At 70.1% G+C, this 88012-nt stretch carries 86 protein-coding genes, 7 pseudogenes and 1 riboswitch (1 of these 94 only partly in view); of the genes and pseudogenes, 36 read left to right on the top strand and 57 right to left on the bottom strand.

The features are described from left to right. Both ACGFMM_RS31340 and ACGFMM_RS31335 read left to right on the top strand, forming a co-directional pair. The coding region (locus tag ACGFMM_RS31340) for a TetR-like C-terminal domain-containing protein (RefSeq protein ID WP_393649855.1) at window positions 1-333 on the top strand (333 nt) is incomplete at its 5' end. 160 nt (window positions 334-493) lie between these two features. Continuing rightward, window positions 494-757 carry a hypothetical protein gene (locus ACGFMM_RS31335; protein WP_393649854.1) on the top strand — a complete coding sequence of 88 codons (264 nt, stop codon included), beginning with the start codon at window positions 494-496 and terminating at the stop codon, window positions 755-757. A gap of 216 nt (window positions 758-973) precedes the next feature. Here the strand turns inward: ACGFMM_RS31335 and ACGFMM_RS31330 are convergent, their stop codons facing one another. From ACGFMM_RS31330 to ACGFMM_RS31285, 10 genes and pseudogenes are all read right to left on the bottom strand, one after another. Beyond that, the gene (locus ACGFMM_RS31330) at window positions 974-1216 is read right to left on the bottom strand and encodes a hypothetical protein (RefSeq protein WP_393649853.1); all 243 of its coding nucleotides are present in this window, start codon (window positions 1214-1216) and stop codon (window positions 974-976) included. After that, window positions 1216-3090: a colicin E3/pyocin S6 family cytotoxin gene (locus ACGFMM_RS31325; protein ID WP_393649863.1), complete on the bottom strand. Its 1875-nt coding sequence runs from the start codon at window positions 3088-3090 to the stop codon at window positions 1216-1218. The genes ACGFMM_RS31330 and ACGFMM_RS31325 overlap by 1 nt, the downstream gene beginning before the upstream one ends. 179 nt (window positions 3091-3269) lie before the next feature. Next, window positions 3270-3512 carry a hypothetical protein gene (locus tag ACGFMM_RS31320; RefSeq protein ID WP_393649852.1) on the bottom strand — a complete coding sequence of 81 codons (243 nt, stop codon included), beginning with the start codon at window positions 3510-3512 and terminating at the stop codon, window positions 3270-3272. After that, window positions 3509-3715, bottom strand: a complete 207-nt coding sequence (locus tag ACGFMM_RS31315; RefSeq protein ID WP_393649851.1) for a hypothetical protein — start codon at window positions 3713-3715, stop codon at window positions 3509-3511. Before ACGFMM_RS31315 ends, ACGFMM_RS31320 begins: the two co-directional genes overlap by 4 nt. A 54-nt stretch (window positions 3716-3769) precedes the next feature. After that, entirely contained in the window at window positions 3770-4426 is a 657-nt protein-coding gene (locus tag ACGFMM_RS31310; protein ID WP_393649850.1) for a phosphotransferase, read from the bottom strand. A 105-nt stretch (window positions 4427-4531) separates the two neighbouring features. Continuing rightward, a pseudogene (locus tag ACGFMM_RS31305) lies at window positions 4532-4606 on the bottom strand (VOC family protein); the annotation flags it as partial. 119 nt (window positions 4607-4725) lie between these two features. After that, entirely contained in the window at window positions 4726-4851 is a 126-nt protein-coding gene (locus ACGFMM_RS31300) for a hypothetical protein (protein ID WP_393649849.1), read from the bottom strand. Window positions 4852-5538: 687 nt separating this feature from the next. Continuing rightward, window positions 5539-5979, bottom strand: coding sequence for a hypothetical protein (locus tag ACGFMM_RS31295; RefSeq protein ID WP_393649848.1), 441 nt, complete (start codon window positions 5977-5979; stop codon window positions 5539-5541). 101 nt (window positions 5980-6080) lie between these two features. Beyond that, window positions 6081-6842 (bottom strand): transposase, encoded by a 762-nt coding sequence (locus ACGFMM_RS31290; protein WP_393649862.1) that lies wholly within the window; start codon window positions 6840-6842, stop codon window positions 6081-6083. Window positions 6843-6978: 136 nt separating this feature from the next. Then, window positions 6979-7050, bottom strand: a pseudogene (locus ACGFMM_RS31285) (hypothetical protein); the annotation flags it as partial. Between the two features lie 598 nt (window positions 7051-7648). Between ACGFMM_RS31285 and ACGFMM_RS31280 the strand changes: the two are divergent. After that, window positions 7649-8899: a calcium-binding protein gene (locus ACGFMM_RS31280; RefSeq protein ID WP_393649847.1), complete on the top strand. Its 1251-nt coding sequence runs from the start codon at window positions 7649-7651 to the stop codon at window positions 8897-8899. 81 nt (window positions 8900-8980) lie between these two features. Here the strand turns inward: ACGFMM_RS31280 and ACGFMM_RS31275 are convergent, their stop codons facing one another. Together ACGFMM_RS31275 and ACGFMM_RS31270 are read right to left on the bottom strand one after the other, a co-directional pair. Then, on the bottom strand, window positions 8981-9169 hold the full coding sequence (locus ACGFMM_RS31275) for a LapA family protein (protein ID WP_393649846.1): 189 nt from the start codon (window positions 9167-9169) through the stop codon (window positions 8981-8983). A gap of 9 nt (window positions 9170-9178) precedes the next feature. Beyond that, window positions 9179-10183, bottom strand: a complete 1005-nt coding sequence (locus ACGFMM_RS31270; RefSeq protein ID WP_393649845.1) for a helix-turn-helix transcriptional regulator — start codon at window positions 10181-10183, stop codon at window positions 9179-9181. Between the two features lie 63 nt (window positions 10184-10246). Here ACGFMM_RS31270 and ACGFMM_RS31265 point away from each other — a divergent pair, with 63 nt between their 5' ends. Continuing rightward, window positions 10247-11401, top strand: coding sequence for an epoxide hydrolase family protein (locus ACGFMM_RS31265; protein WP_393649844.1), 1155 nt, complete (start codon window positions 10247-10249; stop codon window positions 11399-11401). A 395-nt stretch (window positions 11402-11796) separates the two neighbouring features. Then, window positions 11797-12363, top strand: coding sequence for a DUF4291 domain-containing protein (locus ACGFMM_RS31260; protein WP_393649843.1), 567 nt, complete (start codon window positions 11797-11799; stop codon window positions 12361-12363). 267 nt (window positions 12364-12630) lie between these two features. On the opposite strand, the gene ACGFMM_RS31255 is transcribed toward ACGFMM_RS31260, so the two are convergent. After that, window positions 12631-13152: an RDD family protein gene (locus ACGFMM_RS31255; RefSeq protein ID WP_393649842.1), complete on the bottom strand. Its 522-nt coding sequence runs from the start codon at window positions 13150-13152 to the stop codon at window positions 12631-12633. Window positions 13153-13434: 282 nt separating this feature from the next. Further along, entirely contained in the window at window positions 13435-13644 is a 210-nt protein-coding gene (locus ACGFMM_RS31250; protein WP_393649841.1) for a hypothetical protein, read from the bottom strand. A 91-nt stretch (window positions 13645-13735) separates the two neighbouring features. On the opposite strand from ACGFMM_RS31250, the gene ACGFMM_RS31245 reads away from it, so the two are divergent. After that, entirely contained in the window at window positions 13736-14974 is a 1239-nt protein-coding gene (locus ACGFMM_RS31245) for a hypothetical protein (RefSeq protein ID WP_393649840.1), read from the top strand. A 177-nt stretch (window positions 14975-15151) separates the two neighbouring features. Here the strand turns inward: ACGFMM_RS31245 and ACGFMM_RS31240 are convergent, their stop codons facing one another. The 5 genes and pseudogenes from ACGFMM_RS31240 to ACGFMM_RS31220 all read right to left on the bottom strand — a co-directional run bounded on the left by ACGFMM_RS31240 (window position 15152) and on the right by ACGFMM_RS31220 (window position 18283). Then, on the bottom strand, window positions 15152-15982 hold the full coding sequence (locus ACGFMM_RS31240) for a S1 RNA-binding domain-containing protein (protein WP_393649839.1): 831 nt from the start codon (window positions 15980-15982) through the stop codon (window positions 15152-15154). A 158-nt stretch (window positions 15983-16140) separates the two neighbouring features. Beyond that, a pseudogene (locus ACGFMM_RS31235) lies at window positions 16141-16238 on the bottom strand (IS5/IS1182 family transposase); the annotation flags it as partial. Window positions 16239-16242: 4 nt separating this feature from the next. Beyond that, window positions 16243-16374: pseudogene (locus tag ACGFMM_RS31230) on the bottom strand (IS5/IS1182 family transposase); the annotation flags it as partial. 131 nt (window positions 16375-16505) lie between these two features. Beyond that, a complete protein-coding gene (locus ACGFMM_RS31225) occupies window positions 16506-17141 on the bottom strand; it encodes a hypothetical protein (RefSeq protein ID WP_393649838.1) in 636 nt (211 codons plus the stop codon). Window positions 17142-17590: 449 nt separating this feature from the next. Beyond that, window positions 17591-18283 carry a TetR/AcrR family transcriptional regulator gene (locus ACGFMM_RS31220; RefSeq protein WP_393649837.1) on the bottom strand — a complete coding sequence of 231 codons (693 nt, stop codon included), beginning with the start codon at window positions 18281-18283 and terminating at the stop codon, window positions 17591-17593. Between the two features lie 163 nt (window positions 18284-18446). On the opposite strand from ACGFMM_RS31220, the gene ACGFMM_RS31215 reads away from it, so the two are divergent. The 4 genes from ACGFMM_RS31215 (at window position 18447) to ACGFMM_RS31200 (ending at window position 22800) form a co-directional block, all read left to right on the top strand. After that, window positions 18447-20777, top strand: a complete 2331-nt coding sequence (locus tag ACGFMM_RS31215) for an MMPL family transporter (protein ID WP_393649836.1) — start codon at window positions 18447-18449, stop codon at window positions 20775-20777. Between the two features lie 91 nt (window positions 20778-20868). Further along, complete coding sequence (locus tag ACGFMM_RS31210; protein WP_393649835.1) at window positions 20869-21555, top strand: LmeA family phospholipid-binding protein; 687 nt, start codon at window positions 20869-20871, stop codon at window positions 21553-21555. Window positions 21556-21742: 187 nt separating this feature from the next. After that, window positions 21743-22594, top strand: coding sequence for a hypothetical protein (locus ACGFMM_RS31205; RefSeq protein ID WP_393649834.1), 852 nt, complete (start codon window positions 21743-21745; stop codon window positions 22592-22594). Next, a complete protein-coding gene (locus ACGFMM_RS31200; RefSeq protein ID WP_393649833.1) occupies window positions 22591-22800 on the top strand; it encodes a hypothetical protein in 210 nt (69 codons plus the stop codon). The genes ACGFMM_RS31205 and ACGFMM_RS31200 overlap by 4 nt, the downstream gene beginning before the upstream one ends. 54 nt (window positions 22801-22854) lie before the next feature. Here ACGFMM_RS31200 and ACGFMM_RS31195 read toward each other — a convergent pair whose 3' ends face one another. Both ACGFMM_RS31195 and ACGFMM_RS31190 read right to left on the bottom strand, forming a co-directional pair. After that, window positions 22855-23886, bottom strand: coding sequence for an MBL fold metallo-hydrolase (locus ACGFMM_RS31195; protein WP_393649832.1), 1032 nt, complete (start codon window positions 23884-23886; stop codon window positions 22855-22857). 50 nt (window positions 23887-23936) lie between these two features. Next, a complete protein-coding gene (locus ACGFMM_RS31190) occupies window positions 23937-24869 on the bottom strand; it encodes a serine hydrolase (protein ID WP_393649831.1) in 933 nt (310 codons plus the stop codon). Between the two features lie 34 nt (window positions 24870-24903). Between ACGFMM_RS31190 and ACGFMM_RS31185 the strand changes: the two genes are divergently transcribed. Beyond that, the gene (locus ACGFMM_RS31185; protein ID WP_393649830.1) at window positions 24904-25857 is read left to right on the top strand and encodes a LysR family transcriptional regulator; all 954 of its coding nucleotides are present in this window, start codon (window positions 24904-24906) and stop codon (window positions 25855-25857) included. 86 nt (window positions 25858-25943) lie between these two features. Here ACGFMM_RS31185 and ACGFMM_RS31180 read toward each other — a convergent pair whose 3' ends face one another. Both ACGFMM_RS31180 and ACGFMM_RS31175 read right to left on the bottom strand, forming a co-directional pair. Next, window positions 25944-27224, bottom strand: coding sequence for an extracellular solute-binding protein (locus ACGFMM_RS31180; protein WP_393649829.1), 1281 nt, complete (start codon window positions 27222-27224; stop codon window positions 25944-25946). Window positions 27225-27458: 234 nt separating this feature from the next. Then, window positions 27459-28958 (bottom strand): FAD/NAD(P)-binding protein, encoded by a 1500-nt coding sequence (locus ACGFMM_RS31175; RefSeq protein ID WP_393649828.1) that lies wholly within the window; start codon window positions 28956-28958, stop codon window positions 27459-27461. 164 nt (window positions 28959-29122) lie between these two features. On the opposite strand from ACGFMM_RS31175, the gene ACGFMM_RS31170 reads away from it, so the two are divergent. The 10 genes from ACGFMM_RS31170 (at window position 29123) to ACGFMM_RS31125 (ending at window position 41089) form a co-directional block, all read left to right on the top strand. Beyond that, window positions 29123-30259: a LuxR C-terminal-related transcriptional regulator gene (locus ACGFMM_RS31170; protein ID WP_393649827.1), complete on the top strand. Its 1137-nt coding sequence runs from the start codon at window positions 29123-29125 to the stop codon at window positions 30257-30259. Window positions 30260-30342: 83 nt separating this feature from the next. Beyond that, a complete protein-coding gene (locus tag ACGFMM_RS31165; RefSeq protein WP_393649826.1) occupies window positions 30343-31104 on the top strand; it encodes an SMI1/KNR4 family protein in 762 nt (253 codons plus the stop codon). Window positions 31105-31278: 174 nt separating this feature from the next. Further along, window positions 31279-31554: a hypothetical protein gene (locus tag ACGFMM_RS31160; protein WP_393649825.1), complete on the top strand. Its 276-nt coding sequence runs from the start codon at window positions 31279-31281 to the stop codon at window positions 31552-31554. A 53-nt stretch (window positions 31555-31607) separates the two neighbouring features. Further along, window positions 31608-32150, top strand: coding sequence for a GNAT family N-acetyltransferase (locus tag ACGFMM_RS31155; RefSeq protein ID WP_393649861.1), 543 nt, complete (start codon window positions 31608-31610; stop codon window positions 32148-32150). 804 nt (window positions 32151-32954) lie between these two features. Continuing rightward, entirely contained in the window at window positions 32955-33605 is a 651-nt protein-coding gene (locus ACGFMM_RS31150; protein ID WP_393649824.1) for a DUF4360 domain-containing protein, read from the top strand. 485 nt (window positions 33606-34090) lie between these two features. Continuing rightward, a riboswitch (SAM riboswitch) is annotated at window positions 34091-34232 on the top strand. A 191-nt stretch (window positions 34233-34423) separates the two neighbouring features. Continuing rightward, complete coding sequence (locus tag ACGFMM_RS31145; protein ID WP_393649823.1) at window positions 34424-35146, top strand: IclR family transcriptional regulator; 723 nt, start codon at window positions 34424-34426, stop codon at window positions 35144-35146. 712 nt (window positions 35147-35858) lie between these two features. Beyond that, on the top strand, window positions 35859-36698 hold the full coding sequence (locus tag ACGFMM_RS31140; RefSeq protein WP_393649822.1) for an SDR family oxidoreductase: 840 nt from the start codon (window positions 35859-35861) through the stop codon (window positions 36696-36698). A 36-nt stretch (window positions 36699-36734) separates the two neighbouring features. Next, window positions 36735-38213, top strand: coding sequence for a cytochrome ubiquinol oxidase subunit I (locus ACGFMM_RS31135; RefSeq protein WP_393649821.1), 1479 nt, complete (start codon window positions 36735-36737; stop codon window positions 38211-38213). Beyond that, entirely contained in the window at window positions 38210-39268 is a 1059-nt protein-coding gene (locus ACGFMM_RS31130; protein WP_393649820.1) for a cytochrome d ubiquinol oxidase subunit II, read from the top strand. Before ACGFMM_RS31135 ends, ACGFMM_RS31130 begins: the two co-directional genes overlap by 4 nt. A 45-nt stretch (window positions 39269-39313) precedes the next feature. Then, window positions 39314-41089 (top strand): cation:proton antiporter, encoded by a 1776-nt coding sequence (locus ACGFMM_RS31125; RefSeq protein WP_393649819.1) that lies wholly within the window; start codon window positions 39314-39316, stop codon window positions 41087-41089. Between the two features lie 24 nt (window positions 41090-41113). Here the strand turns inward: ACGFMM_RS31125 and ACGFMM_RS31120 are convergent, their stop codons facing one another. Continuing rightward, window positions 41114-42967 carry a glycoside hydrolase family 15 protein gene (locus tag ACGFMM_RS31120; RefSeq protein ID WP_393649818.1) on the bottom strand — a complete coding sequence of 618 codons (1854 nt, stop codon included), beginning with the start codon at window positions 42965-42967 and terminating at the stop codon, window positions 41114-41116. A gap of 262 nt (window positions 42968-43229) precedes the next feature. Here ACGFMM_RS31120 and ACGFMM_RS31115 point away from each other — a divergent pair, with 262 nt between their 5' ends. Beyond that, entirely contained in the window at window positions 43230-44504 is a 1275-nt protein-coding gene (locus ACGFMM_RS31115; RefSeq protein ID WP_393649817.1) for a DUF2254 domain-containing protein, read from the top strand. A gap of 33 nt (window positions 44505-44537) precedes the next feature. On the opposite strand, the gene ACGFMM_RS31110 is transcribed toward ACGFMM_RS31115, so the two are convergent. Beyond that, window positions 44538-45596, bottom strand: coding sequence for a hypothetical protein (locus ACGFMM_RS31110; protein WP_393649816.1), 1059 nt, complete (start codon window positions 45594-45596; stop codon window positions 44538-44540). 201 nt (window positions 45597-45797) lie between these two features. On the opposite strand from ACGFMM_RS31110, the gene ACGFMM_RS31105 reads away from it, so the two are divergent. The 3 genes from ACGFMM_RS31105 to ACGFMM_RS31095 all read left to right on the top strand — a co-directional run bounded on the left by ACGFMM_RS31105 (window position 45798) and on the right by ACGFMM_RS31095 (window position 46928). After that, on the top strand, window positions 45798-46202 hold the full coding sequence (locus ACGFMM_RS31105) for an FKBP-type peptidyl-prolyl cis-trans isomerase (RefSeq protein WP_393649815.1): 405 nt from the start codon (window positions 45798-45800) through the stop codon (window positions 46200-46202). Window positions 46203-46459: 257 nt separating this feature from the next. Further along, window positions 46460-46711, top strand: coding sequence for a DUF6400 family protein (locus tag ACGFMM_RS31100; protein WP_393649814.1), 252 nt, complete (start codon window positions 46460-46462; stop codon window positions 46709-46711). Then, entirely contained in the window at window positions 46695-46928 is a 234-nt protein-coding gene (locus tag ACGFMM_RS31095) for a hypothetical protein (RefSeq protein WP_393649813.1), read from the top strand. The genes ACGFMM_RS31100 and ACGFMM_RS31095 overlap by 17 nt, the downstream gene beginning before the upstream one ends. 3 nt (window positions 46929-46931) lie before the next feature. On the opposite strand, the gene hypE is transcribed toward ACGFMM_RS31095, so the two are convergent. From hypE to ACGFMM_RS31010, 17 genes are all read right to left on the bottom strand, one after another. Then, the gene (gene hypE / locus ACGFMM_RS31090; protein ID WP_393649860.1) at window positions 46932-47972 is read right to left on the bottom strand and encodes a hydrogenase expression/formation protein HypE; all 1041 of its coding nucleotides are present in this window, start codon (window positions 47970-47972) and stop codon (window positions 46932-46934) included. A gap of 37 nt (window positions 47973-48009) precedes the next feature. Then, complete coding sequence (hypD, locus tag ACGFMM_RS31085) at window positions 48010-49164, bottom strand: hydrogenase formation protein HypD (RefSeq protein WP_393649812.1); 1155 nt, start codon at window positions 49162-49164, stop codon at window positions 48010-48012. Continuing rightward, complete coding sequence (locus ACGFMM_RS31080) at window positions 49161-49481, bottom strand: HypC/HybG/HupF family hydrogenase formation chaperone (RefSeq protein WP_393649811.1); 321 nt, start codon at window positions 49479-49481, stop codon at window positions 49161-49163. Before ACGFMM_RS31080 ends, hypD begins: the two co-directional genes overlap by 4 nt. A gap of 10 nt (window positions 49482-49491) precedes the next feature. Next, entirely contained in the window at window positions 49492-51951 is a 2460-nt protein-coding gene (gene hypF / locus ACGFMM_RS31075; RefSeq protein WP_393649810.1) for a carbamoyltransferase HypF, read from the bottom strand. Then, window positions 51948-52643: a hydrogenase nickel incorporation protein HypB gene (gene hypB / locus ACGFMM_RS31070; protein WP_393649809.1), complete on the bottom strand. Its 696-nt coding sequence runs from the start codon at window positions 52641-52643 to the stop codon at window positions 51948-51950. Before hypB ends, hypF begins: the two co-directional genes overlap by 4 nt. Window positions 52644-52645: 2 nt before the next feature. Next, window positions 52646-53041 carry a hydrogenase maturation nickel metallochaperone HypA gene (locus tag ACGFMM_RS31065; RefSeq protein ID WP_393649808.1) on the bottom strand — a complete coding sequence of 132 codons (396 nt, stop codon included), beginning with the start codon at window positions 53039-53041 and terminating at the stop codon, window positions 52646-52648. A gap of 163 nt (window positions 53042-53204) precedes the next feature. Next, window positions 53205-53345 carry a DUF6893 family small protein gene (locus tag ACGFMM_RS31060; protein WP_393649807.1) on the bottom strand — a complete coding sequence of 47 codons (141 nt, stop codon included), beginning with the start codon at window positions 53343-53345 and terminating at the stop codon, window positions 53205-53207. Beyond that, window positions 53342-53863, bottom strand: coding sequence for a hydrogenase maturation protease (locus tag ACGFMM_RS31055; protein ID WP_393649806.1), 522 nt, complete (start codon window positions 53861-53863; stop codon window positions 53342-53344). The genes ACGFMM_RS31060 and ACGFMM_RS31055 overlap by 4 nt, the downstream gene beginning before the upstream one ends. Then, on the bottom strand, window positions 53860-55257 hold the full coding sequence (locus ACGFMM_RS31050) for a hypothetical protein (RefSeq protein WP_393649805.1): 1398 nt from the start codon (window positions 55255-55257) through the stop codon (window positions 53860-53862). The genes ACGFMM_RS31055 and ACGFMM_RS31050 overlap by 4 nt, the downstream gene beginning before the upstream one ends. After that, a complete protein-coding gene (locus ACGFMM_RS31045) occupies window positions 55254-55892 on the bottom strand; it encodes a DUF6084 family protein (protein ID WP_393649804.1) in 639 nt (212 codons plus the stop codon). Before ACGFMM_RS31045 ends, ACGFMM_RS31050 begins: the two co-directional genes overlap by 4 nt. Continuing rightward, window positions 55889-56548, bottom strand: a complete 660-nt coding sequence (locus ACGFMM_RS31040) for a DUF5947 family protein (RefSeq protein WP_393649803.1) — start codon at window positions 56546-56548, stop codon at window positions 55889-55891. Before ACGFMM_RS31040 ends, ACGFMM_RS31045 begins: the two co-directional genes overlap by 4 nt. Continuing rightward, complete coding sequence (locus ACGFMM_RS31035; protein WP_393649802.1) at window positions 56545-57117, bottom strand: hypothetical protein; 573 nt, start codon at window positions 57115-57117, stop codon at window positions 56545-56547. The genes ACGFMM_RS31040 and ACGFMM_RS31035 overlap by 4 nt, the downstream gene beginning before the upstream one ends. Then, entirely contained in the window at window positions 57114-58898 is a 1785-nt protein-coding gene (locus tag ACGFMM_RS31030; RefSeq protein WP_393649801.1) for a nickel-dependent hydrogenase large subunit, read from the bottom strand. The genes ACGFMM_RS31035 and ACGFMM_RS31030 overlap by 4 nt, the downstream gene beginning before the upstream one ends. Before the next feature lie 86 nt (window positions 58899-58984). After that, a complete protein-coding gene (locus tag ACGFMM_RS31025; protein WP_393649800.1) occupies window positions 58985-60067 on the bottom strand; it encodes a hydrogenase expression protein HypE in 1083 nt (360 codons plus the stop codon). A 56-nt stretch (window positions 60068-60123) separates the two neighbouring features. Next, window positions 60124-61824 carry a hydrogenase maturation protein gene (locus ACGFMM_RS31020; RefSeq protein WP_393649799.1) on the bottom strand — a complete coding sequence of 567 codons (1701 nt, stop codon included), beginning with the start codon at window positions 61822-61824 and terminating at the stop codon, window positions 60124-60126. Window positions 61825-62301: 477 nt separating this feature from the next. Next, window positions 62302-63666 carry a DUF5685 family protein gene (locus ACGFMM_RS31015; protein ID WP_393649798.1) on the bottom strand — a complete coding sequence of 455 codons (1365 nt, stop codon included), beginning with the start codon at window positions 63664-63666 and terminating at the stop codon, window positions 62302-62304. Window positions 63667-63992: 326 nt separating this feature from the next. After that, a complete protein-coding gene (locus ACGFMM_RS31010) occupies window positions 63993-64781 on the bottom strand; it encodes an alpha/beta fold hydrolase (RefSeq protein WP_393649797.1) in 789 nt (262 codons plus the stop codon). Window positions 64782-64843: 62 nt separating this feature from the next. Between ACGFMM_RS31010 and ACGFMM_RS31005 the strand changes: the two genes are divergently transcribed. Continuing rightward, entirely contained in the window at window positions 64844-65140 is a 297-nt protein-coding gene (locus tag ACGFMM_RS31005; RefSeq protein ID WP_393649796.1) for a hypothetical protein, read from the top strand. A 22-nt stretch (window positions 65141-65162) separates the two neighbouring features. On the opposite strand, the pseudogene ACGFMM_RS31000 reads toward ACGFMM_RS31005, so the two are convergent. Beyond that, window positions 65163-65279 (bottom strand): annotated as a pseudogene (locus ACGFMM_RS31000) (IS5/IS1182 family transposase); the annotation flags it as partial. 37 nt (window positions 65280-65316) lie between these two features. Beyond that, a complete protein-coding gene (locus ACGFMM_RS30995) occupies window positions 65317-65586 on the bottom strand; it encodes a hypothetical protein (RefSeq protein ID WP_393649795.1) in 270 nt (89 codons plus the stop codon). A 666-nt stretch (window positions 65587-66252) separates the two neighbouring features. Between ACGFMM_RS30995 and ACGFMM_RS30990 the strand changes: the two genes are divergently transcribed. Further along, complete coding sequence (locus tag ACGFMM_RS30990; RefSeq protein ID WP_393649794.1) at window positions 66253-66999, top strand: phosphotransferase family protein; 747 nt, start codon at window positions 66253-66255, stop codon at window positions 66997-66999. 447 nt (window positions 67000-67446) lie between these two features. Here the strand turns inward: ACGFMM_RS30990 and ACGFMM_RS30985 are convergent, their stop codons facing one another. Beyond that, window positions 67447-67617 (bottom strand): hypothetical protein, encoded by a 171-nt coding sequence (locus tag ACGFMM_RS30985; RefSeq protein ID WP_393649793.1) that lies wholly within the window; start codon window positions 67615-67617, stop codon window positions 67447-67449. A gap of 356 nt (window positions 67618-67973) precedes the next feature. Here ACGFMM_RS30985 and ACGFMM_RS30980 point away from each other — a divergent pair, with 356 nt between their 5' ends. Then, window positions 67974-68387, top strand: a complete 414-nt coding sequence (locus ACGFMM_RS30980) for a hypothetical protein (RefSeq protein WP_393649792.1) — start codon at window positions 67974-67976, stop codon at window positions 68385-68387. Window positions 68388-68495: 108 nt separating this feature from the next. Here the strand turns inward: ACGFMM_RS30980 and ACGFMM_RS30975 are convergent, their stop codons facing one another. The 5 genes from ACGFMM_RS30975 to ACGFMM_RS30955 form a co-directional block, all read right to left on the bottom strand. After that, a complete protein-coding gene (locus ACGFMM_RS30975; RefSeq protein ID WP_393649791.1) occupies window positions 68496-68864 on the bottom strand; it encodes a hypothetical protein in 369 nt (122 codons plus the stop codon). 136 nt (window positions 68865-69000) lie between these two features. Continuing rightward, window positions 69001-71817 carry an aminotransferase class III-fold pyridoxal phosphate-dependent enzyme gene (locus ACGFMM_RS30970; RefSeq protein ID WP_393649790.1) on the bottom strand — a complete coding sequence of 939 codons (2817 nt, stop codon included), beginning with the start codon at window positions 71815-71817 and terminating at the stop codon, window positions 69001-69003. Window positions 71818-71947: 130 nt separating this feature from the next. After that, window positions 71948-73171, bottom strand: coding sequence for a beta-ketoacyl-[acyl-carrier-protein] synthase family protein (locus ACGFMM_RS30965; protein ID WP_393649789.1), 1224 nt, complete (start codon window positions 73169-73171; stop codon window positions 71948-71950). Further along, complete coding sequence (locus tag ACGFMM_RS30960; RefSeq protein WP_393649788.1) at window positions 73168-73458, bottom strand: acyl carrier protein; 291 nt, start codon at window positions 73456-73458, stop codon at window positions 73168-73170. Before ACGFMM_RS30960 ends, ACGFMM_RS30965 begins: the two co-directional genes overlap by 4 nt. Window positions 73459-73498: 40 nt before the next feature. After that, entirely contained in the window at window positions 73499-74476 is a 978-nt protein-coding gene (locus ACGFMM_RS30955) for a 3-oxoacyl-ACP synthase III family protein (protein ID WP_393649787.1), read from the bottom strand. 298 nt (window positions 74477-74774) lie between these two features. On the opposite strand from ACGFMM_RS30955, the gene ACGFMM_RS30950 reads away from it, so the two are divergent. Then, window positions 74775-75677 carry a diiron oxygenase gene (locus tag ACGFMM_RS30950; RefSeq protein ID WP_393649786.1) on the top strand — a complete coding sequence of 301 codons (903 nt, stop codon included), beginning with the start codon at window positions 74775-74777 and terminating at the stop codon, window positions 75675-75677. A gap of 106 nt (window positions 75678-75783) precedes the next feature. Here ACGFMM_RS30950 and ACGFMM_RS30945 read toward each other — a convergent pair whose 3' ends face one another. Further along, on the bottom strand, window positions 75784-76677 hold the full coding sequence (locus tag ACGFMM_RS30945; RefSeq protein WP_393649785.1) for an SDR family oxidoreductase: 894 nt from the start codon (window positions 76675-76677) through the stop codon (window positions 75784-75786). A gap of 296 nt (window positions 76678-76973) precedes the next feature. Here ACGFMM_RS30945 and ACGFMM_RS30940 point away from each other — a divergent pair, with 296 nt between their 5' ends. Then, on the top strand, window positions 76974-77879 hold the full coding sequence (locus tag ACGFMM_RS30940; RefSeq protein ID WP_393649784.1) for a diiron oxygenase: 906 nt from the start codon (window positions 76974-76976) through the stop codon (window positions 77877-77879). 81 nt (window positions 77880-77960) lie between these two features. Here the strand turns inward: ACGFMM_RS30940 and ACGFMM_RS30935 are convergent, their stop codons facing one another. Further along, complete coding sequence (locus ACGFMM_RS30935; RefSeq protein ID WP_393649783.1) at window positions 77961-80315, bottom strand: ABC transporter permease; 2355 nt, start codon at window positions 80313-80315, stop codon at window positions 77961-77963. Further along, window positions 80312-81055, bottom strand: coding sequence for an ABC transporter ATP-binding protein (locus ACGFMM_RS30930; protein WP_393649782.1), 744 nt, complete (start codon window positions 81053-81055; stop codon window positions 80312-80314). Before ACGFMM_RS30930 ends, ACGFMM_RS30935 begins: the two co-directional genes overlap by 4 nt. Window positions 81056-81289: 234 nt before the next feature. Here ACGFMM_RS30930 and ACGFMM_RS30925 point away from each other — a divergent pair, with 234 nt between their 5' ends. Further along, window positions 81290-82618, top strand: a complete 1329-nt coding sequence (locus ACGFMM_RS30925) for a sensor histidine kinase (protein WP_393649781.1) — start codon at window positions 81290-81292, stop codon at window positions 82616-82618. Further along, window positions 82615-83316 (top strand): response regulator, encoded by a 702-nt coding sequence (locus tag ACGFMM_RS30920; protein ID WP_393649780.1) that lies wholly within the window; start codon window positions 82615-82617, stop codon window positions 83314-83316. The genes ACGFMM_RS30925 and ACGFMM_RS30920 overlap by 4 nt, the downstream gene beginning before the upstream one ends. A 232-nt stretch (window positions 83317-83548) precedes the next feature. Here ACGFMM_RS30920 and ACGFMM_RS30915 read toward each other — a convergent pair whose 3' ends face one another. After that, window positions 83549-83743 (bottom strand): DUF5708 family protein, encoded by a 195-nt coding sequence (locus tag ACGFMM_RS30915; protein WP_393649779.1) that lies wholly within the window; start codon window positions 83741-83743, stop codon window positions 83549-83551. Window positions 83744-84003: 260 nt separating this feature from the next. Between ACGFMM_RS30915 and ACGFMM_RS30910 the strand changes: the two are divergent. Continuing rightward, window positions 84004-84126 (top strand): annotated as a pseudogene (locus ACGFMM_RS30910) (IS630 family transposase); the annotation flags it as partial. Here the strand turns inward: ACGFMM_RS30910 and ACGFMM_RS30905 are convergent. Continuing rightward, complete coding sequence (locus ACGFMM_RS30905; RefSeq protein ID WP_393649778.1) at window positions 84116-84445, bottom strand: immunity 53 family protein; 330 nt, start codon at window positions 84443-84445, stop codon at window positions 84116-84118. The pseudogene ACGFMM_RS30910 and the gene ACGFMM_RS30905 sit on opposite strands and share 11 nt — an antisense overlap. Window positions 84446-84556: 111 nt before the next feature. On the opposite strand from ACGFMM_RS30905, the gene ACGFMM_RS30900 reads away from it, so the two are divergent. Continuing rightward, a complete protein-coding gene (locus ACGFMM_RS30900; RefSeq protein ID WP_393649777.1) occupies window positions 84557-84823 on the top strand; it encodes a hypothetical protein in 267 nt (88 codons plus the stop codon). 280 nt (window positions 84824-85103) lie between these two features. Here the strand turns inward: ACGFMM_RS30900 and ACGFMM_RS30895 are convergent, their stop codons facing one another. Further along, window positions 85104-85499, bottom strand: a complete 396-nt coding sequence (locus ACGFMM_RS30895) for a hypothetical protein (RefSeq protein WP_393649776.1) — start codon at window positions 85497-85499, stop codon at window positions 85104-85106. A gap of 481 nt (window positions 85500-85980) precedes the next feature. Between ACGFMM_RS30895 and ACGFMM_RS30890 the strand changes: the two are divergent. After that, a pseudogene (locus ACGFMM_RS30890) lies at window positions 85981-86082 on the top strand (IS5/IS1182 family transposase); the annotation flags it as partial. 74 nt (window positions 86083-86156) lie between these two features. On the opposite strand, the gene ACGFMM_RS30885 reads toward ACGFMM_RS30890, so the two are convergent. Then, window positions 86157-86708: a DinB family protein gene (locus ACGFMM_RS30885; protein WP_393649775.1), complete on the bottom strand. Its 552-nt coding sequence runs from the start codon at window positions 86706-86708 to the stop codon at window positions 86157-86159. A 722-nt stretch (window positions 86709-87430) separates the two neighbouring features. Between ACGFMM_RS30885 and ACGFMM_RS30880 the strand changes: the two genes are divergently transcribed. Then, on the top strand, window positions 87431-88012 hold the 5' end (the start) of the coding sequence (locus ACGFMM_RS30880) for a S1 family peptidase (RefSeq protein ID WP_393649774.1). It continues 708 nt past the right edge of the window; only the first 582 of its 1290 coding nucleotides appear in the window; the start codon lies at window positions 87431-87433; its stop codon lies off the right edge, out of view.

Raw genomic sequence — 88012 nt, 5'->3', positions numbered from 1 at the left:
GCGGACGGCCCGCGCGCCCGGGTCGCCGCCCTCGCCCGCGCCTACCTCGACTTCGCCGAGCGCAACCCGGCGGTCTACGACGCCATGTTCCAGCTCGACGGCGGCCTGGCGTTCGCGAACGAGGACACCCCGGAGCCGCTGAAGGACGGCTTCGCCGCCCTGTTGGAGACTCTCGCCGAAGTCGCCGGGGAAGGCATCCAACCGGGACTGTTCACCGAGACGTTCTGGGCGGCCCTGCACGGGCTCGCCACCCTGACCCGCGCGGGACGACTGCCCACAGGGGACGCCGAACGGAGAGTGGAACTGTTCGTGGACCGCCTCGCCACGGTCTGACACACCCTCCCGGCAGGCACCCAGCCGGGACCCCCGGACCCCGAGGGTCATGGCATTGCCCGATCCACGGCTCAGCACACCCCGTGTGCTGGTCTCCCAACTGGCTTCCAGTCGGCCGCAGGGCCCCTCTGAGCCTGTCGGCCGGCGAGCCGAGCGCAATATGGCCGCACATGGCCCGGTCCACGAGATGCTCGCCCGGGGCCACTCACGCCAGGCGACCGCCCGGCACCTGGGCTGGGGCCTCAACACCGTGCTCCGATACGCGAACGCCGCACGCTGGCAGGACACCATCCGCGAGAACCGGCCCCGGACCAGCAGACTCGACCCCTACAAGCCCTACCTGGAGCAACGATTCGCAGAGGGATGCACCAGCGTCACCCGGCTCCACGGCGAATTGGTCGCCGAGGAAGCTCCCGTCACCTAGGGAATGGTCCGAGCCCACATCGCCACCTTGCGCGAGGCTCCATCCGCAGCGCCGCCGCGGCCACCGACAGTACGGCGCAGGTGACCGGCTGGCTCACCCGCCACCGCGCCGCCCTGAGCGAGGAAGACCTCGTCCGCCTGAAGGACGGACCCTGACCGATCGGCCCGCTCGTGCTGCGCGGCCGGAAGTCCCGCCGCGCAGTACGAACGCGTCGGTTCAGCCCGCTTCACGGCCGAGCAGATACGTCGCGCCAGCCGGGTCCGTCTTCAGGCCGAAGCGGTGGGCGAGCGTCTCCACCGCCGCGTCCGGCACGTCGAAGAGATCACCGTCCCCCAGCTGCTCCGGGTTCTCCAGCTCCAGCAGGGCACACGCCTCGTCGTCCCCGAGGCCGGGAAGCTCCTGCCGGCTCCGGAACTCCCCCGACTCGCGACCGAACTCCTCCAGAACCCACCGCATCATCAGCAATTCCCAAGCTTCCGTCCGGGCACCGGCTGCCCCTTCCTTCCGGGGAGCTGACTGCCGCTGTTCGGATCGAACTCTCCCAGGTGCTTGGCGTTCTTCTTGCCGTTGGTCCACGTCTCGATCGTGCCGTGCTGCGAGTCCCACTCGAGGACGCGTCCGTCGGGCAGCGACCAACGAGCGCGGAATCCGCCGCCCGGCTTGGGCGAGCCCTTGCCGACATACGTGGCGTCGGGGAAGCCGGGAAGCTTCTTGTCCGCCGGCGGCGGCGTGTAGTTGTGGACGAGCACGGGCGCTGCGCCGGCGGTGACGTAGTACGAGTGGATACCGCTGACGGCCAGGTCGTGCGTGGGCTGCTGCTGGGTGTACCGGGTCACGGCCATGACGCGGAGGGCCGAGCCGGAGGGCAGGCGGAGCAGGTCGCCGGTCGCGATCTCGCCGGCGTCGGCCCAGCGACGCTCGTCGACCAGCCAGAACGGGTGCGTGTCCGTCGCGACGATCGGGCCTGCCGTGGTCGTGATCCGGGTGAACTCCCTGTCGTCGTAGGTGGTGAACGTACGGCTGACCGTGCGCACCGTCGTCAGGCCGGTGACCGGGTCGGTCGCGACGACCTGGTCGCCGATCCGGATGGACTCGATCGGGACCTGGAGCCCTTGCGCGGTGAGTACGCGTGTGCCGGGCGGGAAACTGTGACCGGCCGGGCAGGTCGTGGGCTCGTCCTCCGGCTTCTTCTCCTCCGGCTTCTTCTCCTCCGGCTTCTTCCCGTCCGGCTTTTTCTTGTCCGGCTTCTTCCCGTCCGACTTCCCGAGGTTCTTGAACTTCGTGAAGAACCTCGGACTGGCCATGCTCGCGATGTTGAGGAACGTGTTGCCGAACGCCGCGCCCCAGTTCCCCTTCTTGAAGTTCTCCTTGTCGACGACGAGTTCGACAGCGAGGTCGAAGGTGAAGTTGGCGGGAGTGCTGATGACCAGCCATCCGGACTTCAGGGGGTTCCCGTCGTTCCATGCATCGACGATGCTGTCGCCCCGATCGGAGAACCAGTCCTTGGTGTAGTTCGTGAAGCCCTCCACTCCGCCCCAGGTCTCACCTATGGGGTCCGAGGCAAAGTCCTTCACGTCCTCGAAGACGCTCTTCGCTGGTGCCGCGAAGACATCGCGGAGGTGGTCGACGGCGGTCTTCTCGTTCTGCTCGTCGTTCTCTATCCACCTTGCGACGAGGGCTTCGGCGTCCTTGGCCCGCCCCGGTGAACGTTCGGCCGGACCATCCTCCGAGCCGTCCTGCGTGGAGTAGTCGCCGCCGGCCGGGCCGTCCTGGTCTCCGGTACCGTCCTCCGGCTTGGTGCCGCCCTCGCCGGGGCCTTCGGCCACCGGGTCCGAGCCATCGCCCTTCCCGCCGCCGCAGTCGCCGCCGCCCGTGACGGTGCAGATCGCCGAGCTGAACCGCGAGGAGAGCTCCGGGCCCATGTTGGTGGCCAGCAGCGCGGCGATGACGGCGACCACGATCACGATCAGTCCGACGTACTCCAGCGTGTTCTGGCCCTCGTCCCGGGACCGCCAGAGGATCATCCGGGCGAAGCTGAACGGGCGTGGCTCCGGCCGCTCTTCGGCCGACCGGCTGAACCACTCCCGGGCGGCCGGGCGGCACAGCAGCACGATCAGGGTCACCGGCAGCAGCAGTTGCGTGAAGCCGCGCGGATCGCCGTACCGCAGGGAGCCCAGCGCCTGCAGGGTGACGACCGCGGCCACCGCGAGCAGTCCCCAGCGGACGTACCGCCCGCCGGTCCAGACCCTGCGGGCCAGGACGAGGCCCGCGACGGCGGGCAGCGAGTCGTGGATCAGCAGGCCGAACAGCCCGCCGCTGTAGTACGGCACCATGGCCAGCACGGTCACAACGTATAAGGCCGTCAGGCCGAACTGTCCCAACAGCAGCAGCCGTGCTCCGAGCACGCTCCGGGGCAGCCCCGAGCAACCTCGTCCGCGAGTGCGGCCTGCGTCGGTGAGGGCGCGCGCGGGCGGGCGGGCGGTGGCACCGGTCGTGCCGGCGAGCGGGTCCCTCATGACGGGTCCGGGGTGGCGGGGTGGCGGGCGGCGAGGAGGGCGACGCCGGAGACCGTCCACCAGACGCTGAACTCGCGCAGGAAGTGGTCTCTCGCGTTCGTGTCGACGACGGCGCGTAAGACGCCGTCGCGGACTATCGCGCCCCAGGCATGCGGCTGGGCCAGGCCCCGGACGAAGTGCAGCAGCTCGACGGTGACGATCAGCCGGGGGACCCGGCGGGCGAGCGGATGCGCGGTCACTCGGTGTCCTCCCGCTCCTGCGGGGCCAGCCGCAGCGCCAGGTCGTAGACCTCGCGCAGTTCGGCGGCGGTGACCGGCGGGACGACCTGCTGGGCGCCGACGAGGACCAGGTACAGCAGCCGGGCCATCGGCCCGACGTCGGCCTCCGGGCCGCCGAGGCCCTGCCAGAGGGCGCGCAGATAGGCGACGCGGGCGCGGTCCACGCGCTCCTGGACGGTGCGCGCCTCGGGGTCCTGCAGCGCCCAGGGCAGTCAGCCTCAGCAGGAAGCGCCGGCCGCACAACGGCGCAGCCACGCTGCTTCCGAGGGCGTCAGGTACGGGGCGGCGAGCTTGGCCTCGGCCACCTCGTGGATACGTCCCGCGGGGTCGGTCAGCGAGCCCCTGCGGACCGCTCGCAGCAGCAAGCCCCGCCCCAGGCGCGCCGTGAGTCCGGGAACATCTGCGCTGCCCACGGTCACCAGGGTCATCGCCACATCGGCGGCGGGATCACCGGCGCCTGCCGTGCACCAGTCGATCACCACCGGTCCTCGCCGGGTCAGAACGACGTTGTCCGGATGCAGGTCCAGGTGCAGTATCCGGTCGTCGTCTGCCGTACTGAACCGCTTGGGCAGCCATGCCGGGGCCGGAAGCGCGTGCAGCCGGTCATGGAGTCCGCCCAGGACGCGGCCGAGGGCAGACACCTGCCACGGACGCCTCGCCAGGACGTCCAGCATCGTCGGCCCGGTCAGTCGCTCGAGGACCATGTCGGTGTCGGTGATGTCGTACACCTTCGGGACGGGAAACCCGCATGCCTCCAGATGAGTCATCAGGCGTGACTCCAGATCGGTCGGCCCCCCGTGCCGGTACCGCCGCAACACCTTGGACTCGTCCAGGGCGTACACATCGGCTTCACGCCCCCGCGCGATCAACTCCATGCGGGACAGTCTGTCTTGACGGCACGAGGCCCGCCAACAAGGCGAACGCCGCCTGACACGACACCGGCCGGCCGGGACCTGTCCGGCATGAGCGGCTGATGTGTCTCAGGAGGACATCGCGGCGCGGTCGGAGTCGCTGCGGCGGACGCAGAACTCGTTGCCCTCGGGGTCGGCGAGGACCACCCTGAGCACCAGGGTGCCGGACGGGCAACTGATGGTCCCCAGCTCGAACATATCTGCCATGGCGCGCGAGTCTACGGCCACCCGGGCAAGCCGTCTGCAGGCGGATGGCTCAGCTGTCACCGCGCGTCTCCCAGGCACCACAACACACGGCCCGACTCGGCATCCACTAACTCGCTGCCCATGATGCCGGGCAGAACCATCACCGCATCCCGGCCGGCTTCGGACGTTCCGGTCAGCGCCATGCGTCCTCCCCCCCCGTAGAGTTGGGCAACACGCCTTAGCGAAGGTCCACTTGGAAGTACGCAGGTCGACCGCTGCGGGCGCTTTCAGGAAGTGCCGTCTCTCGTACGAGTCCCCGACCTACCAGCATGAATACGCATTCTTGGCCTGACTATCAGCGTCGCTCCAGAAGAGCCGCACCCGTGCCTGGGCACCTATTGGGTCGAAACCACCCCTGGGCAGACCAGGGAGGCTGCCGTTCTCCGGTGCTGACGGCCTCGGGACCGGCCCCATCCCGCCGCACTCTACGCGCAGGCGCTGGTTGTCAGACCGGGCTTTCGAGGGCCGCACGGAGTCCGGGATGGGGAACGGTGCTTCTGGCTGATCCCAGAGCCGAAGAGTTCCAGATGCGGCAGATCAGAACGCAGGGCTCGATCGGTGGGCCAGTTCGGCGGCTGGAAGACCGCTGCGAGGGAGAACTCACTTCCGGTGACGCGACTCCAGACGAAGGCGGATGCTGCCTCCCGTGTGCGCCTCGTCGGCTTCCTGCCTGTGCCTGAGTTTTGGGTTCTGGCACAGATCTTGGGGTGTGATTACAGAGGGTGCAAATGTCCTTCGATTGGAAGGGTGGTCGTGAGCCCAGCTGCTTGGCTGCAGTCACCGATCGCGGCCGTCTAGCCTGGGCGCCCACGGCGCCGTCTGCCCCTGCGTCATTCGGGACGAAGAACGCAATTGATCCCGGACAGGCTTTCGTGCAGCTCGCGAGCCCCCAGGGCGACGCGCTCGTCAGGATCCCGTGTCAGCTCCTCGCAGAGCCGCATCGCGTCGTCGCGGTCCCCGGCGTAGATGGCAAACGCATCGAGGATCGCGGTGTGAATCCAATCGCCATGGTTCGGGCTGGCGACTGCCAGCGCGGACGCGACTACCATCAGTCCGGCCTTGTCCTGCCGACGAAGCAAGGCTTCTGCGGTCACCCGTGTGACGAAGGTGTCTTCGCGGTCGAGCACCAGCTTCAGCAGCGGACCGACAGCTTCTTCCATCTCGGCAAAGCCCGCCAGACCGCGACCGGCGTCCGCCCGGTCCCCGAAGTCGCTGCTTCGCCCGAGCTCGCCAAGCGCCACGACAGCAGCACGCCGCAGGGCACTGTTCACCAGCCTGCCCACCCCTCCCACAAATTTCGGCAAAAGTAGCACCCGGTCCCCACGGTCGATCGAGGGCCTCCACAGCGGCAGAGCAACGCGTCCGTGAGGAGCTACTGAAGGAGGATCATTTTTCGGAGCAGTTCAAATCCGGCTCGACCATATAGCTGTCGCTTGATCTTCTTGATCCGATTCACGGCGCCCTCGATGCTGCCCGAGCTCCAGTTCAAAGTGAGCCCGGCTGTCACAGCGTCAAGGTCCCGGAGCAGGTGGAGTGCGAAGCCGGTGAGACCGGGAAGCTGGCTGGCCTCGACCGCGTCGATCCATGTGGGGAGTGTGGAGCCGAGGCGGCCGGTGAGGATCTCGCCGAAATCGCGGACATGCCCGGCGGCCCGGTCCGGTTCGGGGCAGCGGGCCAGGACATCCTTCAGGCCGGCGCGGTCATCCTCGCTCAGCGCGGTGGGGTGTCGGGTGAGCCAGCCAGTCACCTGCCGCACCGTCGGAGGCTGGGGCGGCGCGCCGGCCGGAGCCCCGCGGAGGGTGGCGATGTGGGCGCGGACCATCCGGTAGGTGACAGGCGCATTGTCGGCAATGAGTTCACTGTGGAGGCGGGTGACGCTGGTGCATCCCTCGGCGTATCGGCGCTCCAGGTAGAGCTTGTAAGAGTCCAGCCTGCTGGACCTGGGACGGTTCTCGCGGATGGTGTCCTGCCAGCGTGCGGCGTTCGCGTACCGGAGCACGGTCTTGAGGCCCCAGCCCAGGTGCCGGGCAATCGCCCGACGTGAGTGCCCTTGAGCAAGAAGCTCGTGGACCAGGGCGTGCGCCGCCTTCTTCCGCTCGGCTCGCCGGCCGACAGGCTCCGAGTCGTCCTGCAGCCGACCGGAACCCAGGGTGGCCTGCGGGCAGCAGGCCGCTGGGCGATGGGTTGCTCAGGCAGCCGCGATGGGTGGCGACGCAGGCTTCCACGGCTCGGCCGAGCCCCTGCCACAGGTGGAACCGGTCGGCGACCTGCAGAGCGTCGGGGGCACCGCGGCGGGCTCCCTGGGCGTAGGCGCCGGCCCGGTCCCGGCAGATGATCTCCACGCCGGGGTGCTGGACCAGCCACGCGGCCAGCGGCCCGGCCTCGCGGGTCGGGAGACGGACGTCGCGAGGTCCGACGGCTGAAGACGTGCACCGTCGAAGCCGGGCTGCTGTTCCCGCACACCGTCCAGGCCGGCCCCCGGCGCAATCTGAAGATCATGACCGAGCAGGACGGAGGCATCGAGCACGTCGCAGCGGACTGCATCACTCCCACCACGAACCACATCGCCGACTGGGTCGCCGACGTCTTCGACACGGCGCCCGGTTCCTGACCACGGGGCTTGGGGTTCGCCCTGCGAGCGGAGAAGAGGGCGCGCCTGGCCCGGGAGTTTGCCGCTCGGGCCGCTTGGGTGACTGCCCGCAGGCTGGCTGGTGGATCGATACGGGCATGACGGTGTGTCTTCGGACCGCTGTGACGGGGTGTGGCTTGATCGTCGGATGGTCCCGCACAGGGGCGGGAGCATCAACCGACGCCCGTGACGCAGCGTTGCGCCGCGGCCCTTGCCGAGGAGTCACGATCGTGAGACTGAACCCGCTATCTGCGGCATTCCGACGAAAGAGAGGCGGAGGGCCGCGGCATGTGGCCCGACGCGCTGCGCTCATGCTCGTCACCGGCGCGCTTCCGGCAGCGGCGCTGGTCCTTCCCGCAGCATCGCCTGCCGCGGCGGCGCCCGTAACAGTCACGTTCAATGCGGGTGCCGATCAGCCGTTCACCGTCCCGGCCGGCGTCACCCAGCTGGACATCACCGCTAGAGGCGCCGCGGGCCAGGACGGGTCCAACGGCGGCGCGGGCGGGATCGGGGCCACCGTCAGCGGCACCCTCACCGCCGTGCCGGGCACCACCCTCCACGTCAACGTCGGCATCGGCGGAGGTGCCGGTTCCGGCTTTCCGACCCCGGGCGGCAACGGTGGCGGTTCCAGTGACGTCCGCACCTGCGTCTCGACCGACGTCGGCTGTGTCCTGACCGGGGTTGTCGGCACCGATCCCCGCATCATCGTCGCGGGCGGCGGAGGAGGCGGCGGCAGCGGGGAAGCGGGTGTGTTCACCGTCCCGGAAGCCACTGGCGGAGACGCCGGAGACACCGGGGAGGACGGCGGCGACAGGCCGAACAGCGGCGAGGGAGGCGGCGGCGGAACCCCGACTGCAGGCGGCGCAGGCGGAGCCGCCTGCCCCGCCGGGGGCAGTATCCCGGGCGCTACTGGCACGCCCGGTGCCGGTGGCACCGGTGGTGATGCCTGGGGCGGTGGGGGCGGAAGCGGCTGGTTCGGCGGCGGCGGGGGCGGAGGCTGCGTGCTGATCAACAGCGACGGCACCTTCGGGCCGGGCGGCGGCGGTGGCGGGTCGAATCTCGTCCCGGCGGCCGGGGCTTCCGGCCCCGCTGCGGGGCCGGCGCAGGTGACCATCACCTACGAGGTGCCCGCCATGGACTGCGCGACCGCCACGCCCACCATCACGGGCACCAACCGCAACGACATGCTCACCGGCACCCCGATGGACGACGTGATCTTCGCGCTCGGCGGGAACGACGTCGTCAACGGCCAGGGCGGGAACGACCTCATCTGCGGCGCCGGGGGCAACGACATGCTCAGCGGCGGCGCCGGCAACGACCGCGTCGAAGGCGGCAGCGGCAACGACGACATCAACGGTGACGGCAACGACGACACGTTGATCGGCGACGACGGCCGCGACCGGATCAACGGCGGCGACGGCAACGACACCCTCCAGGGCAACAACGGCAACGACGTCCTCAACGGGGGCACCGGCACCAACACCAACGACGGCGGCGCTGGAAACAACACCTGCACCAACCCGGCGGCGGGGCAAGCCGGCGCCTCCAACTGCAGAGCCTGACCACACGCACCGGGCGTCGATCACAACGCCTCGACAGACAGACCCGGGGGACGCCGGCCCCAGACGGCCGGTGCCCCTCGGTCAGCGTCGGGCGCGGCGATGGGCGATCAGCACGCCCAGCACGGTCCCGGCAAGGAGGGTGGCCGCGAGGACGGTCCACAAAGGGAGCATGACGTCGGCGACCCAGAGGCGGATGGTGGCGGAGTCGGTGTTGGCGGCGATGAACCAGACGGCGAGAGCGGCCGGCACGATGAAGCCGATCGTACGCAACAGGGCGTCTCACCCCTCTACGGTCGCGGTGGAGCGCTCGTGCGCATCGACCCGACCGTGGTGCTGATCCGTTGCGTTGGTGAGGCGGGCCGCCAGCGTCTTGATGTGCTCGACGAGCTCTGGGGGTTCGTGCACGTGGAAGTCGAAGCCTTGGGTCGTCACGTAGATGGCCAGCTCGTCCAGCGAGTTGGATCCGGCCCGCAGGGTGCAGCTGTGCTCGTCGATCGGCTCCAGCGCTGCGGTGGTGGGGGCGATCCGTTCGGCCGCGGTCTCGGCGCTGACGTGCAGGGTGAACCGGGCCTGATAGCGGTAGGCCGACGTGGAGATCGCTCGTGAGGTGTAGCCGCTGAGATCGGGGTCTGGCGGGGTGCGCGGGGTGAACCGGGGGCCGGTGGGTGTGCGCGGGTCGATGCGGTCCACGCGGTAGGTGCGCCAGTCCTCGCGGTCGGTGTCCCAGCCGATGAGGTACCAGCGCCGGCCGGTGTGCACCAGGCGGTGGGGCTCGGTCGTGCGGATGCTGGTGGTTCCGTCGTGGGTGCGGTAGTCGAAGCGCAGGCGCAGTGAGTCGCGGCAGGCGGCGGCGATGGCGGTGAGGGTGCTCGGGTCGGCGGTGGGGCCGGTGTTGGCCATAGGCACCGTGACCGACTGCAGGGCGTTGATCCGGTGGCGCAGCCGGGAGGGGAGTACCTGTTCGAGCTTGGCCAGGGCCCGCACCGAGGTCTCCTCGATGCCGGTGATCGAACCGCCGGCGGCTGTGCGCAGGCCCATCGCAACCGCGACGGCTTCGTCGTCGTCGAGCAGCAGGGGTGGCAGGTCCGCGCCGGCTCCCAGTCGGTAGCCGGCGGTGCCCGCGGTGGCCAGCACGGGGTAGCCGAGGTCGCGCAGTCGGTCGATGTCGCGGCGCACGGTGCGCGTCGTGATCTCCAGTCGCTCGGCCAGTTCGGCGCCGGACCAGTCGCGTCGGGCCTGCAGGAGCGAGAGCAGTCGCAGTAGTCGTGTCGAGGTTTCCCACATGGTGTGGAGTCTGCCATCGGCCTAGGACTGAATCTGTCCTAACCGGCTCCTAGTGTTGTCGGCATGGACAACAACAGGCAGATCCGGCCTTTCACCATCGACATTCCCCAGGCTGACCTGGACGACCTGCGGGACCGGCTCGCCAGGACCCGGTGGGCCGCGGACCTGCCCGATGCCGGCTGGAGCCGCGGGGTGCCGGTGAGCTACCTCAAGGGGCTGGCCGAGTACTGGCGCGATGGCTACGACTGGCGCGTCCACGAGCGGGAGCTGAACTCCTACCCGCAGTTCACCACCGAGATCGACGGGCAGAACATCCACTTCCTGCACGTGCGCTCGCCCGAGCCGGACGCACTGCCGCTGATCCTGACCCACGGCTGGCCCGGCTCGATCGTGGAGTTCCTGAACGTCATCGGCCCGCTGACCGACCCCGGGGCGCATGGCGGCGACCCGGCGGACGCGTTCCACCTGGTGATCCCGTCGATCCCCGGCAGCGGTTTCTCCGGGCCGACCCGCGAGGCCGGTTGGGACACCAACCGGGTGACCAGGGCGTTTGCCGAACTGATGAACCGGCTCGGCTACGACCGCTACGGCGCGCAGGGCGGCGACACCGGCGCGGTCATCTCCCCGGGACTCGGCCGTCTCCACCCCGACAAGGTCGTCGGCGTGCACGCGAACGGGCTCGCCGCGTTCACCGAGGTCAACCCGGACGAGGTGGGAGAGCTGACCGGGGCCGAGCGGGCGCGGCTGGAGACCCTGCAGTACCTGGAGACCGAGCAGTCCGGCTACGCGATGATCCAGATCAGCCGTCCGCAGACCCTGGCACACGGCCTGCACGATTCTCCGGTCGGGCAGTTGGCCTGGATCGTGGAGAAGTTCAAGGAGTGGACCGATCCCGCTGCCGAACTGCCCGAGGACGCGGTGGACCGGGATCTGTTGCTCACCAACGTGATGCTGTACTGGCTGACCGGCACTGCCGGGTCCTCGGCCAACAGCTACTACGAGACCGCGCATGCCGGTGCCTGGGGCGCCAGTGAGCGTTCCACGGTGCCGACCGGGGTCGCGGTGTTCCCCACGGACGTGTCGATCCGGCGCACTGTCGAGCTCGAGCACACCGTCGTGCACTGGTCCGAATTCGACCGCGGCGGCCACTTCGCCGCCATGGAGGCCCCCGACCTGCTCATCGGCGACGTCCGGGAGTTCTTCCGCAAGCTGCGCTGAAACCACCGCGGCGCCGGCCTCGATCAAGTCGGCGCCGCGGCAGCATTCGATGCTCAGGCTCACCGAACGACCGGGATGGGCGTGGTCAGCAGGCTCCTGGGCCACAGCGGCCCGGCCCGCAGCAGTAGGCAGGCCCTGCGGCTCCCGTGGTGGCCGCCCGCCGAGGTTCGACACGCAGGACTACAAGGCCCGTCACGCGGTCGAGTGCGCCATCAATCGCCTCAAGAGACACCGGGCCGTCGCCACGCGCCACGACAAGCTCTCCGTCCGCTACGAGGCGACCGTCCTTGCCGCGGCCATCAACCAGCGGATTTGAGCATCACATCCGCACCTGCCCCGGGGGTAAGGAAAAATCGCCTCGCTGTGCCGGCGGACCAGATGGCAGGGTGCGGCCCATGACGCCCCAGTATCAGATTCGTGCCGACTTCGACGCTCGCACGATCGTGGTCTACCAGGCGTACTCGCCTGCCATCGCTGACGCGGCACTGCGAGCGGGCCGCTTCGTCGCGCCGTTCTCGTTCCGCCGGATGCCGTGGATCAAACCGTCGTTCATGTGGCTGATGCACCGCAGCAACTGGGCCCGCAAACCCGGCCAGGAACGTGTTCTCGCGGTACGGATGACCCGGGAGGGCTGGGAAGAGGCCCTGTCACAGGCCGTGCTGACGACCGCCGACCCTGCAGCCGTGGACCAGGCAGCCGTACATGTCCAGTGGGACCCGGAGCGCTCGCCGCGCGGAGCCGCACTGAACCACTACAGCATCCAGGTCGGCATCGGCCGCCACCTGATCCGCACGTTCACCGACGACTGGATCGTCAGTCTCACCGACCTCACCCCCCAGGTCCGCAAAGCCTCGGCACTGATACAGACCGGGCACGCCACCAAAGCGCAGCGACTGCTTCCCGCGGAGCGCACCTACCCAATGCCGCAGACACTGAAAGACGTCATTTCCCCAGGTAGATGACAGCAAACAGCCGACACTGGGACAGTCGTCGCTCCGGCACCGCGTAAAGATGAGCCGCCACTCGCCCGGTGCGATGCGATGTAGGCGTTCGGCAGCGCGATGTCACCTCGCCCTCGGGTACTGGTACTCGGCGGGAGCGCTACCGGCCGCCGTACGAGGGTGAGCAGCGCCAACTGGTCGAGCGGGTCCCCGCCGGCCTGGTGGCCAGCCTCTGCCAGGCCACCTTCTCGCCGGCCCCCGGCGTCGCCGTCCACCCTGACCGCGCCGTCACCGGCGGTGGATCACCGCGCTGCCCGAAGCCCTGTCGTGCATGCCACGGCGCTCCCTGCTGAGGTTGATCGACGAGACGTTGACGACATACAGCACCGGGATGCCGGCCACCACGAGGTTCGTAAGGTGCCGGGCGACCGCCGAGCCGTAGCCGATGCGCTCACCGGTCTCGAAGCGCACCACTTCGAGGCGCAGGGCCCGCTTGCCCGGAGTCGCGCCCCAGCGCGACACGCTCAGCGGGGAGTAGAGCAGGAAGAAGGCCGCGACCCAGAGGGCGGCGGTCGTGCGCCAGATTGCACCGGCTTCACCGTCGGGGATACCGGCCGCGGCCGTGAGAATCCGGTCGAGGCCGACGAGCGGAACGAGAATGACCGCGACAGCGATGACCAGGTCGATGGCAGTTGCGGCGCAGCGCGGCATGAGACCCGCCGGAGAACCGGCACGGGCGCCCGAAGCCGCCTGGAACCGTCCGAGGTCGCCGCCGGAGGCCATGGAGTTGAACATGTCGATGTCGCGCATCTGCGGAATCCTACATTCCGCTGGTACGGAGAGTTCCTCGGCGGGGGGCGCCGGGGCCGCCGCGGGGAATGCGATGCGGCAGCTGAGGAACGAAGCGGCGCTGGGGAAAATTCGAGATCCGCATCAGGGCCCACTCCCGTGGCCTGTGACAGGTCCTCCAGAGATCGGATTGGCCACGACGGTGGGGGTCCTCGCGCGCAGCATGCCGCCGATGTCCTCCAGGGGCATCGATCCGGCGATGACTGCCGCGGCTGCGGCCAGGTCGCAGGACGGCGAGCCGGCTCAGTCCGCTGCCGAGAACGGGGCGTCAAGGCACTCAAGGAAGCGATCCGGCTCGGAGTTCCTCTGAGCGTCTCCGCCATAGCCCGGCGAGCTGGGCACGAGGCAGGCGTCGTACTCGTCGACGGCCATCCCCTGGATCAGGTGTTCGGCGATCTCATCAATGTCGAGCGTGGCGCCGTCGGTGAGCGGGGCGCCCTCGGCTACCTCCATAACCACCAGCGGACAGCGTTCCACGTGCGACCGGTGGCCCGGGCCGATAACACGTGGCCACAGCGCCCCCAGACCGGCAAGGTGTGGCGTGATGAGCTACCACGACGAGACGTCCCGCGCCCTGTCCTACGCCCGCCACGACACGCTGGAAGGGCTCCTCCAGCGCGGTCGCGGGCTGGGCGCGACGCGCGCACAACTCGATCCGGGGGCTGCCGCGCCGTTCGTGTACGACGGCATCCGCCGGGACTGGACGTGGGACTGCCAGACCGACACCCGCTCCCTGTACCAGGCACGCCTGCTCCGAGACCTGAAGCTGTCGCCGACGCCGATCGTCGACCAGCTGGCGGGGGACGAGGAGGAGTGCTCACGGGCCGCCGACGTGCTGGAACTGCTCGCACTCGCCGGTTCGGAAGAGGCTCGGGAGGGACTCCGGGCCTATGTCCGCAAGGGCGAGCATTGGGTCCCCGTGCTGGAGTCGATCGCGGCTTGCTGGCCCGCCCAGTGGTGGGAGGACCTGGGTGACGTCGCGCGTGCACGGATCGGCGGGGAGGAGGATCTTTCGTGGTCCTTCGAGCCGTGGGGCCGGTTCGGGATCGAGGAGCCGAGCCCCCGGTTCCCTCCGCGGCCGTCCCTCGGCCGGCTGAGGGACGAGGAGCTGCTCGCCTTGCTGGCAGCCGCCGGCACGGAGTTCAACACGAAGATCGATGCATTGCGTGCGCTGGCCGGCCGGGAACCGGCCGAGGGTCTGATCCCGCTCGTGCCCGCACTCGGAACCCCGGACGGCCGCAGGCCCCTGCCTCTGCTCCGGCGGGCGGTCGACCGCCTCGGAGCCCTCGCCGTGCCGGCGGCGCGCGGGTGGGCCGTGGACGAGCGGGAGTGGCTGGCCCGGCTGGGGGCGGACGTCCTGGCCGACCATCCCGGACCCGAGGCACTGGCGGGGCTCATGGCCGAGCTCGCCGAACAGTGGGAGGCGCGCGCCTGGTGCGGCCCCGACACGACAGCAAAGCGACTGGCCGGCTTCGGCCCCGATGCCGCAGACGCCGCACCCGTCCTGTGGCGCTACTGGAGGCACACCCCCCATTCGTACGAGCGGGCCGACTACCTGCACGCGCTTGCCGCGATCCACCCGTCCGGTTTGGACGACGCCTACACCGAGTCGCTCTGGGACTGCGAGGAACGGGCACGGCTACTGGGCATCGCCTCGGCACCCCGCCAGCCGCATAACCTGGAACGGATCAGGGGGCTCCGCGACGACCCGATGGAGACACCGGAGGTACGGGCCGCAGCCGAATCGCGGTTGGCCCCAGTACCGGGCCCTGACTATCCCTGACCCGGTCTGAAAGGCAGAGGCGGCCACGGAGCGCCGCCCGGATTCCCGGGTTCTGGCACAACTTCTGTGGTGCATCCTCGTTCCATAACTGTTGGGTTTCGCAGCTCGCCGAAGCGGCTGAGCAGATCCGGCTTGAGCGCAGTGCGGCCTGGTGGGATGCGGCGAGATCCAGAGAGGTCACTCGTGAGCCGTAGAAGCCTGTCGTGGGGAGAGGGACAGCCGGCGTCGCACTCGGTCGATTTCTGTGACAACGACCGTGATCTCATCGCCGACTTGGACGACCGCCGCTGGAGTCTCGACAGGCGTCCAGGTGAGCTCCCGCAGATGTACCAGTCCCTCGATGTCGTCGGCGACCTGCACGAACGCTCCGAACGGGATCAACTTGGTGACTCGTCCCTGCAGCGTCTGCCCCACCGTGGTGATCTCGGCGAAGGTCTGGAATGGGTCAGGCTGCGTCGCTCGAAGGGACAGCCTGGCCTCTCCGTTCGTTGTGTCGAACTGGAGGAACTCGCACGAAACGCGCTGTCCCACCTGAACGACGTCCGAAGCTGTCTCGAAGCTTCGCCAGGACAGTTCGGGGATCGTGATGAACCCGACGCCGGGGAAGACCGGATGGTCAGGGCCGTCATCCAACGCCACAAACACACCGAACCATTCGATCGACCCGACCTGACCCGAAAGCAGTTCGCCGACGCGGAGGCCTTTCAGAAATGCCCAGAGCTCGGAGTTCTCCGTGGCTGCCGTCGACAGCCAGGCGCGACCGTGCTCCAGGTCGATGGCAGTCACTTCGGCCGTGATCCGGTCACCGACCTCCACCGCCGCTGACGAAAAGCAGCGCCAGGACAGGTCCAACGACCCCACAAACCCCAGCGGACGTGCGGCGAAACCATCCAGGATCACCGAGATGCCTCGTCGAGATACCTCTGCCACGATCCCGCTGCAGACATCGCCGACCTGGATCGCAGCCAGAAACTTCTGGGAAAACTCATCGTCCGACGCCCCGCCCATGCCGCCCAGCCTCTCACGGGAACCGTTCGTCGGGTCACGGGGACGGCCTCATGCTCGGCGGCCGAGACGGCGACGGAGGTCGTGTTGCGAATGCTGGTTGTCGGGATGACGTAATAGACGCGGTGAGGGTGCGCGGCCAGGGTGGCGCGGGCCAGGGCCCGCACAGGCGGCACGCCATGAAGCGGCGGGATCAGCGGGTGACGTCGTCACGGTTGCCGCCGGTCAGGGTGGCGGCGAGCGGGATCCCCGTGGCGTCTCTGCCCTTGGAAAACCAGCCGATCTGAGTGCCGCTTGCGTCCCGGATGACGCGTCCGGCGCTCGACCCTGGGCAACAGCGGCTCGACCACCGCCCACAGCTCGTCGTCGAGTACCCACAGGTTCCGCCGACCCACTCCATACCGCTGCCCTGGTGCTTCAGTTGCCCAGTTGAGTAGGAAGCTCATCTGTCTCGGCCCGTTAGCGGCTTCACTCGGAACTACGCCGCCCGCCTGCCCCCGCAACTCATCGCGGCGGCCACCAGGCTTCAGCACCGCTGTCCCGGTCCGATGACCGTGAGTCCCACCTGCCCGGCGAGCCAGTGCGCGTACGGCTCCCTCACCTGACAGCCGTCGACGTCGACGCTGCGAACGTGGACGAGGACGGTGTGGTCGTCGGCAGGCTCGTCGTACGCGCGGGTGCTGGCGTTGAGAAGGAGCGTCACCTCCGCGTGCTTGGACTCGCCGTGAAAACCCACCTCGGGCGCGTCCGGCCAGCACAGGTCCTGCCAGTTGATCTCGCCCACGCTCGGACCGATCGCGGCAGTGAAGGCGTCCTCGATGCCGTCGACCGCCTGGTTGAGCAACTCGTAGTCCACCGGTAGCCGCCCTTCGTACGCCGTCGGGTCGGTCGGCAGGCCCGCCCCACGGACGCCTACGAGCCATGCGGGGCGGTCCTCGAACGGCACCCGATCGTCGAACTCCCCGTATTGTTCTTGCCCCCGGAACCACCCCGCGGGCAGCTCCTTCGCCCCCCGCCGCACCTCGTCGACAGAGCGGAGCTCCGCGTAGAGGGAGACGTTGGTGTACTCGCAACGGCCGAACTCCATGAGGCGGCGTGCCATGCTCAGGGCGAGTACGGGGTCGGGGCTATGGAAGACGGGATAGGCGATGTCGTTGGACATGAAGAGACCGTGCCACGGTCCCTCACCGCAGGTCATCGCATTTTCGGCCCGGTCCTACGCACGCATCCGTCCGTGAGGTGAACGCTCGGAGGGGGAGGCAGAGCTACCTCTGCTTAGCTCGCGAATGCAGATCACGAATCGGGAAGGTCCCGAAGGGCTTGGACGTGGCGAACTCCTGCCAAGCGCCGATTGCTGTCATCCCATCCGGTTCCAAGGAGCTGCGCCATAGCGACCTCGTCACACGAGGGCCGGCAGACCCGCGACCTGCGCTGAGCAGAGACGCCTGCGGCGAACTCGCCGACGTGGCGATGGTGCGCGTCGGAAGGCGGCGGGATCCTGGTCGCTCTTGGACCGGTTCGAAAGGGCGGTCAGCGCGGCCAGGCTCGTGGCGGCGTCCTTCTTCGATCCGGTACCGACCCGCGGCGGATTGAGCCGCCCGCCGGTCCCGTTCACTCGGATCCGTCGAGTGCCCGGTCCCGGTCGGGCGGGTCGATCGAGGCGAGCAGGTTGAGCACGGTGGCTTCCATGGCGTGTCGTGCTTCCTCAGGGCTGAGACCGGTGGAACGCCAGTGGTGCCAGGCGCCCCAGGTGGTCACCGCGTCGAGGCCGGCGACCAGATCCGTACGCCGTCGGCCCGACACACGGTCGAGTTCCTCGCCCAGCACCGCCTCAAGGCGTCGGCGGGCGTCGGCGAAGGCCTCGTCGGTGACTTGACGGATGCGGTCCGAGGGGTGGTCCATGCGCATGATCGCCAGGCGTGCCGGAGTGATCCATTCGAGGATTCGGGCACGCTGTTCGACCAAGGCCGCGACACGCGCGGCGCGCGGACCGTCGGTGGGCAACGGCCTGATCTGCTCGGCGAGTTGTTCCAGCCGTCGGGTGATGGCGGTGTCCACGAGTTGGGCCATGTCGTCGAAATGGTGGAACACCGATCGCCGTGAGACGCCCGCGTACTGGGCCACCCGGTCGGCGGGGAAGTCCGTCTCCCCTTCGTCGAGGAGCGCGAGCAGCGCGTCGGCGATCTTCTCGCGGGTCTGCCGGCCGCGCGCGGTCCGGCCGTCCGCGGCGGCGGGGGTGGTAGCAGCGGCGGGGCTGCCGGGTGCCGATCGCCGCGGGGGGTTCTGCTCGGGATGCCGTCCCACCTGGGCTCCTCTCTCCGATTGACATTATTGCACTCCGAGTGCAACGGTAAATATGCACTCGGAGTGCAACTTCATTTGCGGAGGGAAGCGCAGCACGATGTTCCTTGCCCTGGGCCGTTGGTGTGCCCGCAGACCGAGACGGATCCTCGCCCTGTGGGCTGTCGTGACCATCGCCGTGGCCTCTGCGGTGATGCTCCACGGGCGGGTCACCAGCGAGGCGGTCGTCATCCCCGGCAGCGACAGCCAGGCGGCCCGGGACGTGGCCGACGCATTCCCCGGGCCCGCCTCCGGCAACCAACCCCTCGTACTGCACACGGGCCCGGACGGTCCGGCGCTGACGTCCGCCGTCGCGCAGAAGGCGGTCGAGGCGGCGGCCGCGGACGTGGCCCGGGTGGACCACGTGGTGAGCGTCGGCACGCCGTACGGGACATCGGGCCGGGCGGCCATGAGTGCGGACGGCCACACCGCCTACCTCTCGGTCGGACTGGACGTGACGGGGCGTGACATCACCCCGGAGATCAGCGAGGCCGTACTGTCGGCCGCCGAGCCCGCCCGACAGGCGGGCATCGAGGTCACGCCCGGCGGCGAACTCGCGGCAGCCGCCGACAAGGAGTCCACCGCGCACAGCGAGCTGATCGGGCTCGCGGCAGCCGCAGTCGTCCTGTTCCTCGGGCTGCGCAGGATCCTCGCGGCCGGCCTTCCCCTGGCGGTGGGAATCGTGGGGCTGGTGATCTCGCTGTCGGCGATCGGTCTGGTCGGGCACGTCCTCGACATGCCCTCGGCAGGCGCCACGATCGCGGCGATGATCGGCCTCGGCGTCGGCATCGACTACACCCTGTTCTGCCTGACGCGCTTCCGTGAACTCCTGGCCGAGGGACACGGAGCGGTGGACGCCGCCGGATACACCACGGCGAGCGCCGGCAAGGCCGCCGCCTTCGCCGGCTGCGCCGTCGCGGCAGCTCTGGCGGGTCTGGCGCTCGGGGGGCTGCCGCTGTTGCACGCGCTGGCGCTCGCGCCCGCGATCGCCGTACTCGTGGCTGTCCTCGCTGCCCTGACCCTGCTGCCGGCCCTGCTTGCGCTGCTCGGCCATCGGCTGGGCCGGAGGCCGGGGCGCCGGCTCGCTCCGGCGACACCGGCCGACACGGCCGCCGCGGCCGACACAGCCGAGACCGCCGCTACAGCCGGGACCGCCGCTACGGCCGAGACCGCCGCTACGGCCGAGACCGCCGGGGCCGCGCGCACCACCGGCACCGCCGGTCCGACCGATCCCGCGGGCGTGCGCTGGCAACGGCTCGCCGCGCACGTCGCCGGCCGCCCCTGGCGCTACCTGCTCGCGAGCCTGGTCCTGGTGGGTGTACTGGCCGCGCCGACCGCCTGGTTGACGTTCGGCCAGCTCGACGGGGGCGACAAGGCCATCGGCACGGCGAGCCGTACCGCGTACGACCGGCTGGCCGAGGCCTTCGGTCCGGGCGCGAACGGCCCCCTCAACGTGACCCAGACCCTGCCCACTTCGGCCGACGGACCATCCGACCACCGCGTCTCGGCGGTCACCGAGGCCCTCGAACGGACCTCCGGGGTGGCCGCGGTGAGCCCGGCCCGGCTCGGCGCCGACGGTCGCCACGTCCTCTGGCAGGTCACCCCGACCACCGGCCCCGGCGATCCGGACACCGTCGCGCTGGTGGACCGGCTGCGTGACACCACCCTGCCCGAGGCCACCGCAGGCACCGGGGCCACCACCCACGTCGGCGGGCCGACGGCCGCCCAGGCCGACATGAACACGCGGCTCGCCGCCCGCATGCCGGCGATCATCGCCGCTGTCGTCCTCGTCGCCGGGCTGCTGCTGCTCCTGGCCTTCCGCGCACCCGTGGTCGCGGTCAAGGCGGCCGTGCTGAACCTGATCTCGGTCGCAGCCTCGTACGGCGTACTGACCGCGGTGTTCCAGTGGGGGTGGGGGGCGAGCGTGCTCGGCCTCGACGGCCCGGTGCCGATACCGGGCTACGTGCCGCTGCTGATGTTCGCCGTACTGTTCGGGCTCTCCATGGACTACGAGGTGTTCCTCCTGACCGCCGTACGCGAGTCCTACCTCCGGTACCGGGACAACACCCGCGCGGTCGTCGACGGACTGGCCGGCACGGCCCGGATCATCACCTCGGCGGCGATGATCATGGTCTGTGTGTTCCTCAGCTACCTGCTGTCCGACGACCCCGTGGTGAAGATGTTCGGCATCGGACTGGCCACGGCCGTGGCCCTGGACGCCACCGTCGTCCGCGGACTGCTCGTACCCACCAGCATGGTGCTGCTCGGCGAGCGCAACTGGTGGCTGCCGGCCGGGCTCGACCGGCTCCTCCCCCGGGTGGACATCGAGGGCACTCCGGCGACTCCCGTGAGCCGCCCGCCCCGGGCCGCCACTCCGGCTTCGGCTCCCCTGTCCGCATCCACGGCCACATCCGCATCCGCATCCGCATCCGCATCCGGCCCGCGTCCCCCTCGCTGAGGTACACCCACCCATGGCTTCGAAGACCGAACAGACCCCGATGACCCGCGACACCGCAACACCGCCCACATCGAAGAAGCGGACCAGACGCATGGCTCTGCCACGACGGCAGGCCCGCCGAGTCATCGCCGTGACCGTACTGGCGGGCGCCGCACTGCTCACGGTCGACACCCTCGCCCGCCACGCGGCGGAGGAGAGGTTCGCCGACCGAATGGCCGACCGAATCGCCGACCGCCATGGCAGCGGGCGGGCCGCGCCGGAGGTCACCATCGAGGGCTACCCCTTCCTCCTCAACGCCGCCCGGGGCACCCACCCAGAGGTGCGGCTCGAGGCGGACGCCCTCACGCCCGACGGCATCCCGGTCAATGCCGCGGTCGATCTCCGCGAGGTGTCCGAGCTCGGCGATGGCTACACGGCAGCATCGGTCGATGCCGCATTCACCGCCCCGTTCGACTCGATCGGCTCCCAGGGCGGCCGGGAGATCCGGCTCTCCGACGCCGGCAACGGCCGGCTGCGGATCGAGTCCGACATCCTGGGGATGCCGCTGGTCATCACCGCCGAACTCCGCCTCGACGCAGGCGCCGTCACGCTGCGCGGGGACAGCGCCACCGTGGCCGGCCGCCCGATCGACCCGACCGCGCCCGCCATCGAAAGGGCCCTGTCAGAACGACGCCGGCAACTGCCGCCCCTCCCCCTGGGCCTGAAGGCCACCGCCGTATCGGTGGGCGCCGACGGGGTGACGGCACATGCCCACGCGCAACGCGTGGACCTCACCTGACCCGTCCTCCGCGAACCGCCGCGAACAGCAGGGCGGTCAGCGCCTGTGCCGCCGGCCGTCGTGATCGATTACCTCCGAGGTAATCGATCACGACGGCCCGCCACGGCAGAGTACGTCGTGCCAGGTCAGGGGCGGGTGCGCCGTCCCGGTGGCCCTAGACGAGCGTGCGGGAAGAAGGGGAACGGACATGGGGAAGAACGGTCGGTTCGTACGGACGGGCGCGGTCGCCGCGGCGCTGGTGTCGGGCGTGACGTTCGGGGCGGTCGCGGGAGGGCCGTCGCTGCCGGCCGTCGCCTCGCCGGCGGCGGGACTGCCCGCCGAGTGCGCGGAGGTCCGGGACTCGGTCGAGCGGCTGGAGGGCGACATCACCCCGAACGCCTGCGCGTTCATGCGGCGGCAGATCGCCTTCGGCGAGATCCCGACCGGCACCCCGCCCCAGGCCGGCGAGGTCACGCACCCCCGCGTCCAGGCGTACCTCGACATCTTCGACTCGGATGCCACGCTCTGGGAGGCGGGCAGCGCCCCGCAGCGCGGGCACGGCGTCATCGGCCCGTCGATCATCGGTTCGCTCGGGCTGGTACCGGACCTGCGATACACCGGGACGGACGTGGTGGCGGACGGGGCGGTCGTGATGTTCGGCCAGTGGAACGAAGCCACCGTCAAGGGACACAAGGTCGGCTACCCGCAGATCGCCCGCAACGTCCTCTCCGACGACGGCAAGACGATCCAGGCCCGTCGCTACTACGACCGGGTCACCCTGTTCCGCCCGGCCGCCCCGGAACTCCGCAACCTCTTCGACGGCGTCGCGGACCCTGCCCACCGTCGCGGCGGCATCCCTGCGGCCGTGGAGCCCGCTCGCTTCACCGCGGCCGAGATCACCGCCCGGCTCGCGGCGTGGAATGGCGAGGACGCCACCGCGCTCACCGAACGCATGAGGGGCGCCCGGCTCACCGGCCCCGGCCTCGCCGCGCCCGTGACCACGGCCGAGGGCCAGGCCGCTATCTCGACCGGCTCTTCGGGCAGGGCCGCTTCGAATTGAAGGCGGGGCAGGCTGCGTTCGGGCGATCCACCACGTACGTCGAGTGGCACGGCACGGTCACCACCCTCGCGGACGAGAAGGTCTCCTTCGGGATCGTCGAGCGCTTCGGCCCCGACGGCGAATGGGAACTGACCTTCGACACCCTCCCTCTGGTCGCCGACCAGAGCGCGATCCGCACGCTGTACCAGCGACTGGCACAGCCCTGAACCCGTCGGCCTCCGCTGCCACGAACAAGGAGCGGCTGCGCCCGAACCGCGGGCTCAGGCGGTGGACACCGGCCGCAGGTCCGCCCCGAAGACCGTCGCGTAGTCCGGGAGCACCACCCGGGAAGCAGGGCTGCGGCGGCGGACCTCGGCGACGAAACCGTCCAGATCCATCACCGGATCGCGCAGCGGCGCCCCGCTCAGCGGCCTCTCGAAGTGGTCCCAGTGCACCGGGACGACGGTCGCGGGGCTGCCGAGCGCGCCCAGCAGCCGCGGGACGTAGCGGTACGTCGCCCGGCTGGAGGGCACCGCTGCCATGAGGACGTCCGGGCGCAGTCCGGCCGCCGCACTCTCGTCGAAGTCGCTCGCCCCCATGAGGAACACCGAGGGCCCGCCCGCCACCGACAGCTGGAACGCCAGCGTGTCGCCCTCCGGCAGGTCCGAGATCGTGCGGGGGGCGGGCGACGGCGGGGCGTTCAGGGTGCCCGGGGCGAAGTAGGACCACTTGGCGTTGCGGCTGTGCCGACTCGCGACGACCTCGACCGTGTAGCCGTCGAAGTCCAGTACCTCGCCACCCTTCACGACGCTGATCTGCGTCTTGTCGACGCCGAGGGAGCGCAGTACGTGGTACGTCGTCTCCGTCCCGACGATCCGCGCGCCCGTGGACTTCGCCAGGTACGGAACGTCGTTGACGTGGTCCCAGTGGGTGTGGCTGACCAGGATGAGCTCCGGTCGGCCCGCGTGGCGGGCCACCAGTTCCTCGTCGCAGGACAGCTCCGTGGACGGGTCGAATTCGCGCTCCGGATCGAACAGGCCGGTGGGGAAACGGGTGATGTAGGGGTCGAAGAGCACACCGCGACCGCCACCGCGACCGCCGATGTCGATGCGCCACCCGGAGGTGCCGAGCCACCGCAGGGTCGCGCTGTCCGCCGGTACATGTGCGGAGGCACCGCCGACGCGCTCCGCGGCTCCCGCCGCCGCGGCGGGCAGCAGGGGCGCAGCGGCTCCGATCGCGGCGCCCCGCAGCAGCGTCCTGCGGACGAACGACCGCCTGCCGCCCTGTTCCATGGCCTTCTCGAGTTCGCTCATGGCAGGCAGAAGATCAGCCCGTGGCCGTGCACGTCCAAGACCGCAGCCATTCACGATCCATACCGGCAGGTGTATGACACCTGGTCAGCCCCGTCCCTCCGGGACGATGCGCGCAGCAGATCCACGGCAGTCCGGGCCGCGGTGCCGATCGCCACGTCCGTCCGCGTGCGGTTCGCCACCGGCTCGGGCGTGCGGGCGAACACCGCGACCGCGTACCGGCCGCCGTCCGGGTACTCGGCCACCCCGGCCTCGTTGTGCAGCCCCGGCAGCGTGCCCGTCTTCGCGGCGACGGCCACGTCGTCCCCGAACCCCGCCACGAGGCGGTGCCGGAAGACCTGGCGCGCCATCAGCGCCCGTACCTGGGCACAGGCCCGCGGGGGACCTGCCTCGTCGCGCCAGATCATCCGGAGCAGCCGCGTCGACTCCCGTGGCGTGCTCGCGTTCGTACGCGCCGGGTCGAAGGCGCCGAGCGCGGCGACCTCGGCCGGGGACAGCCTCGGGAACAGGGCGGCGAACTCCTGCTCGTCGCCCGCCCCGACCTCGGCGAGCATCGACTCCAGCAGCTGCCGAGGCCCGCCGACGATCCGGGTGTTCACCAGTCCCAGCTCCTTCGCCAGCAGGTTCACGGTGTCCAGCCCCACCCGCTCCAGCAGGAGATCCGCGGCCGTGTTGTCGCTCACCGACATCGCGAAGTGCGCGAGGTCCCGCAGCGAGATGTCCACGTCGTCCAGACAGCCTGCCGTGCCCCAGCCCCCCAGCCGGTGTCCGGCGGTGATCCGTACCCGCTCCCGCGGATCGAGCTGCCCTGCCGCCGCCTGGCGGGCGAATTCCAGGACCAGCAGCACCTTGAACACCGAGGCGAGCACGACTGGTTCGTCGGCGCCCACCCCTGCTTCGGCGCCGGAGTCGACGTCCACCACGTGCATGGCGCCCTCGGCCCCCGCCGCCGCGAACAGCGCGGTCAGCCTCTCCTCACCTAACATCCAGAGCCTCGCTCCCATCGCCTACTGTCGTCCCGTGGATCTCTTACGCCACCTGCGTATCTTCCTTGCCGTCGCCGACGAGATGAACTTCGGGCGGGCGGCCGAGCGGCTCGGCATGGCACAGCCGCCGCTCAGCCGTGCCGTCCGCAGACTGGAGGAGGACCTCGGCGCGGAACTCTTCGACCGCTCACGGCGCCAGATCCGGCTCACCCCGGCCGGCACGGTCCTCCTCGACGAGGCGCGTGACCTGGTGGCGCGGGAGCAGCGCACCCGCTCTTTGGTACGGCGGGCCCGGCACGGCGATCTCGGCACCCTGCGCGCCGGCGTGCCCCCGGACACTTCGGCCGCGGTGCTCGGCGCGCTGCTCGCCGCGTGCGCGGAGCGGGCACCGGCCCTGCGGGTCGACCTCCAGGAGGTGACGACGGACGAGCAGCTGCGCCTGCTGGTGTCCGGCGGGCTGGACGTCGGCCTCCTGTACGCTCCGGTCGACGCCACCGACCTCGTCCTCGGCCCCGAGGCGGGCGTCGACCTCGGCGTCGTCCTGCCCCGAACCTCGCCCCTCGCCCGGCTGCCCGAGGTCGCCCTCGCCGACCTCACGGGCCATGACCTGGTGCTCTTTCCCCGATCCGCCGCGCCCGGCTGGTACGACAGGACGCTCGAGATCTGCCGCGCGACGGGCTTCGTGCCCGCCCGCGTACGCCATGCCCGCAACCCCGAATTCGTCATCGGGCTCGTCACCGCGGGCCGGGGAGTGGCCTTCGACCAGGGTCTGGTGGCGTGCAAGGAGCCCAGGGTGGCCTGGCGGCCCCTGGCCGGCCGGCCGCTCACCCAGCGGATCCGCGCCGCCTGGCCGCGGCAGTCGCCGCACCCGGGGGCGCCGCAGTTCGCCTCGGTCGCGACGGACGTCCTCACGCGTGACCGCACGACGGCGGTGCCGAGTGGGGACGGTGACGACACCCCGCGCCCGTGGTCCGTGGTGTTCGGCTGAGCGCCGGGCCTGCCTCTACACGCTGACCCCGCAGTCGGAACAGCTGGAAAGGCCAGCAGCGAAGAACCTGCTACAGGGCAGACCCCCTACCCCTGCGCCGCTATCTCCTCGGCCTGCTGGGCGATCTCTTCCAGGACGGCCTTCGGGTCGGCGGACGGCTCGACGGCCTTGCCGATGTTCCGCTTGATGGTGTTGCTGACCTGCAGCCAGGACGGCTCGTCGACCGGGTAGAGCCGCGCGACGCGCAGTGCGGTCAGGAACTGCTCGGCACCGGGGTCCGCAGCCGCGTCCTTGGAGGCCTGGGTAGCGGACACGGTCGACGGCAACAGGTGGTAGCGCGCGGCGAACTCGATGAGGTTCTCGTCCCGGTAGACGAACTCCATGAACGAGCGCACCAGTTCGCGATTGTCCTCCCGCTTGAAGGCCATCATCCAGTCGGCGACACCCGCCGGCGGCGGGGTCTCCCCTTCGCTCAACGTGTCCGACACCGGCATGCTCAGAGTGCCGACCTTCATGCCCTTCGCCCTCGCCTCATGGAGGAGCGACGGGTATCCGTTGACCATGCCGACCTGGCCGCGCAGGAAGGCGTCGAAGGCCTCCTGCCGGTCGAGCTCGGCCGGCGGGACCGGGCCCGTCAGGGCGGGCTTGACCAGGTTGTCCTTGATCCAGCGGAACGTCTGCGTGTTCCGCTCGGACGCGATGTCGTAGCCGCCGTTGCTGTCCGTGTACCCCCCGCCGTTGCTCAGTTCCCAGATCAGGGCTTCGGCGTGCGCCTCCTCCGGACCGAGTGGCAGGGCGTACGGGTAGAGCACGCCCTCCTTCTTCAGCGCCTTGGCCGCGCCCTTCAGATCCGACCAGGTCTTCGGCGGCTTCGCTCCGGCCTTGTCGAACAGCTTCTCGTTGTAGAAGAGCAGCCGGCTGCTGGCCACGAAGGGCAAGCCGTAGAGGGTGCGGCCGACCGTACCGGCCTCAGCTAGCGGCGGCAGGAAGTTCGACTCGGCCCTGACCGACAGCAGCTCACCGGCGGGGTAGAGGCGGCCCTGCGCCGCGAAGTCGGAGTACGCGCCCATCAGGGCCACGTCCGGGGCGTTGTCCTCCTTGACCATGCGGGTGACCTCGCGGTCGACGTCGGCCCACGGATAGAGCGTCACCTCCACCTGTGTGTCGGGGTGGGCGGCAGTGAAGGCGGCGGTCAGTTTGTCCCAGTACGGCTTGGAGCTGGTCGCCGGACTGTTGCCGTACTCGGCGGCCACCAGGCGCAGCGTCGTCCCTCCACCGCTCCCGGACGAGCCGCAGGCGGTGACGAGAGAGCCCAGAAGTCCGATGGCTGCCACGGAGGCGGTCGCGCCGGAGAGTCTTCGTCGCACGGAATTCCTCTTGATCTTTTTCGGACAGTGCGTCCGGAATTCTCTCCTGACCACGGGGCCTATTTCGCCCCCTGACCGATAGTTGTGGCCATTGCTCCAACTGGGCCCGTTGCGAATAGTGGCTTCCGATATGCCACTGTTGATTCCGACGCGCGTAGAACCCTCCGCAGTGTCCAAAACAGCTCCTGCGCGCAGCATTGCCGAAAGGGCGCCCGAAGGGGCGTTATCTTCCCGTTACCTTCGCCCAGGGCCGCTGTTGCCGTCCTGAAGGAGTGCCCGGACAGTGTGGGCGCCCTGGGCGGCCAGGGCGGGGATGCTTGCGGTGAGGGCCGGGCCGCCGCCGGACAGGTCTCCGACCACGTGCACGCGCGGGTCCGAGGGGGTCAGGCCCCCGGACGGGTGGAGGGCGGCCAGGCCGGCGGCCGCCAGGGACCGGACCAGGTCACGGGCCGCCTCGGGGACCGCTTGCGGCGGCGGGTTCACCGCGTTGACGACGAACTCCGCGTTGCGATCGCCGCCGTCATGCCGTATCCGGAACCGCCCCCGCGCCGGCTCGATGGCGCGAACGCCCGGAACGAGAGTGAGCTGGCCGGACTCCAGGAGGCGCATCAGGACGGACGCGTTGCCCGGGATCATGGGCGAGGCCACGCTGACGGCCGTGCGGAGGTGACGCCGCAGCCTCGCGCGGTCGGGCTCTGCCAGCAGCCGCCACGCGTACGGGCCGACGGTGTGCATCGTCTCCTGCAGCACACGGCGGCCGATCCGAGGATCGGCGACGGCCGCCAGCTGCCGCCGGAGCCTCTCGACCGGGTCGTCGGCCTCGGTGGAGAGTAGTTCGGTCGCCAAAGCGTCGAAGTCCTCGCCTGCGTCGTCGAGTTCCGCGCGCAGCAAGCCGATGAGGTCGTCCAGAGCGACGGTCCCCCGCTCCTCGTGCAGCCGCGCCACACGTTCGACGGTCGCGTGCTGCGGGGACCGGGCGATGGGGCGCTGCCAGACGTGCGGCAGCACTCCGCTGCGCGAGAGGAGCGCGATTCCCCCTGTGTGCCCGCGCGCGGCGAGCGAAACGACGACGTCGACGGCGGTCAGACCACTGCCGATGACCGCGACGTCGCCCCGGGTCGGAACGCGCCCGAGCGTGTCGGCCAGCGGATACGGGTCGACCGTGAAGCCGGGGCGGCCGCTGAGGCCGTACAGGTCCGGGGGTGTTCCTCCGCCCACGCACAGCACGACGTGGGTGGCGTCGTGCTCGTGGGCGCCCCGGCGTGCGTCGTCATGTGCGTCATGTGCGTCATGGACGTCGTGCGTGCGCAGGACGAGACGAGACGCGGAACGGACGACCTCCGTGACGCGTCCGGCCACGACACGTACCCGCCAGCCCTGTTCGCCGAGGGCCGCCACGGCCTTCTCGGCGCTGTGCACGAGATAGTCGCCGTACAGAGCGCGCGGGACCAGCGGCCGCCCGAGGAGAGGGTCGGTGTGGTCGGCGCCCCGCTCCCCCAGCCAGGTCGCGTAGTGGCCGAAGTCGCCACTGCGGATCGACATGATGGCGGGTGGCGCGTTCACCAGCACCGAATCCATGTCCGGGCCGTACGCTCGTCCCCGCCACAGTCGCGGCGACGGCTCGAAGACGGTGATGGTGCCCGTCCCGCCGGCAGGCGTCCCGCCCGTTGTGGCGGCCAGCGCGTCGAGCAGACCGACTGTCGCCGCACCGCCCCCGATGATCGCGATGTCCATGCGCTCCCTCTCCGTTGTGCCGTGTGTCATCGACCTTCGACGACAGCGCGGGAACGCCGTATCCCCCGCCCACGGGCGTTCGGCCCGGAACTACCCCCCTCACATGAGGGGTTGTCGCCACCCGGACGAACGGACACGCTGATCACGCACGAAGGAGGACGCCTGTGACCGACCCACGCCGCCCGGTACTGTCCGCCGCCCAACGGGGCTCCGACACGCTGGAGTTGTTCAGCCGCGCCTCGGCCAAGCTGCGGCGGCTGGTGCCGTTCCACTCGGCGGTGTGGACGGCAGCCGACCCGGAGACGGGCCTGATCACGGCGCCGATGCTGGTGGAGGACCTCGGCTCCGCGGAGAGCTGCGCCACGTACTGGGAGAGCGAGCTCCTGGAGGAGAACGTCCTGCCGTTCCGCGAGCTGGCCCGGGCGCCCGTACCGGCCGCCGGGCTACGCGCGGCCACCGGCGACCTGCCCGCCCGCAGCACCCGCTTCCGGCGCCTCCTGCGCGATCAGGGCGTGTACGACGAACTCCGCGCCGTACTGCGGATCGACGGCCGGCCATGGGGCCTGGTGAGCCTGTTCCGCACCACCGACGCGTTCCGCCCCGACGAGATCGCGCTGCTCGCCGGGCTCTCCCGTCCGCTGGCCGCGCGGTTGCGCGGACTGGCCCGCCCGCCCCAGTCCACGCCGCACACCCAGGCCCCGGCGCCCGGACTGATCCTCTTCGACGAATCCGGCCAGGCCACGTCGATCAACGACGAGGCACGGCATCACCTGGCGCTGCTGCCCGAGGGCCCGTCGTCGTCCTCGCCCCTGGGAGTGAAGCTGCCGGTCTGGGTGATCGGCGTGGTCCTCCAGGCCCGCGCCATCGCCGACGGCCGCGACCACGGCACCGCCCGGGTACGCATCCGTACCACCGAGAACCGCTGGCTGGTCTGCCACGCCTCCTGCCTCGACGGCCCCGCCGGCAGGCCCGGACCGGTGGCCCTCGTCGTCGAACCGGCGACGCCCTCCGACCTCGCGGTCCTCATCGCCGACGCCTACGCCTTCACACCGCGCGAGTTGCAGATCGCCCAACTCCTCACCCGCGGCATGACCACAGCCGAAATCGCCGCCACACTGGTCATCTCGCCGCACACCGTCCGCGACCACCTGAAGACCGTCTACGCCAAAGCAGGCGTCTCCAGCCGGGGCGAACTGGTCGCCCGCCTCTTCACCGACCACTACTGGCCCGCCCTGCCCGCCCCCACACCCCTGCCGCGCCCCGGCCGACCCCCCGCACGAGCGCGGATCCCCCGCGTGTGATCTCGAAGGCGTCGTCGAACTCGACCTGGTGTGCCTGGCCCAGGAAACGGCGTAGCGGACGCGGAACGGGTACGGTCCACCGCATGGTGGGCGACTTCGATTTCGATGCAGCTGCGGCCATGCACGGCGGCATATCGGACCGGTCGGAGGCATGGGACTTCATCCGGGCCTTCGCGGCCGGGTGGTACGCGCCCTTGACCGATGGTGACGGCGTCGGGAAGGAAGAGCTCGACCAGGTGGAGGGCCGGCTGGGGCTGTCGCTCCCTTCCGCTCTGCGTGAGGCATACCTGCTCTTCGGCCGCCGACCGGAGTTGTTCGAGCACCAGGATCCGATGCTGCTTCCCTCGGAACTCTTCGTGCATGAGGACCTCGGGGGTGTGCTGTGCTTCCGCAGCGAGAACCAGGGGTGCGCCTTCTGGGGGGTGCGTCTGCGCGATCTGGGCGAGACCGACCCGCCAGTCGTCGTGCAGTCGCGGGACGGCTGGCGACCCTTCATGGACAGGGTCTCGCTGGCGTGTGTAGAGCTCGTCCTTTCGGAGGCGCTGTGCAGCGAGGAGCGGCTCTACAACGCATGTGAATTGCCGCCTGATGTTGCGGATACGCTTCCGCGGCACTTCGAACGGGTCGCGCTCCCGGATTACCCCATGTGGACGGGTGACGACGACTCTCCGGTCCGCTGGTACTCCGCTCCCGGGCTTCTTCTGCGGCAGGACGGACTGACGGCCCACAGCTGGCTGCACGTTCGGGGGCGAAACCTGGCCCATCTCACCGCGGCCTGCTCCTCCGTCCCGGGCCGATGGGCCCAGTGGCAGGGAACGGAGCCGGCCGAGGTCGACGAGCCCTGACACCCTGGCGGCGGCAGCACCCTCTCCTCGCTGATGAGCAGGCGAGGGCTACGCTGCCGGCCTCTCGATCCGAAGAAGTCCCAGACCACGCCAGCCAGCCTGTTCTGACTTGGCACGGTCTACGTGGTCGCCACGTAGACCGGTCCGGGCGCGACAGGGTGGCAGGATGACGCGGTGTCCGATTCTCTCCATGAGCCCTGGCCGCGCGGTATCGCCTTCAATGCGTCGGCGCCCTCCGACGTACTGATACGCCGGCAGGCGGAGCCGCTCGTGGAGCTGCAGCTCTGCGCGCTCCTCGTCGGGGATCCTGGTCATGCGGACACCATGCGGGCCGATGTCCGCCGCGCAGTCGGCACGCGCCGTCGCCTCGGTGATATCGAGCTCGCCGACGACCTGGTGCGCAATTGCCTCGCGCATGAGTCGCCCCGCGATCTACCCTCGCGTCCATGACGTCACACGGTGCGCCTGAATGCTTCCGGATCGTTCCCGGTGGTGCCGGGCTGGTGATCCGTCAGGAGATCCCTGACGATCACCGAGACGTGCGCGAGGTTCATACGCGCGCCTTCGGTGACAGCGATCGGGTTCCCGGGCTCGTGGAAGCACTTCGCGTTGCGGAGGCTGCGCTGGCGCCGATGTCCTTTGTCGCCGTCGTCGATGACCGGGTCGTCGGGCATGTCCTGCTGAGCGCGACGCGGTTGGATGCTCCGCGCCGGATCGTGGACGTCCTGTCGCTGTCACCGCTGGGCGTGGTCCCGGAGTTCCAGCGTCAGGGCATCGGTACGCAGCTCATCGCCCACGCCCTCGAGGCGGCCGACAGCGAGGGTGTGCCGTTGGTGTTCCTGGAGGGTTCGCCGCGCTACTACGGCACGCGCGGCTTCGAAGGCGCAGGCGCGTTGGGCTTCCGTTCGCCGTCGCTGCGTATCCCTGAAGCCGCGTTTCAGGTTGCCCGGTTGTCGGCTCACGAGCCGTGGATGACGGGCACCTTCGTCTACTCAGAGGTCTTTTGGGCCCTTGACTGCGTCGGCCTGCGCGACCCCAAGGACTGAGGGGCTACCCGACTCGGCCTGATCGTCAGGACGGTCACAGTGGCGGTGTCCAGCTCTTCGTCGGTTGCGTCCGATCAGCGAGGCGTCCGGCCGTCACGTGAACAGGGCCGTAGGTTCACTGAAGGTGTCGTTTCGGTGGGCGCGTACGGCCCTGTCGCCTTCTGCCTTCACGGGACTGTCGCGTGCACATCTCGGCAACTTGATCGAGGAGTTGACCGGGCCGGCGAAGTCCGTGCCCCGGATCCTCGCCTTCGGCCGCTGTCCAGATCGCCAAGGCGCCCGGCGCGGAGGTGACCGGCGTGTGCAGTACGAGAAACGCGGATCACGTCGCCGACTACGCCCCGGACGACTTCATCCGGACGGCACGCCCTACGAGACCGTGCTCGACCCGGTCGGCAGCCGAGCCCTTGCCGGCGTCATCACCTTCTGACGCCCCACGGACCTGCAGACAGCTCCAGTGGGATGCCCGGGGCCTGCGGCACCACCCGCTGTTCCGAGCCAAAGAAGGGTCGTTCGCGGGGCGATTGTTGGCCGGGGGCCGCCCTGCCCTTGCACGCTCGCGCATCTAGCATTCGAGCACCCCCGTTGGTACCGGCGGGGCACTCGAGGCGCACATCTGGCATGTGCATGATAGTTCAACAGTTGCCGGCTGCACCACCCCTTCCGCACGACCAGCGCCTCGACCCACCGCAGTAAGTCCAGGACGGCCGCCCGCCTCTGTGGCGCGCCGCACCCCCCGCCCCGCGACCAGGCGCCCCCGTGCGCCCGCGCTCGCCCGGCATGGAAGCACTGGATGGGAGAACCATGAGAGGCTCCTTAATGGTGAGCGGAGCGGTCACCGCCCTGTTCGCCTCGGCCCTGCCCGCACAGGCGGGCCCCTCGTCGATCGCCGACCCGCCCCCGGACAGGATCGTCATCGACATCGCCACGGTGAACGGCTCCGGCTGCCCCCTGGGCACCGCCGCCATCGCCGTATCCGAGGACAACACCGCCTTCACTGTCACCTACAGCGAGTACCTGGCGCAGGCGGGCGGCAACTCCTCCCCCACAGCCGCCCGCAGGAACTGTCAGCTCAACCTTGTGGTGCACGTGCCCCAGGGCTTCACCTACGCGATCGCCAGCGCCGACTACCGCGGCTACGCGTCGCTCCAGCCCGGTGCGACCAGCACCGAGAAGGCTTCGTACTACTTCCAGGGCTCGCCGAGCACCGCATCCCGGACGCACGCCTTCCGAGGCCCGTACGAGGACAACTGGCAGGCCACCGATGACACCGACTGGGCGCAGCTGGTGTGGGCGCCCTGCGGTGTCCAGCGGAACTTCAACATCAACACCGAGCTCCGGGTGGACGCCGGCACGTCGAACCCGGCCACCACGAGCTACATGACCATGGACTCCACCGACGGCGACATCAGCACCGTCTACCACCTCGCGTGGAAGCAGTGCCCCAGGAACTGACGCCGCGCCACCCCGGCCGGGTACCTCGTTCCCGGCCGGGCTCTGGTCCGCCGACGGACGCCGGAGACGCCGTCCGCAGTCCGCGGCAGGGGTGAGCCGGCCCTTCCGTTCCATGCGTTTCAGGTGAGGACATCGACAGCGCGAGCGACGGCCGGGCCCCAGGATGAGCAGGGAGACGAGGGACTGCACCGCCATGGTGATCTTGATCCATCCCGATCGCCATCAAACGGCACTTCAGGCAGCATGTGGGCCTTGGGCGCGTACTGCTACTGGCAGGCCGCCCGGCCTGCCTGCGCCTTGTGGCCCATCAGGACGACGACCTCCAGGGCGGGCGGCATCGAGGTCACGTCGCGCAGCAACGCGGCACTGCATGCTGCAGGCATCCTTCGGCCCGCTCGCCTCGCGCGCAACGCCACACCGGGACCACCCAGCGCCTCCTGGAAGCCGTTGGCAGGTAGCTCCGGGAGTCTTGTATGGTTCGTCGCGAATCATCCAGAGGGGTGGAGGGACCGGCCCTACGAAGCCCCGGCAACTCCCCGGTCGACTCGGCGCTCGATGTGCGCGCCGTGTGGTCGGGATCAGTGCCAACTCCGGCCTGCGCCACCGTGGCGCGGGAAAAGATGAGGAGACACGGTGCTCTCAAAGCTGCCCTTCGCCCAAGATCTGTCCACCTCGGGCTCTCCGCGTATCCGTCTCGTGATCGCCGCGGCATATCGGCCGACCGCTTCGGCCCTTCCCCGCTGACAACCCCTGCCCCTCCCCCGGGTGAGGTCGCCGCGAGTCATGGCTCGCGGTTCGAGACTGGAGCACAACCCTTCATGGACATTTCGGATATTTCCAGTGGCGTCGGCGTCCTCGACAAGACCGATGTGATCCTCGGTGCGCTGGCGTCGGGCCCGGCCTCTCTGGCGGAACTGGTCGCCGCCACCGGCTTGGCTCGGCCCACGGCCCATCGACTCGCCATGGCGCTCGAACACCACCGTCTGGTCGCCAGGGACGTCGAGGGCCGCTTCGTCCTCGGCCCTCGGCTCGCCGAACTCTCGGCCGCCGCGGGCGAGGACCGCCTGATGGCCGCGGCCGGCCCGGTACTCACCTCCCTGCGGGACACCACCGGCGAAAGCGCCCAGCTCTACCGCCGCCAGGGTGAGACGCGCGTCTGCATCGCCACCGCCGAGCGTATGGCCGGCCTGCGTGACATCGTGCCGGTCGGCTCCGCACTCCCGATGAAGGTCGGTTCCGCTGCCCAGATCCTGCTGGCCTGGGAGGAACCCGAGCGCTTCTACCAGGGTCTGCGAGGTGCTCGCTTCACGGCCGCCGCCCTCAGCAGCGTGCGGCGGCGAGGCTGGGCCCAGTCGATCGGCGAGCGTGAACCCGGACTGGCCTCCGTTTCCGCGCCGGTCCGCGACCCGTCCCGGCGTGTCGTGGCCGCCGTCACGATCACCGGCCCGATCCAACGCCTCACCCGACACCCCGGCGCGCGGCTCGCGAAGGCCGCCGTCGACGCGGCCGACCGCCTCACCGAGGCCGTCTGCCACTCCTGAGCGTGGGCCGGCTGATGACACGCCTGTCCACGACCCTGGGCTCGCGGCGACCGGTGGCGACGCGAACTCCTTCGGAACGACAAAATCGCCGACATGTCTCCCGACAACTGCCTCCTCAGTCGGCCGACCCGCTGCGCCGCCAGTCAAACGTTCGGCCTGTCGCCAGGCCCTCGGGGCGGCTCTGTCCACGAGATCGGGCTCCGGCTCGACCTTCGCCCGCGGTCGGCTACCGTGCGCGACGTCAGGTGTCGACCCGTCAGAGAATGCGAGCGCCCGATGAAGCCGCCGTTCTGCGCCATATGCCTTGTTCCGTACCAGCATTCGGACTTCGAGTACGGGGACTTCACCCTCGTGTACTTCCAGCCCACAAGGACGTATCCGGATGACTGGACCGGTCACCCGGAGCACTGCGAGTGGTTCTGCCCCTCGCATCTCCCCCTTACGGAGGGCCTGACGCATCTGCCTGCCGTGGAGGCACTGGCACACATCCGAGCGAACCTGCGCGGGACGACAAACCAGGCAACCTAGGGCGGTCGCCGACATTGGCCCGGCTGGGCTGAGACCAACGGGCCGCTGGTCCGATCGGACGAAGCTGCTCGGCTCAACGGCGCAACTCGGGGTCCCGCTGCACGTCGACTGCCCCGGCCGGTGATTCTGTGACCTCCGTGCCCGGCCCACTACAGCCGGGGGGCGACGAGGAGGCAGGGCATCGATGGGTTCCGCCACGGAAGCACCGCAGGGTGTGGTCCCCGCACGTCTGCTACGGGGCCAGAAGGCGCTGGTCACCGGAGCCAACTCGGGCATCGGCAAGGCCACGGCCATCGGCCTGGGTCGAGCCGGTGCCGACGTGGTCGTGAACTACGTGTCGGGCCGTGAGGCCGCCGAGGAAGTGGTCGAGGAGATCACTTCGTTCGGGGTGCGCGCTGCGGCGTACGAGGCGGACGTGTCCCAGGAGGACCAGGTCACCGCGATGATGGACCGGATGGTCGAGGAGTTCGGGACCATCGACGTCCTGGTCGCCAACGCGGGACTTCAGCGCGACGCCCGGCTCGCCGACATGACGCTCGCCCAGTGGCAGAAGGTCATCGACGTCAATCTCACCGGTCAGTTCCTGTGCGCGCGGGAGGCCGCCAAGGAATTCCGGCGCCGCGGCGTGGTCCCCTCCGTGTCCCGCGCCGCCGGGAAGATCGTCTGCATGAGCTCGGTGCACCAGATCATCCCGTGGGCGGGGCACGTCAACTACGCGTCCTCCAAGGGTGGCGTGCAGATGATGATGCAGACACTGGCCCAGGAGCTAGCACCGGAGAAGATCCGGGTGAACGCGGTCGCCCCGGGGGCGATCAAGACGCCGATCAACCGTGCTGCCTGGGAGACGGCCGAGGCCCGCGAGGACCTGCTGAGGCTGATCCCGTACGACCGGATCGGCGACCCCGACGACATCGCCAACGCCGTGGTCGCGCTCTCCTCCGACCTCATGGACTACGTCGTGGGGACCACCCTGTACGTCGACGGCGGGATGACCCTCTTCCCGGGCTTCGCCACCGGCGGCTGACCCTGTTCCCAGACGTCATCGACAGCGAAAGCGCGTATGTCCACCTCGTTCCACCTGCTGGCGGATGCCCCGGCCCAACTGCTGCCCGCCCGGGAGCTCATGGCCTTCACTCTGGCGTCCCACATCATCCTGGTGCCCCTGGGCGTGGCCTTCCCCTTCATCACCCTGGTCATGCACTACCGCGGACTGCGCCGCAAGGACGCCACGGCCCTGCTTCTGGCGCGGCGCTGGTCGGCCGTCATGGCGGTGCAGTTCGCGCTCGGCATCGTCACCGGCACCGTGCTCTCCTTCGAGTTCGGCCTGCTCTGGCCCGGCCTGATGGGCAGATGGGGTGATGTCTTCGGCATCGGATTCGGCGTCGAGGCCTGGGCGTTCTTCCTGGAGGCGGTGCTCATCGCCATCTATCTGTACGGGTGGCGGCGGCTGAAGCCCCGTACGCATTTCCTGCTCGGGCTGCCGCTGCCGGCCGCCGCGCTGCTCGGAGCGTTCGGCATCCTGGCCGCCAACTCCTGGATGAACACGCCGCAGGGCTTCTCCCTCGACCCCGAGGGCAATCCGGTCGATGTGGACATTCGGAAGGCGATCTTCACTCCGATGTTCGGGCCGCAGTACTGGCATTTCGTCGTGGCGATGATCCTCACCGCGGGCTTCATGGTGGCCGGTGTCTACGCCACGGGCTGGCTGCGCGGCCGCCGGGACCACTACCACCGGCTCGGCTTCGCCGTCCCGTTCACCATCGCCGCGGTGGCCGCTCCGGTGCAGTTCGTCCTGGGCGACTCCATCGCCCGGTCGGTGTTCCACAAGCAGCCGGTGAAGTTCGCCGCACTGGAGATCGTCTGGAACACCGACACCCGTGTGCCGGAGTACCTCTTCGGCCGCCTGCACTCGGACGGAACCGTCTCGGGAGGCATCAAGATCCCGCTGCTCGACTCGGTGCTGGCCGGCTTCTCTCCGGACACCAAGGTGGTGGGACTGACCTCCGTGCCGGCGGACCAGCGGCCCACGGCCACCCAGGCGACCATCGCCCACTGGGCGTTCGACCTGATGGTCGTCATCGGCTCCGGCCTGGTACTGCTCGCCCTCTGGTACGGCCTGGTCTGGCTGCGGCACCGGCGGCTTCCCGCCTCCCGGTGGTTCTACCGCGCCGCCGCCTGTTCGGGCGTGGCCTCCGTCGTGGCCGTCGAGTGCGGCTGGATCGCCACCGAGGTGGGCCGCCAGCCCTGGATCGTCTACCAGAACATGCGGGTCGCGGAGGCGGTGACCTCGACCCGCTCCACCACCCTCTGGATCATGCTCGGCGTGGTAATGGTCGTGTACGTGTTCCTCTTCGGCTCGTTCCTCGTCATCCTGCTCAAGATGCGCACGCGCTGGCGGCGCGCCGACGAGCAGCAGGCCGCGGGAGGTACGGCCCAGGTCCCGGAGGCGGACACCCCGTACGGTCCGCGGGCCCCCGTCCCCGCAGGTGATGCCCCCGCCGACGGCGGGGGCGGCCGGGCCGAGGACGGCCGATCGTGACCGCCGACCTCATCGCCGTGGTGCTGCTCCTCGCCGTGACCGCGTACGCCTGCGCGGGCGGCACGGACTACGGGGCCGGTTTCTGGGATCTGACGGCGGGAGGTGCGGAACGCGGCCGACGGCCCCGGTGGCTCATCGACCACGCCATGGCTCCCGTATGGGAGGTCAACAACGTCTGGCTGATCTTCGTCCTCGTCATCATGTGGACCGGCTTCCCCACGCTGTTCCAGACCGTGTTCACCGCGATGTGGCTCCCACTGGCGCTGGCCGCCATGGGCTTGGTCCTGCGCGGCGCCGGCTTCGCGTTCCGCAGGCCCTCCCGGCGGCTCGCCGGACGGCGGCTGTACGGTGCCGTGTTCGCCGTGGCCTCGCTCGTCACGCCGTTCTTCCTCGGCGCCGCTGTCGGCGGGGTCGCGTCGGGACGGGTGGCGCCCGGTACCGAGGCGTCGGCGGACGCCTGGTCCAACCCCACCTCCCTCATGTTCGGGCTGGTCGCCATCGCGACCACCGCGCTCCTCGGCGCGGTCTTCCTCACGTGTGACGCCCGCCGCTTCGATGCGCCCGATCTGGTCGGCTACTTCAGGTGGCGGGCGCTGGGCACGCTCGGGGCGCTCACGGTCCTGGCAGTGATCACCGGCTTCGTCACCCATGAGGACTCCCCCCACGTGTGGCACGGGCTCACGCACGGCCTGGGGCTGCTCTTCGTCGTCATGGCCGGCGTGGCAGCGCTCGCGACGGCCTGGCTGCTCCTGCGCACGCCGGGCGTGTGGGTGCGCGTCACGGCGGTCGGCGTCGTCGCGTCCGCCGTCATCGCCTGGGGCATGGCGCAGCGCCCCTACCTGGTTCCCACGTCGCTGACCGTTGCCGACGCCGCGGGCGCACCCGCCACCCTGACGTGGCTGGCGATCGTCACCCTCGTGGCCCTGGTGCTCGTCGTGCCGGCCGTGGTCCTCCTCTACTGGCTCGACACCCACGGAGAACTGGAAGAACTCACCGACGCCGAGCTGCGAAGAGGCAGCGGCGCAGAAGGTGAGGGCTCGGCACCAAGTGGCTGACCGCCCGGTCCCCCTCGCGCCTGAAATCCGACGAAGGAAGCCACTGTGACCGACGACGAGATCCTTCTCGGACTCTCCCTGACGGTGGTGCTCGCCACCGCCTCGCAGATCCTGGCGAGCAAGCTGCGCCTCCCGGCCCTGATCATCCTGCTGCCGGTCGGGTTCGCCGCCGGCGCGATCACCGATGTCATTCATCCGGACCGGTTGCTGGGACCGACGTTCTCCGGCCTGGTGTCCCTCTCCGTCGCGGTGATCCTCTACGACGCCGGCCTGGGACTCGACCTGCGCAAGCTCACCGGCCACACCCGGGCGATCGTGGGACGGCTGCTGGTGTACGGGGTACTGCTCACGTCGCTTGTCGTCATGTCGGCGGCACCGGCGCTGTTCGACATGCCGCTGCGCGTGGCCGCGATGCTCGGCGTGATCCTCGTCGTCTCCGGTCCCACCGTCGTGGGTCCGCTGCTCGACTTCGTACGGCCGACGGACAAGGTGCGACGCATCCTCATCTGGGAGGGGACGCTGACCGACCCGATCGGCGGCATTCTCGGCGCGCTCACCTTCCACGCCATCGCCACGACGGACCGAGTCGACATCGGCCGCGGATACCAGCTGGGCCAGTTCGGCATCAGCATGGCTGTCGGGCTCGTCGGCGGGGCCGTGGGAACCGCCCTGCTGTGGTTCGCCCTGCGCACCCTGCGACTCGGCGAGACCCTGGGCACGCTGGCCCAACTGGCCACGGTGATCGGCGTGTCCGCGGGCTGTGACATCGTGCGGGACGACACGGGGCTCATCGCCGCGATCGTCACGGGACTGGCCGTCGCCAACATCCGCGGGTTCGACATGCCCGCTCGGCGTCCCTTCTTCGAGACCCTGGTACAGCTGATCATCGGGCTCCTGTTCGTCTCCATCTCTTCCACCGTCACCCCGGCGTCCCTGGTGCCGGTGCTCCTTCCCGCGCTGGCTCTCCTCGCGATCCTCGTCCTGGCGGTGCGGCCTCTCGTAGCCCTCGCCGCGACGGCACGCTCGGGGCTGGCCCGAGGGGAGCGGGCTTTCATCGGATGGATGGACCCGCGCGGCATCGTCGCGGCGGCCACGGCATCAGCGTTCTCCGCCAGCCTGGTCGACCGGGGGATCAGCGGGGCCGACAGGATCCTGCCCGTCACGTTTCTGGTGATCGTGGGAACCGTGCTGCTGTACTCGCTGACGGCGTCGCCCGTGGCCAGACGGCTGGGCGTCGTCAAACCGGCGGGCAGGCGCATCCTCCTGGTGGGCGGGGCGCCGTGGGTGGTCGACCTGGGACGAGCGCTGCGGTCCGCGGGACTGGACGTACTGATGTGGGCGGGGCTCGACGAGGAGCGGCAGCGGATCGAGGGGATGGGGATCGACCTGGCCACCGGCGACCTGTTGGCCACGGCCATCAATCCCGGAGCACGGCTGGAGGGAGTGACGGCCGTGTTCCTGGCCACCGACGACGACGATTTCAACGCGCTCGCCTCGCTCGTGATGCAGGACAACGTCGAAGGGCCCGTTTATCGGGTCGGGCCGCCGCACGACAGCCATGGAGTGGTCGCTCCGTACACCGGCGGCGACCTCCTCTTCGGCCGTTCCCTCGTCCGTCACGTCCTGGCGGAACGCTACGAGCGGGGTGCGCGGTTCGTGGTGCAGCCCGCCTCCGCCCCGGTGCCGGCGGAGCACGACACTCTGTTCGTGGTGCGGGCCGACCACCGGCTGGACCCGGTCACCGAGCGGGAGGGAACCGCCCCGCAGAAGGGGGACACGGTCGTCCTGCTCGGTTCTGTTCCGACGGAGGCCGGAGAGTGAACCTCGCACGCGGGCTCCGTGCGGCTACCTCCCGCCCCGGGGCGCGTCATTGAGCTTCGCGTCCAGGGTGATCGCCGCGTCGATCAGCGCCAAGTGGGTGAACGCCTGAGGGAAGTTGCCCAGCTGTCGCCCCGTCAGGCCGATCTCCTCCGAGTACAGGCCCAGGTGGTTGGCGTACGAGAGCATCTTCTCCAGCACCAGCCTGGCCATGTCGGTGCGTCCGGCCCGCGCCAGGGCGTCGACGTACATGAACGTGCACAGGGAGAAGGTTCCCTCGGAACCGCGCAGTCCGTCGGGGGACGCCTCGGGGTTGTAGCGGTAGACCAGGCTGTCGCTGACCAGCTCACGCTCCATCGCGTCCAAGGTGGACTTCCACTTCGGATCGTCCGGGGTGATGAACCCGACCGTGGGCATGCGCAGCAGGGACGAGTCGAGGACGTCGTCGCCGTAATGCTGTACGAAGGCCTGCTTCTGCGGGTCCCATCCCCGGTCGAGCACCTGCGCGTAGATCTCGTCGCGCGCGTCCACCCAGCGGCCACCGGCCGCGGGACGCCCGTCGTCGAAGGCGATCCGGAGGGCCCGGTCGAAGGCCACCCAGGACATCACCCGGCCGTACGTGAAGTCCTTCCGGCCGCCTCGGGTCTCCCACAGCCCTTCTCCGGGCTGGTCCCAGTGGTCGACCAGCCAGTCGAGCAGAGTGTGCAGCGCCTTCCAGCCCCCGGTGTCGAGGTGCATGCCGTGCCGGTGCGCGAAGTAGATGCTGTCGAGCGCCTCGCCGTAGATGTCGAGCTGCAGCTGGGTCGCCGCTCCGTTGCCGATGCGGACGGGAGCGGAGCCGCAGTACCCCTCCCAGTGTTCCAGGGTCTCCTCGACGAGGTCGGAGGAGCCGTCGACCCGGTACATGATGTTCAGCGGCCCGGTCCCGGCGCCGTTCTCTTGGCCGGCCTTCTCCTTCACCCGGTCGTGCAGCCAACTGATGAACGCCGTCGCCTCCTCCTTGAACCCCAGGCCCAGCAGCGCGTACACCGAGAACGACGCATCACGGATCCAGGTGAAGCGGTAGTCCCAGTTGCGTTCCCCGCCCAACTGCTCGGGCAGAGCCGCCGTGGGGGCGGCGACCAGGGCGCCGGTCGGCGCGTAGGTCATGAGCTTCAGCGTCACGGCCGACCGTTCCACCGCCTCCCGCCAACGGCCCGAGTAGGTGGACTGGCCCAGCCAGGAGCGCCAGAAGCGGACGGTCTCGTCGAACAGCTGCTGGAACTCCGCCACGCGGACCACGTGCGGCTGCCCGTCCGGGGACGACTCGATGATCAGACCGCGCTGCTGCCCCGCCTGCAGGGTCAGGCTGAAGCGCAGGTCCTTGTCGCCCGAGAGGATCGTCAGCAGCCGCTCGTCCTGCGGTTCACGGACGGGGTGGACGGCGAGCTCCATCTCCTCGGAGGTGAACAGGGCTCCGTGCTCCGAGAGGTGCAGCTCGTGCGGCTTGCGGCCGTAGTCGAAGCGCGGGGCGATCTCCCCTTCGAACGTCATGCTGCCCCGCACACAGCGCAGCATGCGGACCAGACGGTGCCGGTCCGTCGCCGTCGTGCCGGTGACCGGCATGAAGTCGACCACCTCGCCCGCCCCGGCCTCCGTCATGAAGCGCGTCACCAGAACGGCGGTGTCCGGGTGGTAGAGCTGCTTCGTCGTGTAGGCCTCCGCGGCCGGTCTTACGGTGAAGTGGCCGCCCTTCCGACGGTCGAGCAGCGCGCCGAAGATGCTGGGCGAATCGAAGCGCGGACAGCAGAACCAGTCGATCGTCGCATCGGTCGTCACGAGGGCCGCGGTCTGCAGGTCACCGATCAGGCCGTGGTTCTCGATCAGAGGGTAGTCGTCCATCTTGAGCCCCTTTCGGCCCCCGGTAGACAACGATCGGGCACCGTGACACAGCGCCCGAGGTGGTGCGGGCGCCATTCGGCCAGCTTAGGCCGACGGTGTCGTCCCGTCCTGGCGAGCGAATCGCACCGGGCGACGGCGGAACTCTGCCGCTGCGCCGCTCCGGGAAGGGCTCTACCGTGAGGTGGCGGCGCTCCCGCGCAGGGAGCCCGCGGTCTCGTGTGCCCCATGAGCACCGGACTCCTCCGGGCGAAGGAGGCGTGACGTGGGTGTCCTGACGTCCTGGGCGGCCAGGTTCAGGCTGCGGCAATACGTCAAGGCAAGCCTGTGGATCGTGCCGTCGTTCGGGCTCGTCGTCGGCGCCCTGCTCGCCGAGATCGCGCACACCGCCGACAACGCGGACTGGCCGACCGGCTGGCACTACTCCGCGACGACAGCGAGCGGCGTGCTCGCCGCCATCGTGGGGGCGATGGTGGCTTTGCTCGGATTCGTCGTCACCATCGGCGTACTCGTCGTGCAGCAGGCGACGGGAACCCTCTCCCCTCGCTATATGCGCCTGTGGTACCGGGACCGGCTGCAGAAGGCGGTGCTGGCGACCTTCACCGGGACGTTCGCGTTCGCGTTCTCCCTGCTGCGCAGCGTCGAAACCGACTCCGTCCCCGATCTCGGCGTCACCCTGGCCGGCGTCGCCGTGGCCGTCAGCCTCGTGCTCCTGCTCATCTATCTGAACAGGTTCACCCACAGCCTCCGGCCGGTCGCCATCGCCGAGCTGGTCACCCGCATGGGAGAGGCCGTCTTCACGAGCAGCGCCGCGGCGATCCGGGACGCGGCACCACGCGGAGACGGAACCGTGTCGTCCGACGGTCCGGTGATGCGCCTGCGTACCGGACGAGGGGGCGCCATCCAGGCGTTCAACGTGGCCGGGCTGGTCGCGGAGGCGGAGCGCCACGACTGCGTCTTCGTCGTGACCCGGCTGATCGGCGACTTCGTACCGCCCGGCAGTGTCCTCATCGAGGTCCACGGGGGTACGTCGAAACCGGACCCGGACCGGGTGACCGGGCTCGTCGCCCTCGGGGCCGAGCGCACCATCGAGCAGGACCCCGCGTTCGCGCTGAGAGTCCTCGTCGACATCGCCATCAGGGCCCTTTCCCCCGCGGTGAACGACCCTACGACCGCGGTGCAGGTGCTCAACTACATCGAGTCCTTCCTGCACAAGGTCGGCAGCGCGCGCCTCTCCGGCCGTTACGTGCTGGCCGATCGCCACCAGCACGCCCGGCTCGTGCTCCCGGGGCGGGACTGGGAGAACTTCCTTCAGCTCGCGGTATGTGAGATCCGCGAGTACGGAGGGTCGTCCGTGCAGATCTGCCGCCGGCTCCACGCCATGCTCGAGGGCCTGCTCGACACCCTGCCGCCGGCTCAGCACACCGCTGTGCGCGCGGAGATCAGCCTGCTGCAGGAGTCGATCGATCGCGAGTTCACCGACCCGGCCCGCCGGGCCATCGCGCGACGGCCCGACCGCCAGGGCATCGGTGGGCAGTAATCCTCGTAGCGGGGCTGCTGCGTGGGGAGACGGTCAGCCGGTCGGCAGGCCCAGCCCGTAGTAGGTGACGTGATAGCCGTCCACGTACCCCGCCTCGCCGCCGATGATCAGGTCGGTGGGTTCGCTCGCGCCCGCCGCCCTGGCCGTGGCCACGAGCATCTCGGCGAGAGCGTGGCCCTTCGGCTCGCCGGGGCCGCCCGCGTCCACGCGCCAGACCGGATCGTCGTCGCCGAAGACCGAAGCCGTGTGCGGGTGTTCGGCGACCGTGCCCCAGCCGAGTGCGGCCAAATCGACGTCGTCGGGGGCGAAGCAGGCGATCGAGAGCCGGTCGCCGCACGCCACGTCGAAAAGGAGGGGCGCGCTCTGGCCGTTGCGCCCGTAGAACGGCATCCCGATCCTGACGCCCAGGGCGGTGGTCTCGGCGGGCAGCGCTCCCAGGAATTCTCCCAGCGACCGGGTGACGGTCTCCCAGCTGCGGGCGGTCCAACCGCCCGGGAAGCCGAGGCCGACGTTGGCCTGATCACGGTTGCTGCCGAAGAAGCCGCTGATCGCGTTCTCCTCGCCGATGCCCTGACGCCAGAACCAGTTCTCCGCCGGGCCGGTGGGCTGCAGGACCAGCTCCGGCCCCGACTTCCCGGCGCGCAGTTCGAGCGTGTCCGGCCTGCCGCGCCAGCGCAGGAAGGGGGCGCCCCAGAGCGGCTCGCTGTCGTAGAAGGGGCCCATGTCGCCGTGCGAGCCCAGGATGGACGGCTTGCCGAGTGCGGCGGTCACCTCCTCCTTCGCGGCGCGGAAGGCGGCCGCCTGCGCTGTGGCGTCCGGCCCGGGGGCCGCCACCGGAACCGCGAGCTCCACGTACGACTCGCCGTCGACGTAACGCTCCTCGTAGGTGCCGACCGGGCGCAGGCGAGCGTCGCCCGAGGACCGGCCAGTCATCAGGACAGGAGCGTCCGACGTGCCGCCCCAAGCCCACTCGAGTTCGGCCGCCGCAGCCTTCACGCCCTCCGGCGTCCAGCCGTCGGTGTCTGCCGCGACGAGTCGCCGGGCGAGGTCGCCGATGGATTCCTCTGCTGTGCTTCCCCGTTGTGCGTTCATCGGGCCATCGTTTCGCATCCCGGGTCGGACGCTTGCGGCAGGGTGCACACGCCGGCGCAATGCCGGCTGAGCACCGTGCTCCGCCGGGTCGACGTGTTCCGGGGACCGGCCTTCTCGGTAGCGTGATCACCTGCTGCGTGGAGTGTCCAAGTGTCCGGCTGGTCCGTGCGAGGGCTTCCGGCGGAGAGTGATGAGGCTGCGATGAGTGAACCGACGAAGCCCGAGGTCGAGGTTCCGGAGGGTGACGCTCCCACCGAGCTGACCACCCGGGACCTGGTCGTCGGGGACGGGCCCGAGGCGAAGCCGGGCATGGTGGTCAGGGTTCACTACGTCGGGGTGACCTTCGAGACCGGGAAGGAGTTCGATGCCTCCTGGGACCGGGGCGAGCCGTTCAAGTTCGCCCTGGGCGGTGGCAGGGTCATCAAAGGCTGGGACCGGGGGGTGAGGGGCATGAAGGTCGGCGGTCGGCGCGAGATCATCGTTCCCCCGCGTCTCGGCTACGGCAAGCAGTCGCCCTCGCCGCTGATCCCGGCGGGCTCGACTCTGGTCTTCGTGGTGGACCTGCTCGAGTCGTACTCGAGCACAACGGGGTGGAGCAAGGCATAGCGGCCCTTGGCCGCCCCTTCGGGGTGAGATGCGCCACAGCGGGACGAGGCATGGTGATCCCTCACGTGCCGCCTCCCGCGGCCCCGGGCCCTCCCCTGCCCCGTTTCATGGCGGTGCAGGCCCGCTCTCACGCCCCCGCGGGCACCCCGCGCATGCTGCTCGGGAGGTGATGTCCGCCCTTCCCTGCCCGGTGCCCGCTCTGGTAGACGTGTCGGATTCCGTTCGATTCCGTCGAAAGCACCATCGAAGGCACCCCCATGAACCAGGCCCCCGATCCCGACCACGTCACCTTCACCATCGACCTCACCCTCGAGGAGGCCCGCCGACGGGCCGAGGTGGTGGCGGCGCTGGGGGCCGACTGGGACCCGGTGGCCGTGCTGCGGGAGGAGCAGGCCGCGTACGACCTGCTCTATTCGGGCCTGGACGAGGAGCAGCTGCGGATCCACTCCATGCTGGTGGCGGCGGGTGTGCTGCCGGGAGAGGAGCCGGGCCGTGCGGCTTCCCATTGACCCCCACGCCGACCGGGCGCGCCGCGCCTGGGTCGCCTGCCCGGGCTGTGACGACGCCCGCGACTGCGGGCCCTGCGCGGAGCGCCGCAACTGCTCGGAGCACTGGCGCTATCTGATAGCCAACAAGGGGCCGAAGGTCCATCTGCAGTGCCCGAACTGCACTCACACATGGACCCTCGACACCGCCCGCGACCGCCGCCGCGGCACGCGGGGCTGACGCTCAGCAGATGCGTGGCAGCTGCTCCCCGAGCGGCATGTCCACCACGCGCGTACCACCGAGACCGGTACGGGCGACCACCATCCCCGGATGCGCCTCGACGGCCTCCCCGATCACGGCCGCTTCCGCGCCCAGCGGATGCGCGCGCATCGCGGCGAGCACGGCGTCGGCCCGCTCACGCGGGACGAAGGCCACCAGTTTCCCCTCGTTCGCCACGTACATCGGGTCGAGGCCGAGCACGGCGCAGGCGTTGGCCACGGGGGCGGGGACGGGCACGGCCCGCTCCTGGACGACGATGCCGGCGCCCGACGCGGCCGCGATCTCGTTGAGCGAGGCCGCGAGGCCCCCGCGCGTGGGGTCACGCAGCACGTGCAGGTCCGGGGTGACCGCGAGCATCGCCTCGACCAGGCCGCCGAGCGGCGCGCAGTCGCTCTCGATCTCGACCCCGAACTCCAGCCCCTCGCGCACGCTCATGATCGCCACGCCGTGGACGCCGACGGGGCCGCTGACGATCACCACGTCGCCGGGTACGACGCGCTGGGGCCGCAGGTCGACGCCGGGCGGGATCAGACCGATGCCGGAGGTGTTGATGTAGACGCCGTCGCCGTGGCCGGCCTCCACCACCTTCGTGTCGCCGGTGGCCACCTGGACGCCTGCCGCGCGGGCCGCCGCGCCGAGCGCGTTCGCCACACGGGTCACTACGCCGGTCTCCACCCCCTCCTCCAGGATGAAGCCGCAGGAGAGATACGCGGCGCGGGCCCCGCTCATGGCGAGGTCGTTCACCGTGCCGTTGACGGCCAGGTCGCCGATGCTGCCCCCGGGGAAGAACAGGGGGCGCACGACGAAGGAGTCGGTGGAGAAGGCCAGCCGGGCGCCGCCGAGTTCGACGGTCGCGGCGTCGGTGGTGACCGAGAGCGCGGGGCCACCGAAGGCGGGCGCGAAGATGTGCTCGACCAGTTCGGCGGAGAGGGCGCCGCCTCCGCCGTGGCCCATCACCACTCGCGGCTGGTCGCGCAGCGGGGCGGGGCACGTCCAGGAGAGCATGTCGGGCGCCGGTGCCTCGGGGGTCTCGCGGGTGAGCTCAGACAACGGAACTGCCCTCCAGGGCCGGGGAGTCGACCGCCGGGGCCTTCGGCGACGGGGTGCCGAGGTCGAGCCGTCGGTAGAGGTAGTACGCGGCGCAGGCGCCCTCGCTGGAGACCATCGTGGCGCCCAGCGGGGTGCGGGGCGTGCAGGTCGTGCCGAAGGCCTCGCACTGGTGCGGCTTCAGCAGCCCTTGCAGCACCTCGCCGCTGCGGCACTCGGCCGGTTCGCGGGTGTCGATGCCCTCGACCGAGAACCGGTACTCGGCGTCGTGTTCGCGGTACCGCTCCGAGAGCCGCCAGCCGCTGTCCGGAATGACGCCGATCCCACGCCACGCACGGTCCGTGACCTCGAAGACGTCGTCCAGCATCGCCCGGGCGGCGGGGTTGCCCTCGGGCAGCACTGCACGCGGATAGGCGTTGTCGACGGTGTGCTCCCCGCGCTCCAGTTGGAGCACGGTCCGCCGTACGCCTTCGAGGATGTCCAGCGGTTCGAACCCGGTGACGACGATCGGGACCCGGTGGCGTTCGGCGAGCTCGGGATACTCCGCGATACCCATGACGCTGCACACGTGCCCCGCGGCCAGGAAGCCCTGGACGCGGCAGTCCGGGGAGCGCATGATCGCCTCGATCGCCGGGGGCACCCGGACGTGGGAGACGAGCAGGCTGAAGTTGCGGATGCCGAGCTTGCGCGCCTGGTGGACCGTCATCGCGTTGGGCGGCGCGGTGGTCTCGAAGCCGATGCCGAAGAAGACCACTTCGCGGTCCGGGTTCTGCTCGGCGATCCGCAGTGCGTCGAGCGGCGAGTAGACGACCCTGACGTCACCGCCCTGCCCGCGGACCTGGAACAGGTCGCGGCCCGTACCGGGAACCCGGAGCATGTCCCCGAACGAGCAGAAGATCACGCCGGGGCGGGAGGCGATCTCCAGCGCCTTGTCGATCACCTCCAGCGGCGTGACGCACACGGGACAGCCCGGTCCGTGGATCAACTCGACCTCGGGTGGGAGCAGTTGGTCGATGCCGTGCCGGATGATGGTGTGGGTCTGGCCGCCGCAGACCTCCATCAGCGCCCAGGGCCGGGTCACCGTCGCCCGGATCTCGTCGAGCAGCCGCCGGGCCAGCTCGGGGTCCTGGAACTCGTCGATGTACTTCACGGCCGCACCTCTCCGGCCACGCCCTCATGCGCCGGCCGCTCGTTTCCCGTCGCTTCGGCGGCCGACTCCCACGGGTCGCCGAACTCCTCCTGGAGCATGCCGAGGGTCTCGAACAGCTCCAGCGTCTTCATGGCCGACTCCTCGTCCAGACGCTGCAGGGCGAACCCGACATGGACGATGGCGTACTCACCGGGCTTCAGGTCCGGCAGGTACTCCAGGCACACCTCCTTGACCACGCCGCCGAAGTCGACCGTGGCCATCCGGGTGCCGTCCCGGTCCTCGACGTCCAGCACTTTTCCGGGTACCGCCAGGCACATGCGTGTCTCCTCACTGTCGCTCTCGTCGTGGCGTGCCGGGGGCCGCCCCGTCCGTGACCCGGGCGGCCACGACGAGCTGGCCGAGAGCCAGACCGCCGTCGTTCGGCGGGATCAGGCGATGGCGCAGCACGGTGAAGCCGTCCTCCCGTAGTCCTTCGGCGCAGGCCGAGGAGAGCACCGTGTTGGCGAAGACTCCCCCGGTCAGCGCCACGGTCTCCACGCCGGTCTCGCCGCGGGCGGCGACGCAGACCGTACGGACCAGCCGTGCCACGGCGCGGTGGAAGCGCGCCGCGACGACGGTCGCGGGCGTCCCGTCGAGCACATCGGCGGACACCGCCGCCAGCAGGGGCGCGGGGTCGGCGGTGAGCGCGGCTCCGGCCTGGGGCGGGCCGAGCCGGAAGGCGTAGCGTCCGTCCTCGGCGACGGCGGGGGCGCGCAGGGCCGCGGCCTCCAGCTCGATCGCGGCCTGCGCCTCGTATCCCGCGTGGTGGCAGATCCCCGCGAGGGAGGAGACGGCGTCGAACAGGCGCCCCATGCTGGACGTGGGCACACAGTTCAGCTTGCGGGCCAACTGTCTTTCCAGGACGGGGAGTTCTGTGGGCAGGCAGGCGCGCGAGCAGGGGAGTGCGGGGTCGAACGGGAAGCCCGCGGCCCGCAGATGGGCCAGAGCCATGCGGTAGGGCCGCCGGACGGCCGCGTCGCCGCCCGGCAGGGGTACGTAGGCCAGGTGCGCGAACCGCTCGAACCCGGCGTAGTCCACGAGCAGGAACTCACCGCCCCACACGGCGCCGTCGAGACCGTAGCCGGTGCCGTCGAAGGCGACGCCGATCACGGGATCCGTGCCGTCGAGGCCGTTCTCGGCCATCGCCGCCGCGACGTGCGCGTGGTGGTGCTGCACGGGGACGACGGGCCGCCCGGCGGAGCGGTCCCGGGCCCAGCGGGTGGACCGGTAGGCGGGGTGGCGGTCCGCGGCAAGCAGACCGGGTCGTACGCCCGTGACGGACTCGAGCTGCCGCTCGGCGGAGGTGAGGGCGAGCTGGGTGGCGACGTCGTCCATGTCGCCGATGTGGGCGGACAGCCACGCCTGGCGTCCGGCGCCGAGGCAGAAGGTGTTCTTCAGGTCCCCTCCGACGGCGAGGGCGGGGGCGACCTCGACGGGCAGCGTGACCGGCAGCGGTGCATAGCCCCGGGAGCGGCGCAGCGTGAGCTGCTCGCCGTCGCAGACGCGGACAACGGAGTCGTCGCAGGGCACATGGATCGGCCGGTCGTGCAGCAGCCAGGCGTCCGCCAGTCCGGCGAGCCTGGTCAGTGCCTCCGCGTCGTCCGTGACGATGGGTTCGCCCGAGAGGTTGCCGCTGGTCATCACCAGCAGCCGGGGTCCTTCCCGGTCCGTCGCGCCGAGGCCGAGGAGGAGATGGTGCACGGGGGTGTACGGGAGCATGAACCCGAGGTCGGGGCTCCCGGGGGCCACCTCCCGCGCCGGGGCGGCTCCCTGGCGCGGCCGGCCGTCGTCGCGGCGGCGCAGCAGGACGACGGGCCGGACGGCGCCGGTGAGGAGTTCGCGTTCGAGCGGGCCGATGTGCGCGAGGGGCTCGATGTCCGCGAGGTCCGCGGCCATCATCGCGAACGGTTTGTCACCGCGCGCCTTGCGGCGGCGCAGTTCGGCGACCGCGTCGGGGTCGGTCGCGTCGCAGGCCAGGTGATAGCCGCCCAGGCCCTTGACGGCGAGGATCGCACCGGCGGCGAGCATCCGACGTGCGGCGGCGATCGGGTCGTCGCCGGGGTCGGAGGCGAGGGCGGAAGCGACGTATCCGGCGTCCGAATCGGCACGGGAGGGGGCCCGGCCGTCCGGTGCGGTGACCAGGCGCAGCCGGGGGCCGCAGCGGGGGCAGGCGACCGGCTGTGCGTGGAAACGCCGGTCGGCGGGATCCGCGTACTCGCGTGCGCAGTCCGGGCACATCGGGAAGCCGGCCATGGTGGTGTGGCCCCGGTCGTACGGCAGACCCGTGACGATCGTGAAGCGCGGGCCGCAGTGGGTGCACGTGATGAAGGGGTGCAGATACCGCCGGTCGGCCGGGTCCGCGAGCTCCGCGAGGCAGTCGTCGCAGGTCGCGGTGTCCGGCGGGACGAGGGTGCGGACGGCGCCGCCCTGACGGGAGGGCACGATCGTGAATCCGCTGCCGCCGCTCGCGGTCACCTCGGCCGCCTCGACGGACTCCACGCGGGCCAGAGGCGGGGCGTCGGGCGCGAGGCGGGCGCAGAAGGCGGCGACGTCCTCGGGGTTTCCCTCGACCTCCGCGACGACGCCGTCAGCCGTGTTGGTCACGTGGCCGGACAGGCGCAGCCCGGTGGCGAGCGCGTAGACGAAGGGCCGGAAGCCCACACCCTGCACGACGCCGCGGACGACCACACGGCTGCGCCGCGGAGCCGTGGCGGGTGCGGGTGCAGGTCCGGGTCGCGCCGTGGTCACGCGCCGGCCCGGGCCATCACCGGGGTGTGGACACGGTTCCCCTCGGCCGCCGCGAGGGCCCGGTCGAGGAGTGCTCCGGCGCCCCGGCCGTCGCGCACCGAGCTGAGGACGACCTCGACTCCGGGGTTGACCTGCTCCACGTGGGCGCGGAAGGCGGTCTCGTCGAACTCCGCCGCCTCGGCCATGTCGGTCTTGGTGACGATCACCAGCTGGGCGAGGCCGAACGCGGTGGGGTACTTGAGCGGCTTGTCCTCCCCCTCGGTGACCGAGGCGAGGACGACGCGGAGCGTCTCGCCCAGGTCGTAGCCGGCGGGGCAGACGAGGTTGCCGACGTTCTCGACGAACAGCAGCCGGGTGGACTCGGGCAGCCAGTCGTGCAGGTGCCGGGCGACCATGTCGGCCTCCAGATGGCAGAGGCCGTCGGTCAGCACCTGCTTGACGGGGGCGCCCGAACGGGCCAGGCGGCGGGCGTCGTTCTCGGTCGCCAGGTCGGCGGTGAGCGCGGCGGCGGCGACGTTCCGTTCGCCGGCGAGCCGCAGTTCACGCTCCAGCAGGGCGGTCTTGCCGCTTCCCGGGCTGGAGAGCAGGTTGACCACCGTGGTGCCGCGGGCGGTCAGTTCGGTGCGCAGGATCTGTGCCGCGGCCTCGTTCTTGGCGAGGACGGCGCGCTGGAGATCGACTGCTCGGCACATGCTCAGCTCTCCTCGGTGATCGGTTGGCGATGTTCTTCGCGCGCCGCCTCTGGATCGGCCCAGCGGACCTCCCGGATCCGGAGTTCGCGGCCGGAGACGAGTTCGTCGGCTGCGGACCCGCAGCGGGGGCAGAGGAGTCGCGGCGGCATGCCGACCGCCCAGACCTCGGCGCACGGTTCGCAGCGCGCGGTGCCCGGGACGGTACGGGTGATCAGCTCGGCGCCCTCGACGACGGTTCCGGCGCAGGCGAGTTCGAAACTGAAGGCGAGGGCGTCGGCGACGACGCCGGCCAGCTCGCCCACGTCCAGCTCGATGCTGCGGACGCCGAGGGCCCCTCGGGACCTCGCTGCGGTCTCGACCTGGTCGACGACGGCGACCGCGAGGGACATCTCGTGCATCGGTCTCCGTCCTGGGCGCGGGGGTGGGTCTCGGGCGCCATTAGAGGACGGGCGGCTACGGGGTCCCGCCCGGCGCGCCGGGACCGCACGGCGGTGTCGTCCGTTCGGTGCAGCCGCGCCCCCGCCGGGCCGAGGCTCGTCGCGCCGTGGACACCATGGGGCGTCACATCCTGGTGATGCGCAGGTAGCGCCGAAGGTCGGGGAGGACTCCCACGACAACGGCCACGACGGCCAGGGCTGTGGTGACTGCGGCGGCGGTGCCGACGACGTTCTTGGACATGGTGCTCTCCGTTTCGGTGTTCATACGACGGCTTCCTGGCGGACCAGTTCGGTCACCATGCGCACCGCCTCGGGCACGGCGGCGGCGACCTGCGGGCTGAGCCCGATGCCCTCGTCGAGGCAGGCCGGTTCGCAGCCGACGACGAGGATCCGCCGTGGCGGCGCGGCGCCGGTTCCCGCGCACAGGGTGTCGAGCAGGGCGAGGACGGCGTCGGGGGTCATCCGGTGGCCGTCGAGCGGCGCGGGCTCCGTACCGGGGGCGCGGTCGCCGGGCTCGGAGGCGTCGATCAGATGGAGCGTTCCCGGTTCTCCGCCGCGAGAGGTGACGTCGACGAGGACGAGGGTGTCCCAGCCGTCGAGGAGTTCGTAGGCGAGGTGGACGCCCCGGACCCCGACGTCGACGAGCTCGACGGAGGCGGGGAGTTCCTCCCGGGTGAGCCGCCGCAGGGTCTCCACGCCGAAGCCGTCGTCCGAGAGGAAGATGTTGCCCACCCCGGCCACAAGGGTGCGGCGCGCCCGGGGTTCGGGCGCGAGGCCGTTCACAAGTCCTCCAGGGCTTCGACCTCGTCGGGCTGGAAGTAGAGGAACCGGCCCTGTTCGCGGCGGATGTCGGCACCGGGGTCGTCCTCCACGGTCACCGCGATGTGGACCCCGCCGTCGACGTCGTGGAGAACCGCCTCGACCAGCGCGCTGCGCCCGTCGAGGAAGAGGTCCTGGGCGTCCGTGCGGCGCAGCCGTGGGCGCAGGACGACCCTGCTGCCCGCGCGGACTTCGCGTCCGTCGACGAGGACGTGGTCGCTGCCCGGATCGACGCCGGTGTCGCCGCCGGGGTCCCACCAGGGCGTATCCGGTTCGAGGATGTCGCCGGCCGGCTTCGGGGGCCCGGTGACGCTCTGGAGGCTCCGTACCGCTCCGTGCAGACGCTCGAGGACCTCGGGCGGCATGGTGTCCGCCAGTTCGATCACCGCCGCCGCGCGGGCGTCGGTCCCCCTGGCCTCGCGTTTCTCCTCGTCGGTGAGGGCCGCCGTGCGCAGGGCGAGGATCTCGTCGATCTCGGTCGCGTCGTAGAGGGCCCCGGGGCTCTCGGGCGCGATGGCCGGGTGGTCCTCGAGGATGATCGGCGAGGAGAGCATCAGGTCGTCACGGCCGGGTTCGCCGGCCAGGACGGGCCAGGTGTGCAGGTTGCGGCAGGCGGCGACGGCGCCCCTGGCCCATTCCGGCGGATCGGTCATCGACAGGAACGAGCCTCCGTCGATGCGGAGCAGGGTGTGGGTGGCGACGAGGGAGTACGGCAGCGCCGCGTGGCGGTCGGTGTCCCGCTCGGCTGTCCAGGCGCTGGTGTTCTCCACGGTGACCGAGAGGCGCTCGACACGGTACGGGCCGTCGAGTTCGGCTGCCGAGACCCGCAGGGCGCCGCTGATCTCCTCGCGCCGGCGTACGAGTCGACCGAGGACGCGTCCTTCCGCATCGGCGACCTCCTCGACCTCTTCGGCGGCGGGCCGGGTGAAGGGCAGGGCGATGCCGTCGCCGCGCAGGTCGCCGACGGGGACGACGAGGGTGACGCGTTCCTCGACGCCCTCGTCCCAGGCCACCAGGACCCGATCGGCCAGGCGGAGTTCGCCGGTCGGCGCGAAGGTCCCGTCCTCGCGGAGCTCTTCGACCGTACGCCGCTGGGCGCGCAGGAAGCGGACCTCCACGGCGAGTTCGGCGCCGGTCCTGGGCTCCATGAGGCACTCGGTGAGCTGGAAATCGTGCTCCTCGGCGGCGGCGCTCCAGGACGGCGGCACCAGGACCCCGAACTGCCAGCGGAGCCGGTTCTTCGCGGCGGACGCCCGGTACGGGTAGAGGACGTACCCCTCGAAGAGGACGGCGTCGGCGACGTGCCGGGCGACGGCGAACCGCGCCTCGGTGCCGGGGGTGAAGTCGACGGTGGTCATCGTGTCCTCTCCCCCGCCGCTTCGAGCAGGGACTCGACGGTGGCCTCCCACGACGGGAGGGCCCGGCGCGAGCGGTAGGCGAGCAGCGCGTCCATCGCGTCGCCGGGGAGCCGGATCCATCCGCAGCCGGGGAAGTGCTGGTCGATCATCTCCCGCCACACCTTCACGGGCATGCGGTGGGAGACCTCCTTGTCCCAGGGAACGGGCTCGACGTGGAAGCCTCCGGCGCCGGTGAAGGCGGTGCCGGAGAAGAGCAGGAGCAGCGGGACGTCGCCGTCGGAGAGCGCCCGGAAGTAGCGGGACGCGGCGATGTCGGTGTCGTACGTGCACGGCACGACGAGGTCGGTCTCGATCTCGCCGGTGAAGCCGGGCACCATGACGGAGGCGTGGGCGAACTGGACCGGGTTGAGACTGCTGCCCCAGCGGGAGCGTTCGCCGAACAGGTCGCCCAGGGCCGCGGCCTCGTGGTCGTCGTAGCCGCGCCGGGCGGGCTCGATCCGGATCTGGCAGCGCAGGGCCATGGCGTGGACCCGGGTGCCGCCGGTGGCGGAGATCCGCAGCCGGAACACGAGCGTGGGTCCGGCCGCGTAGGCGTCGGCGCGGACGTCGGTGCAGCTGAAGGAGAACTCGGTCACGGCCGGCTCCCCTGCGGCTCGCGGGCCAGGCCGCGGACGTGGGTGAAGAGGGCGTCGAGGTCGGCCCGCGCCTCCGCGCCTCCGTCGAAGCCCTGCCAGTGCAGTCGCATGCGGCCCACCAGTTCGTAGCAGAGGTCGATCGGTACGAGAAAGCACTCGGTGCGGCCCTCGTGGCGGCGCAGCAGCAGGGCTTCGACGTCGGGTTCGAGGTGGGCGGCGAGCCGAGTGGCGTCGAGGACGGACTGCCAGGCCTCTTCGTCCGGTTCGCTCTCGGTGGCGCCGGCGGGGCTCGGGTAGAGCACCACCGGCCGGTCGAGTGCGGAGTTGCGGAAGAAGAAGGCCACCGAGACCGGGATCCGCAGCGACTCCCACGCCCGGTCGTCGATCCGGTGGTCCGGGTCGCTCAGGAAGCGGCCGGGGACCGCCCGGAACCGCCCCGGGGAGGCCGCTGAGCGGTCCATGAGCTGCGCGCACGGGCCGCAGGCGCAGACCAGCGCCCGCTTGTCCGTGTCGACGAGATGCGGGTGGCGCTCCTCGGCCGCCAGCGGGACGCCGCACAGTTCGCAGCGCTCCTCGCGGGGCGGACGGGGGGTGGTGAACCGGCGCAGGCCCGTGGGCCCCGGGGGCCGCGCGGCGCTGTTCGGCGGCCCGTTCACCGGGCGGCCGATGAGCGGCCGTCCGCGCCCGCGAGCGCCGGTCGGGTACCGATCTGGAGCAGCGCCGGTTCGCGCGCGGCGCCGCTCTCCAGCTCCACGCCCGTGACCTCGGGGGCGAAGCAGGCGAGGGCGTCCACGGCCGCCTGCCGGACGGAGTCCTGGGTGCCGGAACAGCCGCAGCCGGCCGAGGCGGTGGCCCGGAGCCGCAGCACGCCCGTCTCCGGGTCGAATCCGGCGTTCTCCACGGGCTGCGGCAGGGCCGACAGGGCGCGGTCGATACGGGTCGGCGCGTCCTCGGGGTGCAGTCCGTGCAGGTTGAGGAGGCTCGCGACGAGCTCGTCCGCGAGCAGCGGGCCCAGGGGGTCGGCGGGCGAACTGGCGGCGGGCGGACGGGCGGCGGGACGCCCGAGGAGGTCGACGACGCGGGCGATGCCGCTGCCGTAGAACTCCATGAGGACGCGTACGACTTCCTCCGCCGCCGCGCAGGCCTCGGCGTCGCCGTTCTCCGCCAGCCGGTCCAGGACCTCCTCGACGCGGCGGCCCGCCTCCTCGGCGGTGGGCGCGCTCATCCGGCCAGACCGCTCAGGCCGGTGGGCACGTGCATCTGCTTCACGGTCCGGCCGTTGCCCGTGTACATGTGGACGCCGCACGGCAGGCAGGGGTCGAAGCTGCGCACGGCGCGCATGATGTCGATGCCCTTGAAGTTCTCGGGAGGGTTCTCCTCGAAGATCGGGGTGTTCTGCACCGCGTCCTCGTACGGACCGGGGGTCCCGAACGTGTCCCGTGTGGAGGCGTTCCACGGCGTCGGCGGATAGGGGTGGTAGTTGGCGATCTTGCCGTCCCTGATCACCATGTGGTGCGAGAGGACGCCCCGTACGGCCTCGGTGAAGCCGACGCCGATGGACTCGTCCGGCACCTCGAACTTCTCCCACGTCTGCGTGCGTCCGGCGCGGACCTCCTCCAGGCCCTTTTCGGCGCAGTGCAGGGCGACGGCGGCCGCGTAAGCCTGGAAGTAGGTCCGGGCGCGGTTGCGCTCCAGGGCGTTGCTCCACTTCGGGATCTTCCACTCGAAGGTGGTCTCCGGCTTGGTCATCGTGCGGGGCAGGTTGATGACGACGCTGTGCCCGGTGGCCTTGACGTATCCGATGTCGACGAGGCCGGAGAGCGCGGTGGACCAGAGGCGCGCGATGGGGCCGCCGCCGGTGTCCAGGGCGAGGTGGTCCTTGCCGTCGAACCAGCGTGGGGACATGACCCAGCTGTACTTGTCGTCGAAGTTCCGCTTCTGCGGGGCCGGGATGGTGTGCTGGTTCCACGGGTGGCGCGGGTCGACCGGGTTGCCCAGCGGGTCGTGGGTGACGAACTGCTCCTGCCCCTCCCAGTCCTCGTAGTACGAGCTGCCGAGGAGGATGCGGATGCCGAGGTTGATCTCGGTGAGGTCGTTGGTCACCAGCTTGCCGTCGACGACGACGCCCGGGGTGACGAACATCTTCCGTCCCCAGTCGGTCATGTTGGCGTAGGTGAAGTCGCAGTGCTCGGGGTCGTTGAGCGCGCCCCAGCAGCCGAGCAGCACGCGGCGGCGGCCGACCTCCTCGTAGCCGGGCAGCGCCTCGTAGAAGAAGTCGAAGAGGTCGTCGTGCAGCGGCACGACCCGCTTCATGAACTCCACGTAGCGCATGAGGCGGCTCATGTAGTCGGTGAACAGCTGCACGGAAGCGACCGTCCCGACTCCGCCGGGGTAGAGCGTGGAGGGGTGCACGTGGCGCCCCTCCATCAGACAGAACATCTCGCGGGTGTAGCGGCTGACCTGCAGCGCCTCGCGGTAGAACTCGCCCTCGAGGGGGTTCAGGGAGCGCATGATGTCGGCGATGGTGCGGTAGCCGTGCTCGGCGGCGTGCGGCGCCTCGGTGCGCTCGGCGAGCTCCAGGACCCCGGGGTTGGTCTCGCGGACCATCTTCTCGCAGTAGTCGACCCCGACCAGGTTCTCCTGGAAGATGTTGTGGTCGAACATGTACTCCGCGGACTCGCCGAGGTTGATGACCCACTCACCGAGGTGCGGCGGCTTCACGCCGTACGCCATGTTCTGCGCGTACACGGAGCAGGTCGCGTGGTTGTCACCGCAGATGCCGCAGATGCGGCTGGTGATGAAGTGCGCGTCGCGGGGGTCCTTGCCCCGCATGAAGACGCTGTAGCCGCGGAAGACGGAGGACGTGCTGTAGCACTCCGCGACGCGCTTCTGCTTGAAATCGATCTTCGTGTGGATGCCGAGACTGCCCACGATCCGGGTGATGGGGTCCCAGGCCATCTCCACCAGTCCGGAGCCGTCACCCGTCGTCTTCGCCGGAGATGCCATGGTCGTTGCGGTGCCCTTCGTGAGCTCTTCGACTACGCGAACAGTGGGGGTTGGATGGGTCTAGCGGGGTGCGGGCTGCCTCACGGTCACCAGGGCGGCCGGTAGCCGGTGGTGATGCGCTCGCCGGTGTGCCGCCACTTCGGCTCCTTGTCCACGGTCTTGGCCGTGATGTTCCGCAGCCGGCGAATGACGGAGCCGTACACGCCGCTGGCGGTGCTGGAGACCTTGCCGCCGGGAGGTTCGTCCATGAACGGCATGAACTTGTCCGGGAATCCGGGCATGGTGCACGCGATGCAGATGCCGCCGACGTTCGGACAGCCTCCGACGCCGTTGATCCAGCCGCGCTTGGGGACGTTGCACTTGACGACAGGTCCCCAGCAGCCCAGCTTGACCAGGCACTTGGGCGAGTCGTAGGTCGAGGCGAACTCGCCCTGCTCGTAGTAGCCGGCGCGGTCGCAGCCCTCGTGCACGGTCGCCCCGAACAGCCAGGTGGGACGGAGCTTGTCGTCCAGCGGGATCATGGGCGCGGAGCCGACCGCCTGGTAGAGCAGATACGTCAGTGTCTCCGCGAAGTTGTCCGGCTGGATGGGGCAACCAGGCACGCACACGATGGGGATGCCTGCCTGGGACTTCCAGTCCCAGCCCAGATAGTCGGGCACGCCCATCGCGCCGGTCGGGTTCCCCGCCATGGCGTGGATGCCGCCGTACGTGGCGCAGGTGCCGATCGCGACCACCGCGAGGGCCTTGGGAGCCAGCCGGTCGATCCATTCGCTCGTGGTGATGGGCTGGCCGGTCTCCGGGTCGTCGCCGAAGCCGCACCAGTAGCCCTCCTGCTTGATGGCCTCGTTCGGGATCGATCCCTCGACCACCAGCACGAACGGGTCGATCTCGCCCCGCTCCCCCTTGAAGAACCACTCGATGAACGTGTCTGCGCCGCCCACCGGACCGCACTCGAAGTCGATCAGCGGCCAGTGGACCGCGATCCTGGGCAGCCCCGGCAGCCCCGCGAGGGCGATCTCCTCGATGCTGGGCTGCATGGCGGCGGTCAGGGCCACCGAGTCGCCGTCGCAGCTCAGACCCGCGTTGATCCAGAGAATGTGGATCGGCTTCTCTTCGCTGCCGGGTGCGGCACCCTGGTCCTCGACCGGGGCCGCCTTTACTGCGCTCATGAGTCGCCTCCTGAGGAGGGGTGGGGCAAAGGCCTCATTTCGGGCCTAGGTCTTGATTAACAGTCGTCCGATCCGCCCGCGCCCGCACCTGGGCCGTCCGGGGACGGCGCCCGGAGAGCCTCCTTCCGGACGAAGGACCGACGCAGCGCGTGGTAGCTCGCGGCGGGATCGTCGAAGATCGACCGCATCCGGGAGAGCTCGTGCTCCCGGTGGGCCGCAAGGGGAGCGACGGACTCCCGGCGCTCGTGCTCCGCCTTCTTCGCCGCGATCCGCTGCTGGAGTCCGCGACTGCTTGCCAGGTGGAGGGCCAACCGGGTGATCTCGGCGGCGAACTCCCCCGGTCCGCATTCGACGACCCGGTCGACCAGCCCCATGTCGAGCGATTGCGCCGCGGACACCGGGCGGGCCTCTTCGGTGAGGCGTGCGGCCAGGGCCTCGCCCACCTTCCCCGGCAGGGTGCGGGTCCAGTACTCCGATCCGTACAGGCCCATGCGCCGGTAGTGCGGATTGAGCACCGACCCCGAACGGCACCAGACCTCGTCGGCGGCGAGGGCGAGCATCACCCCGCCGGCGGCGGCGTTGCCGCCGATCGCGCTCACGACGAGGCGGTCGGTCGTGGTGAGAACCGCCTCGACCAGGTCGTTCATGGCATTGATGTTGGCCCAGGACTCGACGGCCGGGTCGGCGGCGGCCTCGATGACGTTCAGATGGATGCCGTTGGAGAAGAAGTCGCGCTGCCCGCCGAGTACCAGGACGGATGTGGGGCGCGTCCGGGCGGTCTCGTACGCGTCCAGCAGGCGACGGCACTGGTCGGTGCTCATCGCCCCACCGGGGAACGCGAAGGACAGCACGCCGACCGGTCCCTGCTCGCGATACCGGATGTCGGACCAGCTCCGACATCCTGGCGCCGGGTCGGTCGGCGCCGGCAGTTCGGGGAGCTCCGGCAACCGGCCCGCGAGGGCCACGGTGGCGGGGAGCTTGCAGGCACGCGGCCTGCCGGGGCCGGTACGGGCGCGGATCTCGGGGATCCACACCGCGCCGTCCACGGTCGCGCGGCAGACCGCGCCCGCCCGGGTGGCCAGCAGTGCACCGGGCCGCCCGCGCAGACCGTCCTCCGGGTGACCGCCGTGCAGGAACCACTCGGCGCCGAGCAGCCGGTCCGGTACACCGGGCTGCGAGTCGGCGGCCCTCAGGGCCCGCAGAACGGTCTCGGTGGTGTCCTCGTCCCACGAGATCCGACGCTCCTCCTGGCGCAGAGCGGGACGGGCGCGGATCTCGCCGGTCTGCGGCCGCGGTGTCGCCTCTGCGGCGACCCTCTCGACGGCGAGGAGCACGGCGGCCACGGCGGCGTCGGACAGTTCGTTGCGGTACAGATCGCTCTTGCCGACCTCCGGAACACGGAACGTCGCGGACGCCCAGACGTCGCCCGCGTCCATCGCCTCGTCGGCCTGGAGGACGGTGACGCCCCACTCCTCGACCCCGTCGTGGATCGCGTGGTCCAACGAGGACGGGCCCCGGTCGCCCACGGGCCCCGGGTGCACGATCAGGCAACGGTGCGCCGTCCACACATCGCGGGGTACGACGGCCTTCAGCATGGGGGCCACGACCAGATCAGGCGCGTGGCACGCCACGGCCTCGCGCACGGCAGCCCCATCGGGGGTGACCTCTACGGGAACGGTGTGCCCGCGGTCGCGCAGCTCGACCAGGATGCGCTGGGTGAGGCTGTTGAAGCTGCTGGCGACGAGCAGGATCCGCATGGGCGGCCTTTCCGGGTTCCGGCCGGGTTCCGGTGGACGGTGCGGCCCTGGGAATCGCGGTCCCCTGGGTATCGCGGTCCGTCAACCGCCTGCGATCATCGGACAGCGCGAGCCGGGCAGCGGGGTGGCGGAGCCCGCACCTCACCCGTTCGAGGCGGGTGTCCGACCGATTGGCGGGCTGACGGCCGCGGTACGGCGGTGCGGGAGGCGCGACGCACCCCGGACGATGCCCCCTTCAGCCACCGCCCGGGCTGACGCGATACCGAGCACGAAGAGTCACCCCGTACGGGGCGTGCCCGTCATGAGCCGAGGCTGGTTCCACGGCACATGGGAGGCGGCCGGCGCGCATCCGACCTTCGCCCTTGCCCGTCGGGCGCGTCGCTGCGGGCGTCGCTGCGCAAGAAGCGGAGGATCCGCCTCGCAGCCGGGCGGTCCGGCACGGCGCGGACCGCCTGGCTCAACTACCAGCCGGCTCGGTCAATCGCAGCAATCGCAGCACTTGCACGGATTGCAGCAGCCGTCGCCACCACAGCAGCCGTCACCCGAGCCCCCGGAACCACGATCGCCGCCCGAGCCACCGGAGGAGCCGCCCGAGTTGCCGCCGCCCTGGCCGCCGGACCATCCGTCACCCCCGGAACCGTCCCTGCCGGAACCGTCCCGGCTCGACGAGCCGCTGCTGCGGTTGCCGTCGCCGAACTGCACGGGCTCACCGTCATCCTGCCCGGGGTCGTCGTCGCAGCGGCAGCAGTTGTAGCACAACCTGCAATCGCCGCACAGCCGACCCCACTCGCCGCACCGCCGGCACTGTCCCTCCGGCGGCCGGCCCGACGCCTGCGCCGCGCCTTCGGGGGCCGCGCCCGCGAGCGCTCCGACGCCGCACGTCGCGCCGGTACCGGTCTGCGCCGGCGTTGCCTCCGCCGTACGGCGCCCCAGCCAGGGCAGCATGCGCAGGCCCCGCGCCTGGTGGCGGTGCTCATGGTGACGATGCCGAGGCGAGAAGACCCGGTCGACGGCACGCTCCAACTCACCGCCCAAAAGCGCATGTACCAGCCGACCGTCGACGAACTCGGCCTCCGACAGAGCAAGTCGGATCCCGTGGACGGCGTCGTCGCAGAGCCGGCGCACCTCGGCACGGTCCGTGCCGGTCACGGCGATCGGGTTCCACGCGCCGGACGCCTCGTCAGCGTCCAGGTCCTCCACCGCGTCCAGTAGATGAGCCAGCCGCCCGAACAGACGGCCGGCCTCCGCCAGCGGTTCGAGGTTGCCCGGCCGGTCGGTGAGCACCGCTGTGTAAGAGAAGGCGGCGGCGGTCGCCGTCTCCGTGGGCTCCGTGACCGTCAGCAGTGAGCCACCAGGACCGGTCAGTCGCTCGATCTCCGGCTGGCGCTCCACCGCCTCGAGCAGCACCGCGGTGTCGAAGCCGAGCCGTTCGCCGCCGGCGGCGCCCGCACGGTCCCAGCCGCGCGCGATCCGGCGCGCCGCCGCCTTCACCGGACGGCGCCCCAACAGGCCGTCGCCGTCGGCCACATGATCGCGTACCTTCGCCGCGGCCAGCACCAGCGACACCGTCGCCGCCAGTCGCGCGCCCTCGCCCTGCGCCACGTCCGCCGACCGCATCCCGCGCAGCGGGCACGGACCGGCGCCGCGCCGCCAGTCGCCGGTACGCTCCGACTGCGCTTCGGTCAGAACGGACACGATCAGGCCGTCGTAGTTGGTGGCCACCCTCGCGAACTGCCCGTACTCGCTGCGCAACGCCAGGCACAGACCGCACAGATGTGCCATCCACTCGGTACGCATACCCTCGCCCAGGCGATGACGGCAAGGCCTGATGATTCCGAACACCGAACTCTCCCCCGTACACAGACATCTACCCGGCACATGGCCGGATGGACGGCTCACTGCCGCATGACCACGCGGGACGTCAACCGCAGGTGACGCCGACGCGCGGCCGTCATCCTAAATGGTCCGTGAGGAGGGGAGCGCGGCCGGGCACTGCGGCACGAAAGCGTACGGTGCCTCCTCGGGCCGGCCCGCCCGCGCCACGGCCGAGGTGCTCGGGCATGTCCATCCATGGCGTTCCCGCCCGGTAAGGGAACGCCACCCTGGGCATCAGCCGACGACGCACCAGACCGACGTTCAGAGCACATGATCCGAACGAACACAGCACCCTAGGCGTGCGCGCGGCAGAAGGCGCGAACTGCCGCCGTGAAGGCCTCCGGCGCCTCCAGGTTGCTCACGTGCCCCACTGAGGGGATCACCACCAGCTCGGCGTGCGGGATCGCCTCCTGGAAGGCGTGGGCGACGTCCAATGGGGAGCGGGCGTCGTGCTCGCCCCACAGGAGAAGGGTCGGCGCCGTGATCCGGGGCAGCAGGTCCGTCTCGTCGGCCTCGGCCATCAGGGAGAGCTGCGCGGCCATGGACTCCGGCCGGACGTCCCGGCTCATGGCGTCCAGCAGCTCCGCGAAACGCTCCGGCGGGCCGGCGGCGAAGAGCCCAGGCAGTGTCGGGTCGAACTCCTCCCGCGGCGCAGCGAGCATCCGCCGTGCCCCCTCGACCCGCGCCCTGACCTCCTCGGGCGGCAGCGAGCCCTTCCAGCCGGCGTACGTGTCCACCATCAGCAGCGACCGCACCAGGTCCGGCCGCCACCGGTACAGCTCCAGGACCACCGTCCCGCCCCAGGACAGGCCCGCGACCTGGGCGGGCCCGAGCCCCACGTCCTCGATCACCGCGGCGAGAGCGCGCGCGAAGTCCGCGAGCCCGAAGCCCGCCGGCAGCGCGCCGGACCGCCCGGACCCCGGCTCGTCCCAGGCCACCACCGTGAACTCGTCCGCCAGCGCTTCGACTTGCGGCTGCCACATCCGCCCGTCGATCCCGGCCCCGTGAACGAGGACCACGACCGGCCCCCGCCCCTTCCGCGTATAGGCGACGTCGACGCCGCCGACCCGCACCACTGCCATACCTTCAGGGTAATCCTGTGTCAGGCGAAGCCGCTCGTGACAGCGTCTGGCACCATCGGCCGATGGACCTTTCCAAGGAACTGGCAGGCTGGACGGACTCCGATGGTGCGGCGTACTACGTGGGAAGGGCGCTCGGCATCTTCGCCGAGCATCAAGGCTTCACCTCTCTGAAGTGGGTCTTCTGGAGTGTCAACCCGGTGGGCCGGACTCTGCACGAGATCCTGCTCCAGCTCGTGGCCGCCGGCGTCCTGGAGCAGGACAAGGACCAGGACCGGTTCAGGTGGGCCGGCGACGTGACGGGAGTTCTGGAGGCCGCCCGCTGGGGGCCGCCCGGCGGTTCGGATCCGAACCGCGCCTAAACGACGGGAAGTCGTGCGGCAGATCGGGCGTGTCCTGCGTTCCGCCGCCCTGCGGTTGCACCTTCGACGGCGGGATCAGCGGCTTCGCGATCTCCCACAACCCGTCCGGAACAATCCAACTCCCCGTACCCCGCCGCACGCCGGGTTGAAAGACGCCTCACCGAATAAGACACGGTCTAAGGGGTGTTGCCAATCCGGCGCAGCGTCGCTTCGCCTTGTTCCTCGGAGATTTCGTAGGCCTCGAAAATACTCGGCCCGAGTTCCTCTTCATGGAGGTCTTCAGGGATCGCAACCTCTCGAACTCTGAGCCCCCCATGAGCCGTCGTCGGGTCAGGAATCGGGGACGCTTCGTCGCCCGACTCTCCGAGGAGTACCGCTCCGCAGATGTTTCCTTCGTCATCCGTGAAGACCGCAAGGGACGGATTTCCCGGTGCGTCAGCGGCCATGACGTCTCCTAGATTCCGTGCACTGTGAATTGCACCGAGGTGTCATTCGGGTTGTATACGTCTGCCCCGAAAGCCCACTCGTTGACCCTCTCCAGTCGCACGGCTTGGTTCATTACGAACAAAGGCTTCTGAATTTGGTCCGTGGACCCTATCGGGCGTGCTTGGATGGAGGTGTTGCGCCACTCACCCGCACCGATGAACACCCAGACAGGAACCGTATCCTTGGCTCCCACCCAATAAGGGTGGTGGTCCATATCCCATCCCATGAGACTCCTCCTGGAAATCGGGACAGAAGGTATGGGCAGCGGCCCTCCCCGGTCATAAGCCAGGGTATACGCGGGGTATTTGGACAGGCTGCCGTATTCATCATGCCACCGGGCCCTCTCGGCCGCATGCGCAGGGGTGTCGGATCGGCACCCTTCGACAATTTCCTCACCGGCCGCCAAGAGGGCATCTGATCTCGGTAGTTGGTGACCGGTTGTTGACCAGGTCAAGCCCACAACTCTTGTTAGGAGTCCTAAGCGGGCACTGATCAACGTTCATGTGGCTGTGTGCGGGATGCCCGGTCGCGCACGAGGCTGTCGGGCAGCGGGACGCGGTCGGCTGCGTCATCGCATGCGATAAGTCCGGCGACTTCGACGATCACCTCCGGGATACTGGTCGCCCATGGATGAGGTCAAAGTCGTCGTCGCTCATTCCGAGCGCGCGACCCTGCGCGTCGGCGACATGTTCCTGAAGGTGGACGCCGATCAGGCGCGTATCGACGTCGAGGTCGAGGCGATGTCGCTCGCGCCGGTCCCGACCCCGGAGGTCCTGTGGCGCAAGCCGCCCGTGCTCGCGGTCGCCGCGGTCCCGGGGACGACGCTCGGGCGCCTCGGCCGGCCGTCGACCGGGTCGCCGGCGGCGTGGGCCGCGGCGGGCGCCGCCATCCGGAAGCTGCACGACGCGCCGCTGCCGCCCCGCCCCGGCCGGGCCGGCCGGAGCTTCGTCGCGCTGGCGGCGGAACTCGACGACGAGTGCGAGTTGCTCGTGACGAACGGCCTCCTGCCCGTCGACCTGGTCACCCGCAACCGCCGGGTCGCCGAGGCCGCGCTCCGGCCCTGGACTCCGGCGTTCACGCACGGCGACTTACAGATCGCGCACGTCTTCGTCGACGGCGACGAGGTGACGGGCATTATCGACTGGTCAGAGGCAGGCCAGGGTGATGCTCTGTACGACCTCGCCACCTTCACGCTCGGACACGAGGAGCACCTCAACGACGTCCTCGCCGGCTATGGCACCGACATCGACCTCGACGTGATCCGCGCGTGGTGGTCGTTGCGAAGCCTGCTGGCAGTTCGCTGGCTGATCGAGCACGGCTTCGACCCGTTCGCGCCAGGTTGTGAGGTCGACGTGCTGAGATCCCGGGTGTGAGGCTGCGCGGGCCCGATGCTACGTATGTCTTCCGACGCATCGAGCAGGCCGTCCCCTCGGCGATCGCCCGCCACGCGAATGCGCACGCGGCGGAACCGGTGCAGCAGCGCAATCGCTCCTTCCACGACCCAGCGGTAACGCACAGGCCAGAGCCGCGCTCGATGCTGCGCCGAGCGATGTGCGGGGTGATCTGGAACCGGCGGACCTTGTTCCGGTAGACCTCGTGGTGATGGCCGCGGTCGGCGTACAGGTGCTTCTGGGCCCCCACGATCGTGGACTCGACAGCGACCGGCCAGTCTTTGAGGATGCGCCTGACGCATGACCTGGTTCCGAACCTCACCGGCCAGGCCGGATGGTGAAGCGCGAGAACCGTGCGGTGTGTGCGTTCGCGGAGCGGTCACTGTGACCGCTCCGCGAACGGGACTGGGCGGGGCGCGGTTGAGCTTCCTAGGCGAGGACCTGGTTGACGAAGGTGACGATCGCTGCTGCGGATTCCTTGAGGAATCCGAGTCCGTCGTTGACGCTACCGGCTGGTGCGGCGTGGGCGGTGGCTGCTGTGGTCAGGACGATGACGGCGGAGGATGTCAGGGTCGCGGCCAGGCGCTTGATCGAGTTCATGACCGAAGAACGACGATCTACGTTTGCGGTTCGCTGCTGTTGCGGCCAACTCACCCAAAGGATGGCGCTGCTTCACCTGTGCTGTTCTCGCCGGCCGCTGGCTCACCTGCCCTGAGGCCACCCCGTTCGGGCGACACCGCCGTCGAATCACGGCCGCAGAGTCACTGCTACTCAACTTGATTGGGTGATGTCGTGTGGCGTGGGCCATCGGTCACCTGCGCCGGTGACCGCCGACCCACATGGGCTGGCCCTCGGTGTGCATACTGTGACCGGCAGAGGGGCCGTCGTCCGACCGAACGGCGATGGGGTGGGGCCGATAGGCCACGGGCCGGGCCGGACGATCAAGGAGACCAGCGATGGATGTCAAGGAAAGCTGGCGCCGCTACGGGCTTCGCCCCGTCGGCGCGGACCTCGACGAGATCCGTGCGCTCCTCAGAGAGCACACGGCGCGTGAGCGGCGCGCCCAGGGCGCGGGCGACACCGAGCTGATGAGGCTCTGCTGCTTCCAGCTGTTCAACAGCGGCGACCTCGACGACGTGCTCCTGATCTGGAGTGCGAAGCAAGCCAGCTTCGACGCAGCGTGCTCGATCGACATCGAATTCCTGCTTGGGCACGGGCTCGACGCGACGAAGGCTCACCTCTCGGCCAACCGTGCACCTTCTGCGACGGCGGCACTGGATCGACTGCGCGAGCTCGAGGCAGACGGTGAATTCGAGGGCTTCTCAGTGGAGGAGCGCTCCGCCGTGTACGACCGGTACTACGTCGACTGACGAATCTGCAGCGCCGGTCAGTCGTCCGTGTGAGGCCGGTGCCCGCAAGGCAGCTGTCGACGAAATGCGGGCACGGGTGGCCCGTTGGGCCAGATGCGATTCTGCCCCTTACTGTTCCTCGTCCATACGGATGGCACGCCGCAGTTCGTCAGCCGCCTCGTGGCTCGTTCCCTCTCGCTGCTCCAGCAGCGCCGCGGCGATCGCGTCCAGCTTCCGCTGCACGGCGTGCGCGTCACGCCGTTCGGTGTTCTTCAGCAGGGCGAGCAACAGGAGGTTGACCGACGTCATGACATCTCCGGCGAAGATCAGCCAGGACAACGGCGGGTGCACGAAGTGCAGGGCGATCGTGCCGAGGACCAGGAGCACGCACAGCACGTAGAACAGCGGGGAGCTGGTGACGTTCGACGCCCGATCCGCAAACGCGGCGAACCGGTCGCGTCCGGCGCCGCCCCGCTCGGCGGGATGATCAGTGGTCATGCCCGCCATGATCCCTGGACATGACCCATCGCCTCGGGACCATGGCGCGGCGGGCGCGCCTCGGCGCTTCCGCCGCCAGTACTCGTCCGCCCCGCCCCGACGTGCATGGCGGCCTCCTGGGCCGCGCCAGCGCTGCTCAAGTGGTGAAGAAGCCGTCTTCGTTCATTTCCTCGATGCTGCGTGCGAAGGCGTGGGAGACCTGTTGGAGGTCTTCCGTGGTGTGCGCGGCGCTGAGCATCATCGTGTGCAGTTCGGGGACGTAGACCCCGTGTTTGCGCATGTAGTAGGAAAGAGCGAGGTTTGCTTTGAAGTTCGATCCGGTCAGCCGGTCTCTGATGAGTTGCGGGGTGGCGTGGTCGAAGGTGATCGAGAAGATCGAATGTGCGGCTGTGACCTTGCAGGGGATTCCGCCGGCGGCTGCATGTGCGGTCAGGTTCTGTGACAGCCACTCCGTCTTGCGCTGGAGTTCGTCGTAGAGGCCGGGGTGTGATTTCAGGTGGGCGAGTACGGCGGCCCCCGCGGCGGCGGTGATGGAGTTTCCGCTCATGGTTCCGCCCACGAAGGCTCGCGTCTCGATGTCGACGTAGGGGTCGCCTGTGGTGCGGGCGATGTCGATGACGTCGGGTCGTCCGGCTACGGCTCCGCACGGCAGGCCACCCCCGATGATCTTGCCGAGGCAGGTCAGGTCCGGCCTGACGCCGGCGAGGTGCTGGGCGCCTCCGAAGTGCACGCGGAATCCGGTGATCACCTCGTCGTAGATCACCAGGATGTTCTCGCGTGCGCAGACGTCCCGGAGTTGCCGGAGGAAGTCGCGGTCGAACGCTGCCGTCGTCACGGGCATGGGTTCGAGGATGACGCACGCCAGTGTCTTCGCATGGGCGGCGATGCGGTCCAGCGAGCCCGGGTCGCCGTATTGCAGGACGAGTGTCTCCTCCACCAGGGTGCGTTGCATGCCGGCCGAGTTCGCGACCGGGTTCGGGCAGCGAACGTCGCCGCTGTAGCGGAACAGGGAGCTCACCAGGCTCTGGTCGGAGAACCCGTGGTAGTGGCCTTCGAACTTGGCCACGCGTTGCCGGCCCGTGTATGCGCGGGCCATTCTCAGCGCCATCTGGACGGCTTCTGTTCCCGAGTTGCCCAGGATGACTTTGGTGTCCGTGTCGAACGCCTGGGAGATCAGCTCTGCCAGACGCAACTCCGCAGGGTTTCCCAAGGCATTGACCGAGCCGCGGGCGGCGGCTTCGTGGATGGCCTGGACCGTGCCGGGATGACCGTAACCGAGGATGTGCGGCCCGTAGCCGCACGAGAGGTCGATGTATTCGTTGCCGTCGAGATCGTGAATGCGGGCGCCTGACGCCTTCGTGACGACGAGGGGGAAAGCGCTGGGCAGTCCGTAGCGGTCAAGGTGGGTGGGCGCGACCAGGTAGCGGGCGGCGTCATTGCGGGCGGCGAGGGAGCGGGGGCTCAGACCGCCGATCTCGTGCTCGAACCTCTCGCGCACCTCGTCGCTCATGTAGGGCGAGAAGAGGTCGGTGAAGCGTCGGGCGTTCCGGTAGAGGTTGATGTCCGGATCGGTCTGCGTCACGAAGCCCTCGCCCGTGAGCAGGGACAGCGACAGCAGCGAGAACCGGGTGGAGGCCCGGGCGCCGTAGCCGTACAGCAGGCGGGTCGCTTCGTCGAAGAACGTCATGGTGGACCAGCGTGAGGTCTCCGCCTGGAAGTGGCGCCGCAGAATGGCTGCCAGCCCTTCCGCGTACTCCTCATGGCGCGGCAGCAGCACCTCGGGGTTGGCCACGAAGGTGCGGACGAAGCGCTCCGTGGCTGTCTCCCACTGCCCGCGGATGCATGCGTAGTAGAAGGCGGACAGGTTCCACTTGTCGTCCGCGGACAGGGTTCCCACGAGACCGAAGTCGAGCAGGACGATCTGACCGTCGGGGCGGAACAGGATGTTTCCGGGATGCGGGTCGACGTGGAACCGGCCGTGGAAGAACACCATGCTGTAGAAGACGTCCTGGAGACGGCGTGCCAGGGACGACCGGGAGTGGCCGGCCCGGGACGGGTTCATGCCGGGGACGCCGTCGACGTATTCCATGACCAGGACATCGCTCGTGCACAGGTCGTCGTAGGTGCGGGGAACGTGCAGGAATGGATGGTCGCGGAAGTTCCATGCCACGTCGTTCTGCCGGGCGGCTTCTTGGCGCATGTCGCACTGGCCTGCCAGCAGGGGCCGCAACTCGGCGAAATGACCGGGAAGGTCATACCGACGCAGCGGTGGGTAGAGGGCGTGCGCGACCGCGAGGAGCGCTTTCAAGGCTCGTGTGCCGGCATCCAGCCGTTGCCTGACGCCGCTTTTGACGACCTTTACGGCGACGTCGGTACCGCCCTTGAGTACGGCGCGGTGCACTTGTGCAACAGAGCCCACGGCGACCGGCTGCCAGTCGAAGGACTCGAAGGCCGCTGTGACGGGAACGGGAAGCCCGCGGTCCATCGTCTTGCGCAGTTCCGCTTCCGGCATGGGCGGCAGTTCGGAGAAGAAGGTACGGAACTCCCCGGCTGCCGCGGAGGAGAGGAGTCCGGACTGCGTACCCAGAACCTGCCCCGCCTTCATGTACAGGGGTCCCATACGCAGCAGGTAGCCGCGCAGCAAGGCAGCGAGACGGAGACGCGGATCCGGGCGGCCGGGGTGGACGACCCGGTCCAGGGCCCACCGGAGCGCGAAGCAGGACGTCCACCACAGGAGCCGTCCCGCCTCCACCGCCGCACCGGCGGCCCGGCGCAGGCTGGACACGCGGGCCCGGCGGCGTGCGGCTGCCTGGGGCACGAGGCCGTCGGGAGGTCTGAGGCCTGCCCGGTCCGATGTCCCGAGGGCGGGTGTTCCCAGGGCGGGTGTCTCCGCCGAGCCGCCGGCCGCCGTCTCTGCGGCGGGCGACAGCGCGGGGGGAATCCGGTAGGCCACGACGGCTCCTGCTCCTCTGCGGGCTCCGCGGTCGGCGTTGCCATGTGGGAGCGGGTGTCGGGTGTCTTGGGACGGCTCTCGTCCCGGGTTGGCGGCAGTCCGTGTCCCCCGCCGTGTGGCGGGGCAGGGCTTACGCCTGGCGTAGGACGAGTACGGCGTTGTGTCCGCCGAAGCCGAACGAGTTGCTGATCACTGCCTGCATGCGGTGCGGACGAGGCTTCTTGGCGACGACGTCGAGGTCGATGGCCGGGTCGAGTTGGTCGAGGTTGGCCGTGGGCGGAATCGTCTGGTGCCGCAGGGTCAGGGTGGCGAGTACCGCTTCGATGGCCCCTGCCGCACCGAGGGTGTGGCCCGTGACGCCTTTGGTGGAAGTGACGGGGGGCGGATGGCCGTTGAAGAGGCGGCGGAGCGCTGCGGCTTCGATCTGGTCGTTCATGGGGGTGGCGGTGCCGTGTGCGTTGATGTGGCCGATGTCGGTCTCGTGCAGATCCGCGTCGGCCAGCGCTGCGGTGAATGCCTGTTCGAAGCCGGCGCCTTCGGGGTGGGCGGCGGCATAGTGATAGCCGTCGGTGGCAGAGCCGTATCCGCAGAAGTAGGCTTGGGGCCGGGCGCCGCGGGCCCGCGCGTCGCTCGCCCGCTCGAGGACGAGCACGCCTGCGCCTTCCGCGAGGACGAATCCGTCACGGTCGCGCTCGAAGGGGCGGCTGGCGCCCTGGGGGTCGTGCACGCGTGTCGACAAGGCACCCATCTGGGAGAAGGACAGTGAGGTGAGGGGATGGCACGGCGCCTCCGTGCCACCGGCGAGGACGATGTCGCAGCGGTCGGCCAGCAGAAGGTCGCGGGCGGTGCCCAGCGCTGTGGCCCCGGATGCGCACGCCGTGGTCACGGCCATGCTCGGTCCTCGGGCTCCCAGTGCGATGCAGATTTCGGCAGCCGCGGCATTCACGGTCGAGCGGGGCACGGTCAGGGGGGAGAGCGTCGCGTAGGAGTGATCGAGGTATTTGCGCAGCGCCGCGACGCTGGTCTGCTTGCTCTCCGTGCCCACTCCGACGATGACTCCGACGCGGGCGCCGTCCCAGGTGGCGGTGTCGAGGCCGGCATCCGTGACCGCCTGGCAGGCGGCGGCGAGCGCCAGGTGAACGAAGCGGTCCGTGCGCCACACTGCACGGCCGAGCAGGGCTGCGGCGTCGAATTCCGGGACACGACAGCTGAGGGGTACGGGTACGTCGCCCAGCTCCGGGTCGATGGCGGCCGGGGATACGCCGGAGCACACTCCCTGCCAGCTCGTGACGGCGTCGGCGCCGGCCGACGTGAGGAGGCCGACGCCGGTCACCGCGATGTCGCGTCGGCTCATACCGGACGCACCGGAGCACCGGAGGCCGCCGGCAGGGCCTCCGCGGGTTGCTGCTGGGCGCGTTCGACGGCTGCCACGGCCTCCCCGACGGTGGCCTGAAGGGACTTCAGGTGCTCGGCTTGCGGTACCCGCAGTCCCATGTCGTCCTGCAGGATGCACATGAGTTCCACCACTGCCAGCGAGTCCATACCCAGGTCCTCGAGGGTGCTTTCGGGCGCGATGGTGTCCTCGGGAATGTTGAAGTGGCGCGCCAGGGCGCTCTTGATCGGTTCGTACAGGGAAGTCATCAGCTGGTCCCTCATCAGTAGTCGTGGGCGGGATAGAGGTTCACAGCCGGATCACCACCAGTCCGGCGCTGCTTCCCGCGGCCAGGCCGATCAGCGCCACCAGGTCCCCCGGCCCCGCCAGTCCCCTCTCCATGGCCGTGGCGAGCTGCAGCGGCAACGACGCCGAGGCGACGTTGCCATGGCGGGGAAGAGTGATGACCAGCTTCTCCCGGGGGACGCCGAAGCCCGCTGCGCACAGGTCGTCGAGGTCGCTGAGGGAGACCTGGTGCACGCCGATGAAGGCGAAGTCAGCGACATCCAGGCCGAGTTCGCCGAGCAGCGGTGGGAGGCGGGAACGGCACAGCTCGCGGAGGCTGTCGCGCATGCGGGTGCTCTCCATCTGGAAGAACGCGTCCTCCTCGGCAGCCGACCGCACGGAGCGCGTCCCGCCGTGGACAACGGTGGCACACGGCCAGACGGCGGATTCGGCCGCGAAGCGCGCACCGAGCAGGCCGCGGGTCCGTGACGGGTCGCTGGCGTCTTCTCCGGCCTCCCAAAGCATTGCGGCACCGGCGTCGGAGAACCCGTAGGAAGGGAAGGAACGCGCGAAGGCGGCGGCGTCGGGGACGCGTAGCCGTGTGTACAGTGACGGTGCCTCGCCGCAAGTGATCAGCACACGGCGGTATTGCCGCGAGGAAATCAGGCCGTGAGTGATTTCCATGGCGTTGAGGACACTGTTGCAGGCGTTCTTGACATCGAAAACAGGGCAGTTGAGCCCCAGTTTCGCGGCAACGATGTGGGATGTCGCCGGCTCTGCCAGGTCCTGGCTCGCCGCCGCGAAAATCATCAGGTCGACGTCGTCGGGCCCGGCGCCGCAGTCGGCCAGCAGCTTACGTGCAGCGTTCACCGCGAGGTCGGAAGCCTGCTGGTCGTCGCCGATCAGGTGCACGCCTTGCACACCTGTCAGTTGGGACAGCAGTCCTGGCGGCGGAATGAAACCGTCACTCGCAGCTGCGATCTGAGCTTCTCGCTCGGCCATCGCCACCCACCTTTCGGGCAGGTAGGCGGCCACACCCACGAGACATGCTCTGAGGTCACTCACTCGCATGAAGCTAGCAATGTGTCGCCATTCAGCAGAATGCGGCACTCGTTACAGCCGTAGCACGCGATGGAATTCACTCAGAAGGCGCAGATCTCTTTTCAGGGCGCTTGAACCGTGTATATATGAGCTGCCCGGCCGTCGGACCGCATTGCTGTCCTGGTGTCCCGGTGTCCCCAACGGCCCCGCCCATGCCGCTCACGCCGCCCCGCCGTCGACCGCCCAGGAGCGGAGCCTCATGACACGTCGCCCTCCGCCGCAGGCCCAGGACCCCGCCGGCGTTGCGCAGCGACTGCTGCGCGCCTCTGCCGCTCCGGGACCCGCCGACCCCATCGACTGGGACACTCCGGTGCCGGACGACGTCTGGTTCTGTCGCCCCGAGCGCCTGTCGCTGTACGGGACTCCGCTCTGGGAGGAGATGGACCAGCAGCAGCGCATCGAACTGTCCCGGCACGAAATGGCCAGCTTCATGAGCGCCGGGATCTGGACCGAACTGTGCTTGATGCAGCTGCTGGCACGGCACATGGCCTCGTCCGGTGACTACGGCGACAGCCGCAGCCACTACGCCCTGACGGAAGTGGCGGACGAGACCCGGCACTGCGTGATGTTCGGCCGAACGATCCATGCCATGGGATGCTCCCCGTACCCGCCTTCGGCACTCGTGCAGAGGCTGTTCACCTTCGCCAGCACCCTGTACAGCGAGCTCAGTGTCTTCGCTCTCGCGCTGGTGATCGAGGAAGTCAACGACCGCCTTCAGCGGGAAATCGTGCGGGACGAGCGCGTGCAGCCCCTGGTTCGGGAGGTTTGCCGCCTGCACGTCACCGAAGAGGCTCGCCATGTCAGCTTCGCCCGAACCGAGCTGCTGCACGCCGCCGCCCGCGCCTCGCGCCCACGTCTGGCTCTCCAGCGGGAACTCACCGCCGTATCGGCCTTCGTCGCGTTGGCCCAGCGGATCCACTCCGACGTCTATGCGGCGGCCGGCCTCGACCCGGTCCGCGCCCGCCGTGAGGCCCGGAGCAACCCGCACTACCGCCGGACGCTCCTCTGGAGCGGCGAGAAACTGACCGGCTTCTTGACGGAGGCCGGGATGATCAGCCGCTGGCAGCGGCACTGGTGGCGCCGAACAGGCCTACTGCCGTGACCAGAAGGGGCGCGCCAAGCAGCCCGTCGCGTACCCCTGCGGGCGCCGAGCACCCCGTCTCGTACCGCTGCGGGCGCCAAGCGCCGTGTCGCGTACCCTGCGGGCGTCACCACGGCCGACACCATCGGCGCGCAACGTACTCCACCAGCTTGTGGGAACCGGCCGCTCCCAGCGCGACCCGCTTGACGTGATCACTCACCTGATGCGGAGTCAGCGCGTCGGCGATCATACTCATCCGCGTCTGCGTCCCGATCACGTACCGAGCCCGGGGGCGGGCTGCACTCAGAGCACGCTCGACGGCCCGGGCCACCGGCTCAGGCGCTGGGAGCGTGGCACCCGCACGCAGCGGTGCCTCAGCAGCCCGGTACAGGTCCACGAAGGGCGACCGCCCGTCTGCCGCCAACTCCTTCAGGCCGTCGGCGGCCTTGTGCCAGATGTTGCTCGCGTAGCCGCCGCCCTCGATGAGCACCACATGCACTCCAGCAGGCGAGGCCTCCATCCGCAGCGCGTCGTTGACGGCGCCCAGGGCAGCCTTGCCGGCGCAGTACCAGCCCATGCCCGGTGCGGTGATCCGGCCCCCGAGAGAGGAAATGTTGACGATGCGACCACCGCCCCGGCGACGCATCGCCGGGAGGACGAGCCTGGCAAGTCTCGCGGGAGCCAGCACGTTGACCTCCAGCAGACGGCCGGCCGCCTCGTCGTCGATGTCCTCGACTGCCCCGGCCAGTGGGATTCCCGCGTTGTTGACGAGGGCCCACGGACCGCCGTCGCTTTGTTCGGCGACCTGGTCCAACGCTTGCCGACAGGACGAGGCATCAGCCACGTCCAGGAGCACCGTGCTCAGGCGAACGCCCCGCTCGGCGGCGGCGGCACGCAACCGGTCGGCCTTGTGCTCGCTGCGCGCGGTGGCAATCACCTCGTACCCGCTTGAGGCCAGTCGCAGCGCGATAGCCAAACCGAGCCCGCTCGTCGCCCCCGTGACCATGACGCTGCGCCGCATAGCGGGCCTCCTCAGCACTTTCGTGTGCGGCGCTTACCGCGTTCCCGTACGGCATTCACTGTGCCAAGCATTCGGGGCAGACGTGTGTGCAGCCGACCGGCGCGTCGGTGAAAGCGGGCGGGAATTTCGGCTCGTTGCCCGCCTCACCGTCCTGCACCAGGGGCGGTACCGACCGTACACACCACCTGGCGGACTATTGCCGCCGTGCATCCCACACCCCACATCCTTCAAGCCGTAAATTCCATGGCGGCAATGCCCCACCGCTGATGAACGGGCCTCCGAAGGAGTGATGCCTCATGACGCACCATCCCCTCCAGCAGGCCCAGACTCCCGAAACCGTCGCACGGCGTCTGCTGCAGACCTCCGCCGCCCACTCGTTCGATCCCGTCACGGACATCGACTGGGAAGCTCCGCTGGAAGAGGGAGCATGGTTCTGTGTACCCGAGCGACTGTCGCTGTACGGGACACCGCTCTGGGAGCAAATGGACCAGCGGCAGAGGATCGAACTGTCACGGCATGAATTCGCCAGTCTCGCCGGAGTGGGAAGCTGGCTTGAACTGTGCCTGATCCAAATGCTCGCCCGGTACCTCACCACGCGAAACCTCAAAGATGCGCGAACACACTACGCCCTGACAGAGATGGGCGACGAAACCCGGCACATCACGATGTTCGGGATGTTGCACCGCAAGCTGGACTGCCCCGAGTATGGCCCGCCGGCGTATCTCCGCCGTGTCTTCGCCGCGGGCAGCCTGGCATTCCAGGACCTCAGCACGTTCGCCCTCACACTCGTCACCGAGGAGCTACTGGACCGCTTCCAGCGGGAGATCGCTCGGGACGAGCGCGTGCAGCCTCTGATCCGGCGGATCTGCCAGATCCACGTCATCGAGGAGGCCCGCCATGTGAGCTTCGCCCGAACCGAACTGCGCCATGCGATGGCACACGCCTCGGCACCCCGCCGTGCCTTCCACCGCCAACTGACCGCCCTGGCGGCGTCCCTGGACGTACCGTGCCTGCTCGACCCGGCCCTCTACCGCGCTGTCGGCCTCGACCCCGACGAGGCCCGCCGGCAGGCCAGGTCAAACCCCCACTTCAGGGAGACGATGCTCTGGAGCGGCGAAAAGCTCATCGCCTTCCTCACAGAAGTCGGGATGATCGGCCGAGCCCAGCACCCATGGTGGAGACGCGCGGGGCTGATGCGGTGAACCCGGGGGTGCAGCCTCCGGAACCACGCCGATCCGGCGGGCGGCCTGCACGTTGCGATGGATCAACGTCGTTCCGACCTCCTACTCGGTGCGCAGGGCCGTAGCGGTGCGGGCCCGTGCGGCCCAGCCTGCGGGCGGGAGGGCGCCCAGGGCGGCGATGAGCAGGCCGCCGAGTGCGAGCGGGAGCAGTTCGGCTCCGTGGTAGACGGCGATCACGGAGTCGGGGAGGCGGAGTCCCGCGCTGTCGCCCATGGCGGGCATCACCCAGCCGTGCAGGGCCACTCCGAGCGGTACGCCCAACGCGCCCGCGACCAGGCCGGTCATGACGACCGAGGTGAGCACCATCGCGACAGTCTGCCGAGGTGTCATGCCGAGCGCCTTGTGGACGCCGATCTCGCGGACGCGCTCGCGGGTGTCCAGCAGCACGCCGTTGAGAACGCCGAGCGCGGCGGCGGCGACGAGCATCAGCGTGAGGATCGCGGACAGTGAGTTGAGCGTGACCACCATGTCGCTGCCGCGGCCGAGCCCGCCGGCCTGGGCGGTGGACCCCAGCGGCGCCAGGTCCTTGTTCAACGCGGCGACGTAGCCGATTACATCGGTGCCCGGCGTGACCGCGATGTGATGGCTCGTCTCCGTCAGATCGGGGCGGGCGCCCGCGAGGGACGCTGCGTCGGTGAAGACCTGCATGCCGTCGTTACGGGGGTCGAGGACCTCGCCGACGATCCGGACCGTGACCGGCCGGTGCAGGCCGTTCACGGTGACGGCGTCGCCGATGCGGGTGCCGGTGGCAGCCAGGAAGGGAGTCGGGACCACGGCCTCGCCGGGCTTGTCGGTCCAGCGGCCCGAGACCATCGTGTAGCCGCCCCAGGAGGCGTCGCCGGTGAAGGCGACGACGTCGACGGTGCCGGTCACGCCGGACACGGTCGCCCGTACCGTCGAAGCGCTGTAGTGCTTCGCGGTTCCGGCGCGGGACTCGATGGCCGCGGTGACCGCGGCGGGGTCGGGGTCGGGCCTGGGCTTCTTCTCCGGGGCGGGACCGTGCGGGCCGAAGTCCGGCATGGGCGCGGGTACGGTGACATCGGCTGCGTCGTGCGCCTTGGCCTTCATCACCTCACCGAGCGTCTGCACCATCCCCACCGTGAAGGTGACGGCGACAGTGCCGAACAGCACCGCCGTACCCATGGCCAGCGCGCGGGCGGGCCGTGCGAAAGGCCGGGCCAGGCCGAGCGCGACGGGCTGCGGCAGCGGCAGCCGGCCGGAGAGGCGGGCCGCCCACCGGCCGCGACGCGTCGAGGCGGCGCGCCCGACGGCGAGCGCGTCGACCGTACGCAGCCGCCCGGACCGCCAGGCACTCGCCCACGCGGTCACCGCGACCAGGCCGAGCACCCCGGCGATCACCGCCGCATCGACCCAGGGGGCGATGCCCAAAGAGGAGGAGCCGTAGACCTCCTCTGTCTCGGCAAGCACGGGGACGGCCAGCAGATGGCCTGCGAGCACGCCGAGCGCCGTGCCGACCGCGGCCGGGATCAGCGCTTGGCCGACGTAAGCGCGTACGACCTGGGCCGGGGTGAAGCCGACGGCCTTGAGGATGCCGATGCGGCGGGTGCCCGCGCCGACGGCCGCCGCGACGATGTTGCCGACGATCAGCACCGACATGACCAGACCGAGGGCCCCGAACGCGATGAGGAACGGGACGTACAGGGCGGTGTCGCGTTCGGCGTTCTTCTTGACGGTGAGCCAGGACTGTTTGCCGATGGCGGCTTCCGGCGGCAGGCCCTTCGTCACGGCCTTGGCACCCGCGGCGATCTGCCCGGCGGTCGCCGCGTCGGTGAAGCGGTAGAGCATCTGGTAGCCGCCGCTGCCCGGCGCGGTGAGCGCCGGCATCTGGGACGGCACCACCCACGCGTCGGCGGTCTGCGTCACGGACCTGGCCACTCCGACCACCTTCAGTGTCGGTCCGGCGGGCAGGGCGGGGAACGCGAGCTTCATGCCCAGGGTCGGGATGAGCGACGAGTCGGCGGACAGTACGATCTCGCCGTCGCGCTCGGGCCACCGCCCCTGCCTCAGCGCCACCTCGTCCACGTCCCGGCCGGGATCACCACGGCCGACCACGGTCATCGGCCAGCCGTCGCCCGCCCCGTCCGTCTTCGGAGCGACCGTCGCCGTTCGAAACGGCCCCGCGGCGGCGCTCACCCCGTCGGCGTCGGTGGACTGGGACAGCCGCCCGGCGTCGACCTTCCCCGCGTCGAACGCGACGGACAGGTGCGCGCCGCGCTGCTCGGCGAAGGCATCCGCGAAGGGGGCGCCGGAGACCACGAGCAGCGATCCGCCGAGGACGGACGCGGCCACCGCCATCATCGTGGCGAGCCCGATGACCAATGTCTGTACGCGCCGCCGGCCCACTCCCGAGCGCACCACCTGGCCGAGGGCGCTCACTGGACGGCCTCGGCGGGCGATACGGCGTCCTCGGCGATCCGACCGTCGGTGACCCGACCGTCGGCGAGTGGGCGGTCAGTGATCCGGCCGTCGGCGATCCGGACCGTACGGTTCGTGCAGGACCGGGCCAGGGCCAGGTCATGGGTGACCACGACGATGGTCTGACCCTCGGCGTTGAGGTCGGTGAGCAGCTTGCTGACGTCCTGTCCGGCGGCCGTGTCCAGGGCCCCGGTCGGCTCGTCGGCCAGGAGCAGCGGCGGCCGGTTCATCAGCGCCCGAGCCACCGCGACACGCTGACGCTCGCCGCCGGACAGACGCCCCGGGTAGGCGCGGGCATGCCGGTCGATACCGAGGGCTTGGAGGAGCTCTGCGGCCCTGCGGTCCGCCGCGCCGCGTGCCATGCCGGCGAGCCGTGCGGGCAGGACGACGTTGTCGGTGACGGTCAGGTCGTCGAGGAGGTTGAAGAACTGGAAGACCATGCCGATCTTCGATCGCCGGTAGCGCGCCGCACCGGCCTCCCCGAGACGGTCCACCCGCACGCCGTCCACGGTGACGGTCCCCGTATCGGGACGGTCCAGGCCCGCGATCAGGTTGAGCAGCGTGGACTTGCCGCTGCCGGACGGTCCGAGGACCGCGACGGCCTCACCGGGGCGCACGATCAGCGACGCCTCGTGCAGGGCGGGCGGGCCGTCGTCGTAGCGGCGACTCACCTCTCGCAGTTCGATCACCGGCGTGCTCATGGGGGGCTCCTTCCATACAGGGGGCGGGCGCCGGATCGGGAATCCGACTCCCGGAACGCTAGGAGCGGGCCCCGCCTGCGCACGTCGCCCGCCCGGACCCATTGCCGTAATGCATCGGGATGACCTGGGGGAAAGTCATCCCTGAGATGTAGACGCCCGATGTACGCGGGGCGCCGAGAACGGCCGCTGGGGCGGACTGACGAGGGGGCGGGCAGCGGCGACAATGAACCGGTGATGAACGTACGTACGACGTCGGCGCGGCTGTGGGCCACAGTCCGTGAGACGCTCCGCACGGCGGTCCGCGACGTCAGACACCCGACCGGTCCGCCGCTGCGACTCAGCCGTCGCTCCTGGCAGTTCGACGTACTTGTGGCGCTGGCGCTCGGCGTCACCACGGTCTATTACGGCATCGACAACGCGGACAACGTCGTCGTGCGAGAGATCGATGGCGTGCGGCACGTCATGGCACGCCCGGCGGGCCCCGGCGGCATGGCCTTCATGGTGACCCTCGCGGCCGTCGCCTCGGGCGCCCTGGCGCTGCGCCGCCGCTTTCCGCTCGCCGTGCTGTGCGTCGTCACGGCCGCGGTACTGACGACGCCGCAGAGCGTCATGCGGCTGACGTTCTACGCGTTCGTGATCGCCGTCTACAGCGCCGCCGTCCACAGTCCCTACCGGGTGGCGACCCTGGCGGCGCTCCCGGTGTCGGTCCTCCTGGTCGGCACTTCGGGGAACTCGGTGACGCCGATCATCCCCAACGAGTACATCGTCCTGCTGATCCTGGTTCCGATGGCGGGAGCCGCCCTCGGGCTGCGCACCTGGAAACTCCGGACCGACGAGGGCCGCACGCGGCTCTCCGCCCTGGAGCGCGAGCAGGCCGAGGCGCTGCGCCGGGCCGTCGAGCACGAACGCGCGAGGATCGCCCGCGAGTTGCACGACGTCGTCACGCACAACGTCAGCGTGATGGTGATCCAGGCCGGGGCCGCACGCAAGATCATGAAGTCCTCCCCCGAACAGGCCGGAGAGGCGCTGCTCGCCGTCGAGGCCGGCGGGCGGGCGGCCATGACCGAGCTGCGTCATGTAATGGGGCTGCTCACCATGCCCGACGAAGGCGAGGACGGCGGTGAGGGGGTTGACCGAAGTACGGAGCTGACCCCGCAACCAGGCCTGGACCAGCTGGAATCGCTGGTCGGACGGGTCCGGGACGCCGGCCTCACGGTCGGCCTGACCGTAACCGGACCGCCCTGTCGCCTCCCGCCCGGCCTCGAACTCGCCGCCTACCGCGTGATCCAGGAGGCCCTGACCAACACGGTGAAGCACGCGTCCGGCGCCACCGCCGCCGTCACCGTCGAGTACGGTCCGGACCGGCTGCGGGTGGAAGTCACCGACACCGGTGGGCACTCGGGCGCCGGTGCGGCCTCCGGGAACGGCCGGGGCCTGATCGGTCTGCGCGAGCGCCTCGCCGTCTACGACGGAACCCTGCACACCGGACGACGCCTGACCGGCGGGTACCGTTTGGAGGCGCTCATCCCCCTGGAGGCACCGATCGCCCTGGAGGCACCGTGACCGAGCAGCCGCCGCGTGTACTCCTGGCCGACGACCAGACCCTGGTCCGTACCGGATTCCGGATGATCCTCGGCGCCGACGGCATCGACGTCGTCGCCGAGGCGACCAACGGGGCCGAGGCGGTCGACGCGGTGCGCCGCACCCGGCCCGACGTGGTCCTGATGGATGTCCGGATGCCCGAGATGGACGGCCTGGAGGCCACCCGCCGCATCCTCACCGGCGCCCCGGGCGACCCTCGCGTCATCATCCTGACCACCTTCGACCTCGACCGGTACGTCTACGCGGCGCTGTCCGCGGGTGCCAGCGGCTTCCTCCTCAAGGACGTCACCCCCGAGCACCTGGCCTCGGCCGTCCGGACGGTCCGCACCGGCGACGCCCTCCTCGCGCCGGCCATCACCCGCCGCCTCGTGCAGCGATTCGCCCGGCCCGGCGCTGAAACCACCGCCCTCCACCGCGACTTGGCCTCGCTCACCCCACGCGAACTGGAAGTCCTCGGCCTACTGGCCCGAGGGCTGAGCAACGCCGAACTCGCCGCCCGCCTCCACCTGGCCGAGGCGACCGTCAAAACGCACGTCGCCCGCATCCTCGCCAAGCTCGGACTCCGTGACCGCGTCCAGGCCGTCATCGTCGCCTACGAGACAGGCCTGATCAGCGTCGGCGCAGGCGAGGCCGCCCAGGAGTCCCCCGAGCAGACGTAGACCGAAGCCTGTCCTGACTGCTGTGCGCGCCACCGCGGTCTGGTCATGCATCCGGCCCGGCCGCACTGCCCGGACCACAGGGTGCGTCCGTGGCTGTCAAGCAGAGTGGGACATGGCCGCGCGGGCCTGACTGGGCATCACACCCCAGAACCTGTGACCAAGATCAATCGCGAGGCAATCCCCAAGGGCATGCAGCGTGGTCCACGCGGGTATGCCGCTGCCCGGCCGTCCGCTACTCCACACTCCGCGCCCTGAACGACTGGTACACGCCGTAGAGCAGCTGTATGCCACCGATTGCGATCAGCACGACGCCCACCTTCGTGAGCGTAAAGACGGGAATGTGGACATCCTCGGTGAACAAGCGCAACGCTACTCCGACGGCGGCGCAGACCGCGCCCTCGACGATGTTCTTCGAGGCGGGAGTCACGGTGGCCAATCTCCTTGAGGTCGTTTCGTCCCTGGCGGCCAGGGCTGTTGCTTGCCCACCACCCTAGGCAGGGACACGGGGGCGTAACCTCGACCTGCCGGATGAGAGCGCACTACACACTTCGACGGACCGGAAGTCGCGGCCTTCGTCATCTCACGGCCGCCCCGCGATCAACCGTGGGGCAGCCCGCTACTTGGTAAGCCATGGCCCTACGACTGAATCCACGACGGCTGACCTTGTGGCGTATCACCGTTCCGCCGTTGCGCTGGCGGAACAAGAACACCCGCCACCTCGACGTCCAGGCCGCCCAACGACGCGAACACGCCCCCATCCGCAGCGAGAAAGGCATCCGCTGGGGCAGCCCACCCGCGCTCACGGCGTGACGGATTCGCCAATCACGGCACTCACGGTCGCCCATGCTCTGAACAGCGTGAGGCCCTCGGTCAAATTGCCGGGCCCACAGGCGACATGGAACGCCTTCTCCGACGTCCAGGCCATCACCCAGTCATGCTCACTCCGCATGACCCGCTGTCGGGGGTACTCCCGGCCCGCCAGGCCCGTCTCCTCAAGATCAATCTTGACGGACCAGCCCGGGTTGTCGAGCGTCTCGATCGCCACACCCCATTCGTGCTCCCAGTCGCCATCACACTGGGAGCTGTACCAGCTCTGCAACCAGTCAAGGACGTTCTCGGGTTCGGACATGGACGTAGGCTATGCGAACTGCCGGTGCACCGAAGAGCCGTTAATCCTTACCGATCACTGCCCTGGCGCCACCTCAAGCAACGGTCGCCCCGTTCTGGGTACGGTGATTCCATGAGTGGCGATGACCAGCCGGGCCTGGACGAGATTGAGGCGTGCTTCGCTGCTGTGGTCGAAGGACGGGTGAGCCGGGAAGCAGCGGACCGGTGGGCTGCGCGTTGGTGGGTCGACGACACGCTTGATTGGGACGAACTGTCGTGGTGGGCGCTGGGCCTCCTCCACGGGCTCGATCTGCGGGTGCCGCCCGAGGGACCGTACCTGCATGACGACGAGCAGGTACGAGGGTGGTTGGAGGAACTTCGGCAGCGCCGTACCGCGTAGCGCCGGGCGAAAGGTTGTCACCGTGTCCGCCGGTTGACGCCAAGCATTGGCGGGCGCCGGCCCACTGCAGTCGTGCCGGAGCGCCGCACGCGCAGCGCCAGCGATAGCGCGTCCGACCGCGGGGACTGCCGGACGCCGTGTCCGGCTGCGCCGCAGAACCCTTGAGTGCACGCCGAATCTTCTCGAACGCGAGTGTTCTCCCGGTTCCTGCCTTCGGTGTGAAAGCCCAGCGCAGGCCCCGGCCCAGCAGTGATTGCAGAGGGTCGGGGGTTGTCCGGGGCTACGACGCGTCCGGGTGCGTGGGGGTCGGGTCCGGGTCCGGCCCGAGCGGCGGTCTGGGGGTACGCCGCCGGGCCTGCACGAAGCGCGCGAGGCGGGTGATGCCGTAGCCGAGCAGCCAGGGCAGGAGCGTGATGCCCCCGACGTACACGGCCAGGTAGCCGAGGAAGTCGTGGAGGTGTTCCGGGGTGCCCAGCGTGCCGTCCTCCAGCACCGGGCGGTCCCACCTGCTCAGCGGGAAGGTCATGACGATGGCCGAGGCCGCCACGGGTATGAGGGGGACCAGCAGCGACCACAGTCGGGGCCGTCGGCCGGGCGCGGAGGCGCACCACACCCCCAGTGCGATCATGGCGAACGGCCCGAACGGCACCCACAGCAGCGCCGGGAGCATCAGCATGGCCCACCCCGAGTCCGAGTACCCGAACATCATTGGCATCGCCCCCCAAAATCGCCTGCCCGCGAAGGGCCTTCCGCTGCTCCGGCACGTATGAACGTGAACCTACGCCCGGTAGGTGTGCGACCGCACGGGGGTGTCGAGTGGGCGCCTGGCGGTGACTGGCGGGCGGGACACCCCGAGTCGGACCCCTCGTTCACCTACGGAGATGACGAGAACGCCATCCCTCGTTCAAGTCCGGACTGGCTACTGCGGGCAGGCACTGCTCGGCGGTCGTCGGTTGCCTTCGCTCTCCCTCCGGAGTGAAGGTGAAGGATCGCCGGAACTGGCCCTCGCCGAAGCGCACCGCGAGAAGAATCGGTTGCTCGTGCTCGGGCGGCCACGACTCGGTCCCGGCCCCGCTGCCGTTCCAGAGGTGGAAGACCACCATCGGCTGCTTCGGATCCTCGCTGAGGTAGCCGAGCGTCTTTCCGTACAGAGGATTGTTGAGAACTCCCGGGCCGTCGCCACCCGCTACGACAAGCGGGCCTACGTCTTCAACGGCACCGTCACGGTCGCGGCGATCCGCTTATGGCTCCGGCTGTGATCGCTCGGCAGGAACTCGCCCTATCAGCGGTGAGCATGACGATGGCAGACCATCCCGCCACGAGGTACCACGGTTCACCTCGGCGGGTCCTCGCCAGTGAGCCCGTCGACGGATTCGCGGATGAGGTCGGCGTGACCGGCGTGGCGGGCGTACTCCTCAATGAGGTCCAGGAGAATCCGGCGGAGGTTGGGGCGTTCGCCGCTACGGGTGGTGTAGGCGCCGAGCTGGTCCAGCCCGCCCTTGCTGAGCGCCTCGTCAACGACGGCACGGGAGCGGGCGACCGATTCCTGCCAGAGAGCGAGCAGCCGCTCCGGGGTATCCCCGGCGGCGGAGCGGTAGTCCCAGTCGGGAGTGCTCTCCCAGTCGACTGCGTCCCAAGGAGCACCGACGGGGGAGCCGAGCCACAGCCGGGCGAAATGACTGTCCTCCACGTGCGCCAGGTGCTTGAGCAGGCCGCCCAGAGTGATCGTGGACGTGCCGAGTGTGGCGCGAAGGCCGGAGGCCTCCAGGCCGGAGCACTTCCACGCCAGCGTAGCCCGCTGGCGTTCGAGGGCGCCAAGGATGGCTGCTGCCTCGGTGCCGGCGAGTGGGGGTTCCGGCCATGCTTCGGCTGGTATCTCAGTCATGGCCGCAGACCTTAGCGAACGGAGCCGGTAGTACGGCCGGCGGGTGAACTGCAACGAACCGACCACTCGAACCACAAGATCCGCCGGACAGGCCCCGAGGCCCACCACAGGAGTTGAGCCAGAACCCAGATCTCCCGCACCGTGGTGGTCACCGTGCGGCGGCCGCTGGGGCCGATCCGACGAGTCGTCTTCCGGCGGTGCACCCGCGAAGGACACGCCTCGAAGCTGTGGTCAGAAGTCCACGGGCGTCGCGGACTTCGGGGCACGTTCTGACCGCTTGGCCGTGATGACGACCGAAGTAGTCGTCCTCCCAGGCCCATTCGATCTCGGAGAGGGCCCCGATCGAGTGGAGTCCGCCGTCAGCGGGTCGACGAGGTAGGGGGCCGTGCCCCATCGGAATCACGGCTGCATAGCGCGTTCGTGCGTACTCCTCCGGTTGTGCGTACGCCTTCCAGACGAGCTCGCGCTCCGCTTTGCGTCCGCCTCGAACTCGTGAACTTCCCTGTGCATCCAGGACTTTGACTCCCGTCATCGGTGCATCCCGGATGCGGATACCCCCTTCTGTGACGGTGTGTTCGCCAAGGCAACTCCGGCCCGGGCAAATTCTTTGCGGAGGCGATGAACGGAGCCCGTACCTCCAACCGTATGAAAGGCCGGACACGTGCCCAGCGGTCGCTCCTTCGGCGATCGCAGTCCGTACCCCCACAGCAGGAGGCGAAGCGTTGAGTCACAGGCGAATACCCAAGCGGAAGGCCATTCTCGCGGGGGCCGGGGCGGTGGGCATCGCCGCGGCGGCGATCCTGCTGCCGCAGGCCAATGCCTCGCAGGACGGAGCGGGGAAGCAGGCGGGCTCGCCGAAGCAGATGAGCGCCGCTTCCGCCGCGGGGCTCCTTCAGCGGCTTGGCGAGCAGCTCGGCGACTCCTACGGCGGCGCGTACTACGACGCGGACAAGCAACAGCTCGTGGTCAACGTCGTAGGCGACGACGACAAGGCCGACGCCGATGTCGAGAAGGCCGGCGCCGTTGCGCGCAGCGTGCAGAACAGCCTCTCCGAACTCGCCTCTGCGATGAACTCTCTCCGCGGCAAGGCGTCGGTCCCGGGCACCGCCTGGGCCGTCGACCCCAGGACGAACCAGATCCTGGTCACCGCCGACCGCACGGTCACCGGTCAGCGTTGGGACACAGTCGAGAACGCGGTCCGCTCGCTGGGCGACGGCGTCGCCCGCATCCAGAAGTCCAAGGGTGAGTTCAAGCCCTTCATCGAGGGCGGCGACGCCATCTTCGGTGGCGGCTCGCGCTGCTCG

The sequence above is a fragment of the Streptomyces sp. NPDC048604 genome, from assembly GCF_043199435.1.
Classification (GTDB): Bacteria; Actinomycetota; Actinomycetes; order Streptomycetales; family Streptomycetaceae; genus Streptomyces.
This window is presented reverse-complemented; position numbering and strand designations above follow the sequence as displayed.

What these genes read in the sequence shown, in the direction of transcription:
- ACGFMM_RS31335 (WP_393649854.1), top strand. Translation starts at nt 494, where the DNA reads ATGGCCGCACATGGCCCGGTCCACGAGATGCTCGCCCGGGGCCACTCA.
- ACGFMM_RS31330 (WP_393649853.1), bottom strand. Translation starts at nt 1,216, where the DNA reads ATGATGCGGTGGGTTCTGGAGGAGTTCGGTCGCGAGTCGGGGGAGTTC.
- ACGFMM_RS31325 (WP_393649863.1), bottom strand. Translation starts at nt 3,090, where the DNA reads ATGGTGCCGTACTACAGCGGCGGGCTGTTCGGCCTGCTGATCCACGAC.
- ACGFMM_RS31310 (WP_393649850.1), bottom strand. Translation starts at nt 4,426, where the DNA reads ATGGAGTTGATCGCGCGGGGGCGTGAAGCCGATGTGTACGCCCTGGAC.
- ACGFMM_RS31300 (WP_393649849.1), bottom strand. Translation starts at nt 4,851, where the DNA reads ATGGCGCTGACCGGAACGTCCGAAGCCGGCCGGGATGCGGTGATGGTT.
- ACGFMM_RS31280 (WP_393649847.1), top strand. Translation starts at nt 7,649, where the DNA reads ATGCTCGTCACCGGCGCGCTTCCGGCAGCGGCGCTGGTCCTTCCCGCA.
- ACGFMM_RS31270 (WP_393649845.1), bottom strand. Translation starts at nt 10,183, where the DNA reads ATGTGGGAAACCTCGACACGACTACTGCGACTGCTCTCGCTCCTGCAG.
- ACGFMM_RS31265 (WP_393649844.1), top strand. Translation starts at nt 10,247, where the DNA reads ATGGACAACAACAGGCAGATCCGGCCTTTCACCATCGACATTCCCCAG.
- ACGFMM_RS31260 (WP_393649843.1), top strand. Translation starts at nt 11,797, where the DNA reads ATGACGCCCCAGTATCAGATTCGTGCCGACTTCGACGCTCGCACGATC.
- ACGFMM_RS31255 (WP_393649842.1), bottom strand. Translation starts at nt 13,152, where the DNA reads ATGCGCGACATCGACATGTTCAACTCCATGGCCTCCGGCGGCGACCTC.
- ACGFMM_RS31250 (WP_393649841.1), bottom strand. Translation starts at nt 13,644, where the DNA reads ATGGAGGTAGCCGAGGGCGCCCCGCTCACCGACGGCGCCACGCTCGAC.
- ACGFMM_RS31245 (WP_393649840.1), top strand. Translation starts at nt 13,736, where the DNA reads ATGAGCTACCACGACGAGACGTCCCGCGCCCTGTCCTACGCCCGCCAC.
- ACGFMM_RS31240 (WP_393649839.1), bottom strand. Translation starts at nt 15,982, where the DNA reads ATGGGCGGGGCGTCGGACGATGAGTTTTCCCAGAAGTTTCTGGCTGCG.
- ACGFMM_RS31225 (WP_393649838.1), bottom strand. Translation starts at nt 17,141, where the DNA reads ATGTCCAACGACATCGCCTATCCCGTCTTCCATAGCCCCGACCCCGTA.
- ACGFMM_RS31210 (WP_393649835.1), top strand. Translation starts at nt 20,869, where the DNA reads ATGGCTCTGCCACGACGGCAGGCCCGCCGAGTCATCGCCGTGACCGTA.
- ACGFMM_RS31205 (WP_393649834.1), top strand. Translation starts at nt 21,743, where the DNA reads ATGGGGAAGAACGGTCGGTTCGTACGGACGGGCGCGGTCGCCGCGGCG.
- ACGFMM_RS31195 (WP_393649832.1), bottom strand. Translation starts at nt 23,886, where the DNA reads ATGAGCGAACTCGAGAAGGCCATGGAACAGGGCGGCAGGCGGTCGTTC.
- ACGFMM_RS31190 (WP_393649831.1), bottom strand. Translation starts at nt 24,869, where the DNA reads ATGTTAGGTGAGGAGAGGCTGACCGCGCTGTTCGCGGCGGCGGGGGCC.
- ACGFMM_RS31175 (WP_393649828.1), bottom strand. Translation starts at nt 28,958, where the DNA reads ATGGACATCGCGATCATCGGGGGCGGTGCGGCGACAGTCGGTCTGCTC.
- ACGFMM_RS31165 (WP_393649826.1), top strand. Translation starts at nt 30,343, where the DNA reads ATGGTGGGCGACTTCGATTTCGATGCAGCTGCGGCCATGCACGGCGGC.
- ACGFMM_RS31150 (WP_393649824.1), top strand. Translation starts at nt 32,955, where the DNA reads ATGAGAGGCTCCTTAATGGTGAGCGGAGCGGTCACCGCCCTGTTCGCC.
- ACGFMM_RS31145 (WP_393649823.1), top strand. Translation starts at nt 34,424, where the DNA reads ATGGACATTTCGGATATTTCCAGTGGCGTCGGCGTCCTCGACAAGACC.
- ACGFMM_RS31140 (WP_393649822.1), top strand. Translation starts at nt 35,859, where the DNA reads ATGGGTTCCGCCACGGAAGCACCGCAGGGTGTGGTCCCCGCACGTCTG.
- ACGFMM_RS31135 (WP_393649821.1), top strand. Translation starts at nt 36,735, where the DNA reads ATGTCCACCTCGTTCCACCTGCTGGCGGATGCCCCGGCCCAACTGCTG.
- ACGFMM_RS31120 (WP_393649818.1), bottom strand. Translation starts at nt 42,967, where the DNA reads ATGGACGACTACCCTCTGATCGAGAACCACGGCCTGATCGGTGACCTG.
- ACGFMM_RS31110 (WP_393649816.1), bottom strand. Translation starts at nt 45,596, where the DNA reads ATGAACGCACAACGGGGAAGCACAGCAGAGGAATCCATCGGCGACCTC.
- ACGFMM_RS31105 (WP_393649815.1), top strand. Translation starts at nt 45,798, where the DNA reads ATGAGTGAACCGACGAAGCCCGAGGTCGAGGTTCCGGAGGGTGACGCT.
- ACGFMM_RS31100 (WP_393649814.1), top strand. Translation starts at nt 46,460, where the DNA reads ATGAACCAGGCCCCCGATCCCGACCACGTCACCTTCACCATCGACCTC.
- hypE (WP_393649860.1), bottom strand. Translation starts at nt 47,972, where the DNA reads ATGCTCTCCTGGACGTGCCCCGCCCCGCTGCGCGACCAGCCGCGAGTG.
- ACGFMM_RS31080 (WP_393649811.1), bottom strand. Translation starts at nt 49,481, where the DNA reads ATGTGCCTGGCGGTACCCGGAAAAGTGCTGGACGTCGAGGACCGGGAC.
- hypB (WP_393649809.1), bottom strand. Translation starts at nt 52,643, where the DNA reads ATGTGCCGAGCAGTCGATCTCCAGCGCGCCGTCCTCGCCAAGAACGAG.
- ACGFMM_RS31065 (WP_393649808.1), bottom strand. Translation starts at nt 53,041, where the DNA reads ATGCACGAGATGTCCCTCGCGGTCGCCGTCGTCGACCAGGTCGAGACC.
- ACGFMM_RS31060 (WP_393649807.1), bottom strand. Translation starts at nt 53,345, where the DNA reads ATGAACACCGAAACGGAGAGCACCATGTCCAAGAACGTCGTCGGCACC.
- ACGFMM_RS31050 (WP_393649805.1), bottom strand. Translation starts at nt 55,257, where the DNA reads ATGACCACCGTCGACTTCACCCCCGGCACCGAGGCGCGGTTCGCCGTC.
- ACGFMM_RS31035 (WP_393649802.1), bottom strand. Translation starts at nt 57,117, where the DNA reads ATGAGCGCGCCCACCGCCGAGGAGGCGGGCCGCCGCGTCGAGGAGGTC.
- ACGFMM_RS31030 (WP_393649801.1), bottom strand. Translation starts at nt 58,898, where the DNA reads ATGGCATCTCCGGCGAAGACGACGGGTGACGGCTCCGGACTGGTGGAG.
- ACGFMM_RS31025 (WP_393649800.1), bottom strand. Translation starts at nt 60,067, where the DNA reads ATGAGCGCAGTAAAGGCGGCCCCGGTCGAGGACCAGGGTGCCGCACCC.
- ACGFMM_RS31020 (WP_393649799.1), bottom strand. Translation starts at nt 61,824, where the DNA reads ATGCGGATCCTGCTCGTCGCCAGCAGCTTCAACAGCCTCACCCAGCGC.
- ACGFMM_RS31010 (WP_393649797.1), bottom strand. Translation starts at nt 64,781, where the DNA reads ATGGCAGTGGTGCGGGTCGGCGGCGTCGACGTCGCCTATACGCGGAAG.
- ACGFMM_RS31005 (WP_393649796.1), top strand. Translation starts at nt 64,844, where the DNA reads ATGGACCTTTCCAAGGAACTGGCAGGCTGGACGGACTCCGATGGTGCG.
- ACGFMM_RS30995 (WP_393649795.1), bottom strand. Translation starts at nt 65,586, where the DNA reads ATGGCCGCTGACGCACCGGGAAATCCGTCCCTTGCGGTCTTCACGGAT.
- ACGFMM_RS30990 (WP_393649794.1), top strand. Translation starts at nt 66,253, where the DNA reads ATGGATGAGGTCAAAGTCGTCGTCGCTCATTCCGAGCGCGCGACCCTG.
- ACGFMM_RS30985 (WP_393649793.1), bottom strand. Translation starts at nt 67,617, where the DNA reads ATGAACTCGATCAAGCGCCTGGCCGCGACCCTGACATCCTCCGCCGTC.
- ACGFMM_RS30980 (WP_393649792.1), top strand. Translation starts at nt 67,974, where the DNA reads ATGGATGTCAAGGAAAGCTGGCGCCGCTACGGGCTTCGCCCCGTCGGC.
- ACGFMM_RS30975 (WP_393649791.1), bottom strand. Translation starts at nt 68,864, where the DNA reads ATGACCACTGATCATCCCGCCGAGCGGGGCGGCGCCGGACGCGACCGG.
- ACGFMM_RS30965 (WP_393649789.1), bottom strand. Translation starts at nt 73,171, where the DNA reads ATGAGCCGACGCGACATCGCGGTGACCGGCGTCGGCCTCCTCACGTCG.
- ACGFMM_RS30960 (WP_393649788.1), bottom strand. Translation starts at nt 73,458, where the DNA reads ATGACTTCCCTGTACGAACCGATCAAGAGCGCCCTGGCGCGCCACTTC.
- ACGFMM_RS30955 (WP_393649787.1), bottom strand. Translation starts at nt 74,476, where the DNA reads ATGGCCGAGCGAGAAGCTCAGATCGCAGCTGCGAGTGACGGTTTCATT.
- ACGFMM_RS30950 (WP_393649786.1), top strand. Translation starts at nt 74,775, where the DNA reads ATGACACGTCGCCCTCCGCCGCAGGCCCAGGACCCCGCCGGCGTTGCG.
- ACGFMM_RS30945 (WP_393649785.1), bottom strand. Translation starts at nt 76,677, where the DNA reads ATGCGGCGCAGCGTCATGGTCACGGGGGCGACGAGCGGGCTCGGTTTG.
- ACGFMM_RS30940 (WP_393649784.1), top strand. Translation starts at nt 76,974, where the DNA reads ATGACGCACCATCCCCTCCAGCAGGCCCAGACTCCCGAAACCGTCGCA.
- ACGFMM_RS30930 (WP_393649782.1), bottom strand. Translation starts at nt 81,055, where the DNA reads ATGAGCACGCCGGTGATCGAACTGCGAGAGGTGAGTCGCCGCTACGAC.
- ACGFMM_RS30925 (WP_393649781.1), top strand. Translation starts at nt 81,290, where the DNA reads ATGAACGTACGTACGACGTCGGCGCGGCTGTGGGCCACAGTCCGTGAG.
- ACGFMM_RS30905 (WP_393649778.1), bottom strand. Translation starts at nt 84,445, where the DNA reads ATGTCCGAACCCGAGAACGTCCTTGACTGGTTGCAGAGCTGGTACAGC.
- ACGFMM_RS30900 (WP_393649777.1), top strand. Translation starts at nt 84,557, where the DNA reads ATGAGTGGCGATGACCAGCCGGGCCTGGACGAGATTGAGGCGTGCTTC.
- ACGFMM_RS30895 (WP_393649776.1), bottom strand. Translation starts at nt 85,499, where the DNA reads ATGCTGATGCTCCCGGCGCTGCTGTGGGTGCCGTTCGGGCCGTTCGCC.
- ACGFMM_RS30885 (WP_393649775.1), bottom strand. Translation starts at nt 86,708, where the DNA reads ATGACTGAGATACCAGCCGAAGCATGGCCGGAACCCCCACTCGCCGGC.